This window comes from Micromonospora sp. DH14 (assembly GCF_029809455.1).
GTDB classification, from domain to species: Bacteria; Actinomycetota; Actinomycetes; order Mycobacteriales; family Micromonosporaceae; genus Micromonospora; species Micromonospora parva.
Window position 1 is genome coordinate 110,509 of record NZ_JARVKT010000001.1, and the last position, 115,011, is coordinate 225,519.

At 70.6% G+C, this 115,011-nt stretch carries 102 protein-coding genes and 1 pseudogene (2 of these 103 cut by a window edge); 66 read left to right on the top strand and 37 right to left on the bottom strand.

What is annotated here, in order from left to right; genetic code table 11:
• From QCZ28_RS00575 to QCZ28_RS00585, 3 genes are all read left to right on the top strand, one after another.
• Positions 1 to 509, top strand: partial view of an FtsX-like permease family protein gene (locus tag QCZ28_RS00575; protein ID WP_279514677.1) — the 3' end only. Its footprint begins 1,024 nt before the window's first position; only the last 509 of its 1,533 coding nucleotides appear in the window; the start codon falls outside the window, past its left edge; it ends in the stop codon at positions 507 to 509.
• 113 nt (positions 510 to 622) lie between these two features.
• Positions 623 to 1,060 (top strand): hypothetical protein, encoded by a 438-nt coding sequence (locus QCZ28_RS00580; RefSeq protein ID WP_279514678.1) that lies wholly within the window; start codon positions 623 to 625, stop codon positions 1,058 to 1,060.
• 2 nt (positions 1,061 to 1,062) lie between these two features.
• Complete coding sequence (locus tag QCZ28_RS00585) at positions 1,063 to 3,180, top strand: bifunctional polysaccharide deacetylase/glycosyltransferase family 2 protein (protein ID WP_279514679.1); 2,118 nt, start codon at positions 1,063 to 1,065, stop codon at positions 3,178 to 3,180.
• A gap of 14 nt (positions 3,181 to 3,194) precedes the next feature.
• On the opposite strand, the gene QCZ28_RS00590 is transcribed toward QCZ28_RS00585, so the two are convergent.
• Together QCZ28_RS00590 and QCZ28_RS00595 are read right to left on the bottom strand one after the other, a co-directional pair.
• Positions 3,195 to 3,350, bottom strand: a complete 156-nt coding sequence (locus tag QCZ28_RS00590) for a hypothetical protein (RefSeq protein WP_279514680.1) — start codon at positions 3,348 to 3,350, stop codon at positions 3,195 to 3,197.
• A gap of 16 nt (positions 3,351 to 3,366) precedes the next feature.
• Positions 3,367 to 5,463 (bottom strand): S9 family peptidase, encoded by a 2,097-nt coding sequence (locus tag QCZ28_RS00595; RefSeq protein WP_279514681.1) that lies wholly within the window; start codon positions 5,461 to 5,463, stop codon positions 3,367 to 3,369.
• A 96-nt stretch (positions 5,464 to 5,559) separates the two neighbouring features.
• Here QCZ28_RS00595 and QCZ28_RS00600 point away from each other — a divergent pair, with 96 nt between their 5' ends.
• A complete protein-coding gene (locus QCZ28_RS00600) occupies positions 5,560 to 6,918 on the top strand; it encodes an FAD-binding oxidoreductase (protein ID WP_210865016.1) in 1,359 nt (452 codons plus the stop codon).
• A gap of 31 nt (positions 6,919 to 6,949) precedes the next feature.
• On the opposite strand, the gene QCZ28_RS00605 is transcribed toward QCZ28_RS00600, so the two are convergent.
• Together QCZ28_RS00605 and QCZ28_RS34470 are read right to left on the bottom strand one after the other, a co-directional pair.
• A complete protein-coding gene (locus tag QCZ28_RS00605) occupies positions 6,950 to 7,381 on the bottom strand; it encodes a hypothetical protein (RefSeq protein WP_279514682.1) in 432 nt (143 codons plus the stop codon).
• A 51-nt stretch (positions 7,382 to 7,432) separates the two neighbouring features.
• Positions 7,433 to 7,618, bottom strand: a pseudogene (locus tag QCZ28_RS34470) (hypothetical protein); the annotation flags it as partial.
• A gap of 38 nt (positions 7,619 to 7,656) precedes the next feature.
• On the opposite strand from QCZ28_RS34470, the gene QCZ28_RS00610 reads away from it, so the two are divergent.
• From QCZ28_RS00610 to QCZ28_RS00640, 7 genes are all read left to right on the top strand, one after another.
• The gene (locus QCZ28_RS00610; protein ID WP_279514683.1) at positions 7,657 to 8,619 is read left to right on the top strand and encodes a helix-turn-helix domain-containing protein; all 963 of its coding nucleotides are present in this window, start codon (positions 7,657 to 7,659) and stop codon (positions 8,617 to 8,619) included.
• Positions 8,620 to 8,728: 109 nt separating this feature from the next.
• The gene (locus tag QCZ28_RS00615; RefSeq protein ID WP_279514684.1) at positions 8,729 to 9,694 is read left to right on the top strand and encodes a helix-turn-helix domain-containing protein; all 966 of its coding nucleotides are present in this window, start codon (positions 8,729 to 8,731) and stop codon (positions 9,692 to 9,694) included.
• 71 nt (positions 9,695 to 9,765) lie between these two features.
• Positions 9,766 to 12,525 (top strand): LuxR family transcriptional regulator, encoded by a 2,760-nt coding sequence (locus QCZ28_RS00620; RefSeq protein ID WP_279514685.1) that lies wholly within the window; start codon positions 9,766 to 9,768, stop codon positions 12,523 to 12,525.
• An 18-nt stretch (positions 12,526 to 12,543) separates the two neighbouring features.
• Positions 12,544 to 13,332 carry an MBL fold metallo-hydrolase gene (locus QCZ28_RS00625; protein ID WP_279514687.1) on the top strand — a complete coding sequence of 263 codons (789 nt, stop codon included), beginning with the start codon at positions 12,544 to 12,546 and terminating at the stop codon, positions 13,330 to 13,332.
• Between the two features lie 99 nt (positions 13,333 to 13,431).
• Positions 13,432 to 14,238, top strand: coding sequence for an alpha/beta hydrolase (locus tag QCZ28_RS00630; protein WP_279514688.1), 807 nt, complete (start codon positions 13,432 to 13,434; stop codon positions 14,236 to 14,238).
• Positions 14,235 to 15,068, top strand: coding sequence for an alpha/beta hydrolase (locus tag QCZ28_RS00635; RefSeq protein ID WP_279514690.1), 834 nt, complete (start codon positions 14,235 to 14,237; stop codon positions 15,066 to 15,068). The genes QCZ28_RS00630 and QCZ28_RS00635 overlap by 4 nt, the downstream gene beginning before the upstream one ends.
• Positions 15,065 to 15,859, top strand: a complete 795-nt coding sequence (locus QCZ28_RS00640; RefSeq protein ID WP_279514691.1) for an alpha/beta hydrolase — start codon at positions 15,065 to 15,067, stop codon at positions 15,857 to 15,859. Before QCZ28_RS00635 ends, QCZ28_RS00640 begins: the two co-directional genes overlap by 4 nt.
• A gap of 54 nt (positions 15,860 to 15,913) precedes the next feature.
• Here the strand turns inward: QCZ28_RS00640 and QCZ28_RS00645 are convergent, their stop codons facing one another.
• Entirely contained in the window at positions 15,914 to 17,986 is a 2,073-nt protein-coding gene (locus QCZ28_RS00645) for a SpoIIE family protein phosphatase (RefSeq protein WP_279514692.1), read from the bottom strand.
• Positions 17,987 to 18,279: 293 nt separating this feature from the next.
• Here QCZ28_RS00645 and QCZ28_RS00650 point away from each other — a divergent pair, with 293 nt between their 5' ends.
• A complete protein-coding gene (locus QCZ28_RS00650; RefSeq protein WP_279514693.1) occupies positions 18,280 to 22,647 on the top strand; it encodes a HAMP domain-containing protein in 4,368 nt (1,455 codons plus the stop codon).
• Positions 22,644 to 23,198 carry a response regulator gene (locus tag QCZ28_RS00655; RefSeq protein WP_030334012.1) on the top strand — a complete coding sequence of 185 codons (555 nt, stop codon included), beginning with the start codon at positions 22,644 to 22,646 and terminating at the stop codon, positions 23,196 to 23,198. The genes QCZ28_RS00650 and QCZ28_RS00655 overlap by 4 nt, the downstream gene beginning before the upstream one ends.
• Positions 23,199 to 23,211: 13 nt before the next feature.
• On the opposite strand, the gene QCZ28_RS00660 is transcribed toward QCZ28_RS00655, so the two are convergent.
• Positions 23,212 to 23,547: an STAS domain-containing protein gene (locus tag QCZ28_RS00660; protein ID WP_007454492.1), complete on the bottom strand. Its 336-nt coding sequence runs from the start codon at positions 23,545 to 23,547 to the stop codon at positions 23,212 to 23,214.
• Positions 23,548 to 23,725: 178 nt separating this feature from the next.
• Here QCZ28_RS00660 and hemL point away from each other — a divergent pair, with 178 nt between their 5' ends.
• The 6 genes from hemL to ccsB are packed head-to-tail and all read left to right on the top strand — an operon-like array spanning position 23,726 to position 29,703.
• Positions 23,726 to 25,063: a glutamate-1-semialdehyde 2,1-aminomutase gene (hemL, locus tag QCZ28_RS00665; RefSeq protein ID WP_279514695.1), complete on the top strand. Its 1,338-nt coding sequence runs from the start codon at positions 23,726 to 23,728 to the stop codon at positions 25,061 to 25,063.
• A gap of 6 nt (positions 25,064 to 25,069) precedes the next feature.
• Positions 25,070 to 25,717, top strand: a complete 648-nt coding sequence (locus tag QCZ28_RS00670; protein WP_279514697.1) for a histidine phosphatase family protein — start codon at positions 25,070 to 25,072, stop codon at positions 25,715 to 25,717.
• A complete protein-coding gene (locus QCZ28_RS00675; RefSeq protein ID WP_279514698.1) occupies positions 25,717 to 26,286 on the top strand; it encodes a TlpA disulfide reductase family protein in 570 nt (189 codons plus the stop codon). The genes QCZ28_RS00670 and QCZ28_RS00675 overlap by 1 nt, the downstream gene beginning before the upstream one ends.
• Positions 26,286 to 27,104 (top strand): cytochrome c biogenesis protein CcdA, encoded by an 819-nt coding sequence (locus QCZ28_RS00680; RefSeq protein WP_279514699.1) that lies wholly within the window; start codon positions 26,286 to 26,288, stop codon positions 27,102 to 27,104. The genes QCZ28_RS00675 and QCZ28_RS00680 overlap by 1 nt, the downstream gene beginning before the upstream one ends.
• Complete coding sequence (locus QCZ28_RS00685; protein WP_279514700.1) at positions 27,104 to 28,732, top strand: cytochrome c biogenesis protein ResB; 1,629 nt, start codon at positions 27,104 to 27,106, stop codon at positions 28,730 to 28,732. The genes QCZ28_RS00680 and QCZ28_RS00685 overlap by 1 nt, the downstream gene beginning before the upstream one ends.
• A complete protein-coding gene (gene ccsB / locus QCZ28_RS00690; RefSeq protein ID WP_279514701.1) occupies positions 28,732 to 29,703 on the top strand; it encodes a c-type cytochrome biogenesis protein CcsB in 972 nt (323 codons plus the stop codon). The genes QCZ28_RS00685 and ccsB overlap by 1 nt, the downstream gene beginning before the upstream one ends.
• A gap of 158 nt (positions 29,704 to 29,861) precedes the next feature.
• Here the strand turns inward: ccsB and QCZ28_RS00695 are convergent, their stop codons facing one another.
• From QCZ28_RS00695 to QCZ28_RS00705, 3 genes are all read right to left on the bottom strand, one after another.
• Positions 29,862 to 30,062: a hypothetical protein gene (locus QCZ28_RS00695; RefSeq protein WP_279514703.1), complete on the bottom strand. Its 201-nt coding sequence runs from the start codon at positions 30,060 to 30,062 to the stop codon at positions 29,862 to 29,864.
• Positions 30,063 to 30,353: 291 nt separating this feature from the next.
• Positions 30,354 to 31,715 (bottom strand): hypothetical protein, encoded by a 1,362-nt coding sequence (locus QCZ28_RS00700; protein ID WP_279514704.1) that lies wholly within the window; start codon positions 31,713 to 31,715, stop codon positions 30,354 to 30,356.
• A gap of 261 nt (positions 31,716 to 31,976) precedes the next feature.
• A complete protein-coding gene (locus tag QCZ28_RS00705) occupies positions 31,977 to 32,453 on the bottom strand; it encodes a MarR family winged helix-turn-helix transcriptional regulator (protein ID WP_279514705.1) in 477 nt (158 codons plus the stop codon).
• 82 nt (positions 32,454 to 32,535) lie between these two features.
• Here QCZ28_RS00705 and QCZ28_RS00710 point away from each other — a divergent pair, with 82 nt between their 5' ends.
• The 3 genes from QCZ28_RS00710 to mqnP all read left to right on the top strand — a co-directional run bounded on the left by QCZ28_RS00710 (position 32,536) and on the right by mqnP (position 35,657).
• Positions 32,536 to 33,108, top strand: coding sequence for a carboxymuconolactone decarboxylase family protein (locus QCZ28_RS00710; protein ID WP_279514706.1), 573 nt, complete (start codon positions 32,536 to 32,538; stop codon positions 33,106 to 33,108).
• 177 nt (positions 33,109 to 33,285) lie between these two features.
• A complete protein-coding gene (locus QCZ28_RS00715; RefSeq protein WP_279514707.1) occupies positions 33,286 to 34,746 on the top strand; it encodes a menaquinone biosynthesis decarboxylase in 1,461 nt (486 codons plus the stop codon).
• The gene (gene mqnP, locus QCZ28_RS00720; RefSeq protein WP_279514708.1) at positions 34,746 to 35,657 is read left to right on the top strand and encodes a menaquinone biosynthesis prenyltransferase MqnP; all 912 of its coding nucleotides are present in this window, start codon (positions 34,746 to 34,748) and stop codon (positions 35,655 to 35,657) included. The genes QCZ28_RS00715 and mqnP overlap by 1 nt, the downstream gene beginning before the upstream one ends.
• A gap of 47 nt (positions 35,658 to 35,704) precedes the next feature.
• On the opposite strand, the gene QCZ28_RS00725 is transcribed toward mqnP, so the two are convergent.
• Positions 35,705 to 36,688: a terpene synthase family protein gene (locus QCZ28_RS00725; protein WP_279514709.1), complete on the bottom strand. Its 984-nt coding sequence runs from the start codon at positions 36,686 to 36,688 to the stop codon at positions 35,705 to 35,707.
• A 152-nt stretch (positions 36,689 to 36,840) separates the two neighbouring features.
• On the opposite strand from QCZ28_RS00725, the gene QCZ28_RS00730 reads away from it, so the two are divergent.
• Positions 36,841 to 37,470, top strand: a complete 630-nt coding sequence (locus tag QCZ28_RS00730) for a UbiX family flavin prenyltransferase (RefSeq protein WP_279514710.1) — start codon at positions 36,841 to 36,843, stop codon at positions 37,468 to 37,470.
• 118 nt (positions 37,471 to 37,588) lie between these two features.
• On the opposite strand, the gene QCZ28_RS00735 is transcribed toward QCZ28_RS00730, so the two are convergent.
• Positions 37,589 to 37,855 carry a BldC family transcriptional regulator gene (locus QCZ28_RS00735; RefSeq protein ID WP_007454516.1) on the bottom strand — a complete coding sequence of 89 codons (267 nt, stop codon included), beginning with the start codon at positions 37,853 to 37,855 and terminating at the stop codon, positions 37,589 to 37,591.
• Between the two features lie 270 nt (positions 37,856 to 38,125).
• Between QCZ28_RS00735 and QCZ28_RS00740 the strand changes: the two genes are divergently transcribed.
• The 3 genes from QCZ28_RS00740 to QCZ28_RS00750 are packed head-to-tail and all read left to right on the top strand — an operon-like array spanning position 38,126 to position 40,589.
• Complete coding sequence (locus tag QCZ28_RS00740; RefSeq protein WP_279514712.1) at positions 38,126 to 38,584, top strand: Lrp/AsnC family transcriptional regulator; 459 nt, start codon at positions 38,126 to 38,128, stop codon at positions 38,582 to 38,584.
• A gap of 50 nt (positions 38,585 to 38,634) precedes the next feature.
• Positions 38,635 to 39,465 carry an SDR family NAD(P)-dependent oxidoreductase gene (locus QCZ28_RS00745; protein WP_279514713.1) on the top strand — a complete coding sequence of 277 codons (831 nt, stop codon included), beginning with the start codon at positions 38,635 to 38,637 and terminating at the stop codon, positions 39,463 to 39,465.
• Between the two features lie 32 nt (positions 39,466 to 39,497).
• Complete coding sequence (locus tag QCZ28_RS00750) at positions 39,498 to 40,589, top strand: PLP-dependent cysteine synthase family protein (RefSeq protein ID WP_030334047.1); 1,092 nt, start codon at positions 39,498 to 39,500, stop codon at positions 40,587 to 40,589.
• Between the two features lie 187 nt (positions 40,590 to 40,776).
• Here QCZ28_RS00750 and QCZ28_RS00755 read toward each other — a convergent pair whose 3' ends face one another.
• The 4 genes from QCZ28_RS00755 to QCZ28_RS00770 form a co-directional block, all read right to left on the bottom strand.
• Positions 40,777 to 41,397, bottom strand: a complete 621-nt coding sequence (locus QCZ28_RS00755; protein WP_279515273.1) for a putative glycolipid-binding domain-containing protein — start codon at positions 41,395 to 41,397, stop codon at positions 40,777 to 40,779.
• Between the two features lie 102 nt (positions 41,398 to 41,499).
• On the bottom strand, positions 41,500 to 43,491 hold the full coding sequence (locus tag QCZ28_RS00760) for a DEAD/DEAH box helicase (protein ID WP_279515274.1): 1,992 nt from the start codon (positions 43,489 to 43,491) through the stop codon (positions 41,500 to 41,502).
• 320 nt (positions 43,492 to 43,811) lie between these two features.
• Positions 43,812 to 45,398: a hypothetical protein gene (locus QCZ28_RS00765; protein ID WP_279514714.1), complete on the bottom strand. Its 1,587-nt coding sequence runs from the start codon at positions 45,396 to 45,398 to the stop codon at positions 43,812 to 43,814.
• Positions 45,399 to 45,512: 114 nt separating this feature from the next.
• Positions 45,513 to 47,090, bottom strand: a complete 1,578-nt coding sequence (locus QCZ28_RS00770; protein WP_279514715.1) for a C40 family peptidase — start codon at positions 47,088 to 47,090, stop codon at positions 45,513 to 45,515.
• Positions 47,091 to 47,329: 239 nt separating this feature from the next.
• On the opposite strand from QCZ28_RS00770, the gene mqnE reads away from it, so the two are divergent.
• From mqnE to QCZ28_RS00785, 3 genes are all read left to right on the top strand, one after another.
• The gene (gene mqnE, locus QCZ28_RS00775) at positions 47,330 to 48,499 is read left to right on the top strand and encodes an aminofutalosine synthase MqnE (RefSeq protein ID WP_030334058.1); all 1,170 of its coding nucleotides are present in this window, start codon (positions 47,330 to 47,332) and stop codon (positions 48,497 to 48,499) included.
• Positions 48,500 to 48,522: 23 nt separating this feature from the next.
• Positions 48,523 to 48,960 carry a hypothetical protein gene (locus QCZ28_RS00780; protein ID WP_279514717.1) on the top strand — a complete coding sequence of 146 codons (438 nt, stop codon included), beginning with the start codon at positions 48,523 to 48,525 and terminating at the stop codon, positions 48,958 to 48,960.
• 73 nt (positions 48,961 to 49,033) lie between these two features.
• Positions 49,034 to 49,348, top strand: a complete 315-nt coding sequence (locus tag QCZ28_RS00785) for a DUF4229 domain-containing protein (protein WP_279515275.1) — start codon at positions 49,034 to 49,036, stop codon at positions 49,346 to 49,348.
• A 97-nt stretch (positions 49,349 to 49,445) separates the two neighbouring features.
• On the opposite strand, the gene QCZ28_RS00790 is transcribed toward QCZ28_RS00785, so the two are convergent.
• Positions 49,446 to 50,783, bottom strand: a complete 1,338-nt coding sequence (locus tag QCZ28_RS00790) for a C39 family peptidase (protein WP_279514718.1) — start codon at positions 50,781 to 50,783, stop codon at positions 49,446 to 49,448.
• Positions 50,784 to 50,993: 210 nt separating this feature from the next.
• On the opposite strand from QCZ28_RS00790, the gene QCZ28_RS00795 reads away from it, so the two are divergent.
• The 4 genes from QCZ28_RS00795 (at position 50,994) to QCZ28_RS00810 (ending at position 56,096) form a co-directional block, all read left to right on the top strand.
• Positions 50,994 to 52,871: a M14 family metallopeptidase gene (locus QCZ28_RS00795; protein ID WP_279514719.1), complete on the top strand. Its 1,878-nt coding sequence runs from the start codon at positions 50,994 to 50,996 to the stop codon at positions 52,869 to 52,871.
• Positions 52,872 to 53,228: 357 nt separating this feature from the next.
• Entirely contained in the window at positions 53,229 to 54,158 is a 930-nt protein-coding gene (locus QCZ28_RS00800) for an ABC transporter substrate-binding protein (RefSeq protein ID WP_279514720.1), read from the top strand.
• 58 nt (positions 54,159 to 54,216) lie between these two features.
• A complete protein-coding gene (locus QCZ28_RS00805; RefSeq protein ID WP_279515276.1) occupies positions 54,217 to 55,296 on the top strand; it encodes an iron ABC transporter permease in 1,080 nt (359 codons plus the stop codon).
• Complete coding sequence (locus tag QCZ28_RS00810) at positions 55,293 to 56,096, top strand: ABC transporter ATP-binding protein (RefSeq protein ID WP_279514721.1); 804 nt, start codon at positions 55,293 to 55,295, stop codon at positions 56,094 to 56,096. The genes QCZ28_RS00805 and QCZ28_RS00810 overlap by 4 nt, the downstream gene beginning before the upstream one ends.
• A 16-nt stretch (positions 56,097 to 56,112) precedes the next feature.
• Here the strand turns inward: QCZ28_RS00810 and QCZ28_RS00815 are convergent, their stop codons facing one another.
• The 5 genes from QCZ28_RS00815 to QCZ28_RS00835 form a co-directional block, all read right to left on the bottom strand.
• Positions 56,113 to 56,877 carry a VOC family protein gene (locus tag QCZ28_RS00815; protein WP_279514722.1) on the bottom strand — a complete coding sequence of 255 codons (765 nt, stop codon included), beginning with the start codon at positions 56,875 to 56,877 and terminating at the stop codon, positions 56,113 to 56,115.
• Between the two features lie 94 nt (positions 56,878 to 56,971).
• A complete protein-coding gene (locus QCZ28_RS00820) occupies positions 56,972 to 57,709 on the bottom strand; it encodes an ABC transporter permease (protein WP_279514724.1) in 738 nt (245 codons plus the stop codon).
• Positions 57,710 to 57,719: 10 nt separating this feature from the next.
• Positions 57,720 to 58,646 carry an ABC transporter ATP-binding protein gene (locus QCZ28_RS00825; RefSeq protein WP_279514725.1) on the bottom strand — a complete coding sequence of 309 codons (927 nt, stop codon included), beginning with the start codon at positions 58,644 to 58,646 and terminating at the stop codon, positions 57,720 to 57,722.
• Entirely contained in the window at positions 58,643 to 58,954 is a 312-nt protein-coding gene (locus QCZ28_RS00830) for a transcriptional regulator (protein WP_279514726.1), read from the bottom strand. Before QCZ28_RS00830 ends, QCZ28_RS00825 begins: the two co-directional genes overlap by 4 nt.
• Complete coding sequence (locus QCZ28_RS00835; RefSeq protein WP_279514727.1) at positions 58,951 to 59,595, bottom strand: transporter; 645 nt, start codon at positions 59,593 to 59,595, stop codon at positions 58,951 to 58,953. The genes QCZ28_RS00830 and QCZ28_RS00835 overlap by 4 nt, the downstream gene beginning before the upstream one ends.
• 202 nt (positions 59,596 to 59,797) lie before the next feature.
• On the opposite strand from QCZ28_RS00835, the gene QCZ28_RS00840 reads away from it, so the two are divergent.
• On the top strand, positions 59,798 to 60,409 hold the full coding sequence (locus QCZ28_RS00840) for a hypothetical protein (protein ID WP_279514729.1): 612 nt from the start codon (positions 59,798 to 59,800) through the stop codon (positions 60,407 to 60,409).
• Here the strand turns inward: QCZ28_RS00840 and QCZ28_RS00845 are convergent.
• Entirely contained in the window at positions 60,398 to 62,668 is a 2,271-nt protein-coding gene (locus QCZ28_RS00845; RefSeq protein WP_279514730.1) for an AAA family ATPase, read from the bottom strand. The genes QCZ28_RS00840 and QCZ28_RS00845 overlap by 12 nt on opposite strands.
• A 388-nt stretch (positions 62,669 to 63,056) precedes the next feature.
• Positions 63,057 to 64,307 carry an HNH endonuclease signature motif containing protein gene (locus QCZ28_RS00850; protein WP_279514731.1) on the bottom strand — a complete coding sequence of 417 codons (1,251 nt, stop codon included), beginning with the start codon at positions 64,305 to 64,307 and terminating at the stop codon, positions 63,057 to 63,059.
• 195 nt (positions 64,308 to 64,502) lie between these two features.
• Here QCZ28_RS00850 and QCZ28_RS00855 point away from each other — a divergent pair, with 195 nt between their 5' ends.
• Genes QCZ28_RS00855 through QCZ28_RS00865 form a run of 3 tightly spaced genes read left to right on the top strand, consistent with a single transcriptional unit; the run spans position 64,503 to position 67,414 of the window.
• Positions 64,503 to 65,087, top strand: coding sequence for a winged helix-turn-helix domain-containing protein (locus QCZ28_RS00855; RefSeq protein ID WP_279514732.1), 585 nt, complete (start codon positions 64,503 to 64,505; stop codon positions 65,085 to 65,087).
• Between the two features lie 42 nt (positions 65,088 to 65,129).
• Positions 65,130 to 66,611, top strand: coding sequence for an MFS transporter (locus QCZ28_RS00860; protein WP_279514733.1), 1,482 nt, complete (start codon positions 65,130 to 65,132; stop codon positions 66,609 to 66,611).
• Positions 66,563 to 67,414, top strand: coding sequence for a menaquinone biosynthesis protein (locus tag QCZ28_RS00865; protein ID WP_279514734.1), 852 nt, complete (start codon positions 66,563 to 66,565; stop codon positions 67,412 to 67,414). The genes QCZ28_RS00860 and QCZ28_RS00865 overlap by 49 nt, the downstream gene beginning before the upstream one ends.
• A gap of 308 nt (positions 67,415 to 67,722) precedes the next feature.
• Here the strand turns inward: QCZ28_RS00865 and QCZ28_RS00870 are convergent, their stop codons facing one another.
• From QCZ28_RS00870 to QCZ28_RS00880, 3 genes are all read right to left on the bottom strand, one after another.
• Complete coding sequence (locus QCZ28_RS00870) at positions 67,723 to 68,157, bottom strand: hypothetical protein (protein ID WP_279514736.1); 435 nt, start codon at positions 68,155 to 68,157, stop codon at positions 67,723 to 67,725.
• Between the two features lie 1,086 nt (positions 68,158 to 69,243).
• Entirely contained in the window at positions 69,244 to 70,575 is a 1,332-nt protein-coding gene (locus tag QCZ28_RS00875) for a hypothetical protein (RefSeq protein ID WP_279514738.1), read from the bottom strand.
• A gap of 28 nt (positions 70,576 to 70,603) precedes the next feature.
• Positions 70,604 to 71,632: a hypothetical protein gene (locus tag QCZ28_RS00880; RefSeq protein WP_279514739.1), complete on the bottom strand. Its 1,029-nt coding sequence runs from the start codon at positions 71,630 to 71,632 to the stop codon at positions 70,604 to 70,606.
• 1,044 nt (positions 71,633 to 72,676) lie between these two features.
• On the opposite strand from QCZ28_RS00880, the gene QCZ28_RS00885 reads away from it, so the two are divergent.
• Complete coding sequence (locus tag QCZ28_RS00885; RefSeq protein ID WP_279514740.1) at positions 72,677 to 73,111, top strand: hypothetical protein; 435 nt, start codon at positions 72,677 to 72,679, stop codon at positions 73,109 to 73,111.
• A 280-nt stretch (positions 73,112 to 73,391) separates the two neighbouring features.
• On the opposite strand, the gene QCZ28_RS00890 is transcribed toward QCZ28_RS00885, so the two are convergent.
• Complete coding sequence (locus QCZ28_RS00890; protein ID WP_279514741.1) at positions 73,392 to 74,348, bottom strand: hypothetical protein; 957 nt, start codon at positions 74,346 to 74,348, stop codon at positions 73,392 to 73,394.
• On the bottom strand, positions 74,348 to 75,298 hold the full coding sequence (locus QCZ28_RS00895; RefSeq protein ID WP_279514743.1) for a hypothetical protein: 951 nt from the start codon (positions 75,296 to 75,298) through the stop codon (positions 74,348 to 74,350). Before QCZ28_RS00895 ends, QCZ28_RS00890 begins: the two co-directional genes overlap by 1 nt.
• 372 nt (positions 75,299 to 75,670) lie before the next feature.
• Between QCZ28_RS00895 and paaA the strand changes: the two genes are divergently transcribed.
• Genes paaA through paaE form a run of 5 tightly spaced genes read left to right on the top strand, consistent with a single transcriptional unit; the run spans position 75,671 to position 79,359 of the window.
• Positions 75,671 to 76,744, top strand: a complete 1,074-nt coding sequence (gene paaA / locus QCZ28_RS00900) for a 1,2-phenylacetyl-CoA epoxidase subunit PaaA (protein ID WP_279514745.1) — start codon at positions 75,671 to 75,673, stop codon at positions 76,742 to 76,744.
• On the top strand, positions 76,741 to 77,052 hold the full coding sequence (gene paaB, locus QCZ28_RS00905; RefSeq protein WP_279514746.1) for a 1,2-phenylacetyl-CoA epoxidase subunit PaaB: 312 nt from the start codon (positions 76,741 to 76,743) through the stop codon (positions 77,050 to 77,052). Before paaA ends, paaB begins: the two co-directional genes overlap by 4 nt.
• Positions 77,049 to 77,774 (top strand): 1,2-phenylacetyl-CoA epoxidase subunit PaaC, encoded by a 726-nt coding sequence (gene paaC, locus QCZ28_RS00910; protein WP_279514748.1) that lies wholly within the window; start codon positions 77,049 to 77,051, stop codon positions 77,772 to 77,774. Before paaB ends, paaC begins: the two co-directional genes overlap by 4 nt.
• A complete protein-coding gene (paaD, locus tag QCZ28_RS00915) occupies positions 77,768 to 78,244 on the top strand; it encodes a 1,2-phenylacetyl-CoA epoxidase subunit PaaD (protein WP_279514749.1) in 477 nt (158 codons plus the stop codon). Before paaC ends, paaD begins: the two co-directional genes overlap by 7 nt.
• Positions 78,241 to 79,359 (top strand): 1,2-phenylacetyl-CoA epoxidase subunit PaaE, encoded by a 1,119-nt coding sequence (gene paaE / locus QCZ28_RS00920; protein WP_279514750.1) that lies wholly within the window; start codon positions 78,241 to 78,243, stop codon positions 79,357 to 79,359. Before paaD ends, paaE begins: the two co-directional genes overlap by 4 nt.
• Position 79,360: 1 nt before the next feature.
• Here the strand turns inward: paaE and QCZ28_RS00925 are convergent, their stop codons facing one another.
• From QCZ28_RS00925 to QCZ28_RS00935, 3 genes are all read right to left on the bottom strand, one after another.
• Positions 79,361 to 79,780, bottom strand: a complete 420-nt coding sequence (locus tag QCZ28_RS00925; RefSeq protein WP_279515277.1) for a hypothetical protein — start codon at positions 79,778 to 79,780, stop codon at positions 79,361 to 79,363.
• A gap of 16 nt (positions 79,781 to 79,796) precedes the next feature.
• Positions 79,797 to 80,438: an RloB family protein gene (locus tag QCZ28_RS00930; RefSeq protein ID WP_279514752.1), complete on the bottom strand. Its 642-nt coding sequence runs from the start codon at positions 80,436 to 80,438 to the stop codon at positions 79,797 to 79,799.
• A 118-nt stretch (positions 80,439 to 80,556) separates the two neighbouring features.
• Positions 80,557 to 81,642 carry an ATP-binding protein gene (locus tag QCZ28_RS00935; RefSeq protein WP_279514754.1) on the bottom strand — a complete coding sequence of 362 codons (1,086 nt, stop codon included), beginning with the start codon at positions 81,640 to 81,642 and terminating at the stop codon, positions 80,557 to 80,559.
• A 316-nt stretch (positions 81,643 to 81,958) separates the two neighbouring features.
• Between QCZ28_RS00935 and mqnC the strand changes: the two genes are divergently transcribed.
• From mqnC to QCZ28_RS01035, 20 genes are all read left to right on the top strand, one after another.
• A complete protein-coding gene (gene mqnC / locus QCZ28_RS00940; RefSeq protein ID WP_030334111.1) occupies positions 81,959 to 83,149 on the top strand; it encodes a cyclic dehypoxanthinyl futalosine synthase in 1,191 nt (396 codons plus the stop codon).
• A 374-nt stretch (positions 83,150 to 83,523) separates the two neighbouring features.
• The gene (locus QCZ28_RS00945) at positions 83,524 to 85,179 is read left to right on the top strand and encodes a hypothetical protein (protein WP_279514757.1); all 1,656 of its coding nucleotides are present in this window, start codon (positions 83,524 to 83,526) and stop codon (positions 85,177 to 85,179) included.
• 189 nt (positions 85,180 to 85,368) lie between these two features.
• Positions 85,369 to 86,079 carry a demethylmenaquinone methyltransferase gene (locus tag QCZ28_RS00950; RefSeq protein WP_030334115.1) on the top strand — a complete coding sequence of 237 codons (711 nt, stop codon included), beginning with the start codon at positions 85,369 to 85,371 and terminating at the stop codon, positions 86,077 to 86,079.
• Between the two features lie 86 nt (positions 86,080 to 86,165).
• Positions 86,166 to 86,390: a hypothetical protein gene (locus tag QCZ28_RS00955; protein ID WP_030334118.1), complete on the top strand. Its 225-nt coding sequence runs from the start codon at positions 86,166 to 86,168 to the stop codon at positions 86,388 to 86,390.
• Positions 86,391 to 86,529: 139 nt separating this feature from the next.
• Positions 86,530 to 87,807: a geranylgeranyl reductase family protein gene (locus tag QCZ28_RS00960; protein WP_279514761.1), complete on the top strand. Its 1,278-nt coding sequence runs from the start codon at positions 86,530 to 86,532 to the stop codon at positions 87,805 to 87,807.
• 191 nt (positions 87,808 to 87,998) lie between these two features.
• Positions 87,999 to 88,364 (top strand): NADH-quinone oxidoreductase subunit A, encoded by a 366-nt coding sequence (locus QCZ28_RS00965; RefSeq protein ID WP_007454588.1) that lies wholly within the window; start codon positions 87,999 to 88,001, stop codon positions 88,362 to 88,364.
• A gap of 14 nt (positions 88,365 to 88,378) precedes the next feature.
• Positions 88,379 to 89,056, top strand: a complete 678-nt coding sequence (locus QCZ28_RS00970) for an NADH-quinone oxidoreductase subunit B (protein WP_030334123.1) — start codon at positions 88,379 to 88,381, stop codon at positions 89,054 to 89,056.
• Positions 89,053 to 89,790, top strand: coding sequence for an NADH-quinone oxidoreductase subunit C (locus QCZ28_RS00975; RefSeq protein WP_279514773.1), 738 nt, complete (start codon positions 89,053 to 89,055; stop codon positions 89,788 to 89,790). The genes QCZ28_RS00970 and QCZ28_RS00975 overlap by 4 nt, the downstream gene beginning before the upstream one ends.
• Before the next feature lie 55 nt (positions 89,791 to 89,845).
• Positions 89,846 to 91,171, top strand: a complete 1,326-nt coding sequence (locus QCZ28_RS00980) for an NADH-quinone oxidoreductase subunit D (protein WP_279514775.1) — start codon at positions 89,846 to 89,848, stop codon at positions 91,169 to 91,171.
• On the top strand, positions 91,168 to 92,316 hold the full coding sequence (gene nuoE, locus QCZ28_RS00985) for an NADH-quinone oxidoreductase subunit NuoE (RefSeq protein ID WP_279514776.1): 1,149 nt from the start codon (positions 91,168 to 91,170) through the stop codon (positions 92,314 to 92,316). Before QCZ28_RS00980 ends, nuoE begins: the two co-directional genes overlap by 4 nt.
• The gene (gene nuoF / locus QCZ28_RS00990) at positions 92,313 to 93,629 is read left to right on the top strand and encodes an NADH-quinone oxidoreductase subunit NuoF (protein ID WP_210858518.1); all 1,317 of its coding nucleotides are present in this window, start codon (positions 92,313 to 92,315) and stop codon (positions 93,627 to 93,629) included. The genes nuoE and nuoF overlap by 4 nt, the downstream gene beginning before the upstream one ends.
• Positions 93,630 to 93,684: 55 nt before the next feature.
• Entirely contained in the window at positions 93,685 to 96,177 is a 2,493-nt protein-coding gene (locus QCZ28_RS00995; protein WP_279514777.1) for an NADH-quinone oxidoreductase subunit G, read from the top strand.
• Entirely contained in the window at positions 96,174 to 97,526 is a 1,353-nt protein-coding gene (nuoH, locus tag QCZ28_RS01000) for an NADH-quinone oxidoreductase subunit NuoH (RefSeq protein ID WP_279514778.1), read from the top strand. Before QCZ28_RS00995 ends, nuoH begins: the two co-directional genes overlap by 4 nt.
• 1 nt (position 97,527) lies before the next feature.
• The gene (gene nuoI, locus QCZ28_RS01005; protein ID WP_279514779.1) at positions 97,528 to 98,169 is read left to right on the top strand and encodes an NADH-quinone oxidoreductase subunit NuoI; all 642 of its coding nucleotides are present in this window, start codon (positions 97,528 to 97,530) and stop codon (positions 98,167 to 98,169) included.
• Positions 98,166 to 98,936: an NADH-quinone oxidoreductase subunit J gene (locus QCZ28_RS01010; protein WP_279514780.1), complete on the top strand. Its 771-nt coding sequence runs from the start codon at positions 98,166 to 98,168 to the stop codon at positions 98,934 to 98,936. Before nuoI ends, QCZ28_RS01010 begins: the two co-directional genes overlap by 4 nt.
• Entirely contained in the window at positions 98,933 to 99,232 is a 300-nt protein-coding gene (gene nuoK, locus QCZ28_RS01015; RefSeq protein ID WP_030334139.1) for an NADH-quinone oxidoreductase subunit NuoK, read from the top strand. The genes QCZ28_RS01010 and nuoK overlap by 4 nt, the downstream gene beginning before the upstream one ends.
• Before the next feature lie 12 nt (positions 99,233 to 99,244).
• Entirely contained in the window at positions 99,245 to 101,170 is a 1,926-nt protein-coding gene (gene nuoL / locus QCZ28_RS01020) for an NADH-quinone oxidoreductase subunit L (RefSeq protein WP_279514781.1), read from the top strand.
• A 64-nt stretch (positions 101,171 to 101,234) separates the two neighbouring features.
• A complete protein-coding gene (locus QCZ28_RS01025) occupies positions 101,235 to 102,767 on the top strand; it encodes an NADH-quinone oxidoreductase subunit M (protein WP_279514782.1) in 1,533 nt (510 codons plus the stop codon).
• 55 nt (positions 102,768 to 102,822) lie between these two features.
• Positions 102,823 to 104,376, top strand: a complete 1,554-nt coding sequence (nuoN, locus tag QCZ28_RS01030) for an NADH-quinone oxidoreductase subunit NuoN (protein ID WP_279514783.1) — start codon at positions 102,823 to 102,825, stop codon at positions 104,374 to 104,376.
• A 90-nt stretch (positions 104,377 to 104,466) separates the two neighbouring features.
• On the top strand, positions 104,467 to 105,552 hold the full coding sequence (locus tag QCZ28_RS01035) for a polyprenyl synthetase family protein (RefSeq protein WP_030334147.1): 1,086 nt from the start codon (positions 104,467 to 104,469) through the stop codon (positions 105,550 to 105,552).
• Here QCZ28_RS01035 and QCZ28_RS01040 read toward each other — a convergent pair.
• A complete protein-coding gene (locus QCZ28_RS01040) occupies positions 105,528 to 106,757 on the bottom strand; it encodes an MFS transporter (RefSeq protein WP_279514784.1) in 1,230 nt (409 codons plus the stop codon). The genes QCZ28_RS01035 and QCZ28_RS01040 overlap by 25 nt on opposite strands.
• A gap of 154 nt (positions 106,758 to 106,911) precedes the next feature.
• On the opposite strand from QCZ28_RS01040, the gene QCZ28_RS01045 reads away from it, so the two are divergent.
• The gene (locus tag QCZ28_RS01045) at positions 106,912 to 107,694 is read left to right on the top strand and encodes an IclR family transcriptional regulator C-terminal domain-containing protein (RefSeq protein ID WP_279514785.1); all 783 of its coding nucleotides are present in this window, start codon (positions 106,912 to 106,914) and stop codon (positions 107,692 to 107,694) included.
• Between the two features lie 103 nt (positions 107,695 to 107,797).
• Here QCZ28_RS01045 and QCZ28_RS01050 read toward each other — a convergent pair whose 3' ends face one another.
• Positions 107,798 to 109,927: a PhoX family phosphatase gene (locus QCZ28_RS01050; protein ID WP_279514786.1), complete on the bottom strand. Its 2,130-nt coding sequence runs from the start codon at positions 109,925 to 109,927 to the stop codon at positions 107,798 to 107,800.
• 249 nt (positions 109,928 to 110,176) lie between these two features.
• On the opposite strand from QCZ28_RS01050, the gene QCZ28_RS01055 reads away from it, so the two are divergent.
• Positions 110,177 to 110,671: a sigma-70 family RNA polymerase sigma factor gene (locus QCZ28_RS01055; RefSeq protein WP_279515278.1), complete on the top strand. Its 495-nt coding sequence runs from the start codon at positions 110,177 to 110,179 to the stop codon at positions 110,669 to 110,671.
• Positions 110,668 to 111,384: a zf-HC2 domain-containing protein gene (locus tag QCZ28_RS01060; RefSeq protein ID WP_279514787.1), complete on the top strand. Its 717-nt coding sequence runs from the start codon at positions 110,668 to 110,670 to the stop codon at positions 111,382 to 111,384. The genes QCZ28_RS01055 and QCZ28_RS01060 overlap by 4 nt, the downstream gene beginning before the upstream one ends.
• A gap of 19 nt (positions 111,385 to 111,403) precedes the next feature.
• Here QCZ28_RS01060 and rarD read toward each other — a convergent pair whose 3' ends face one another.
• The 4 genes from rarD to eccE all read right to left on the bottom strand — a co-directional run.
• Positions 111,404 to 112,330 carry an EamA family transporter RarD gene (rarD, locus tag QCZ28_RS01065; protein ID WP_279514788.1) on the bottom strand — a complete coding sequence of 309 codons (927 nt, stop codon included), beginning with the start codon at positions 112,328 to 112,330 and terminating at the stop codon, positions 111,404 to 111,406.
• Positions 112,327 to 112,824 carry a GNAT family N-acetyltransferase gene (locus tag QCZ28_RS01070; protein ID WP_279514789.1) on the bottom strand — a complete coding sequence of 166 codons (498 nt, stop codon included), beginning with the start codon at positions 112,822 to 112,824 and terminating at the stop codon, positions 112,327 to 112,329. Before QCZ28_RS01070 ends, rarD begins: the two co-directional genes overlap by 4 nt.
• Positions 112,825 to 112,952: 128 nt before the next feature.
• Entirely contained in the window at positions 112,953 to 113,339 is a 387-nt protein-coding gene (locus QCZ28_RS01075) for a phage holin family protein (protein WP_030334166.1), read from the bottom strand.
• Between the two features lie 87 nt (positions 113,340 to 113,426).
• Positions 113,427 to 115,011, bottom strand: partial view of a type VII secretion protein EccE gene (eccE, locus tag QCZ28_RS01080; RefSeq protein ID WP_279515279.1) — the 3' portion only. It continues 230 nt past the right edge of the window; 1,585 of the gene's 1,815 nt are visible here — the last part of the coding sequence; its start codon lies beyond the right edge, outside the window; its stop codon occupies positions 113,427 to 113,429.

Here is a 115,011-nt window from a genome sequence, read left to right on the forward strand (position 1 = left end):
CCAACCCCTTCTATCTGTCCACCATGGATCTGGTCGACGGCGCGGTGGCCGTGGCCATTCTGATCGCGACGGGCGGGCTGATCGTCGCGCTGGTCGAGGGGATCGTCGCCCGCCGACGTGCCTACGCCGCGCTGGTGGCCACCGGGGTGCCGCGCGGCACGCTGAGCCGTTCGGTGGCCTGGCAGGCGCTGACCCCGGCGGTGCCGGCGATCCTGCTCGCGCTCACCGTGGGCACGCTGCTCGGTCGAGGGCTCGTCCCGAAGGTGTCGACGGGCGGCTCATCGGCGGAGATCTGCGAGGCCACGGCCGCGCTGTGCGACGACCCGGCCACCCGCGAGCAGTACACCCGGATCGTGTACACCCCCGGGATCGAGCGAGCCGTTCCCGTACCCCTGGAGCACCTGGCCTGGCTCGGTGCCGGCACGTTGGCCGCAGTGCTGGTGACGGTCGGTGTCGGTCTGCTCTTCCTGCGCACCAGCACGGCGTTGGATGAGCTGCGTACGGCCTGAGTCGATGTAACACAGCAGGTGGCGGCGTCGCTGTGTGCACCGGAGGCCCGGACGATCGGGTTTCCGGTGCCGGACCGGACGGTCCCGGCACGGTGACCACGGGAGTTCGCCAGATGCACAACCAACCGGGCGCCGCCCCGCCGGTGTTCGTCGACGGCACCGGGCGTCGTCGACGGCTGACCGTCATCGCGGGCACCGCCATGGGCCTTGGCCTGCTCACCAGCCTCGCCCTGATCGTCGCCGGGCTCTTCCTGGACACCTCGGTGCCGCTGCCCGGCTGGTCGGACGACTCCCGGGGGACGCGCCCGGTGGAGGCCGGCGTGGACGAGATCAACCAGCCTCGGGTAGCCACCTCGCCGTCGCCGTCACCGGCGACCCGCACGTCGGCGCCGCTGCCGCGCGTCACCCCGACCGCCGGCGACCGAAGCCCCACCCCGGCCGGTACGACCGCCGACGTCACCGGTGCGCCGTCGGCCACCGACCGACCGGGTCGCGGCGACGAGCACCGCAACACCGCCAAGCCGAGCAGGTCGCCCGGTAGGCCGCAGTGACGATGGCGAGACACGTGGCCCGCCGTGACCCCCGGGCACACTGGCTGCTGCTCCTTCTCGGGCTGCTCCTGCTGCTCGCGGCGCTCACCGTCAACGGTCTGGTGAGTGGCCTCGCCGGTGGTTCGGGAAACGCCACCGCGCGGCCCGCGCCGGATGTCCCGGCCGCCGTCGGCTCGGGCGGCCCGGTGCTGCGGCTGGACCGCGCCGAACCGGCCAGCCGGGCGCTGCCGGACCGCACCATCGCGCTGACCTTCGACGACGGGCCGGACCCGCGGTGGACGCCGCAGGTTCTCGACGTGCTGCGCCGGCACGGCGCGCACGCCACCTTCTTCGTGGTGGGTGCCCGGGTCAACGAGCACCCCGAACTGGTCCGGCGGATCCTCGCCGAGGGGCACGAGATCGGGTCGCACACGTTCACCCACGCCAACCTCGCCGACGTTTCGCCGTGGCGTCGCGACCTCGAACTGTCGCTGACCCGCAAGGCGGTCGCGTCGGCCGCCGGCCGGGAGGTGACCCTGTTCCGGCCGCCGTTCTCCTCGGTGCCGACGGCGCTGACCGGGCCCGAGTACGCCGCGTTGCGCGCCGCCGCCGGTGCCGGGCACGTCGCGGTGCTCACCGACCTGGACACCAAGGACTGGCAGCGCCCCGGAGCCGACCAGATCGTGCGGGCGGCCACCCCGAAGCAGGGCCGGGGAGCGGTGGTGCTGATGCACGACGGCGGCGGTGACCGGGCGCAGACCCTCACCGCGTTGGACGGGCTGCTGCCCGCGCTGGGCGAACAGGGCTACCGGTTCACCACCGTCTCCGCCGGCATCGACGCCGCGCCCTCGATGGTGCCGGCCGGCGTTGGTGCCCGGCTGAGCGGCACCGCGCTGCGCTGGACCCAGACCGGTGCCCGCTGGGCGGCCGATGTGATGAACGTGCTGCTCGCCACCGCCCTCGTGCTGGGGGTCGCACGTCTCGCGGTGCAGGTGGTCTGTGCCCAGCGGCACGTGCGCCGGGTCCGCCGTCCCCGGCGGGACCGACCGGAGGTGCGGGAACCCGTCTCGGTGATCGTGCCCGCGTACAACGAGGCGGCGAACATCGCCGCCACGGTCCGGTCGCTGATGGCCAGCGCGTACCCGGCGCTGGAGGTGATCGTCGTCGACGACGGGTCGGACGACGGCACCGCCGACATCGTCGAGCGGATGCGACTGCGCGGGGTACGGGTGATCCGACAGGCCAACGCCGGCAAGCCGGCGGCGCTGAACACCGGCATCCGGGCCGCCCGGGCGAACCTGCTGGTGCTGGTGGATGGGGACACTGTCTTCCAGCCGGACACCGTGTACCGACTGGTGCAGGGTTTCGCCGACCCGTCGGTGGGCGCGATCAGCGGCAACACCAAGGTCGCCAACCGGCGTCGGCTGCTCGGTCGGTGGCAGCACCTGGAGTACGTGATCGGCTTCAACCTGGACCGACGGATGTACGACGTGCTGGAGTGCATGCCGACCATCCCCGGTGCGATCGGCGCGTTCCGCCGCGAGGTGCTGCTGCGGGTGGGTGGGGTGCCGTCGGACACGCTGGCCGAGGACACCGACCTGACCATGAAGGTGCTGCGGGCCGGCTGGCGGGTCGTCTACGAGGAGTCGGCCATCGCCTGGACCGAGGCCCCGTCGTCGTTGCGTCAACTCTGGCGACAGCGCTACCGCTGGTGCTACGGCACGATGCAGGCGATGTGGAAGCACCGGCACGCGCTGCGCGAGTCGGGTGCCGGCGGCAAGTTGGGCCGGCGCGGCCTGCCGTACCTCACGGTGTTCCAGATCGTGTTGCCGCTCACCGCTCCGGCGGTCGACGTGTTCGCCGTGTACGGCCTGCTCTTCCTGCCCTGGTCGACCCTCGCCCTGGCCTGGGCGGGGTTGCTGCTGCTCCAGGCGGCCACCGCCGGGTACGCGCTGCGACTGGACCGGGAGCGGTACGGGCCGCTGTGGGCGCTGCCGTTCCAGCAACTGGTCTACCGGCAGCTCATGTACCTGGTGGTGGTGCAGTCGGTGGTCACCGCGCTGATCGGCAACCGGTTGCGCTGGCAGCGGATGGTGCGTACCGGCGAGGCGGCGGCGTTGGTCGGTGCCGGCCGCGGCTGAGGCCGCGTCGGCGGTCAGGTCGGGGTGTGGAAGAGCCCGGCCGACCAGGAGATCAGCAGGCCCACGGCGGCGGAGCAGCAGCAGACGAGCAGGGCGGCGGCGACCACGGCGAGGATCATCCACGCGGAGGCGCGCCGGGGCGTCGACCCCGGCTCGTCCTCGTCGGTCATCGCCGCCGCCCCGTCGTCAGGCGCGGCCGAGGCGGTCCAGGATCCAGGCGTTGATGAACGCCTCCTCACGCCAGGAGTCGTAGCGACCGCTCGGGCCGCCGTGCCCGGCACCCATCTCGGTCTTCAGCAGGTAGTCGCCGCCCGGGGCGACCGCCCGCAGCCGGGCGATCCACTTCGCCGGCTCGGAGTAGAGCACCCGGGTGTCGTTGAGGCTGGTCACCGCGAGGATCGCGGGATAGTCCACGGCGGCCACGTTCTCGTACGGCGTGTAGGACTTCATGTACGCGTACACCTCGGGGTCGTCGAGGGGGTTGCCCCACTCCTCCCACTCGGTGACGGTCAGCGGCAGCGACGGGTCGAGGATCGAGGTGAGCGCGTCCACGAACGGCACCTGCGCCACGATCCCGGTGAACGCGTCCGGCGCGAGGTTGGCCACCGCACCCATCAGCAGGCCACCGGCCGAGGCGCCCCGGGCGACCAGTCGGTCACTGGCCGTCCAGCCGGCCTTGACCAGGTGTCGGGCGCACGCCACGAAGTCGGTGAAGGTGTTCTTCTTGGCCAGCAGCTTGCCCTGGTCGTACCACCGTCGGCCCAGCTCACCGCCGCCCCTGATGTGCGCCACCGCGAAGACCACGCCCCGGTCCAACAGGGACAGCCGGGCCACCGAGAACCACGGGTCCATGCTGGCCTCGTACGAGCCGTAGCCGTACAGCTCGCAGGGCGCCGAGCCGTCCCGGGGGGTGCCGACCCGGCAGACCACCGAGATCGGCACGCGGGTGCCGTCGTCGGCGAGCGCCCAGTCGCGGTGCTGCTCGTACTCGGCCGGGTCGTACGGTCGGCCGTCCGGCCCGGGGAGCACCGGCTTCTGCTTGAGCAGCACCATCTGCCGGGTGACCAGGTCGTAGTCGTACACCGAGTCGGGGGTGATCAGGGAGGAGTAGCGCAGCCGGACCCGACCGGTGCGGTACTCGGGGTTGGCGTCCAACCCGACGCTGTACAGCGGCTCGGGGAAGTCGATGTCGTAGCCGTCGTCGCTGCCCACCGGCAGCACCCGCAGCCCGGTGAGCCCGTCGGTGCGCAGCGACACCACCAGGTGGTTGGCGAAGGCGTCGACGGCCTCCAGTCGGGTGCCGGGGGTGTGTTCGATCAGCGGCACCCAGTCGCCCGGTACGTCCGCCGAGGTGAACGCCAGTGCGAAGTCCTCCGCGTTGTCGTTGTGCAGGATCAGGAAGCGGTGCCCGTGGTGCTCCACCGTGTATTCGACGCCCTGCCGGCGGGGCGCGATCACGGCCGGCGCGCCGGTCGGGTTGCCGGCGGGGATCACCAGCACCTCGCTGGTGATCTTGCTGTGCACGTCGATGAGGATGAACTTCTCCGACCGGGTGAGCTCCACGCCCACCCAGAACCGCTCGTCGTCCTCCTGGTGGACCACCACGTCGTCGGCGGCGGGGGAGCCGATGGTGTGCCGCCAGACCCGGTTCGGTCGCCAGGCGTCGTCCACCGTCACGTAGAACAACACCGAGGCGTCGGTCGACCAGGCGGTGCCGTAGAAGGTGTCCGGCACCTCGTCGGGCAGCAGCTCGCCGGTGGTCAGGTCCTTCACCCGCAGGGTGAACCGCTCGTCGCCGGAGAAGTCGGTGGAGTAGGCCAGCCAGCGACCGTCCGGGCTGACGTCGAACGCGCCGAGCGAGAAGAAGTCGTGCCCCTCGGCCAGCAGGTTGCCGTCGAGCAGCACCTCCTCGCCGTCGAGCGGAGCGCCGTCCACGCTGACCGGCGGGTCGGTCTCACCGTCGCGGACCGCCCGCCGGCACTGCACCCCGTACTGCTGCCCCTCGACCGTCCGCGTGTAGTACCAGTGCCCGCCCTTGCGGGTCGGCACCGACAGGTCGGTCTCCTGGGTGCGTCGGCGAGTCTCCTCGAACAGGTCGGCGCGCAGGTCGGCCAGGTGTGCCGTCCGCGCGTCGGTGTACTCGTTCTCGGCGGTCAGGTAGGCGATCGTCTCCGGGTCGTCCTTGGCGGCGAGCCAGGCGTACTCGTCGACGACGGTGTCGCCGTGGTGGGTGCGCTCGCTGGGCACCCGCTTCGCCGCGGGCGGGGCAGTCTCGGTGGTCACGGCGGCCACGTTACCGGCCGGCAGCGGCAGTGCGCCGGACCAGCGGCATCCCGATACCCGCTACCACTGCATTCGAACACATGTACGATGGCCGGCATGGCGGCAGCAGCGAGTTCCCTCGGCCGGTCCGGAGCCCTTGAGATCACCCGGCGGTTGGCGGCGATCTGCGGCCCGCCCTTCTCCCGGCTGGCCGGTCCCGCCGACGAGGTGGCGGGGCGACCGGCACGCTGGGTGGCCGTTCCCGGCGGCCCGCACGCCGCCGCCGAGGTGCTGCGGCTGGCCGCCAGACACGATCTGACGGTGGTGCCCCGAGGCGCCGGCACGAAGATCGACTGGGGTGCCACGCCCGTTCAGGTCGACATCCTGCTCGACACCGGCCGGCTCGCCGGCATCGGTCACGAGCAGGCCGATTCGCTGGTCACCGACGTGGGGGCCGGCACTCCACTGCGGGCGGTGCAGGCCACCCTGGAGCGCACCGGGCAGCGGCTCGCGATGGACGCCCCGTCACCCGGCGCGACACTGGGTGGCGTGCTCGCCGCCGGAGAGGCCGGTCCGCTCCGGCACCGCCACGGCAGCCCCTGCGACCAACTGCTCGGTGTGCGCTACCTCGCCGCCGACGGCGAGCTGATCAGCATCGGCGGCGGCGCGCCCGGCCTCGACCTGGCCCACCTGCTCTGCGGCTCCCAGGGCGCGCTCGGTGTGCTGGTCTCGGCGAGCCTGCGGGTGCAGCCGCTGCCGGCCAGCAGGCTCTGGGTGTCCCGCCCGGTGTGGACGCCGCTGGAGGTGCACGACCTGGTCCGGACGATCCTCGCCGCCCGACTGGAGCCGTCGGCCATCGAGCTGGATCTGCCCGGTGGCACCCCCCGCCCGCGTACGCCGTACCCGCCCGGTCACCCGGCGGCCACCGCCCGGGAGCGCCACCCGTCGATGTCCGGCCGGGCCGGTGCCCCGTCCCGGGCCGGCAGCCTGGTGGTGCTGCTGGAGGGCGGCCCCGCCGACGTCACCGAGCGGGCCGAGCGGCTGGTCGGCCTGTTGCACGGGGAGGCCACCATCGCCCACTCGGCGCCGACGTGGTGGCGCCGCTATCCGTTCGCGCCCGGTGACACGGCGCTGCGCCTGGAGGTGCCGATCGGCGATCTGCACGCCGCCGTCTACGCGCTCCGCGACGCAGCCGGCACGCCCGTCCCGGTGCGCGGGTCCGCCGGGCTGGGCATGGTGCACGCGGCACTGCCCGGGGCGCTGGCACCCGACCGGGTGGCGTCCATCCTGGCCGCCGTCCGCGGTGTGCTGCTGGCACGGCAGGGTCGCTGCGTGGTGATCTCCGCTCCGGCGGCGGTCCGCCAGGCGGTCGACCTCTGGGGTGAGCTGGCCGGCCTGGCCCAGTTGCGCGCCGCGAAGCGCCACCTGGATCCGGAGCACCGACTCGCCCCCGGGCGACTCCCCGGCGGCCTGTGAGGTCGGGCCGGTCCAGGTGACCCGGCCCGGGTCAGTCCAGCCACCACCGGTGCATGTCCAGCAGCGGCGGGGTGAAGCGGGCCACCAGCACCAGCAGACCGCCAACCGCGCCGGCCAGCAGTAGCGTCCTCGTCGCCCGGGGCAGGGCATCGCGCTCCCGGGCGGCCAGTGCCCCAGCGACGATCGCCAACGGCAGCCCGAGCACCGCACCCGCCACATAGAGCATCCCGACCACGGCATAGAGCCAGAGGAACGGGTTCAGCCCACCCATCCCGAACGGGATCGCGTCCTTCGGGTCGTACGCGCCGGTCAGCATCTCGGCCGGACCGACCCCGGCGGTCGCCATCCGGCCCAGGTAGAGCAGAAGCACGGCGAGGAACGCGCCGATGATCGCGAGCTGCGCGACGACCAGGACACGGACAAACGGCCGGGAGTACGACGAGACCTGCGCGACGCTCGACATGGACGTCAATCTACCGAGCGGACGCGAAACCCGGGGGGTGCGGCGCGACGGTCAGGTCGCGTCGTTGCGCAGCACCAGGACGGCGATGTCGTCGCGGGGCGGCTCGACCGAGAAGTTGATCGCCGCGGCGCGCAGCCGGGCGGCCACCACGTCCGCCGAGTAACCGGCCAGCGGCGCGGCGGCGTCCCGCAGCCGGTCGGTGCCGAACAGCTCCCGGCCGTATCCTCGCTGAGACAGGAGCCGCCGGCGCCGCGAGCCGCACCGAAGGCGAGATCATGGGGTACGTCCTCGACACCTCCGACCTACCCGCCGTCGACCGGGTGGAGGCCATACACGCGGCGATGATGTACGCCTCCGCCCCCTGCCACGTGCTGCACGAGGACCCGCACGGTGAGGTCCACGCCCGGATGGAGGTGTGGGACCTGGGCAACGCGAACATCTTCACGCATCGGTCTTCGGGGATTCGGCTGCTGCGTACGGCGAGGCTGGCACGCCAGGACGGGATGCCGGTCATCGCCCTGTCCGTGCAGCGGCGCGCGGACGGGCGGATCGAGCAGCATGGGCGGCAACGAGTCGTGCCGCCGGGAGAGCTGCTCGTGGTGGACCTGTCCGGGGCGTACGACTTCTCGTGGTCGGGTGACGGCGCGGCCGGTTGCCTCCAGATTCCCTATGACCAGCTCGGTCTCCCGCTGGACGTGGTGCGACGTGCCGCCTTCGAGGTGGCGGCCAGTCCGCTGTACCGGTTGGTCACCGGGCACATCGCGCAGCTCACCGCCGACCCGGCCGGCATCACCGACGACGCCGCCTCGGCGACCGTAGCGGCGGCCAGCATCGACCTGGCGCGGGCCCTGCTGGTCTCGGCGGCCCGCTCGGGCCGGCACGCCCGGCAGGTGTTCGCCGAGACGCTGCTGACCCGGGTCCGGACGTACGTCCGGACCCACCTCGCCGATCCGAATCTCACCCCGGCGGCGATCGCCGCGGTGCACGGCGTCTCCGTGCGGCAGCTCTACAAGTTGTTCGCCGACGCGAATCTGAGCCTCGAACAGTGGGTCATCGACGAGCGGCTGCAACGGGTACGACACGAACTCACCCAGCCGAACCGGCGGCACGTGCCGATCGGCGCGATCGCCCACGGGTGGGGCTTCCGCGATCCCACGCACTTCACCCGCAGGTTCAAGGCCCGGTACGGCGTGACGCCGAGCCAGTGGCGGCGCTCGTCGGCGGACGCCCGGTCCTGACCGCATATGCAGCGTGAGCCGAGGACGCTGCGCTCGGAGCCGATCCACCGCAGGGGCCGATCGTTACGGTCGGCGGTACGCCGCGCTCGCGGCAAGGGGAGGGGCAGCCGTGCTCGTACTGGACACCCGGTCGTTGGTCGCCGGTGCGCGTGCCGAGGCATTCCAGGCCACGGTCAGTGGCAACTGTTCGTCGAGCATGGCGACCTTCGAGGACCCGGACGCCATCCAGGCGAAGATGACGGTCTTCGACCTCGGCCCGGCCAAGGTGTTCAACATCGAAGCCTCGGGTACCACGCTGCGTCGTACCCCGAAGATGTCGCGGGCGGAGAACGAGACGTCGGTCGTGCTGGCGTTGCCGATGCGGACCGACAACCACATGATCTGGGCCCGAGAGGAACGCCTGTTCGGGCCGCGTGACCTCCTCCTGGTTGACCTGTCGCTACCGTACGTGTACGGCTGGAAGGGGCAGGGCGCCTCCTACGCGCTGCACGTCGACGTGGGCCACCTGGGCGTACCCCGGGACATGATCCACACCGCCGCCCGGCAGCTTCGTGGGAGTCCGCTCTACGACCTCGTCCGCGACCACGTCGCTCGGGTGACAGCGCACGCCGACACGCTCGCCGGCCAGGCCGGGGCGGCGGAGTTGGGGGCCGCGTCCGCCGAGCTGATGGGCGCGCTCGTCGTCTCCGCTGCGGACGTCGGCGGCCGCCTGCTGCGCGACACCATGCACGCGTCGACGCGGGCGCGGGTACAGGCGTACGTTCGCAACAACCTGCGGGATCCGGAGCTGACCCCGGCGCGGATCGCGGCGGCCAACGCCATCTCGGTACGTGCCCTCTACAAGCTGTACGAGGAGATGGGGCAGAGCCTGGAACAGTCGATCATCGAGCAGCGCCTCCAGGGCGCCCGCGCCGACCTGACCGCGTCCCGCCCGCGCCACACCTCCATCGCGGCGGTCTCCCGGGCCTGGGGCTTCGCCAATCCCAGCTTCTTCACCAGCAGGTTCCGGGCTGCCTTCGGGGTGACCCCACGCCAACTCGTGGCTGCGCACAGAGGACAGAAGTCTGCGGTCTGAGAACACCGTCGGGCCCGACACGGTGCGACAGTGCTCGCCGTACGACTGATGTCCGCAGCCGAGGTGGATCGATGCTGACGCATAGGGTGGACGACCGAGCACCGGTCATGCACGGCCGTGATCGCGAGCTCGCAGCGGTGGCCGGGCTGCTGGACGACGCCCGGGCGGCTCGCGGCGCCGCCCTGGTCGTACGCGGGCATGCCGGGATCGGCAAGACGATGTTGCTCGACGCGGCCCGGTGCGCTGCGGTCGACGCCGGCATGACCGTCCTTCAGACGAACGGCGCGGAAGCCGAGATGGCGCTACCGTTCGCCGGGCTCCATCAGGTCCTGGCGCCGCTGCTGGGCAAACTGGAAACGCTGACGCCACGGCTGCGGCGGACACTGCGCGGCGCCTTCGGTGAGGACGAGATTCGCCCCGACCTGTTCACCGTCGGGCTGGCGGTACTGGAACTGCTCGGCGACTGTGCGTCGCGTCGGCCGTTGCTCATCATCGCCGAGGACGCGCATTGGCTGGACCCGGAGACGCTCAACGTCCTGGTCTTCGTGGCGCGGAGACTGACGGTGGAGCCGATCGCCGCGATGCTCGCGGTCCGGGCCCAACACTCCGAAGTGCTCGCTGGCACCGGGCTGAGCCAGCTACACCTCGGCGAGTTGGACGACGACGCCGCGCGACGCGTGCTGCACGACCACGCGCCCGACCTGCCGTCCGGGTTGCGACAGCGGATCCTGGCCGAGGCGTCCGGCAATCCGCTCGCCCTCGTTGAGCTTCCCCGCCTGCTCACCATGGGTGTCGACGGCGGCGAGTCGGCGCCGCTTCCCCTCAACGAGCGCTTGGAGAGCGCCTTCACGGACCGGTTCGCGCAACTACCGGCCGACACCCGGGCGGTGATGGCGGTCCTCGCCACCGACACCGGCTGCCCGCTGCGCACTCTGCTGGCCGTCGCCGGGGTGCTGGCCGGGACGGACGTCAACGCCGACGCGATACAACCGGCCATCGACGCGGGGCTGTTGCAGATCAGGAAACAGCGGCTGTGTTTCAGGCATCCGCTCGTGCGCTCGGGCGTGTACGGATCCGTCGGCGACATGGCCCGGTTGGCCATCCATTCCATGCTCGCCGACGCGCTGGGTGACGACCCCGATCGGCGTGTCTGGCACCGCAGCGCGGCGACGCTCGGCCCGGACGAGAAGGTGAGTGACGAGCTGGAGGCGGCTTCCGCCCGGGCGCTGGAGCGGGGTGCCCTGGCGGTCGCCGTCACCGGCCTGAGTCGCGCTGGTGAGCTGACAGGTGACGCGGCCCGGCGGACGTCCCTGCTGATCCGGGCGGCCGACCTCGCCGCACAACTCAACGACCGGCGCGTCGCCGCGCAGCTGATCAGGAAGATCGACGCAGGTCCGGTCGACCCCTCCGACCGGGGTCGGCTGGCGTTGGTCCGTGACGTGGTGGAACCCGGCGACGTACGTGATCCGGCCAGGATCGACCTGCTGTGCGAGTGTGCCCTGGAGGTCCACGCGGAAGGCGACACCGACCTCGCGGCGATGCTGTGCTGGCGGGCGGCCTCACGCTGCTGGTGGGCGTGCCTGCCGTCGGAGACGGGCGCACGGGTCACCGCTGTGCTCGGCAAGCTCGGGCTCGCCCCCGACGATCCTCGACGGCTCGCGATCGGCGCGTACGCCCAGCCGGACGTCTTCGGTCCGGACGTCCTGCGTCACCTCCGCACGCTGGTCCCGGACCGCACCGACATCGACGGAATGCGGTATCTGGGCGGAGCCGCGTTGATTCTCGGCGACTTCGTGACCGCGTCCTCGTTCATGGCGACGGTGGCCGCCGGATATCGGACCCAGGGCCGTGCCGCGCTGCTTGCGCGCACCCTGTCGTCGGTCGGCTTCATCCGCCTGTGGCTGGGCCGCTGGCCGGAGGTGCGCGCCGGCACCGAGGAGGCCGAGGCGCTGGCGGAGGAGACCGGCGAGCACTTCTGGGTGATGGCCGCAAGGGCCAGCCGGGCCCTGCACGAGGCGATGAGCGGCAACAGCGACGACGCGCTGCGGCTCGCCGACGCGGTGCTGGCCAGTCCACTGGTCACGGGGGTGCGGTTCGCAGCGGAAGCTGCCCAGCACGCCCGAGGTCTCGCCATGTACGCGGCCGGTCGCTACGACGAAGCGATGGACATCCTGCTCCGGATCTTCGACCCGGCGGACGCCACCCACCACCTCGACATGTCCGGATGGGCTCTGCCCGACCTGGCGGACGCCGCTGTCCGCTCGGGACGGCAGCGTGACGTGGACGAGATCCTGAGCGCGGCCCGGGAGCGGGCGGAGCGATTCCCCTCGCCCATGCTGCACCGTTCGTTGGCGTACGCCACAGCGGTCCTGGCCGGCGACGAGCAAGCGGACACGGCGTTCGCGCACGCGTTCGCGATGGACCTCACCGACTGGCCGGTGCACCGGGCCCGGCTGAACCTCGCGTACGGCACCTGGCTGCGCCGGCGCAAACGCATCCTCGACTCGCGGAATCCGTTGCGTGTCGCTCGGGACGGCTTCGACCTGCTGGGCGCGCACGGCTGGGCGCGGCTCGCCCGGGAGGAACTACGTGCCGCGGGTGAGGAGAGCGCCGGCCGCTGGATCAGTTCGGGTGAGCGGCTGACAGCGCAGGAACTCCAGACCGCGATGCTCGCCGCGGCGGGACTCAGCAACCGCGAGATCGGTCAGCGCCTGTTTCTGTCCCACCGTACGGTTAGTTCACATCTCTATCGAATATACCCGAAGCTGGGCATAGCTGGCCGTGCTCAGTTGCGGGCAGCGTTGGACGCCCGGGTGGAAGGCACCGACTGACACGAGGGCAGGAACCCAGTGCATGACGTACATGTGACGCACATCGGCGGCCCCACGACGCTCATCGAGGTGAGCGGCTGGCGCATCCTCACCGACCCCACCTTCGATCCGCCGGGCCGCCGCTACTCCTTCGGGTGGGGCACCAGCTCACGCAAGCAGAGCGGTCCGGCGCTGGCCGTGAACGACGTGGAGCCGGTCGACGCGGTGCTGCTCACCCACAACCACCACGCCGACAATCTGGACGACGCCGGGCGCGAGTTGGTGGGTCGGGCACCGGTCGTCGTCACCACTCGGTCGGGGGCCCGCCGCCTCGGCTCCCGGGCCCGCGGACTGCGCCCGTGGGCGACCACCACTCTCGACGCCCCGGACAAGCCCACGCTCACTGTCATGGCGACGCCGTGCCGGCACGGTCCGCCCCTGAGCCGGCCCATCGCCGGGCCGGTCATCGGCTTCGCCCTGCGGTGGCCGACGCAGCAGAACGGCGTCTTCTGGATCACCGGTGACACGGTGCTCTTCCCGGGTCTGCGCCAGGTGCCCCGTCGACTGACGGTGGACACCGTCCTGCTCCACCTGGGCGCCGTCCGGTTCCCGCTCACCGGACCGCTGCACTACAGCATGACCGCGGCTGAGGCCGTGGAACTGTGCCGGCTGGCGCAGCCGCGGACCATCATCCCGGTGCACTACGAAGGCTGGTCCCACTTCAGTCAGGGACGCGAGGCGGTGACGGCGGCCTTCGCGGCCACGCCGGACAACCTCGGCCAACGGCTGCACTGGCTGCCCCGGCCGGGTGCCGGCACCGCCTGTTGAGAGCCGTACCAGGAACGGACAGTCAACATACGGATTCGTCGAGTCGAGCTTCCCGGCACGTTGGTCGCCACAGCCACCTCGTCGAACGGAAGGCATCACATGGCTATCACCCGCAGGTCCCTGCTCGCGGGATCCGCCGCGGCGACCGGCGCCCTCGTCGGTCTGCCCGCAGGCGCGGCCCCGGCGCCTCGACACCACCCGACCCGACCGACCATCGTCCTCGTGCACGGCGCCTTCGCCGACGCCTCCGGGTGGGCCGACGTCATCCGTCTGCTCCAGCGCGACGGCTACCGGGTCCTGGCACCGGCCAACCCGCTGCGCAGCGTCGCTGCCGACTCCGCGTACCTCACGAGCATCCTCGCCACCCTGGACGGCCCGATTGTCCTCGTCGCCCACTCCTACGGCGGCGTGGTCATCACCAACGCCGCCGTCGGCAACCCCAATGTCAAGGCACTGGTGTACGTCGCCGCGTTCGCGCCCGACCGGGGCGAGACGGTACAGGGCCTGCAACTGAAGTTCCCGGGCAGCAGACTCGGCCAGGAGGCGCTCGACCTGCGGGCGTACCCGACCTCCGACGGCGCGGGCAGCTTCGACGGCTACGTCAAACCGGAGGTGTTCCGCGACGTCTTCGCCGGCGACCTGCCCCGGGCCACCACGGACGTCATGGCGGCCACGCAGCGACCCGGCGACGTACACACGCTCGGTGAGCCCTCCGGCGAGCCGGCGTGGCGGTCCGTCCCGTCGTTCTACCTCGTCGCCCGCAGGGACAACCTCATCCCGGCCGCCGCACAGCGCTTCATGGCCCGCCGGGCGGGCGCTCGGACCACCGAGGTCGACGCCTCACACGTCGCGATGATCTCCCAGCCGGCAGCCACCGCCGACCTGATCCGAAAGGCAGCCCGATGAGCTTCGTGACGACCCCGGACGGAACGCGCATCTTCTACAAGGACTGGGGTGCGGGCCGCCCGGTCGTGCTGTCGCACGGCTGGCCGCTGAACTCAGACAGTTGGGAGGCTCAGCAACTGTTCCTGGCCGAGAACGGCTATCGGGCGATCGCCCATGACCGGCGCGGCCACGGTCGCTCCACCCAGACGTGGCACGGCAACGAGATGAACACGTACGCCGATGACCTGGCCGCTGTGCTCGACCACCTCGACCTGCGCGAGGTGACGTTGGTCGGCTTCTCCACCGGCGGGGGCGAGGTGGCCCGCTACATCGGCCGACACGGCACCGGCCGGGTCGCCCAACTCGTCCTGGTCTCCGCGGTTCCGCCGTTCATGCTGCGTACCGAGGACAACCCCGGCGGCGTACCGGTCGAGGTGTTCGACGAGATCCGTGCCGGCTCGTTGGCCGACCGCTCCCAGCAGTACCACGATCTGGCGGACGGACCCTTCTTCGGCCACAACCGGCCCGGCGCGGACGTCTCCCGAGGCGTCCGGGAGGCGTTCTGGCGTCAGGGACTCCAGGCCGGACACCGCAACGCGTACGAGTCCATCGCCGCGTTCTCCGCCACCGACTTCCGTCCGGACTTGGACGCCGTTGACGTTCCCGCACTTGTCATCCACGGCGACGACGACCAGGTCGTCCCGTACGCGGTCGGGGGCCAGGCGTCGGCGGCCCGGATCAAGGACGCGCGGCTGATCACGTACCCCGGCGCACCGCACGGCATCACCGACACCCATCGGGAGCAGCTCGGCCTCGACCTGCTCGACTTCTTGAAGGAGTACGACGCATGAGTACCATCGTTCTGGTCCACGGCCTGTGGGTGACCCCACGCTCCTGGGAGCACTGGGTGCCGTACTACGAGGCCAAGGGGCACATCGTCCACACGCCCGCCTATCCCGGGTTCGAGGTCGAGGTGGAGGCGCTGCGCGCCGACCCCGACCGGATCGCGACAGTCACCGTGCCCGAGACTGTCGCGCACCTGGAGAAGGTCATCACGGCGTTGCCGGAGAAGCCGATCATCATCGGTCACTCGTTCGGCGGCACGTTGACTCAGCTCCTGCTCGACCGGGGCCATGGTGCCGCCGGAGTGGTCATCGACTCTGCCCCGCCGGAGGGCATCCGCGTCAACCCACCCTCGCAGATCAGGTCGCTATTTCCGATCCTCAACAACCCCGCCAAACGCCACCAGGCCGCCGGGTTCACACCGGAGCAGTGGCACTACGCGTTCACCAACACGCTGTCCGAGGAGGACTCACGGGCGGCCTACGACCGCTACGCCATCCCCGCGCCCGGTAGCTGGGTCTGGGCGTACGGGCTGCTGGCCAACTTCACTCCGGGCAAGCAGGAGACCTGGGTCGACTTCCACAACCCGGATCGGGCGCCGCTGCTGTTCGTCGCGGGCGGCGCCGACCACATCATGCCGCCGTCCGTGAACAAGTCGAACGCCCGTCACTACAAGGCGCCCGGCACCGTCACCGAGTACCGCGAGTTCCCCGGACGATCCCACTGGACCTGCGCCGAGCCGGGCTGGGAACAGGTCGCCGACGCCGCCCTGGACTGGGGACTGGCCCACGCACGTTGAGGTGGGGCGTCGTGCGGTGTCGTCTCCCCGTTGGGGGCGGCACCGCACGAACGTCTAGACCGCGTCGTTGCGGAGCACCAGCACGGCAATGTCGTCGCGGGGCGGCTCCACCGAGAAGTTGATCGCCGCGGCGCGCAGCCGGGCGGCCACCACGTCGGCGGAGTATCCGGCCAGGGGCGCGGCGGCGTCCCGCAGCCGGTCGGTGCCGAACAGCTCCCGGCCGTGCCGCCGCTCGGTGACCCCGTCGGTGTAGAAGATCAGTGCATCGCCCGGGGCGAGCGCGATCTCCGCCGTCGGCGAGGTGATCGTGTCGAGCAGGCCGAGCGCGGTGCCGCCGGTGCCGACGAACTCGGCGCCGCCCGTCCCGGCCAGCAGCACCGGCCGGTCGTGCCCGGCGAGGTGCAGTGAGACGTCCAACTGGTCACCCTCGCCCGGCCCGACCGCTGCCAGCGCCAGCGTGCAGTAACGGCCGCCACCGCGCTCGACAAGCGTCTCGTTGAGCCGGGCCAGCGCCTCCGGCAACGGCTTGCCGTCGCCGACCAGCACCCTGATCACGTCGCGGACCAGCCCGGTCACCGCGGCGGCCTGGACACCCTTGCCCGAGACGTCACCGATCACCACCAGCCAGCGCCCGTCCGGCAGCGGCACCACGTCGTAGAAGTCGCCCCCCACCTCGGCGTCGTCGCCGGTCGGGACGTACTCGGCGGCGAACCCGATCCCGTCCACCACCGGCAGCACCGGGGGCAGCAGCGACTGCTGCAGCGTCTGCGCCACGCGACGGCGCTCGGCGTGGATCCGGGCGTTCTCGATGGCCAGCGCGGCCCGCCGGGCCACGTCCTCCAACACTGCCACCTCGTCCGGGTCGTGCCGGTGCCGCTGGTGCCGCCCCACCGCCAGGGTGCCGAGCCGCTGCCCACGGGCGATCAGCGGGACCGCGAAACCCTCCATCGGCCCGCCCAGCGGGATCTGCGCCGCGCTGCGGGACGCCTCGCGCAGGCGGGCCTGGACCGAATCCGGCCCGGTCTCGGCCAGCACCTTGTGCAACTGCGGCAGCATCGACTCGTCGGCGTGGCTGGCCGCCGCCAACCGCAGCCGGCCCCACTCGTCGGTGGTGTGCACCGCGCACCACTGACCGAGTCGCGGGACCACCAACTGCGGCACCAGCGCCATGGTCAGGTCGACGTCCAACGACTGGGCCAGCAGTTCGCTCGCCTCGGCCAGGAACGTCAGCCACACCTGTCGGCGGATGTCGGCCCGGCGCAGCCGGTCGTTCTCCAGGTGCAGCGACAGCCGCTCGGCGGTGAGCACCGCCAACGGTTGGGCGTACGCCGACGGCGCCGCGTCCAGCTCCAACTCGCCGGCGTACGGGCGGTGCACCGTCAGCGGCACCCGGAGCAGCTCACTGCCGGGGCGGGGCGGTCGACCGAAGCGGGCCAGCACCTGACGGCCCTGCCCGTCGCCCCGGTCCAGCCGGATCGTGCCGCCGGCCGCGCCCACCATCTCGGCGACCCGGCTCAGCAGGCTGGTGGCGAACTCGGGCAGCGGGTCGTCCCCGTACAGGTCGGGGGCGGTCTGCATGAGTTCGCTCATCGCGCTGGCGCTCGGCGCGGACGGGTCGGCGCCCGTCGGTGGGCCGGCGCTGGCCGGTGTCGACTCGCCGACGGTGCCCCCGGCGGACGGGTCGACGCCGGGGCGGTCCAGCCGGAACCAGACGCCCTTCCCGGTGGGCAGGTACGTGGTGCCCCAGCGGCTGGCGAAGTGGTCGACGAGCAGCAGACCCCGGCCCCGCACGGAGACCTCGTTGATCTCGGTGGCGTCGTTGCGGTCGCCGACGGTCAGCTCGTCGCCGGAGCCGGGGGCGAAGTCGGAGACGGTGACGGTCAACCCGACCTCGTCGGCGACGACCTCGATGTCCAACTCGGTGCCGGCGTGTTCGACGGCGTTGGTGGTCAGCTCGGTGGTGAGCAGCAGTGCCTCGTTGGCCAACTCGTCCAGGTGTGACTCGGTCAACACCGAGCGGACCACGGCGCGGGCGGCGGCCGGCGTACGGCGGTCGGCGGGCAGCCGGACACGCCGGACGGCCCCGTCCCGGGCCCCGGCCGTCGCGGGCCCCGCCTCGGCTGACACCCCCGTATCCTCCACCGTCCCCCTGCCGGGTGCCAAGCGGATCATCAATCGGGACTGTCGCGTCGGTCAGTCCCACCTGCGGCGGGGCACGCCACGACGCGTCGAAAGGGCCGGCGCGGGTGCCGGGCGAGGTTTGCGGCGCGCCGTGCCGGCTCGGCGCCGACCGGGCGGGTCGGCGGGGTGATCGATGCGATCTGGCGGGTCGCGCACCCTGGCACCACGGCGTGCGCGGGCACAATATGGGGTGCCGGCGTGTCCGCACGGACCGGCGCCCCCAAGTTGAGCGAGGAATGATGACCACGGCGAAGCAGTCGTTCGCGGATCCGTCCGCGTCCGACCACGAGGCGCTCCTCGGCGAGTTGACCGAGGCCCTGCGACGGATCGGTCGCGGCGACCTGAAGGTCCGGCTTCCCCGCCGCGCCGGCAAGGCGGGCGAGGTGGCGGACGCGTTCAACGAGGTGGTCTCGCTCCAGGAACGGCAGTACCTGGACCTGCGGCGGATCAGCCGGATTGTCGGCCGCGACGGCCGGCTCACCGAGCGGCTCGACGACGAGGGGTTGGACGGCTCCTGGGCGGAGGGGCAGCGTGCGATCAACTCGTTGATCGACGACCTGGGTCGACCCACCACCGAGATCGCCCGGGTGATCGTTGCGGTGGCCGACGGTGACCTGTCCCAGCACATGGCGTTGGAGATCGACGGTCGGCCGCTGCGCGGTGAGTACCTGCGCATCGGGCGCACCGTGAACACGATGGTGGACCAGCTGTCGTCGTTCGCCGACGAGGTGACCCGGGTGGCCCGTGAGGTGGGCACCGAGGGCAAGCTGGGCGGCCAGGCCGACGTGCGGGGCGTCGCCGGCACCTGGAAGGACCTCACCGACTCGGTGAACACCATGGCGTCGAACCTGACCGGCCAGGTGCGGTCGATCTCGCAGGTGGCGACGGCGGTGGCGAAGGGTGACCTGTCGCAGAAGATCACTGTCGGCGCGCGGGGTGAGGTCGCCGAGCTGGCCGCCACCATGAACTACCTCACCGACACCCTGCGGCTCTTCGCCGAGCAGGTGACCCGGGTGGCCCGCGAGGTGGGCACCGAGGGCAAGTTGGGCGGCCAGGCCGAGGTGCCGAACGTGGCGGGCACCTGGAAGGACCTGACCGACAGCGTCAACTCGATGGCGTCGAACCTGACCGCCCAGGTCCGTAACATCGCGCAGGTCTCCACCGCGGTGGCGCGCGGCGACCTGTCGCAGAAGATCACCGTGGCGGCGCAGGGCGAGATCCTGGAGCTGAAGGACACCGTCAACACGATGGTGGACCAGTTGTCGTCGTTCGCCGACGAGGTGACCCGGGTCGCGCGTGAGGTGGGAATCGAGGGCAAGCTGGGCGGCCAGGCCCAGGTGCGCGGCGTCTCCGGCACCTGGCGGGACCTCACCGAGAACGTCAACCAGCTGGCCGGCAACCTGACCAGCCAGGTCCGCAACATCTCCCAGGTCTCCACGGCCGTGGCGAAGGGTGACCTGTCGCAGAAGATCACCGTGGACGCCCAGGGCGAGATCCTGGAGCTGAAGAACACCGTCAACACGATGGTCGACCAGTTGTCGTCGTTCGCCGACGAGGTGACCCGGGTGGCCCGCGAGGTGGGCACCGAGGGCAACCTGGGCGGTCAGGCGCAGGTGAAGGGCGTTTCCGGCACCTGGCGGGACCTGACCGACAACGTCAACTCGATGGCGTCGAACCTGACCAGCCAGGTCCGCAACATCGCCTCGGTGACCACGGCGGTGGCGAAGGGTGACCTGTCGCAGAAGATCACGGTGGACGCGCGGGGCGAGATCCTGGAGTTGAAGTCGACTGTCAACACGATGGTGGACCAGTTGTCGTCGTTCGCCGACGAGGTGACCCGGGTGGCCCGTGAGGTGGGCACCGAGGGCAAGCTCGGTGGCCAGGCCCAGGTACGCGGGGTCGCCGGCACCTGGCGTGACCTGACCGACAACGTGAACTCGATGGCCTCCAATCTGACCGCCCAGGTCCGCAACATCGCGCAGGTCTCCACCGCGGTGGCGAAGGGCGACCTGTCGCAGAAGATCACGGTGGACGCGCGGGGCGAGATCCTGGAGTTGAAGTCGACTGTCAACACGATGGTGGACCAGTTGTCGTCGTTCGCCGACGAGGTGACCCGGGTCGCGCGTGAGGTGGGCACCGAGGGCAAGCTCGGTGGCCAGGCGCAGGTGAAGGGCGTCTCCGGCACCTGGCGGGACCTGACCGACAACGTCAACTCGATGGCGTCGAACCTGACCAGCCAGGTCCGCAACATCGCCTCGGTGACCACCGCCGTGGCGAAGGGTGACCTGTCGCAGAAGATCACCGTGGACGCCCAGGGCGAGATCCTGGAGTTGAAGTCGACAGTCAACACGATGGTGGACCAGTTGTCGTCGTTCGCCGACGAGGTGACCCGGGTCGCCCGCGAGGTCGGTATCGAGGGCAAGCTCGGCGGTCAGGCGCAGGTGAAGGGCGTTTCCGGTACCTGGCGGGACCTGACCGAGAACGTCAATCAGCTCGCCTCGACGCTGACCACGCAGTTGCGCGCCATCGCCCAGGTGTCCACGTCGGTGACGCGCGGCGATCTGACCCAGCGGATCGCGGTCAAGGCGCAGGGCGAGGTCGCCGAGCTGAAGGACAACATCAACCAGATGATCGTCACCCTCCGGGAGACGACCAAGAAGAACGCCGAGCAGGGCTGGCTGGACTCCAACCTCGCCCGGATCGGCGGCCTGTTGCAGGGCCAGCGCGACCTCGGCGAGGTCTGCCGCATGATCATGACGGAGGTGACCCCGCTGGTCGACGCCCAGCTCGGTGCCTTCTTCCTGGCCGACGACGCCGACGGCAGCATGCGGCTGCGGCTGACCTCCTCGTACGGGTACGTGGCGCGCGGGCACGACGTCACCTTCGGGCCGGGTGAGGGGCTGGTCGGTCAGACGGCGCTCTCTCGTCGCACCATCCGGGTCAGCGCCTCCCCGAACAGCCGGCTCACCCTGCGCTCCGGGCTGGCCGAGACACCCCCGTCCGACCTGGTGGTGCTGCCCGTCCTGTTCGAGGGTGAGCTGCTCGGGGTGATCGAGTTCGCCAGCGTGTCGGCCTTCTCCGAGCTGCACCTGTCGTTCCTGGAGCGGCTGGTGCTCACCATCGGCATCGCTGTCAACACCATCCAGGCCAACCGGCGTACGGAGGAGCTGCTGGCCCAGTCGCAGCGGCTGGCGCACGAGATGCAGGAGCAGTCGGCGGAGTTGCAGCGCACCAACGCCGAGCTGGAGGAGAAGGCCACGCTGCTGTCCGAGCAGAAGGGCAACATCGAGACGAAGAACCGGGAGATCGAGCTGGCCCGGCTGGGCCTGGAGGAGAAGGCGCAGCAGCTGACCCGGGCGTCGGCGTACAAGTCGGAGTTCCTGGCCAACATGAGCCACGAGCTGCGGACCCCGCTGAACTCGTTGCTGCTGTTGGCCCGTCTGCTGGCCGAGAACTCGGAGCAGAACCTCAGCCCGAAGCAGATCGAGTTCGCCCGGACCATCCACGGGTCCGGCTCGGACCTGCTGCGTCTGATCGACGACATCCTCGACCTGTCGAAGATCGAGGCGGGTCGGATGGACGTCGAGCCGACCGAGATCCGCTTCACCGAGCTGCGCGGTTACGTCGAGCAGGCGTTCGCGCCGCAGGCCGAGGAGAAGAACCTGGACTTCCAGGTACGGGTGAGCAAGGATCTGCCGCCGGCGTTGGTGACCGACCCGCAGCGGTTGCAGCAGATCCTGCGCAACCTGCTCTCCAACGCGGTGAAGTTCACCGACAACGGTGCGGTGACGCTGCGGATCGCCCCGGCCGTGGAGAACGCGGTCTTCGACGTCCCGGCGCTGACGAACGCCCAGCAGGTGATCGCGTTCACCGTGATCGACACGGGGATCGGCATCTCCGACGACAAGTTGTCGATCATCTTCGAGGCGTTCCAGCAGGCCGACGGCACGACAAGTCGCCGGTACGGCGGCACCGGCCTGGGTCTGTCGATCAGCCGCGATCTGGCCCGACTGATCGGCGGCACCATCACCGTCTCGTCCGCGCCCGGTCAGGGGTCGACGTTCACCCTGTTCGTGCCGCAGGTGCTGGCCCCGGACGCCGTGGTCGCGCCGCAGACCCCGTCGCCGCAGCGGGCCGGCCTGCCGTCGTCGCTGCTGATGCCGCCGCTGGAGCTGCTGCCGGACCGGCCGGAGGCGCCGGCCACCCGCCAGCTGGACGGCGCCACGGTGCTGATCGTGGACGACGACGTCCGCAACGTCTTCGCCCTGACCAGCGCGTTGGAGCTGCACGGGATGACCGTGCTGTACTCGGACAACGGGGCGGACGGTGTCCGCCTGCTGGCCGAGCACCCGGAGGTGGACATCGTGCTGATGGACGCCATGATGCCTGACCAGGACGGTTACGAGACCACCCGTCAGATTCGCCGCAACCACCGGTTCGCGGACCTTCCGGTGGTCTTCCTGACCGCGAAGGCGATGCCGGGCGACCGTGAGTCGGCGCTCGCTGCCGGGGGCAGCGACTACATCACCAAGCCGGTCGACCTGGACGACCTGATCGAGTTGATGTCGTCCTGGATCAACGGCAGCCGCACCGAGGAGACTTCGTGACCCAGATGGCCAAAGCGCTGCTCGTGGACGACCGGCGGCAGAATCTGACGGCTCTGGAGGCGATCCTCCAGGGGCTGCCGGTCCAGTCCGTGGCGGTGGAGAGCGGCGAGGCGGCGCTGAAGCAGCTGCTGGTGGACGACTTCGCGGTCATCCTGTTGGACGCGCAGATGCCGGACATGGACGGCTTCGAGACGGCGAGCCACATCAAGCGCCGCGAACGGACCCGACACGTGCCGATCATCTTCCTCACCGCCGCCGACCGGGACGCCCAGCTCGCGCTGCGGGGTTACCAGGTGGGTGCGGTGGACTATCTCACCAAGCCGTTCGACCCGTGGGTGCTGCGGGCCAAGGTGTCGGTCTTCGTCGAGCTGTGGGTGAAGACCCGGCAGCTGGCCACCCAGTCGGACCTGGTCCGGGAGCGCGACACGCAGTGGCGGCGGCTCACCGACGCTGTCGACGAGGCGACGGCGCTGCTCCGCTCGGACGACCCGGAGGTCCGCGACCGGGCGGTACGGCTGCTCGAACAGGCCCGCTGGGGCAACACCGCCTGAGGCGGCGAGTGGCTCAGCCGGTGGGCTGGTCGTTGCGGATCATCAGGGCGCTGCGCAGGCCGGTGATGTCCAGCACGCGGATCAGGAAGTCGCCCACGTGGGTCAGCATCAGCAGGCTCTGTGCGTGGCTGGCCTTGCGACTGAGCACGACGAGGGTGCCCAGCCCCTGCGAGTCGCAGAAGGTGACACCGCCGAGGTCGAGCACGATCCGCGGGGGTGGGTCGGCCAGCACCTCGTTGACGACGGTGGAGAGCTGCGCCGCCGTGAGCATGTCGATCTCACCGGCCAGGCGCAGCACTGCTTCGTCGCCCGTCCGGTGTAGCGTGATGGACAGTTCGGCACGATCCACCCGATCAGCCTAGCGCGATCCGACCGACCTGGCCTGTCGAGGCAGTGAGCATGGTCGTCGAGGCCACGAGGGTCCCCTTCTCGGCGCTGCCGACGGGCGCGGGTCATGGGTGAGCCGGGTAACCCGACAACGGGGTGGCTGCTGGTGGGCCGTCTGACGCTGTCACAATGGCGGCATCGTGACCGACATCTTTTCCGCCGGACCAGGCCGCTACCCGGCCGACGCACCGGCCTCCGAGGTCCTGTTCGACCGCGCCCGCGCCATCGTGCCGGGCGGGGTCAACTCCCCCGTGCGCGCCTTCCAGGCGGTCGGCGGCACCCCGCGCTTCATGGTCCGTGGTGAGGGGCCGTGGCTGTACGACGCCGACGGTCGCCGCTACGTCGACCTGGTCTGCTCGTGGGGTCCGCTGATCCTCGGGCACGCCCACCCGGAGGTGGTGGAAGCCGTCCAGGCCGCCGCGGCCCGAGGCACCAGCTTCGGCACGCCCACCCCCGGTGAGGTGGAGTTGGCGGCCGAGATCGTCGCCCGCACCCCGGTCGAGCAGGTTCGCCTGGTCAACTCCGGCACCGAGGCGACCATGTCGGCGATCCGGCTGGCCCGCGGCTTCACCGGCCGCTCGAAGATCGTCAAGTTCGCCGGCTGCTACCACGGCCACGTCGACGCCCTGCTCGCCGCCGCCGGCTCCGGCGTGGCCACGCTGGGCCTGCCCGACTCGCCCGGCGTGACCGGCGCGGCGGCCAGCGAGACGATCGTGCTGCAGTACAACGACATCCGGGCCGTCGAGGAGGCGTTCGCCGCCGAGGGCCAGCACATCGCCGCGGTGATCACCGAGGCCGCCGCCGGCAACATGGGCGTGGTGGCCCCCCGCGACGGCTTCAACCAGCAGCTCGCCCGGATCGCCCACGCCCACGGCGCCCTGCTCGTGGTGGACGAGGTGATGACCGGGTTCCGGGTCTCCCGCGCCGGGTGGCACGGCCTCGACGCGTCCGACGCCGACCTGTGGACGTACGGCAAGGTCATGGGTGGTGGCCTGCCGGCCGCGGCGTTCGGCGGGCGGGCGGACATCATGGCGCGACTCGCGCCGGCCGGCCCGGTCTACCAGGCCGGCACCCTGTCCGGTAACCCGCTGGCCTGCGCCGCCGGTCTGGCCACCCTGCGGCTCGCCGACGACGCGCTGTACCAGCGCCTCGGCGAGACGGCGACCGTCGTGGGCAAGCTGGCGTCCGACGCGTTGGCCGCCGCCGGGGTCCCGCACCGCCTGTCGTACGCGGGCAGCATGTTCTCGATCTTCTTCACCGACGCCGACGTGGTCGACTACGACAGCGCGCGCACCCAGCAGGTGCCGGCGTTCAAGGCGTTCTTCCACGCGATGCTCGCCGCCGGGGTCTACCTGCCGCCCAGCGCGTTCGAATCGTGGTTCGTGTCGGCGGCGATCGACGACGCCGCTCTGGAGCACATCGCCGACGCGCTGCCGACGGCGGCGAACGCGGCGGCAGCGGCCGGTCACGGGGGGTAGTCAACGGTGAGCAAGACGGTGGTTCACGTGCTCCGGCACGGCGAGGTGCACAACCCCGACCAGATCCTCTACGGCCGGCTGCCCGGTTTCCGCCTCTCCGAGCTGGGCGTGCAGATGGCCAAGGCCGCTGCGCAGGGCCTGGCCGAGCGGGAGATCGTGCACGTGGTGGCCAGTCCGCTGGAACGCGCCCAGCAGACCGCCGAGCCGATCGCCGGCCAGTTCGGGCTGCCGGTCGGGGTGGACGAGCGGCTGATCGAGAGCGCCAACTGGTTCGAGGGCAAGAAGGTCTCCCCGGGTGACGGGTCGTTCCGCGACCCGCGTAACTGGTGGGTGCTGCGCGACCCGGTGACCCCGTCCTGGGGTGAGGCGTACCGGGTGATCGCCGAGCGGATGTTCGCCGCCGTGCACGCCGCCCGGGTCGCCGCCGAGGGCCGCGAGGCGGTGCTGGTGTCGCACCAGCTCCCGATCTGGACGCTGCGCCGTTACGTCGAGCGCAAGCGGCTCTGGCACGACCCGCGTAAGCGGCAGTGCGGGCTGGCGAGTCTCACCTCGTTCCACTTCGACGGCGCGAAGGTGGTGGGCATCGGCTACAGCGAGCCGGCCGCGCACCTGATCGCTCTCTCCGCGACCGCCCGGACGGCCAAGGGGGCCTGATGAACGCCCGGAGGTGGACCGCGGGTCTGCTCGCCAGCGTCGCCGCGATGGCGCTGGTCGGCTGCACGTCGTCGAAGGCGCAGGAGAAGACCTGCACGACCACCACCGACGGGATCTTCGAGTGCGCCCCGGACCAGCGCTCGGCCCCTCCGAAGCTCGCCGGTGAGCTGCTCCTCGGCGGCAGCTACGACGTCAGCGAAGCTCGCGGTCAGGTGGTGGTGGTCAACTTCTGGGGTTCCTGGTGCGCGCCGTGCCGCGCCGAGGCGGACGACCTGGAAGCCGTCTACCAGGCCACCAAGGGCTCCGGGGTGGACTTCCTCGGCGTCAACGTCCAGGACTCGCGGGACAAGGCCAAGGCGTTCGAGAAGGGGCGGGTCACTTACCCGAGCCTCTTCGACCCGTCCAGCCGGTTGGCGCTCGACCTGGACATCCCGCCGAACACCGTCCCGGCGACGGTGGTGCTCGACCGGGACGGCCGGATCGCCGCGGTGATCCGGGCCGCCGTCAAGCAGGAGGGCCTGCAACCGATCGTCGAACGGATCGCCGCCGAGAAGCCGGCACCGAACTGATGGGCGCGACGTTCCGGCAACTCGCGCTGGATGGGCCGCTGCTGCTCGCCATGGCCGCGGCGGCGCTCGCCGGCCTGGTCAGCTTCCTGTCCCCGTGTGTGCTTCCGCTCGTCCCCGGCTACCTGTCGTACGTGACCGGCCTGGCCGGCGCCGACCTGGAGGGCCGCCGACCGGCGGCGGACCCGGCGCCGACCGGCGGGGGTGTCGCCGTCAAGGAGCGGGTCGCGCGGGTCGGCGCGGTCAAGGGCCGGGTGCTCGCCGGGACGCTGCTGTTCATCGCCGGCTTCACCGTCGTCTTCGTCGCCACCGCGATCCTGTTCGCCGGCATCGGCCGGGTCTTCTTCGAGTACGAGCGGCAGCTGGAGATCGTCGTCGGCGCGCTGATCATCGTGCTCGGTCTGGGCTACCTCGGGATGATCCCGGCGCTGCAACGTGAGTTCCGGATCTCCCGGCTGCCGTCGGCCGGTTTGCTCGGCGCACCGGTCTTCGGTGCGGTCTTCGCGCTGAGCTGGGTGCCCTGCACCGGCCCCACCCTCGGCGCGGTGATGGGCATGGCCGCCACCAGCGGGCAGAGCGACCGCGCGGTGGTGCTCGCCGTGGCGTACTGCCTCGGGTTGGGGATACCGTTCATCGTCTTCGGGCTGGGCTTCGAACGTCTGCTCGGGGTCTTCCGCGCCGTCCGGCGCAACAGCCGCTGGGTCACCCGGGTCGGCGGCGCCCTGCTCATCCTGATCGGCCTGGCCCTGGTCAGCGGCGGATGGCAGAGCTTCGTGATCTGGTTGCAGACCACCGTCGGGGTGGGCGAGGTGAGCATCTGATGACGGTCGTCGACGACCGACCGGAGACCGTGGCGCCCGCGCCGCGCCGCCGGCCGAACCGGCTGCTGGCCCTGCTGCGCAACTCGTGGCGGCAGCTGACCAGCATGCGTACGGCCCTGATCCTGCTCTTCCTGCTCGCCATCGCCGCCATCCCCGGCTCGGTGCTGCCGCAGCGCGGGATCAGCCCGGAGAAGGTCAACCAGTACTTCGTCGACCACCCCGACTGGGCCCCCCGACTGAACCGGATCGGCGCGTTCGAGGTCTTCGGCTCGGTCTGGTTCTCCGCGATCTACCTGCTGCTGTTCACCTCCCTGATCGGCTGCATCACGCCCCGCCTGCGGGACCACATCCGCGCCCTGCGGTCCCGGCCGCCGGCCGCGCCGAAGCGGATGGCCCGGCTGCCGCAGCACACAGTGCTGCCCGCCCCGCCCGGTGGCACGGCGGCGATCGCCGAGGTGCTGCGCAAGCGCCGCTGGCGCGTCGAGGTGCGCGGCGACGAGGTCTCCGCCGAGAAGGGCTACCTCAAGGAGACCGGCAACCTGCTGTTCCACACCTCGCTGATCGCGGTGCTGATCGGTGTGGCGCTGGGCTCCTGGTACGGCTGGAGCGGCAACCGGCTGCTGGTGGCCGGCGCGGACAACGCGTTCTGCAACACCCGCCAGCAGTACGCCGAGGCGAAGCTCGGCCCCCGGGTGGACAGCGCCGACCTGCCCCGCTTCTGCCTGCGGCTGGACGACTTCCAGGCCCGCTTCCTGGCCAGCGGTCAGCCGGAGTTCTTCAACGCCACGGTGACGGTTGACGGCCCGGACGAGCCGACCCGCAGCGCCGACTTCTCGGTGAACTCGCCGCTGCGGTTGAACGACGCGAACGTCTACCTGCTCGGTCACGGGTACGCCCCGGTGATCCGCTACACCGACCGGTTCGGCAACAGCCAGATCAGTGACGAGCCGTTCCTGACCACCGGTGACATGGGCCTGACCAGCGAAGGGTTGGCCGCCTTCCCGGACGCCAACGTCGACCCGGCGACCGGCCAGCGGGCACCGGACCAGCAGATGGCGTTCACCGGCATCTACCTGCCCACGGCACCCGAGCAGGCGCCGTTCGTCCGCTCGCAGTACCCGACCGAGCGCAACCCGGCGCTGAACCTGGTCGCCTACCGGGGCAACCTCGGCCTGGACGCCGGCATCCCCGGCTCGGTCTACGAACTCGACCAGAGGCAGGTGCGGACCGGGAAGGTCAAGGAGGTCGGCACCAAACTGCTCCGCAAGGGCGAGAAGTGGACGCTGGACGACGGCACGACAGTCGAGTTCCTGGGCACCGAGCGGTACGTCACCCTCTCCATCCGGCACGACCCCGGTTCGACGATGCTGCTGGTCAGCTGCGGTGTCCTGCTGGTCGGGCTGATGGGTTCGCTGTTCGGCAAGCGCCGCCGGGTGTTCTTCCGGATGGTGCCGGCCGACCCCGGGGAAGGATCTCCGACGAGCGGTAGTAGCTTGGTGGAGGTCGGCGGGTTGCCGCGTACCGACTATCCGGGGTTCGCTGACGAGTTCACCCAGCTCATCGCTGCGGTCAAGGGTGATGCTGACCCAGCGGCCGAACGGGCCGGCGTGCGAGAAGGAGCCGAGTGATGTCCGCACTCTCCGACAATCTGGTGACCTTCGCGATCCTGGCCTACCTGGTCGCGATGATCGGCCATGCCGTCGAGTACGCGCTGGGCAACGCCCGTACCCGGGTCGCCACGGCGCCTCCGGTGCGCGAGTTGGTCGGTGCCGGCGGTGGTGTCCTCCCGACGCCGCCCGCGCCGGTCCCGTCGCCGCCCCCGGCCGACCGTTCCGCCCGGCAGGCGCGGCTCGCGGGCCTGGTCGGGGTGGGTGCCACCGCTGTCGCCGCCGCGCTGCACCTGGCCGCGCTGGTCACCCGGGGGCTCGCCGCCGACCGGATGCCCTGGGGCAACATGTACGAGTTCGTGCTCACCGTGACGTTCATCGGGGTCGCCGCCTGGCTGGTGGTGCTCTGGAAGCGACCGTCGCTGCGCAAGCTCGGGCTCTTCCTCACCCTGGTGATGGTGCTGCTGGTCGCCACCGCCGAGTTGGTGCTGTACGTGCCGATCGTGCCGCTGGTGCCGGCGCTGAACTCGTACTGGTTCATCATCCACGTCTCGACGATCGTCTTCGCGTCCGGCATCTTCCTGTTCGGTGTGGTGCCGGCGGTCGGTTTCCTGATGCGCAGCGGGTACGAGCAGGGCAAGCGGAGCTTCCCGTACATCCTGGCCAAGCGGTTGCCCGGCGCGGCCGGCCTGGAGCGGCTGACCTTCACGCTGCACGCCTTCGCGTTTCCGATCTTCACCTTCGCGGTGATCGCCGGGGCCATCTGGGCCGAGGCGGCCTGGGGCCGGCCGTGGGGTTGGGACCCGAAGGAGACCTGGGCGTTCATCTCCTGGGTGGTGTACGCCGGCTACCTGCACGCCCGCGCCACGCCCAGCGTGAAGCGCAACGTGGCCACCTGGATCGCGGTGCTCGGCTTCCTCACCGTGCTGATGAACCTCTTCGGCGTGAACATCTTCTTCACCGGCCTGCACTCCTACGGCGGGCTCGACTGACAGCCGCAACGCGGTGCGGGCCGGTCACGGAACAACCGTGACCGGCCCGCGTCGTTCCACCGGCCCCGCCCGCGGTCGCCGGTCTCGGTTCCGGTCAGCGGGGTCAGGTCGCGTTGCTCGGGTGGTCGGCCATCCGGGGCCTTGTCGGGGCCGCGCGTCTACCGGGTGGGCAGCCAGGCCCGGATGGCCCGCTCGACCTGGATCGTCACCTGGTAGGACACCTCGGGCAGGTCGGCCAGCTCGATCCGCTCGCCGCGCAACGCCAGTTGGGCGTGCAGTTCCCGGGCGATGGCGTCGCGAAGCTCGACCTGTAGGGGCGACAACCCGTCCGGGTCGCCGACGACGTACGCATCCGACATGGATCCACTCTGCTCCCGCGTCCCGCCCTCCGGCCAGGCACGGTGAGATGTGTCCGGCGGTCTTGACGAATGTCCAGCCCCCCGGTCGCCGTTGATCCACTCGACTTTCATGAAGTCGGGGTGTCCTGCTGCCGGGACACCGCACTTTCCTGAAATCCGAGTGGATCACGCGATGCCAACCGTCAACCCCGGCATCGACTGGCCGTCGGCCGGGTCCTCACTGACCTGGCTACGCGATGCGGGCCGGTCACGGATGATCCGTGACCGGCCCGCGTCGTTCTGGCCCGGTGCTCAGCTCACCGTCACCGCGGCGACGTCGTTGTTCGGGTTGTCGTCCACCCGGGGGTAGCGCTGGAACGGCTCGACCTTGCCGGGGGCCCCGGAGAGGCTGTCGATCCGCAGGTCGAAGTCGACCTTGTGAGTCGTGCCGGCCGGGAAGACCGACCCGGGTCCGTTGCAGTACCAGGTTGCCGGGACGGTCTCGGGCTCTTCCTCGTCGCCGTTCAGCCAGCAGTCGGACGGGCTGGCCAGCACGGTGACCCCGGTGGGCGGGACGAAGAGGAAGGCCCCGACGCCCTCGCCGGAGAGGCTGCCGTCCGGCACACCCGGACCCTTGTTGCGCAGGCCCACGGTGACCCGCACGGTGTCACCGACGGCTCCGGTGACGGCCGCGCCCTTCGCGACGATGTCGAAGGCGCCGTGCACGCCCCGCAGGTAGGTCTGGCCTTCGGCCCGGGTCGCCTCGACCGGCAGCACGTCGAGCGGTGCGCCCACCGCCCGTAGCCGTAGCGCCTGGTCGGCGTCGCGGCTCCGGAGCCTCACCCCACCGGGGAGCGGGTCGGCGCTGGCCAGCGGCTGCACGGCCTGGGTGATCCGCTTGCTGCCGAGGGTCGCCGGGCCGACAGTGGTGGCGAACCCGTCCCGCAGCTCGTGCCGCTGGCCGGGCGCGAACGTGCCCCGCACGGTGCAGACGACCACGGTGGCCAGCACCTGGTCGGTGCCGTACCGGCAGTTGCGGTAGCTGGCAGGCACCAGGCCCACCGGGAAGCGCATGGTGAGCCGCAGGTCCACGGCCGGCTGGTCGCCGGCGTTGACCACGGCCACCGGGACGGGAAGGGTGTCGCCCACCTGCACGCCGGTCACGGTCTCGTCGACCATGTCGAGCAGGTTGGGCCCGGACCGCACGGTGACGGTCGCCTGCTGGGTGTACGCCTCGGTCTGCTCGCCGAGCGGCGTGTAGTCGAGGGTGCCGCTCGCGCCGTCGAGGGCGCCGGGCGCGGGCCGGATCACCACCGGCACGGTGCCGGTGAGCGTGCCGAACTCGTCGACGGCGGTCGGCGGCATCGGGCAGGTGACCGAGGTGCCCTCGGTGACGCAGAAGTCGGGGAAGGCGGCGGTGGCCACGCCCGCCAGGCCGGACAGGTCGATGGTCACCCGGGGCTGGCTGGCCCCGGTGCTGGTCAGGGTCAGCGGCATCGTGCGGCCGGGAGCGCCGGGGCCGCCGACGGTGACGTCATCAAGCCATCCGCTGACCCAGCCGGGGTCGTCCTCGGCCGCAGCCGGGCCGGCCGCCACACCGACTGCTGCGGTGCCGACGAGCAGCGCTGTCACGCCACGCAGAAGCCGACCACGGGCAACGCGCACAGATCTCATTGATCTCCTTGCTGAGGGGTGAGCCGATCGGAAGACGTCAGGTCTGCAACACCCCGGACCCGACCGGCATCCATGATCTTAGGGATCGCCTGTGACAGTTTCTGCTCGGTCGAGCGGGTCGTGATCTCCGTCGAAACAGGACACGGTCGGGTGCCTGCGGCGCCGGTCAGCGGCCTCGCACGACCGCTCGACCTGGACGGACGCCTCCGGTCAGCTCGCCCGCCCGGCGGGTGTCGGGCAGCCCCGCACGGCCGCGGGCGATCAGCCGCCGAACCAGCCGGGCACGTCGAGCCGGAACCAGTTGGCCGAGGCCATCGTGGCGAGGTCGTCCTCCATCGCGGTGACCCGTTCCGGGCCGAGGGTGTCGGCCCACTGTGCCCGCAGCCGGTCGAAGATCTCGGCCGAGCGGCGTAGCCCGTCGGCGCCGCGCGGCGTCACCCGCACCAGCCGACGTCGGGCGTCGGAGGGGTCGTCGACCCGCTCCAGGTATCCCACGGCGACCAGCCGGTCGACGGTCTTGCCCGCCGCCTGTTTGGAGATGCCCAGCCGTTGGCCCAGCTCGGTGGCGGTGGTGCCGTCCGCGCCGACGGCCTGGAGCACGAACCCGTGCAGCGGCCGTAGCTCCGGATGCCCCTCCCGGGCCAGCTCGGCGTGCAGGTCGTCGATCAGCGTCCGGAAGCCGGCCAGCAGCAGCAGCGGCAGCGCGAAGCCGGGGCGCGGGGGATCAGCGGTTGCCATGTTAGACAACCACGTTTACTATTTCGTCAACCACGTTGACTATCTTACGTCCCCCGATCCGAACCCTGGAAAGTAGGCAGCCGTGCCCGTCTTCACCGTCCACACCGCCGAGACCGCGCCCGCCACCACCCGACGAGCCATCGACGGCGTACGCGGCCGGTTCGGCTGGCTGCCCACCCCGGTGGCGCTGATGGCCGAGTCGCCGCAGCTGCTCACCGGCTTCCTCACCGCCAGCGCGGGCTTCGAGCAGACCGACCTCGCCCCGCTGGAGCGGGAGGTGGTCATTCTGACGGTCTCCACCACCAACGAGTGCCACGTCTGCGTCGCCCTGCACACCGGCAAGCTCACCCAACTGGGAGCGACCACCGAGCTGATCACCGCACTGCGGTCCGGCTCGGCGCTGCCCGAACCGCGGCTGGAGGCGCTGCGCCGGTTCACGCTGGCCGTGCTCGATCACCGGGGTGCGGTGCCCGACGCCGAGGTGGACGACTTCCTGACCGCCGGCTACCAGCCCCGGCACGCGCTGGACGTGGTGCTCGGCGTCGGCGCGTACACCATGTCCACCTTCGCCAACCGACTCACCCAGGCGCCGCTCGACCCGCCGCTGGCCGCCCACGCCTGGACGCCGGCAGCCCGCAGATGCGCCGGGTCTTGATCCACTCAGCTTTCAGAAAGTCGGCCTATCGCCAGGCGCAGGACACCCCGACTTCCTGCAAGCCGAGTGGATCAAGGCACGCCGCGCCGTCCGCACCGGGCTCGCCGTGGCGGCCATCGCGCGCGTCACAGCACCCGGCCTGGGCCGGGCGGGAGCCGGTGCGGGAGACTGGGCGACATGGCGGCTCGTGGCTTCCCGTACACCGACCTCAAGGACTTCATCGCGGCGCTGGAGCGCGCGGGGGAGTTGCGCCGGGTCGACGTCCCGGTCGATCCGACCCTGGAGATCAGCGAGGTGGTCACCCGCACGGTGCGGGCCGGCGGCCCGGCGCTGCTCTTCGAGCGTCCGACCCGGGGCGAGATGCCGGTGGCGATCAACCTGTTCGGCACCGAGAAGCGGATGGCGATGGCGCTCGGCGTCGACTCGCTGGACGAGATCGGTGCCCGGATCGGCGCGATGATCAAGCCGGAGTTGCCGGTCGGCTGGTCCGGCATCCGCGAGGGCCTGGGCAAGGTCATGCAGCTCAAGTCGTTGCCGCCGCGCAAGGTGAAGACCGCGCCCTGCCAGGAGGTCGTCTACCGGGGCGACGATGTCGACCTCAACCGACTGCCGGGGTTGCAGGTCTGGCCCGGCGACGGCGGGATCTTCCACAACTACGGGCTGACCCACACCAAGCACCCGGAGACCGGCAAGCGCAACCTGGGCCTCTACCGGCTCCAGCAGCACGGCCGCAACACCCTGGGCATGCACTGGCAGATCCACAAGGACTCGACAGCACACCACGCGGTCGCCGAGCGGCTCGGGCAGCGCCTGCCGGTCGCGGTCGCGATCGGATGCGACCCGGTCGTCTCGTACGCGGCCAGCGCGCCCCTGCCCAGCGACATCGACGAGTACCTGTTCGCTGGGTTCCTGCGCGGCGAGCGGGTGGAGATGGTCGACTGCCTCACCGTGCCGTTGCAGGTGCCGGCGCACGCGCAGATCGTGCTGGAGGGCTACCTGGAGCCCGGTGAGCGGCTGCCCGAGGGGCCGTTCGGCGACCACACCGGCTTCTACACGCCGGTCGAGCCGTTCCCCGTGCTGCACATCGAGGCGATGACCATGCAGCGTCAGCCGGTCTACCACTCGATCGTCACCTCGAAGCCGCCGCAGGAGGACCACGGCCTCGGCAAGGCCACCGAGCGGATCTTCCAGCCGCTGCTCAAGCTGATGATCCCGGACATCGTCGACTACGACCTGCCGGCTGCCGGCGTCTTCCACAACTGCGCGATCGTCTCCATCCGCAAGCGCTACCCGAAGCACGCGCAGAAGGTGATGAACGCGATCTGGGGCGCGCACCTGATGTCGTTGACCAAGCTGATCGTGATCGTCGACGAGGACTGCGACGTGCACGACTACAACGAGGTCGCCTTCCGGGCCTTCGGCAACGTCGACTACGCCCGCGACCTGCTGCTCACCGAGGGGCCGGTGGACCACCTCGACCACTCGTCGTACCAGCAGTTCTGGGGCGGCAAGGCTGGCGTCGACGCGACCCGCAAACTGCCCACCGAGGGCTACACCCGAGGTTGGCCGGAGGAGATGAGCATGGCCCCCGAGGTCACGGCCCTGGTTGACAAGCGCTGGAAGGAGTACGGGATCTGATGGCCGTCCTCGACGCACCGGCGGCGAAGCCGGGCCGGACGAAGTCCTTCCTGAAGCTCGTCGCCGTCGAGCACTCCGTGTTCGCGCTGCCGTTCGCGTTCCTCTCCGCGCTGGCCGCCATGCAGATCGACGGCGGGCGGGTACGGTGGCTCGACCTGCTGCTGATCACCGTGGCGATGGTCGGGGCGCGGACGTTCGCGATGGCCGCCAACCGGATCCTCGACCGCGAGATCGACGCGCGGAACCCGCGTACCGCCGGACGGGAACTGGTCACCGGAGCGGTGAGCGTGCGGACGGCCTGGACCGGCGCGGCCGTCGCACTGGTGGTCTTCCTCGTCGCTGCCGCCCTGCTCAACCCGCTCTGCCTGGTGCTCGCGCCGCTCGCCGTGGTGCCGCTGGTCGTCTACCCGTACGCCAAGCGGTTCACCAACTGGCCGCACGCCATCCTCGGGATCGCCCAGGCGGTCGGCCCGGTCGGCGCCTGGCTGGCGGTCACCGGCACCCTGGACGGCTCCGGGCCGGCCTGGCTGCTCGGCGCGGCCGTGGGCCTGTGGATCGGCGGCTTCGACCTGATCTACGCCTGCCAGGACTCGGAGATCGACCGGGAGATCGGCGTGCACAGCGTGCCCGCCCGGTACGGTCGGCGTTTCGCGCTGCACGCCTCCACGGTCGCGCACGTGGTGACGTTCGCGCTGTTCATCTGGTTCGGCGCGTTGATCGGCCTCGGCTGGCTCTGGTGGATCGGGCTGGCGCTGACCGCTGTGGCGTTCGGCTACCAGCACCTGGTGGTCACCCCGACCGACCTCAGCAAGGTCAACCGGGCGTTCTTCACCGCCAACGGGTTCGTCGGCATCGCGCTGTTCCTCTTCGCCCTGCTCGACCTGGTGATCCGGCTCGGCCTGCGGCCCTGAGGCCGGGTGATCCGGCCCGGCCTACGGCCCTGGGTGATCCGCCCGGCCTACGGCCCTGGGGTTGGTGGTGCGGCGCTGACCGGGTAGCGGGCGCTCTCGAAGGTCCAGTCGATGGTCCCGCGTACGGCGTACGCGACCCCGTCGAGATGGTCGGCGACCGCCCTGTCCAACGCCGGACCGAACGACGGCACCGTGGCGCGCAGCGCGACGAAGCGGCGCATCGCCTCCCGCCACTGGTCGGCCGCGCGTTCGACCGCCTCCGCCTCCGGCAGGTCACGCTCGGCCTGTAGGGCGAGGACCAGGTTGTGCCCGCCGGCGGTCGTCCGGTCCCGGTCCAGCGAGGCCAGGTCGTTGTACCAGGAGAGCAGGTCGTTGCCGGTGCGGGCGATCTGACGCAGCAGCGGGTGGTGGTAGACCGGGTCGGGCAACGGTCGGCCGCTGACGAACTCCACGAGCGGGTACGACACCTCCGCCGCCGACGTCGCCCGACGCAGTTCGACGTACTCGTCGACGCTCGGGCGGCGGCCGGTCTCCTTGTTGACCGCCTCCTGCCAGGTGCCGTCGAGGTGTCGGGCCACCGCGTCGGCGAAGCGCAGCCGCCACCGGGCCGGCATCCGGCGGCGCGGCTCCCGCCACGCCAGCACCAGCAGTCGCCGCAGCGGCCCGGTCAGCCCGGTCTGCCGCAGCCGGGTGCCGTCGTGCAGCAGCGCCAGGGTGCCGTTGCGCAACGCCCGGATCTGCTCCGGAGTCAACCGGTTCGGCCCGTCGCAGGCGTCGTCGACCAGGAAGAACCAGGTGAACAGCGCGGTCAGCACCCGCAGGTCGGCTTCGGTCGCCCCGGGGTAGAGCCGCCCGGCGTACCGGGCGAAGGCCCCACGGGACAGCCGGCGCAGCGCGGCGTCGTCCAGTGGCAGGCCAAGCTCGCGCAGCAGACCGAGCAGCCAGCAGTGCACCCGGTCGGCGTGTGCGGGCAGCTGGGACGGGATCGGACATTCGGCACGCAGCGCCCGGAGGATCTCGCCGGTCGTCACCGATGCCTCCTCTGCGAGATGGTTCCGGTGCGAATCGCCAGCCGCAGCATGTCAGGTCGGCGGGATGCGCAGGTGCCCCGCCCGACATGTCGGACCGTACCAACCCCGGGGGTGCCCACCGGTGGGCCAGCCGGACCAGGCAGGCTGGGGGTATGCGGGAACCATGGGTGGTCGGGGTCTCCGGTGCCTCCGGTACGCCGTACGCGGCGGCCGTCATCGGCGGGCTGCTCGACGCGGGCGAGCCGGTGGACCTGATCGTGTCCCGGGCGGCGCGACTCACAGTGCTCGACGAGACCGGCCGGCCCTTCCGGGACGGGCACTGGGCCGAGGACCTCGCCACCTGGCTCGGCCGGGACCTGACCTCTGCGGATGTCCGGCACTGGCCGGCCGGTGACCTGGCCGCCGGGCCGAGCAGCGGCTCCTACCGGGTACGCGGGATGGCCGTCGTCCCGGCCAGCACGGCGGCCTGCGCGGGCATCGCGATCGGGCTCTCCAAGGACCTGTTGCAGCGCGCCGCCGAGGTCAACCTCAAGGAACGCCGACCCGTGGTGCTGGTGCCCCGGGAGACACCGGTGACCCGCAGTCACCTGGAACACCTCATCGCGCTGCACGACGCGGGCGCGGTGGTGCTGCCGGCCAGCCCCGGCTTCTACGGTGCCGGCGCGGCGGCCAGCGCGCAGCAACTTGTCGACTTCGTGGCCGGCAAGGTGCTGGACGCCCTCGGCGTCCCACACACCCTGTTCCGGCGGTGGTCCGGCCAGCTCGGCGCAGCGCGAAGCTGAGCCGCCGCCCGTGCCGAGCAATGCTGCTCAGGACGAGCAGCGTTGCCGCACGACGGTCGGCCGAAGCGGGACGCGGACCGGACTGGTGTCCGGTCCGCGTGGCGTTGTCCGCACCAGTTCAGTACATGCCGGCGTTGGCCGGACCCGGCCCCGTGGAAGCGGCCGGCCCCACATTGCGTGGCTTTCCGACCTCATCCACCTCGTCCAGCATGCCCTCCCCCTCAAGCAGGGCCCGCACCTCGGATTCCCGAAACCGGCGATGCCCGCCTGGAGTCCGGATGCTTCCTATCCGGCCGGCCGCCGCCCATCTCGTCACAGTTTTCGGGTCTACCCGAAACAGCGCGGCGACCTCACCCGGTGTCAGCAGGCGATCTCCAGTGTCCACAGCCCCCTCCTCGCGTCGACGAAGCCCCCGGCTGAACACACTGCCCCCGGCTGGTGCGTAGCCCAGAGCCGTCATGAGGGACGTATGGCAATTACAGCACCAGGGACATGGCCTGTCCGCCCAAACGCGAAAAATGCACTGAGTGGGGAGTTAGTAATGTTACTGGTGCTACCTCTGCCCTGACCGCCGGTTTTTGAACAGTGACTCACCGCTCAGTCCAACGGGTGCCGAAGGCCGCACGTTACGTGGCAACGGTTAGGGTCACTCTCTGTGGATGCCATCGACCTGAGCCTCGTCGACCTGCTGCGCGGCAACGCGCGCCTCTCGTACGCCGAGCTGGCCCGGCAGGTGGGCCTCTCCGCCCCGGCCGTGCACGAACGGGTCGGCAAGCTGGAGAGCAGCGGGGTGGTTCGGGGCTACCGCGCGGACGTGGCCCCGGAGTCGATCGGCCTGGGTGTCACCGCGCTGATCGGCATCGTCGAGGACTCCGGTGCCGACACCGACGACATGCTCGAGTCGCTGCGGGTGCTGCCCGAGATCGAGTCCTGCTACTTCATGGCCGGCGTGGAGTCGTTCCTGCTCAAGGCGCGGGTCGGCACGATCGCCGAACTGGAGCAGTTGATCGTGCGGTTGAACCGGACACCGGGGGTCGCCTCCACCCGTACCGCCATCGCGCTCTCCACCAAGTGGGAGAACCGCCCGCAGCCGGTCGGCCCGGCCGCGACCTGACCATCCCGTACCCCTGGTGTCGCCCGGTCGGCCGGCGGTAGCGTGCGCCGATGACCCCTCCGGCGCGTCCCGTGGCGGTGGTGACCGGCGCCGCCGGGGGCCTGGGCCGCGCCATCGCCACCGCGCTGCACGCCGACGGCTGGTCGGTGCTGCTCACCGACCTCGACCCGGCGGCGGTGCGGGCCGCCGCGGCACCGCTCGGCGGCTGGTCGGCCGCCCTGGACGTCCGGGACGAGGACGCCTGCCGCGCCGTCGCCGCGAACGCGGCGAGCCGGGGTGACCTCGCACTCTGGGTGAACAACGCTGGAATCCTGGTCACCGGGGCGTCGTGGGAGCACGACGCCCCGACCCGCCGCCGGGTGCTCGACGTGAACGCCCACGGCGCCATGAACGGCACCCTCGCCGCGCTGACCGTGATGCGCGCGCAGGGCCACGGCCACGTGCTCAACGTCGTCTCGCTGGCCGGGCTGATCGCCGCGCCCGGCGAGACGGTGTACGCGGCCAGCAAGCACGCGCTGCTGGCGTTCGGCCTCGGCACCCTGTCCGACCTGCGGATGGCCGGCTACCGGCGGGTGCACGTCTCCTGCCTCTGCCCGGACGGCATCTGGACCCCGATGCTGCACGACCGGCTGGACGATCCGGGGGCGGTGGCCTCGTTCACCGGGTCGATGCTGACCGCGCAGCGGGTGGCGGCCCGGGTGGTCCGGCTGGCCCGCCGGCCACGCCCGGTGGTCAGCCTGCCCCGCTGGCGGGGAGCGCAGGTGCGCCTGTTGGACGCGCTGCCCAGGTTGGCCGTCACACTGACCCCACTGGTCCGCGCCGCGGGCCGCGCAGGTCAGCGCCGCCAACGCCGTCGGTCGGCATCGCCGGACCGGCGCTGACCACCCCTGGTCAGCTTGCTACGTTTCCGAGCGTGACTCATCTCGACAGGTGCGACGAATCCAGCCGGACCTGGGTGACCGAGGCGATCGCCACCGTCGAGGCGGACGCGAACCGCTCGGCCGACACCCACCTGCTGCCGTTCCCGCTGCCCCGCGAATGGGGGATCGACCTCTATCTCAAGGACGAGTCGTCACACCCCACCGGCTCCCTGAAGCACCGGCTGGCCCGCTCTCTGTTCCTGTACGGGCTCTGCAACGGCTGGATCGGGCCGCGCACCACGATCGTCGAAGCGTCGTCGGGTTCCACGGCGGTCTCCGAGGCGTACTTCGCCCGGATGCTGGGCCTGCCGTTCATCGCGGTGATGCCGGCCTCCACCTCACCGGAGAAGATCGCGCAGATCGAGTTCCAGGGCGGCCGGTGCCACCTGGTGGACGACCCGGCGAGCGTGGTGGTCGAGGCCCGATGGCTCGCCGAGGACTCCGGCGGGCACTTCATGGACCAGTTCACCTATGCCGAGCGGGCGACCGACTGGCGTGGCAACAACAACATCGCCGAGTCGATCTACGCGCAGCTGGAGCTGGAGCGGCACCCGATCCCCGCCTGGGTGGTGGTGGGTGCCGGCACCGGGGGCACCAGCGCGACAATCGGCCGGTACGCCCGGTACCGCCGGCTCGCCACCAAGCTCTGCGTGGTCGACCCGGAGAACTCGGCGTTCTACCCGGCCTGGCTGGCCGCCGACTGGTCGGTGCGAACCGGAAAGGGCTCCCGCATCGAGGGGATCGGCCGGCCCACCGTGGAGGCGTCGTTCCTGCCCTCGGTGGTGGACCGGATGGTCCAGGTGCCGGACGCGGCGTCGCTGGCCGCGATGCGCGCCGGATCGGCGCTGCTGGGCCGCCGGGTGGGCGGCTCCACCGGCACCAACCTGTGGGGTGCGTTCGGCCTGATCGCCGCGATGCTCGCCGAGGGCCGGACCGGTTCGGTGGTCACCCTGATCTGCGACCCCGGCGACCGGTACGCCGACACGTACTACGCCGACGACTGGGTGAGCGCCCAGGGCCTCGACCTGACCCCGCACCTGGCCACGATCGACCGCTTCCTGGCCACCGGAGTCTGGCCCGGCTGAGCCGCCGAGCGGGCTGTGGTCCGGCTGGACCGCCGAGCGGGCTGTGGTCCGGCTGGACCGCCGAGCGGGCTGTGGTCCGGCTGGACCGCCGAGCGGGCTGTGGTCCGGCTGGACCGCCGAGCGGGCCGTGGCCTGGCTCGGTGTCGGTCAGCCTGGCTCGGTGTCGGTCAGCCCGGCTCGGTGTCGGTCAGCGTGGGTCGATCCGTTCGGCCAGCCCGGGGTAGCGCACCACGTAGCCGCTGTCGTCCAGATCGATGTCGGCGGTGAAGGTGCCACTGGCGAAGCGCATCCGCCCCGGCCCGAGCCCGGTGTAGATCTGCTCGGCCGGCACCACCTCCAAGCCGGGCAGCAGCACCCAGGCGACGGTGATCCGGTGTGCCACGTCGGCGGGCTCGGCCGCCATCCCGAGCCGGTGATACGGCAGGGCGTTGAACAGCGGCGAGCCGCTCAGGTCGACGTCGAGCGCGTCGGCCAGCCGGTCCGGGTCGTCGGTGCCGGGCAGCCCGGCCCGGGGATGACCGGCCACGACGAGGGCCGCGTCCAGGTCGCCCTGCTCGGCGGTGGTGACCCGCCACCGGCCCGCGGCCCGCTCCAGCGTCACCCGGCGCAGCCAGCCGGGACCCTCGGCCTCGACCTCGACCCGCGCGGTGGCCCAGTCCGGCGTGGTGCTCAGCTGGTAGCGGGCGGTCCACGGGATCGGGTCCACAGCGAGCAGGGTGCCCCTGGCCGCCAACCCGTGGCCGTCGTCGAGCAGGACATGCTCGCTGCCGGCGGTGTCCGTCCGGGACCAGAAGATTGACTTCGGCATGGTCGGCATGAGCCGGACGTTACGCGACCCGGTCGGCATCGGCAGGGCATGCGCGAACGCCGCCGCGAAGCCTGGGCTTCGCGACGGCGTTCGGTGGATCAATCAGTGGGTACGTGCTGGCGGTCGCCCGCCGAAACCGCGCCGGTCGTCGCGCCGCTGGTCATCGCGCTGCCGGTCGTCGCGGGGCCGGTCGTCGCGGACCCGGCTCTCCGGGCGGAAACCACCCCGAGCGTCCCGATCGCCGAAGCGCCGCTCACCCTGCGGCCGGTCACCGAAGCGCCGCTCGCCGGTGGGCCGGTCGCCCCGACCGTCCCGGTCACCGAACTGCGGCCGGTCCCCGAACCGACGCTCGCCCTGCGGCCGGTCGCCGTACCCCCGGGTGTCCCGATCGGCGTAACGCCGCTCGCCCTGCGGGCGGTCGCCGTAGCCGCGGTCGCCCTGCGGGCGGTCACTCTGGGCCCGGTCGCCGAAGCGGCGCTCGCCGGTCGGACGGTCGCCGAAGCGGCGGTCACCCTGCGGGCGGTCGCCGTAGCCCCGGTCACCCTGCGGGCGGTCGCCGAAGCGGCGCTCGCCGGTGGGCCGGTCGCCGAAGCGCCGGTCACCTTGCGGGCGGTCGCCGTAGCCCCGGTCGCCCTGCGGGCGGTCGCCGTAGCCCCGGTCACCCTGCGGGCGGTCGCCGTAGCCGCGGTCGCCCTGCGGGCGGTCACTCTGGGCCCGGTCGCCGAAGCGGCGCTCGCCGGTGGGCCGGTCGCCGTAGCGCCGGTCGCCCTGCGGGCGGTCGCCGTAGCGGCGCTCGCCGCCCGAGCGGTCACCGAACCGACGCGGGCCGCCGGCCCGGTCGTCGAACCGGCGCGGGCCGCCGGAGCGGTCGCCGTAGCCCCGGGGCTCCGCCTCGACGCGGACCGGGACGCCACTGGGCTCGCGGGCGCCGACCAGCTCGGCCAACGCCGCGTCACCGACCCGGACCCGGGTCTCGGCCGGCGCGACGCCGGCCTTCTCCATCATCGCCAGGGTGGTGCGGCGCTGCTTGGGCAGCACCAACGTGGCGACCGCGCCGGACTCGCCGGCCCGGGCGGTACGACCCGCACGGTGCAGGTAGTCCTTCGGGTCCTTCGGCGGGTCGACGTGCAGCACCAGGGTGACTCCGTCGACGTGGATGCCCCGGGCCGCCACGTCCGTGGCGACCAGCACGTTCATCCGGCCCTCACGGAACTCGGCAAGCGTCTTGGTGCGCATCCGCTGGGTCTTGCCGCCGTGCAGCCCACCGGCGCGTACGCCGACGGCCGCGAGCTGCTCGACCAGCCGGTCCACCCCGAGCTGGGTACGGGCGAAGACCATCGTCCGGCCGTCCCGGGCGGCGATCGAGGCCGCCACCGGGAACTTCTCGTGCGGCGGGATCAACAACATGTGGTGGTCCATGGTGGACACCGAGGCGGTGGACGGCGCGGTGGAGTGGGTCACCGGGTCGGTCATGAACCGCTTGACCAACGCGTCGACGTCACCGTCCAGGGTGGCCGAGAAGAGCAGCCGCTGACCGTTCGCCGGCGTCTTCGCCAGCAGCTCGGTCACCTCGGGCAGGAAGCCCATGTCAGCCATCTGGTCGGCCTCGTCGAGCACCGTGACCTCGACGTCGTCGAGCTGGCAGATGCCCCGCTCGATGAGGTCGCCGAGCCGCCCCGGGGTGGCCACGATGATCTCCACACCGCGACGCAGCGCGTCGATCTGACGGTCGTACGGGACGCCGCCGACTGCGGTCTTGAGGAAGATGCCGACGGCCTTGCCCAGCGGCACCAGAGCGTCGTTGACCTGCATGGCCAGCTCGCGGGTGGGCACCAGCACCAGGGCGCGCGGGCGCATCGGCCGGGCCCGGTTGCGGTCGGCCAGCCGAGCGATCACCGGCAGGCCGAAGGCGAGCGTCTTGCCGGAACCGGTCTGCCCCCGACCCAGCACGTCACGGCCGGCGAGCGCGTCTGGAAGGGTGGCCCGCTGGATCTCGAACGGGCTGGTGATGCCCTGCTGCGCCAGTGCGCGGACAAGCGGCTCGGGCAGGCCGAGGGTAGCGAAGCTGATCGGGTCGGCGGTCTCCGTCGGCACGGGCTCGGCCTGAGGGGTGGCGGCCTCGCCCGGAGCGACGTCGAGCTGCTCCCGTGCGGTGTCGGCCGCCGGGACTGAGTTGAAAACGGACGTAACGGTGCTGGGGTCAGCAGAGGTGGTCAACAAAAACCTTTCGAGCGGGGCGCATCTTCGCGATGGCCTGCCGCGGCTGTGCCGCCGGATCGCCCGCAAGATCGCCCAGGGGCGCACACCACGCGCGCCGGGTCAGTGATCTCACCCAGTGTACGGCGGTCCGGCGAAGCCGCCAGCCGGTTGTCCGACCGTAGTGGGCGGACTCACCATCGCTGACGCTCGCTGGCTCACCCGTTGAGCACGCTGCCCACCAGACCGTCCAGGGCGTCCCCGGCGAGCAGGACGACCGCGACGCTGATCGCCACCAGCAGTCCCAGAGCGGCGGCCAGGACGATCATCACCCGGGCGTTGCTGGACCGTTCGGTCGGCGTGTCGGACCAGCCCTGGGCCAGGATGTGCCCGGTCAACGAGCCGGAGGTCTCCACCGCGTTGGCGGGTATCGCGACAGTGGTGAATCCGGCCCCCTCGCCGTTGCCGTAGACGGTGCCGGCCAGGTCGGAGCCGCCGTCGTGCCGCCCACCGCGGGTGGCCGAAACCCGTCCGGCGGAACCAGCCGGAGGGCCGCTCGGCGGCGCGGTCGTCCGGGAGTTCACGGTGCTGTTCCGGGTCGACGACGGAGCCCCGGCGGTCGACGGTGGCCAGCTCGGCAGCGCTGGCGCGGGCACCACCGGCGGCGCGGAGGCGGCTGGCGCGGGCACCACCGGCGGTGCGGCGGCGGCTGGCGGGGTCCATCCGCCGGCGGACATCGGGCGGGTCGCCCCACCGGTGGGTGACCACCCGGACGGAGATGCGGAGACCGACGCGGTGGCCCGTACGCCGGGCGTGTCGGTCATCGCCGGCGGCGGCGGAAACGGGGGTGCCGGCATCGGACCGGGCGGGGCTGGCGGTGCCGGCACCGGCGGACCGGGTGGCGGCAGCGGCGGGCTCGGGACCGGCGGCGACGGCGGGCCGGGAATGGGCGGCACCGGCGAGGGCGGCGGGATGGGCGGGCCCGGAACGGGCGGAACCGGACCGGGCGGCGGCGTGGGGCGGGGGTTCGGCGTCGGCGTCGGGGTCGGCGGATACGGACCCGGGGCCGGCGCGGGCTCCGGTTCCGGTGGCGGCGGCTGCGTCGGCCCGGGGCCGGGTGGGGCGGGCTCCGGGTCCGGAGTCGAGGGCGTCGGGGCCGGCTCCGGCTCGGTGCCCACCGGCGCGGACCGGTAGACGCCGGGCGTGCTCTCCCGAGGATCCGGGCTGCCCAGGGGGCCGGCCGTGCCCCGGCTGCCGCTCGGAACCGTGGCGCTGGCCCGGGCGGGCGCGGGGGAGCCGTGTCGCTGACCTGGCAACGACACGTCGGCCGGGCTGGCCGAGCCGGTCGCCCGGTAGGTGGTCGCCGTGCCCGGAGCACTGGCCGGCAGGTCACCCCGGCGCGCCGTGGGGGTCACGACGCTGGCGCGGGCGCGTACCGGTGCGGTGGCCTGACCAGGGGGCGCGTCGACCACTGCCGGCTCCCCGGCGTCGGTCCCGCCGCTGTCCGCGGCGGCGTCCGTTTCGCCGCTGTTCGCGGCGGCGCCGGTCGCGCCGGGGGCGGCACCGACGGGTGCCTGGGCGGCGGGCGCATCGTCATCGGCGTCGGTCGAGGCGTCCGCGACGGCCGGTGCCGTGCTGCTGTCGGCCGCATTGGCATCGTTGGCGGTTGAGCTGGCGTCGCTGTCTGCCGGGCTGGTGCCTGCCGGGCTGGCGGCGGTCACCGGGTCGGTGGTGGCCGGCCCTGGTAGGTCGGCCTGGTCGACCACGGGGTCGACAGTCTCCGCCGGATCTTTCTGCTCGGCCATTTCCGCCCTCCGCGCCATGCTCGCACCCGGACCCGTGACGTCGGGTCGGATGTGCCTGGTTGTCACGGTGCCACAGATCTCCCCGAGCGGACAGCCGGAGCGGGTCGTGGCGGATCAGCCCGCGTCGCTGGGGGTGGCCGTCGCGCTGCGGGTGCCGGTCGCGCTCGTGCTGGCCTTCGGCGTGGTCGTCGGCGTGGTCGTCGGAGAAGCGCTGTTCGGTGCGCTGGGTGGTGCCGGCGGCAGGGTCGATGGAGTGTTGCTCGGGGTGTTCGACGGCTTCGGCGTGGTGCTGCCGGTCGGTGTGGGCGTCGGGGTGGTCGTCAAGGTCGGCGTCGGGGTCGGCGTGGTGGTCTTCGTGGGCGTCGGGGTCGGCGTGGTGGTCTTCGTGGGCGTGGGGGTGGGCGTCGGCTTGGTGGGCTTCGTCGGCGTGGGCGTCGGCTTCGGGGTCGACACGGGCGGGGTCGGGTTGGTCACTACCGGTGCCGGCACCGCGCCGATCACCCGGGTGGCGGCGTACAGCCGGGACCAGCGGACCACCGAGATCTTGACGACGTCGCCGGTGGTGGGCGCCTGCACCATCTTGCCGTTGCCGATGTACATGCCGACGTGGTGGATCGTCGTCCAGCTGCTGCCCGAGGCGAAGAAGAGCAGGTCGCCGGGGAGCAGCGCGCTCTGCGGAACAGTGCGTCCCCGGGTGGCCGCGTACTGGTCGCGGGAGACCCGGGGCAGGTCGAAGTAGTCGGCACCGGGGGAGCGGTACGCCGCCCACATCAGGCCGGAGCAGTCGAACTGGTCCGGCCCCTCCTCGGACCACTTGTACGGGTCGCCGAGCTGGGCGAGCGCGTACCGGACCGCGGCCAGTGCCCGGGGGTGCGCGGCCATGCCGCTGATGCTCTGGTTGGAGACGTAGCCGGCGCCGATCTGCTGCTCGGTGGCTTCCTGCTGACGTTCGATCTCGATCAGCGCGGCGGCGTTGTCCTTGCGCAGCTTGAGCAGGCTCGCCTCGGCGGCGCGCAGCGCCGTCTCGCCAGTGGTGAACTCCACCTCGGCGGCGGCGAGCAGGTCCTTGGCCTCGCTGTGCTTCTGGTACGCGGCCTGCTCACCGGCGCGGGCGCGGGACAGCTCCCCGGCCACCCCGGTGGTGCCGCCGTCGACCTTCTCGCCACGGGTGATCGCCTGGAGGCGGCTCAGCCCACGGATGTCCTGGGCGAGGTCGCCCGGCGGCAGCGCGGCGGCCTGCTTGATGGCCTCGGCGGCGGCGGTGTCGGCGGTCTGCTGGGCCCGCAGCAGGGCGTCCTGTGCGGTCGCCAGCGCCTTGCCGGCCGCGTCGAGCTGCGCCTGCGCGTCGACGCGTTTCTGTCGGCTGACCAGTAACGCCTCGCCGAGCGTGCCGACCTGAACCTCGCCGGCGGCGATCGCGGTGGCCAGCGGGCCGCTGCCGATGTTGACCACCGGTGGGGCGGGCACGCCGGCGACCGGTGCGCCGCCGGGCAGCTGGAGCGAGCCGGTGACCGCCGGGCGGGAGCCGGTGTCCGGCACGGTGGTGGGCACGCCGGGTTCCGCGTACGCGGGGGTGGCGAGCACCGCTGCGGCGATCGCACCGAGCAGGGCGGCCCAGAGCTTCGGACGCAGGACCGGCGAGATCACCGGGCTCCGTCGTCGCTGCCGTCGCCCGCGCCCGCTGTAGACCATGCCGCTCCCCGTCCAACCGCTCGTCGTCGCGCTCGGTGGGCGCGACCGCCGGGACGGTACCAGTGTGTGTGTTCCGCCCCACCTTGTTACTACCGCACCTCGCCACTCATGTCGATGCGTTGTCGGGTTACGGGAGCCTGAGAGTCTGGTGAAGTGGGTCGCTGCCGGCGACCGTGCCGCCGGGCCCGTCGGCGCCGCGACGTACGCTCGATCCGGACCGCAGGTGGAAGGGACGTGCCATGGACGCCGGACTCAAGCGTGAGCTCGAAGCGAAGGTGTACGCCGGTGAGCGGCTGACCCGGGAGGACGGGGTCGCCCTCTACGAGAGCGACGACCTGACCTGGCTGGGACGGCTGGCGCACCACAAGCGCACCGAGCTGAACGGCGACCGGGTGATGTTCAACGTCAACCGGCACCTCAACCTGACCAACGTCTGCTCGGCGTCGTGTGCGTACTGCTCGTTCCAGCGCAAGCCGGGCGAGAAGGACGCGTACACGATGCGCATCGACGAGGCGGTCCGCAAGGCCAAGGAGATGGAGGACGAGCAGCTCACCGAGCTGCACATCGTCAACGGTCTGCACCCCACGCTGCCCTGGCGTTACTACCCGAAGGTGCTGCGTGAGCTGAAGGCGGCGCTGCCGACCGTCAAGCTCAAGTGCTTCACGGCGACCGAGGTGCAGTGGTTCGAGAAGATCAGCGGCCTGAGCGCCGACGAGATCCTCGACGAGCTGATGGACGCCGGCCTGGAGTCGCTGACCGGTGGTGGCGCGGAGATCTTCGACTGGGAGGTCCGGCAGCACATCGTCGACCACGCCTGCCACTGGGAAGACTGGTCGCGGATCCACGCCCTGGCGCACAGCAAGGGCATGAAGACCCCGGCGACGATGCTGTACGGCCACATCGAGGAGCCCCGGCACCGCGTCGACCACGTGCTGCGGTTGCGCGAGTTGCAGGACGAGACCGGCGGGTTCGCGGTCTTCATCCCGCTGCGCTACCAGCACGACTTCGTCGACTCGGCGGACGGCAAGATCCGTAACCGGATCCAGGCCCGCACCACGATGGCCTCGCCGGCCGAGTCGCTGAAGACGTTCGCGGTCTCCCGGCTGCTCTTCGACAACGTGCCGCACCTGAAGAACTTCTGGGTGATGCACGGGCTGTCGGTGGCTCAGCTGTCGTTGAACTTCGGCGTGGACGACCTGGACGGTTCGGTCGTCGAATACAAGATCACTCACGACGCCGACTCGTACGGCACCCCGAACACCATGCACCGCGACGATCTGCTGCACCTGATCTGGGACGCCGGCTTCCAGCCGGTCGAGCGGGACACCCGCTACAACGTGGTCCGGGAGTACGACAAGGCCCCGTCGCTGGCCGAGCGGCGCGCCGAGCCGCAGCAGGTCTGGGCCTGAGTCGCCACGTACCCTCGCAGTCGATGACCGAGCAACGAGGATCTGAGCAGCAGAGCGGCTTTCCCCGCCGGGACGACCAGGGCCGCATCCGTACCCTGGGCGACCTGCTCGGGGTGTGCCTGGCCGGCCTGGTCATCGGCGTGCTCGCGTTGGTGCTGTTCGAGTGGGGCTTCGCGTCGCTCGGCAGTGGCGAGTTCGGGCACACGAACGGCTGGCTGGCGGTGATCCTGCCGGCCTGGCTGTTCTGGGACGACTTCCGGGCCTGGGAGTTCGGCGCGGCCCGGGTGGCGGCGGCGGTGGTCGCGGCTGCCGTCGGGGTGTTCGCCGGGCTCCTGGTCGCCGGTCTGGGCTCCGGACTGCCGCCGCTGCTCTCCGGCGCGTTGGGGGCGGCCGCGTTCACTGTGGCGTACGCGATCGTCTGGTTCCCGGGCGTCCGCTGGCTGGCCCGGCGGACCGGCTGAGCACTACCGCCCGCCGGGCGGCTCGAACCTTCCGCCGGCAGTGGCGGGCGACGGAGAGAACGGAGTGGTGCAGGTGAGCGCCGCGCTCAAGTACACGCTGGGCCGGATCGGGCTGTTCGTCGCCGTGCTGGCGGGCCTCTGGCTGATCGACATGAACGTGTTCCTGAAGCTGATGCTGGCGTTGGTGTTCTCCGCCGCGCTCTCCTTCTTCCTGCTGCGCGGTTGGCGGGACGAGATGGCCGGGGAGATCGCCGAAGCGGCCGAGCGCCGCAAGGTGGAGAAGGAACGCCTCCGCTCCGCCCTGGCCGGCGAAGACCAAACCCAGCCCTCCACCCCAAACCCCACCCCCACCCCTAACCCCACCCCCCCCACCGACTCCCAGCGTTGATCATGAAGTTATTGCCACGACACTCCGAGGAATCCGGCAATAACTTCAGGATCAACCGGCCGGGTTGAGCCCGGTGGGTGGGTGGGTGCGGGTGGGCCTACCAGTTGGTGGAGCCTTGGACCTTGGGCCAGGGCTTTGAGGTGGGCTTGATCAGGTAGGCGATCCCGCCGGAGCCGCCGGAGACGCCGCCGCTGGCGTTGGTGCGCTTGGTCCGCAGCCAGATCTGCTCGAACTGCGCCCGCTTGTAGACGTTGCGCACCACGTCGTTGCTGGACGAGGCGGGGTCGTTGACGATGACGTCGCCGTCGGCGGTGAAGCCGACCACCACGAACAGGTGCCCGGAGGTGCCGTAGTTGGCACCGTCCAGTTCGCTGGCGAGGAAGGACTGGCTGGTCACCACGGGGATGCCGGCGGCGATGAAACGCTCCAGCTCGTCGAGCGAGTGCAGCCGGGTCACCCGACCCTCCAGCCCGGGGAAGCTGGCCGCGTACGCGGTGTTGAACGGCCAGTTGCCCGCGCCGTCGTACGCGTAGTCGTAGGTCATCCGAGCGGCGTGGTTGACCGTCGGGTCGGGGTAGCTGGGGTCGACCCAGGAGGTGTCGGCCGGCGACGGTCCGCGACCCCAGTACTCGACCACCATCTCGGTCGAGGTGGGCGAGCACCACGCCTCGCCGCCGCCGTCGTACTCGGGGTAGTGCCCGCTGTGCACGTTCTGCGAGTAGCGCGGCACCGGCAGTTCGACGCCCCAGGCGATGTGCCCGGCGCTCGGCGGCACTGTGAACCGGTCCGGCACCGTCGAGCTCATCGCGCCCAGCATCCGGACCACCGGCGCGGCGCTCTGCCCGGGCGCGCGGTAGAGGGTCAGTTTGAGCTGGTACGACCGCAGCAGCACCCCGGCCGCGGCGTCGTCGATGCTGAACGTGTCGGTCCAGATCGTCGACCAGGGGTCGCCCTGTCGGTTGACGCTGGTCCGCTTGATGTCGGCGTCGCCGGACGCCCAGCGGCCCAGCACGTACCACGGGGTCTGGTCACCGCTGGTGTAGTTGCCCTGCATCTCCACCTGGATCCAGGTGCCGGCCGGGGTTTCCGCGTTCCAGGAGGCGATCAGTTCGGTGGCGTCGAACCCGATCCTGGTAACCGGCGAGGTCCAGGTGCCGTACTCCCAGGTGCGGGTGGCGCCGGTGTGCGGGTCCGCGTACTCGATGGTGCCGGCGGGGCGGGCCAGGGTGACGCCCGCGCGGGCGCCGGGCACGACGCGGGTGCCGGCCCGGCTGCCCCGGTGCCAGTCGGCGGGCCCGGACCAGTCCTGGTAGGTGATCTGCTCGTCGTGGGCGGGGGCGGGCGGGTGTGCCGCCATCGCGGGCGCGGTGGTGGTGAGCAGGGTGAGCGTGGTGACGCCGGCGAGGGCTGCCGCGCGCAGGCGGGATCTGGCCATGGGTGCTCCGCGGTGTCGAGGGGGCATCGTCGCTGGTCAGTTTTCCGCTTGGAGGGAAGTTTCGCCAGATGTTCATACGTGGAAAATCATTGCCGCCGTGATGATCCTCCTGGGATGCATAAGGCAGCGATCAATATTGATATGACCATGTGACAGGTGGTGAAGTGTCCTTCACCCAGCGGGATCTCCCGCCCTTCGAGGAGGTAGTCCATGGCCCTCCGCACGCCCATCCCCTTCCGCCGTGTCCTGGTGCTCGCTGTCGTCACCGGGCTGGGCATCGTCACCGTCGCCGCGGGTCCGGTCGCCGCCCGACCGGCGCCGGACCGCACCGCAGAGTCGGCCGCCGCCAGCTACCGGGTCCTCGGGCCCCGAACCCTCGCCGACCGCAACGCGGTGGCCCGCACCGGAGCCGCCATCGACTACTCCGAACACGGCGTGCTGCACATCTCGGCCACCGCGGGCGAGGCCGCCGCGATCGGCAAGCTCGGCTTCCGGCTCGAACCGCTCGCCCCGCCGCCCAACGCAGAGCGCGGCGCCGGCGAGATCGGCACCCTGGCCTTCCCGCCGGCCGACTCCAACTACCACGACTACGCGGAGCTGACCGCCGTCGTGAACCAGGTGGTCGCCGATCATCCGGCGATCGCTCGCAAGATCAGCATCGGTTCGTCGTACGAGGGCCGCGACCTGATGGCGGTGAAGATCTCCGACAACGTCGGCACCGACGAGAACGAGCCGGAGATCCTGTTCAACTCCCAACAGCACGCCCGCGAGCACCTGACCGTCGAGATGGCGATCTATCTGCTCAACCTCTTCACCGACAGCTACGGCAGCGACTCCCGGATCACCAACATCGTCAACGGCCGGGAGATCTGGATCGTGCCCACCGTCAACCCGGACGGCAGCGAGTACGACATCGCCACCGGGTCGTACCGGTCCTGGCGCAAGAACCGCCAGCCCAACAGCGGCTCGTCCAACGTGGGCACCGACCTGAACCGCAACTGGGGCTACAACTGGGGTTGCTGCGGCGGCTCGTCCGGCTCCACCTCGTCGGAGACCTACCGAGGGCCGTCGGCGTTCTCCGCACCCGAGACGCAGGCGCTGCGCAACTTCGTCAACAGCCGGGTGGTCGGCGGCGTGCAGCAGATCAAGGCCAACATCGACTTCCACACGTACTCGCAGTTGGTGCTCTGGCCGTACGGCTACACCACAGCGAACACCGCGACCGGGATGAACGCGGACCAGTACAACACCTTCGCCACCATCGGCCAGCAGATGGCGGCCACCAACAACTACACCCCGGAACAGTCCAGCGACCTCTACATCACCGACGGCGACAGCCTCGACTGGATGTGGGCCACCCACAACATCTGGGCGTACACCTTCGAGATGTACCCGGGCTCGGCCAGCGGCGGCGGCTTCTATCCGCCCGACGAGGTGATCCCCGCGCAGACCTCGCGCAACCGGGAGGCGGTGCTGATCCTCAGCGAGTACGCCGACTGCCCGTACCGGGCCATCGGCAAGCAGGCGCAGTACTGCGGCGGGGGTGGCGGCACCACGGTCTGGTCGGACACCTTCGAGACCGCCACCGGCTGGACCATCAACCCGTCCGGCACCGACACCGCCACCCTCGGCGCGTTCGAGCGGGGCGCCGCCCAGGCGACCACGTCCTCCGGGGCCAAGCAGCTCACCCCGTACGCCGGCTCCAACGACCTGGTCACCGGCCGGCTGGCCGGCTCGGCGGCCGGTGACTACGACGTCGACGGCGGCGTGACCAGCGCCCGGTCGCCGGCGGTGACCCTGCCGTCGTCCGGCACGCTGACCCTCTCGCTCGCCTGGTACCTGGCGCACGGCTCGAACGCCTCGTCGGCGGACTACCTGCGGGTGAGCGTGGTGCACAACGGCGGCACCACAGCGCTGCTCACCCAGGCCGGCGCGGCCAGCAACCGCAACGGCAGTTGGGCGGTCGCGAACCTCAACCTCACCCCGTACGCCGGCCAGTCGGTCCGCATCCTCGTCGAAGCGGCTGACGCCTCCGGAGCGAGTCTGGTCGAGGCGGCTGTGGACAACGTCACCATCACGTCCTCCTGATCGGGTGGGGCCCCGTCCCGCCCCCCGGCGGGGCCCCACCACCCACTCCGAGCCTCCTGATCCGGGACATATCCCTCTCCGCGCGCCGGTCCAACCGATCGTCGCGCGCCGATCGATCCTTGATCGATCCGGCACGTCCCGGTGGTGCGCTACCGTCTTACCGACCAGCCCGCAGCGAAGCCGGTGCGAAACCCGGCGCTGTCCCGCAACTGTGATGCCCCACCGGCCGGTGGGGACGAGCCAGGTCGCCTGCGGACCGGTCGCGATACGCGCTCTCGAGGAAGGGCGCCTCGTGGGCGGGCGCACGAAAGTCCCTGTCGGCGAAGCACCACACTCCTCGACCGACAGGAGGCCCCCATGAACAGACGTACCCCTCGGCTCCTCGCGGCGACCCTCGCGGTCGCCGCGCTCACCCTCGGCGCCTGCGCCGAGAAGGCCGACGACACACCGAGCACCGGCACCGCGGCCGCCGCCTACCCGGTGACGGTCGGGGCGCTCACCCTCGACAAGCGGCCCGAGAAGATCGTCGTGCTGTCACCCACCGCCACCGAGATGCTCTTCGCGATCGGTGCCGGCCCGCAGGTGACCGCCGTCGACGACCAGTCGAACTACCCGGCCGACGCGCCCAAGACCGACCTCTCCGCGTTCCAGCCGAACGCCGAGGCGATCGCCGGCAAGAACCCCGACCTGGTGGTGCTCTCCGACGACCGCAACAAGATCGTCGACCAGCTCGGCAAGCTGAAGATCCCGGTGTACCAGACCCCGGCGGCGACCACGCTCGACGACTCGTACCGGCAGATCACCGAGCTGGGCACGCTGACCGGGCACGCCGACCAGGCCACCGACGTGGTGACCCGGATGAAGGACGACATCACCAAGCTGGTCAAGGACCTGCCGCAGCGCGCCGAGAAGCTCACCTACTTCCACGAGCTGGGCCCGGAGCTGTACAGCGCCACCAGCAAGACCTTCATCGGCTCGCTCTACGGCCAGGTCGGCCTGACCAACATCGCCGACCCGGCCGACGCGGACGGCAAGAACTTCGGCTACCCGCAGCTGTCCCAGGAGTTCGTCGTCAAGGCCGACCCGGACTTCGTCTTCCTGGCCGACGCCAAGTGCTGCCAGCAGAACGCCGACACGGTCAAGGCGCGCAGCGGCTGGGCCGGCCTCACCGCGGTGAAGAACAACCAGGTGGTGGCCCTGGACGACGACATCGCCTCGCGCTGGGGCCCGCGGGTCGTGGAGCTGCTCCGGGTCATCGTCGACGCGGTCGCCAAGGTGCCCGCGTGACAGTCGTCAGTCGGTGACCGGGCCACTGCCCGCGCCCCGGTCGGCCGGGCCGCTCCCGGTGGCCCGGCCCACCGGGCCGCCGCCCGTCGCCCGGCCGGCCGGGCTGCGCAAGCGTTGGCTGGTCGCGGGATTGTTCGCGGTGCTCGTCGCGCTCGTCGCCGGGGTGTCGCTCGGCCCGGTGAGCCTGCCCCCGGGCAGCGTCGCCGCCGAGCTGCTCAACCTCGTTCCCGGGGTGCACCTCGACAGCGGGCTGACCGAGCGTGAGATCGCGATCGTCACCGAGCTGCGCCTGCCCCGGGTGGTGCTGGGTCTGCTCGTCGGCGGTCTGCTCGCCCTCGCCGGTGGTTGCTACCAGGGCGTGTTCCGCAACCCGCTGGCCGACCCGTACCTGCTCGGGGTGGCCGCCGGCGCGGGCCTCGCGGTCACCGCGGCGATCGCCCTCGGCGGCGGCGGCCGGCAGGGCACGCTCTCCGGGCTGCCGATGACCATTCCGTTGGCCGCGTTCGCCGGTTCCCTGCTCGCCGTCACGATGACCTACGTGCTCGGGGCTGCCGGCGGGCGACGCGGGTCACCGGCGATGCTGATCCTGGCCGGGGTGGCGGTCTCCGCGTTCCTCTCCGCCGGGCAGACGTACCTGCTGCAACGGAACGCGGACAGCATCCAGCCGGTCTACTCCTGGCTGCTCGGCCGGCTGGCCACCGCCGGCTGGCACGACGTGCTGCTGGTGCTGCCGTACGCCGCGCTGACCACCGTGGTGGTGCTGCTGCACCGCCGCGAGCTGGACGTCCTCGCGGTCGGCGACGACGAGGCGCGCAGTCTCGGGCTGCACCCGCAGCGCACCCGCTACCTGTTGATCGCCGCCGCCTCGCTGGGCACCGCGGCGGCGGTCTCCGCGACCGGGTTGATCGGCTTCGTCGGCATCATCGTGCCGCACACCGTCCGACTGCTCGCCGGGTCCAGCTACCGGGTGATCCTGCCGATGTCGCTGCTGTTCGGCGGCGCGTTCCTGGCGCTGACCGACGTGGTGGCCCGGACCGCCGCCGCTCCGTCCGAGGTGCCGATCGGTGTGGTGACCGCCCTGCTGGGCGGCCCGTTCTTCGTCCTCGTGCTGCGGACCGCCCGGCGGGTGCTCACGTGAGCCGCGGGCCCACCGCCGGTGCGCCGGCCGTCGAGGTGCGCGGGCTGCACGTCGATCTCGGTGGCACGCCGATCCTGACCGGCGTCGACCTCACCGTCGCCACCGGCGAGTGGGTCACCGTGATCGGCCCGAACGGCGCCGGCAAGTCGACACTGTTGCGCGCCGTCGGCGGCCTGCTCTCCGCGCCGGGGGTGATCACCCTCTTCGGTACGCCGAGTGCCGCGCTGCGCCGTCGGGACCGGGCCCGGGTGGTGGCCACGGTGGCCCAGTCCCCGGTGGTGCCGTCGGGCATGTCGGTGCTGGACTACGTGCTGCTCGGTCGCACCCCGTACATCCCGACCCTGGGCCGGGAGTCCGCCGCCGACGTCGCCGCCGTGCACGAGGTGCTGGGGAGTTTGGACCTCACCGGCTTCCACCACCGCGAACTGGCCACCCTCTCCGGCGGCGAACGGCAGCGGGTGTTCCTCGCCCGTGCGCTCGCCCAGGGCGCGACGCTGCTGCTGCTCGACGAGCCGACCAGCGCGCTCGACATCGGGCACCAGCAGGACGTGCTCGAAGTCGTCGACCAGCTGCGCCGCGAGCATGGCCTGACCGTCCTGGCCACGATGCACGACCTCTCGCTGGCCGGTGAGTACGCCGACCGGATGGTGATGCTCGCCGGCGGTCGGGTGGTGGCCGCCGGGACTCCGTCCGAGGTGCTGACCGAGGAGCTGCTCGCCGCCCACTACCGGGCCAGCGTCCGGGTGGTGCCCGGTGCGCACGGCCCCCTGGTGGTGCCCGTCCGCCCCACCCGCCACTGATCACGCGGACGCGGGGTCAGTGGCCCAGGTCGATGACGGAGAAGAGGGCGCCCTGGGGGTCGCGCAGGGCGGCGAACCGACCCGCCGGGATGTCCCGGGGCGGGACCAGGATCGTTCCGCCCAGCTCGGCGGCGCGGGCCGCAGCGGCGTCCGCGTCGGCCACCGCGAAGTACACCGTCCAGTACGCGGGCAGGTCGGCCGGGAAGTCTTCGGCCAGCGGCGGCATCATCCCGGCGACGATCTGCGTCCCGAGCCGCCACCCGGTGTACGTCATGTCGCCCACCGCCTGGTCGTCCGGCTGCCAACCGAACACCAGCTCGTAGAAGACCTTCGCGCCCTCGGGGTCGGGGGTGACCAGCTCGTTCCAGCTCATCGCGCCCGGCACGTTGAACACCTCGGCACCGGCCATGGCCAGCGGCTGCCAGACGCTGAACGTGGCACCGGCCGGGTCGGCGAAGACCGCCATCCAGCCCCTGTCGAAGACCTCGAACGGTGGGACGACGACCTGCCCGCCGGCCCGTTCGACCCGGCCGGCGACCAGTTCCGCGTCGTCGGTGGCGAGGTACGTCGACCAGATCGGAACCTGGTCCGGGATCGCGGGCGGGCCGACGCCGGCCACCGGTTTGCCGTTGAGCAGGAAGACCGTGTAGCCGCCCGCCTCGGGCTCCGGGGTGACCTGGCCGGTCCAACCGAACAGCTCCGGGTAGAACCGCCGGGCGTCGGTCAGGTCCGGGGTGGCCAGGTCGGCCCAGCAGGGCGTACCCGGCGGGACGGTGCTCACGTCAAGACCCCTCTCGGCCGGGGCGGCCACAGCGGCCCCCTGCCGGAATCCTGGCACCGTCCCGCCGCGCCCCGGGGCGGAAACGGACGAATCGTCAGCTGAACCGGCGACCCTCGTCCCGCCGGTACGCCCAACCGGCGAGCGTGGCGAGCAGCACCACCCAGACCCCCAGCATGATCAGCGACAGTGGTTCGACGCGGTAGTCGCCGACCGCCGCCCACATCAACTCGGCAGCGCCCCGGGTGGGCAGGTAGGGCGCGATCGTCTCGATGAACCCGGGGGCGTCGCCCGGCGCGGAGAGCAGGCCGCCGCCGAAGGCCAGCGGCAGGAAGACCACCTGCGCCACCACGATCGCCGCCTTGCTGGGCAGCGAGTAGCCGATGGCGAGCCCCATCAGCGTGAACGGCACCGAGATCACCGCCACGGTGCCGAGAGCCAGCAGGAACGCCGCCGGGGTGAGCTGGGCCGCGGTCAGCGTCGCGCCGATCACCACGACCGGGATCAGTGAGAGGTAGGTGAGCGCCAGGCCGGCCAGCACCCGGCCGGCGAACCGTGGCGCCGGTCCGGTCGGCAAGGTCCGGGTGTACGGATTCCAGGGCTGGTCGCGGTCCTCGGCGACACCGACGCCGTACTGGAAGATGTTGGCGCTCATCACCGAGAAGGTGACCATCGACGCCGTGGCGTAGGTGGCGCCGACCGCATCGTCCCCGGCGAACGGCACCACGAAGAAGATCATGGCGGCGGCCGGGAAGAAGGCGCTGCCGAAGACGGCCACCGGAATCCGGATGATCTCCAGGAGCTGGTAGCGGGCGTGGACCAGGGCGAGCTGCACTGTCGCCTCCTCAGACGGTGGTGGGTCGGCCGCCGGCAGTGGCGGCGGTGGGTCGGCCGGTGCCGGCGGGCGCGTCCCCGCTGGTGATGGCGAGGAACGCCTCCTCCAGTGACGTCGGTCGTACCTCCAGGTCGGTGAACGGGGTCCCGGCCGTGACCAGCGCCCGGACCAACTCGTCGGCGTCGGTGGTGAGCAGGTGCAGTCGACCGTCGACCCGTTCGGTGCGAACCACCCCGGGCAGGTCGGGCAGGCCGTCGGCGACCAGGCTGACCCGGCGTACGCCCACGATGCCGCGCACCGCGTCCACCGTGTCGTCGGCGAGCACCCGGCCCTGCCCGATGACCACCACCCGGTGCGCGAGCGCCTCCACCTCCTCCAGGTAGTGGCTGCTCAACAGCACCGTGCCACCGTCGGCGTGGAAGGCCCGGATCGCGTCCCACAGGGTGTGCCGGGCGGCCACGTCCAGGCCGGTGGTCGGTTCGTCGAGCAGCACCAACCGGGGCCGGCCGACGAACGCCAGCGCCACCGCCAACCGGCGGCGCTGCCCACCGGAGAGCCCACCGGTCTGTCGTCGGGCGAGGTCGCCCAAACCGAACTGGTCGAGCAGTTCACCGCGGGGCACCGGGTCGGGGTAGTGCGCGGAGACGAAGTCGACGACCTCGCCGACGCGCAGCGTGCCGGGCAGGCCGGTCTCCTGCGGGGTGACTCCGATCTGCCGTCGGCTGGCCGGGTCGCGGGGGTCGCGGCCGTTCAGTTCGACCCGTCCCGAGCTGGGCCGGCGCAGGCCCACCAGCAGGTTCATCAGGGTGCTCTTGCCGGCGCCGTTCGGTCCGAGCAGGCCGACCAGCTCACCGGCCCGGACTTCCAGGTCGACGCGATCGAGGGCGAGGACGTCGCCGTACCGGCGGCTGGCCTGGTCGGCGCGGGCGAGGGTCATGGCTGCTCCTTCGACGGGGTGGGGTCGAGCAGGGCGCGGATGGTTTCGGTGTACTCCTCGAACGCCAGCCGGCCTCGTCGGCTGAGCCCGACCAGGGTCGCCGGGGTGCGTCCACGGTGGGTCTTGCTGATCTCCACGTAGCCGGCCTCCTCAAGCTTGCGCAGGTGCACCGAGAGGTTGCCGGCGGTCATCGCGAGCAGCTCCTGCAGGCGAGGGAAAGCGATCTTGTCGCCGACGTTGAGAGTCGAGAGGCTGGCGACCACCCGCAGTCGGGCCTGCGCGTGGATGACCGGATCCAGCTCGGTCACGGCTGCTGTCGCCGCTGCTGTCGCCGCCGGGCGATCGCGCCGGCCACCAGGATCCCGCCGCCGCCGGCCACCGCGACGATGAGCGGGTGCCAGCCCGGCCCGGCGAACGCCCCGACCAGGTTGATCGCGCTGATCCAGACGCCCAGCCGGAAGAGGTCCTGGTCCAGCCAGACCGCACCGCCGGCCATGTGCAGCGCGCCGGTCAGCCCGACGGCGGTCGCCGACCAGAGCAGCGCCGCCAGGTCGTGGGGCAGGTGCTCGGAGATCCGGCCGAGCCCCGCGTAGATGCTCACCGATCCGAGCGCCCACGCGTAGCCGTACCACTTCCCACGTCGGGCGGAGTCGCCGCTCACCTGGCCGTAGGCCCGCACGCTGACCACCGCCTGGATGGTTCCGGCGGCCGCGAGCAGCACGAAGAGGACGGTCAGCGGCAGCCAGCTCGGCAGGTCGACAAGCGCACGGTCACCGGGGGCGAACCGCAGGAAGAACAGCCCGAAGCCAACCAGCCAGGCGACACCCCACGGCCAGTAGAGCAGGCGGGCATCGGGATCGAGCCGGCGTGCCGTCGCCGACCGTTGGTCCTGGATCAGCCGGAGCGCCGCTGCGGCGTCGGTGGGCGGTGAATCATCGTCGAGTTCCACGCAAACTACTTTACGGCACAAAGTCGAGGCCCGGATGTCCCCAGCACGACAGGCGGGGCCTTCGGTCGCGGCGAGCAGTGCCTATGGTGAGGAGCCGTGGCGACCGACTGATCGGTCGCACAGGCCACAGGGGAGGGTCCGTGGCAAGCCCGAGCGTTGAGCCGGACACTGTGGCGGACAGCGTCGACCGCGAGGGGCCCTGGTGACTGACGACGAGGGTCAGGCGCGGTACGCCGAGGGGTTCAGCCGACTGCTACCGGCCGACGAACGGGTGCGCGCGGTGGCCAAGGTCCGAGCGGGCGGAGGGCTGACCCCAGCCCCACCCGCACGGCCGTCGGCGCCACCGGCCGCTGGTCGGCCGAGTCTTCTGGGTGTCCTGCTCACCGTGCTCTCACCGAACATCACCTTCGGTCGGGCGGACAGCGCCGTCGACTGGCTCTTCTTCGGTGTCGGAGGTCGGGGCGAACCCGACTCCCGGGCAGCCGAGCTGCACCATGCCCTGAGCGTGGCGGCGAAGGGCTTCGGCATCCGTCACCTCGTGCTGGGGGTCACCGACCAGCGGCTGCTGTTCGGTGCGACAGCACCCGTCGGCCTGCTCTCCCGATCGTCGGCGGACGAACGGGCGCAGGCCGACATCGAACTGCTCGGGTCGGTGCCGCGCACCCGCGTCACCGCCCGGTTCGGCAGGTACCGGTTGAACTGGAAGCGGCTGCGGCTCGACTTCGCCGACGGGTCGTGGCTGTCGTTCCACGTGCCGATGGCCGAATCCGGGCGCCCGCTGCGGGAGATCGTGGCGGTCCTGTCAGCCGGCTGACCCGCCGACGAGCGGGGCGGGCAGCGGCGCAACGTGCAGCACCGCCAGCCGGGACACCGCCCGGGTGAGCACCACGTACAACCGGTGCAGCCCGCGTGGTTCGGCCGCGACGATCGCCGCCGGCTCGACCACCACCACATGGTCGTACTCAAGGCCCTTGACCAGTGTCGCCGGCACCACCGTGACCCGCTCCGCGGCCGCCACGTCGTCGGCGGTCGCGGTCTCCACACCCGCCTCGGCCAGCGCCGCGCGCAGGCCGTCGACAGCGTCGTCCGCGGCGATCACACCGACCGAGCCGTCGTGCGCGAGCGCCGCCCGCACCTCGGCCACCGTCGCCGACGTCAGGTCGGTCACCGTACGCACGTCCAGGCCGCCGTCTCGGCGCAGCGACTCGGCCGGAGGTACGTCCACAGCGAGCGCCGGGAGCAGCAGGTTCGCGAACGCGACCACCGCCGCCGGCACCCGGAAGCCGACGGTCAACGGCACCACCACCGCGTCCGGCTTGCCCAGGTGGGCAAGGGATTCCCGCCAGTCCGTCGCCGCCCACGGCGCGGTGCCCTGAGCGAGGTCACCCAGGAGCGTGACCGAGCCGTGCTCGCTGCGCCGAGCGATGGCCCGGCACTGCATCGGGGAGAGGTCCTGCGCCTCATCCACCACCACGTGCCCGAACCCGGAGAGCCGTTCCAGCAGTCCGGTCGCCTCGTCGATCAACACCGCGTCGGCGGCGGTCCACCGGGTCGCCTTCGGGGTGCGGGCCGGCTTGGCCCAGACGAGCTGCGCCTGCTCGGCGTCGCTGAGCAGCCCGTCCGCCGCGGCGGCGAGCCGCGCCGGGTCGGCGAACAGGCCGTGCACCAGCCCTTCCGGAGTGAGCGCCGGCCAGACCGCGTCCAGGAAGTCGAGCACCGGACGGCAGCGGCTCATCCGGCGCAGCCAGGCATCGCTGGGCGACTCCGCCCGCCGCGCCTCGGCCTGCCGTTGCAGCAGGCTCACCACCCGCGCCTGAACGCGCTCCCGACCAGTGCCGTACGGCAGCCCCTCCCGGCGGGTCTCCTCGACGATCCGGTGCAACGGCTCCAGCCCGATCCGCCAGCGGAACGAACCGTCCGACACGGTGATCGACTCGGTCGGGGTGCCGATCTGCGCCTGCACCGCGCGCCGCAGCACGTCGGCCATCCGTACGTCGTGTTTGAGCGCGGCCACCGCCGGCGCCTCGACCGCCCGGACCGGCACCCGGGAGATCAACTCCTCCACCGTGGCCTGCTCGACCTCGACCTCACCGAGCGCCGGCAGCACCGCCGCGATGTACGACAGGAACGCCCGGTTCGGCCCGACGATCAACACACCCGCCCGCCGCAACCGCTCCCGGTGCAGATAGAGCAGGTACGCGGCCCGGTGCAGGCCCACCGCCGTCTTTCCGGTGCCCGGCGCGCCCTGCACACAGATCGAGTCGGCGAGGTCGGCCCGCACCAGCTCGTCCTGCTCCGGCTGGATCGTGGCCACGATGTCCCGCATCGGCCCGACGCGCGGACGCTCGATCTCGGCGGTGAGGATCCGACTGGTCGTACCAAGCTCTTCGCCTCGATCCAGCCGCTCATCCTCGAAGCTGGTCAGGACGCCGTTGCTGAACCCGAACCGTCGCCGGACCGCCACCCCCTGTGGATCCCGCACGCTGGCCCGGTAGAACGAGCGGGAGACCGGTGCCCGCCAGTCCAGCACCAACGGCTCGCCGCGTTCGTCGGTGACGTGCCGCCGCCCCACGTGATACCGCCGCCCCTCATGATCACCGCTGGTGTCGGGTGCGGTCGGGTCGCTCGTGGTCGGGCTGCCGGTGGCAGTGCTGTCCGTGGGCCGGTTGTGGCTGGCCGCGCTGGTTGGGGTTGCGCTGGGCGGGGTTGCGCTGGTTGGCGCCGGGCTGGTTGGGGTTGCGCTGGTCGTTGCCGCGCTGGTCGGGGTCGCGCTGGTCGGAGTCCCGCTGGTTGGGGTCGCGTCGGTTGGGGCCTCGGCGAAGTCGAGGCGGCCGAAGAAGAGTGGTGTGGTCGGGTCGTCGGCCAACTCGGCGACCCGGCGAGCGAGGGTGCGGCCGAGCGTCTCGGCCGCGTACGCGTCGCCGGCCACCTGGTCACCGGTGGCGAAGAGAGACTCGGCCCTCGCCCGCATCCGAGCCAACGCCGCCCGCGAGGTGGACAGGTGTGCGCGTTCGGCGGCCAGGTCCGCGTCGAGGTCGATGTCAGGCTGGGTGTCGAGGTCAAGTGCGGGCATGCTGACGTCCCATCGTTCACATCTGCTGCGCGCTCGCGTGTCCGGGGGCGGATGGCCGGCCGCCCGGCGCGACGACGCCCGTTCCGGTGCAGCTCACCTCGGCCGTCAAGCGGCCTGCAACCCTACGCTCCCCAGCCAGCCACAGCCAGCGAATTACTGACGCGACCACCCATCCGAGACGGCGTGTCGCCGCTCGTCGTGGGCGCTGTGATCGACTCGGTTTTCATAAAGTCGCGGTGTCCAGGGCGGTGCGACGCCCCGATTTCCAGGAAGCCGAGTCGATCACCGGAAGACGCGGCTTGGGGCGGCGGGGACTAGCGGATTGTCGTGGCCGCTGGCCGCTGGCCGCTGGCCGCGGTCTCGGGCGGCGTGGGCGTGCTCGGCAGGTTCAGCAGCGCAGGTGGTAGTGGTTGCGACGTGGAGTGCGCAGTGGGTCGAGCCAGCTGGGCGGGAGGAATTCAGGGCGACCGTCCGCCGCGATACGGACCGTCCAATCGCCGTGGTGGATGAGCCGGTGGTGGTAGCCGCAGAGCAGCACCGCATTGCCCAGCGCCGTCACCCCACCGTGGGCCCAGTGTCGGATGTGGTGGCCGTCGCACCACCTCGGCGGCCGATCACAACCAGGAAAGGCGCAACCGCCGTCCCCTAGGACCAGCGCGCGCCGCAATGGGCCGGTGAAGAGTCGGCGCTGCCGGCCGACGTCCAGGACCTGACTGTTGCCGTCGAGCACAGCCGGGAGCACGCCAGCGTCGCAGGCCAGGCGGCGGACAGCGCCGGGCGTGAGGCGTGTGCCGGTCTCCAGTGTTCCGGCGCGTACGCCGTTGACCAGCTCGTCCAGCGACACGGTTACCACCAGCTGAGGACGGTCGCCGCCGTTGTCGGGCAGTTGGCCCGTGCGGAGCGCCAGTCGGCAGATCTCGCCCAACGCGTCGGCGCGGCGCTGACCAGGAGTGCGGTCGTCGTGCTCACCGGCCGGGGCGCAGAGCGGATCGATCGCCTCGCGGAGCAGGCTCGCGGTTTCGGTGTCGAGGTTGCCGCTGACACGTACCTGCCCGTTCTGTTGCTCGGAGAGCGTGACGTGCCGGCGGGCCTCGGCCCGCTCGGTGGCCCGCTCCAGAGCCTTGAGCTCAGCCTGGTCGGCCAGCTCCGGGGCGACGTGCGCGAGGACGCGTTCGCCGAGCCGGCCGAGGCTTGTGGGATCGAAACGGTCAGCCCAGGTGACCAGCAGTTGAGTGGCCTTGTCGGCAACTTCGGGACCAGCCTCGACCGGAAGGGCGGCGATCGTTTCGGCCACCACCCGCCCCTGCTCGACGGTGATGGCACCGCTGAGCAGCGCGTCGCGCACCGCTGGCGGGGCGGCGTCGATGGTGGCGGCGAGTTGGACCAGTTGGCGCGCGCTGCGACCGGAGAGCCGCAGCCGATCGCGCAGCCAGACTGCCGTGGATGAGGCGCCCTGGGTGACCGCCAGCCCGCGGCCGTCAAGCTCGCGGACCAGACCGAGCTGAACGGTTGCCAGCCGCTGCGACAGCACCTGAGTAGCGTCGAGAGAAGCAGGCAACTCGTCATCGGAGAGCCCCCAGAGTGTGGTCTCGGCGCAGTCGTCAACCGCGCCGCCCACCTGCTCCAACGCCTCCAACACGTAGTCAGAATAGAACTGGTGTACGACACTTTCGGGTCAGTGTCGATCAATGAGGAGAAACCAAGGCATCCACGCCGCGCTTGCCGTCGAATCCGCCTGCTCGCTAGCGACGGGCAGGGCGTGGCCGACGCGAGCTGACCCGGGCGGGACGTGGGGGTGATGGCAGGTTGGGGGGTCTGCCGGGATCATGGGCCTATGACCGAGGCCCGCTCCGATTCGCGCCGGATGACGATCAGCGACCCGCAGGTGATGCGGGCGATGGCCCATCCGGCGCGGATCGCGATCATGGAGTACCTGAACAGCCGCGAGGCCGGTGGGACCGCCACCGAGTGTGCCGAGATCGTCGGGCTGTCGCCGAGCGCCACCAGTTACCACCTGCGGGCGCTGGCGAAGTTCGGGTTGGTCGAGCAGGCGCCGAGCCGGGGGGACGCGCGCGAGCGGTTGTGGCGGGTGTCGAGCGCGAGTGTGCTGGTCGAGGCGGGTCATGACGCTGGGCCCGAGGCGCGGGCGGCCGAGCAGGCGCTGGTGGAGGCGCATGCGGTCCGGGCCATGGAGCGGACCCGGGACTGGTTGCGGCGCGCCGGGGACGAGCCCGCCGAGTGGTACGACACGGCGCTGTTCAGCGACACCCTCCTGCTGCTCACCGCCGAGGAGTTGGCCGAGTTGAACGAGGCGGTGCTGGCGCTGCTCCGGCCGTACCACGCGCGACGGCGGCAGGGTGAGCCGCCGCCGGGGGCGCGCACTGTCGCTGTGCAGTACCGGACGGTGCCGTTGGCATAGGCGGGGTTGCATGAATCAGTTGTGAAGGATTATTTTCGAAGTATGTCCTTCACAACTGACGAGTCGCGCTGGGCGGACGTCTGGCTCGCCGCCGCTGCCCGGGGCACCACCATCTGCGGCGACTTCCTCGCGGCGACCGCGCTGGCACTGGCCCTGCAGGGAGCCGGTGCCGGTGGACTGGCCGTGTCGGGCCTGCTGCTCGCCGCCACCCTGCCCCTGGTGGTGCTCGCCCCGCTCGCGGGCCGACTCGCCGACCGGATGGACAGCCGCACCCTGCTGGTGACCATCGGGTTCGGGCAGGCCGCAATCTGCGCGCTCCTTGCCGTCGTCGAACAACCGGTCCTGGTGGTCGGGCTCGTCGCCCTGCTGGCCTGTGGGCTCGCGGTGACGCAACCCTGCCTCGCGGCGCTGCTGCCGGCGATGGTCCGCCCAGCCGATCTGCCGCGCGCCAGCGCGATCAGTCAGACCGCCGTCTCGCTCGGTGCGCTCGGCGGCCCGGTGCTGGCCGGTCTGCTGGTGGGACAGTTCGGCACCCGCGTACCGCTGCTTCTCGATGCCGTGACCTACCTGGCGCTCGTGGTCGCGGGCCTGCTGCTGCGGACCCGACGCGGTGGCCAGCGGTCCGCCGCCAGCCAGACCGCCGCCGCGAGCAGCGAGGCCGCCGCCGGGGGCAGCCAGGCCGCCTCGGGCGGCGTGACAACACCGAGGGGTACGGAGATCGGCTGGCGGCTGCGCCGCGACCCGCTGATGCTCGTGATGGTGATGAGCACCGCCGTGGTGATCGCGGCGATCGGCGGCATCAACGTGATCGAGGTCTTCTTCATCCGGGAGACCCTGGAGGGCTCGGCGACCACGTACGGCCTGGTCAGCGCCGCATGGATGGCCGGCATGCTGCCGGGGACCTGGCTCGCCGTACGACTTGCCAGGCGGCTCGACGACGACGGCGCGTTGGTACGGGGAGTGCTGGCCACGCTGGCCGTGTGCAGCCTGATGGTGTTGCTCGCGGCGACGGTGCCGGCGGCGGGTGTGCTGGTGCCGCTCTGGCTGGTGGGAGGCGCGGCCAACGGCGGCGACAACGTCTTCGCCAACCTGCTCACCGCTCGGCGGGTGCCGGAGGCGATGCGCGCCCGGGCGTACGCCAGCTACGGCGCGGCGGTGCAGGGTGGCTCGATGGCGGGCTTCCTGATCGGCGGGGCGTTGCTCGCAGTCGTTCCGCCCCGACCGCTGATCGCCGGCGCCGGGGTGCTCGGGTTGCTGGTGGTGCTGGGCTTCGTGCCGGTCGTGACCCGGGCGGTACGACGGTCGTCGCTGGCCGACGCCCCGGCAGACGGTCGACGAGCGGCCGACGCGCCGGCAGGCGGTCGACGAGCGGCCGACGCGCCGGCAGGCGGCCGAGCTGCCCGGTCAAGTGCGGGGTTGGCCACTCCGGGCCGGCCCGCCGAGCCGGCGCCCGCCGCCGGGGATACGGTCGGGCCATGGCTGAGCGCATCGCACGCCCGCGAGTCGGGCACATCCAGTTCCTGAACTGCCTGCCGATCTACTGGGGTCTGATGCGCTCCGGTGCCCTGCTCGACGTGGACCTGCACAAGGACTCGCCGGACCGGTTGAGTGCGGCGCTGGTCGCCGGCGACCTCGACATCGGCCCGATCACGCTGCTGGAGTACCTGAAGCACGCCGACGAGCTGCTGCTCCTCCCGGACCTGGCGGTCGGCAGCGACGGTCCGGTGCTGTCGGTCAACATGGTCTCCACCCGACCCCTCGACGAGTTGGACGGCGCCCGGGTGGCGCTCGGCTCGACCTCGCGGACCGGGGTGATGACGGCGCAACTGCTGCTCGCCGAGCAGTACAACGTGCGACCCGAGTACTTCCGTTGCCCGCCGGACCTGACCCAGATGCTGCTGGAGGCCGACGCGGCCGTGCTGATCGGGGACGTGGCGCTGCGGGCGTACTACGAGGCGCCGCAGAGGGGCCTCACGGTCACCGACCTCGGGCAGGCGTGGCGGGACTGGACCGGGCTGCCGATGGTCTTCGCCGTCTGGGCGGTCCGCCGTGACTTCGCCGCCGCCCACCCGGGCCTGGTCAAGGAGGTGCACGAGGCTTTCCTGCGCTCCCGGGACCTCTGCCTGGCGGAGCTGGACCAGGTGGCCGAGGCGGCGGCGCGCTGGGAGGCGTTCGACGCGCCGACGCTCGCCACGTACTTCCGTACCCTCGACTTCTCCCTCGGCGACCGGCAGGTCGCCGGGCTGCGCGAGTGGGCCCGACGGGCCGCCGCGATCGGCGAGGCCCCGGCGCTGCCGGACGGCGGTCCGGAGTTCTTCGCCGGCTGACCACCCGGATCGGCCAGTGGCTTCAAGGGAGCAGCGCTGCACTCAGCTCTGAGTGTCGGGGGGCTAGCGGCGCCTTCGTAGATAAGTGCCGATGCCGCGGGTCCCTGACTGGGGCTGCGTCAGGTCTGCCAACCGAGCAACACACCGCCCTCCGAAATACCCGCGTGGCTCAAATAGCACACACGCCATGCCCTATTCGGTCGATAGGCCGGGGATCCTTCGAATGTTGCTGCTTGCGGCGGAGTGCGAGTCTCCGCACCCCGCCGCTTCAATAGCCTATGAGACAAAGCCGGCAGCGACAGAAACTATCAGGAAGATCCGAGCAAGATGGTGCTGATCCATTCATTGCCATTAGCGTCGTCATACAGATTCATGTCGATGCGTCCGTCCTCGACGATGTCGAAGTCGGCGATTCCGTAATCGATGACGTTGCTCGTGCCGGGCGCGGCGTACAGCTTCGAACATGGCAGGACGCTGATACCGCAGATCTGGCCGTAGACGGTATCGCCGTCGTTGCGGGTGTCGTAGTACCAGAATCGTTCGTCGGAAGGGTGGAATTCGAACTTGGCGACCATGCCGCTACCGTCGCGCACCTCGGCCTTGATGGCTCTCCCGCCAGGGTCTTTGACGAAGTAGGTGCCATCAGCGGAATCGTTGAGTCGGCATCCCCCGGACTCAGCGATGACTGCCAAGGTGCCGTCGACGCGCTGGCAGTTGCCGGTGTCGACGACGGCAAACCGCACCGTCAGGCTCCCGTACGCCTGTGCTGGGCCAGTTGTGACAGCTAGGGTGCTCGCGACCGCTGTCCCCGTGAGAATGGCCCCCGAAAGTAGACGACGCAGTTTCCGGATGCTCATAGTGTCGCACCTCCACAGCTATTCGAAGACCTTTACCGTGCCTATCGCGTGCTCATAAGGAATGCTAGCTCGGATCATTGTCGGTCGATTTTTCCCTGCCGAAGCGCACACCGCCGAGCGGCTTGAGGTGGCCGCTAGAGTTGCTCGGGCATCGAACTTCTGCCAGCGGTCTTTGCTAAGGTGTAGGCTAAACGGTGGGAGGCGACCAGGATCGTCCGGCGCGGCCCTGCCATCGAGCCTCGGTTGACAGTCGCTAGGAATGCAGGCCCCTTAACGCAATCTGCACACCGAGCTGCAGACGCGACGATACGCCCCAGGCCGACATCAGTTCTTTCAGTTCGCGCTGCAAGGTGCGCTCGCTGATAGCCATTCTACTCGCGACTGATCGGTCGGAAAGACCTCTTGCGAGGTGAAGGAGCATGCTTCGCTGGCGCTCACTTAGGGAAGCAGGGCAGTGATCAAGCAGTGAGGAGCTTGCTCCGCCCCTGCCAATTTTGGTATTCGCTTTCATCGATCCCCCGTTGTTGGTGCATCCTGTTGCCCTCTCCCTGCATCGGACAAAGAAGGGGCGCCCGGACTGACACGTCCTTCGTTTGTGCAGCTACCCTTTAAAGCGTCGTTCCTCTTGTGGTCTCGCCAGAGCAGTCCGAATAAGAGCCACGATTCCGCCGGACCATAGAAGCATGGCTGTCGACAGCGCGAGGTATCGGGTTGGCGTGTTCGAGAACTGTCGGTGTACGTGAGTTGCGGCATCCCATTGATCGAACAGAATCCAGGCGCCTAGTGCCGCGCTGCCGAGAAAGAGTAACAGACAGCCAATGATCACCCCTCTTCTTTGTTGCCCTCGTCGATGGGTCCGCAACGCCAAGAAAACCCCGGCAGTCGTGGCGAGCAAGAGCGCCAGAATGCCAGCAAGAACAATAATGACCGATGGCTCCATGCATACCCTTCGATGATCGACTTAACCGGATCTTAGTCATCAGGCAAGACGTAGTCAAGGCACTGCTCTAGGCCGTCAAGCGACCCGTGGGAGCGCTTGCCTGACTTGATCCACTTCCCGTGACTTCGCCAGGACTCGAATCTTTGCGAAATTAATCGGTCAGGAGTTACGGCATCTTGCTGCCCTGATACCAGGCAGGTGCGCGGGGCGAGCGGTGGGTGTTTGACATTGGTCGCCTTAAGGGATTTACAAGGAGCCAATTCGGCTCGAAGCAGATCCTTGACCGAAGCGACGGCGGATGGCACTGAGTTGGGCGGAGGAAGCGCGGAGCAGGTCTCCTGAATTCGGGCCAGCAGTGCTGGCGATACGTCCCATTGGCCGTAACGACCCCATAGTCTGTCCGAGAGTCTCCCGATACTCGTGCTGTCGGTGCCGGTTTCCACGCCGTCCCGGCTCTCTGCGTAGAAGCGGTCGTCGATGTAGCCGAGTTCGACTATGGCGGAGAGTTGGTCGAACCGGCTAACGGGGGCGCTTCTCTCAGGCGTGGTGGTCTTATCGTTCTCAATTACTCGTTTAGGTACCCCAAGATTGGGCATTTTGGCGGTTCGCAGACTGACGACTTGCTCCGCCGTGGCACCAATCGGGAATGGACGGGTAAGGACCTGCCAGTCCAACTGTCGCTGGAGGTAACCCAACCTGACAGAGCCCCAGGAATGGCCGAAAAAGCCGGCGATGCGCAGCTTGTCCTTGCGTTCAATTGCCGTTACCAAGGCGCTGTAATTTGCCGCGTTAAAGCCCCACGACCGACTGCCATCACTTAGCCCGCATGCCCCTGCCATGTCTCGGGCGGTGGTCGAAATGTCGTCCTTCCCAGTCGATCGGAGACTAAGGTAGTAACGACCCATCGCCGCTTGACATGTTGACGTTACGGGTTCCGTTACCCAGGGCTCCTCCATTACGAGAAGGTTGTAGCTACGTGCCAGTCCAGGGTGGGCCGAGCGGAACTGAGCGATTTCCAGCTCCCCCGACAGAGCTGAACTGCCCGGCCCTCCGAGGTCTATAATTGCGGTCTTGTTCGTCGCTTTCTCCGCAGGGAGAATTGTGTAGCGCCACGTACGACCCGCCACCTCGATGTCATAGCACGCTTCACGCGTTGCCTGCATTTCGCAAGTCAGGCCGTCGATGTCCGACTTGGAGGCGATGGACGGGGCTGCCCTGCCAGTGCCTATACTCTCGTTTCCGTTATCGGTTCCATCCCTGGACAAGGCCAGGCCGAAGGTGCTGATGGCGAAGAGGGCGACGGCAATAACCGTGATTGCAGCGGAGGAGGCGCGGGAGCCGCGACGGATGCGCGACTCCCGCAAGCTCCTCCTTGTGGAGGAATTAGTCATGTCACCAGCCACTGTCCTTCGCAACCCAAGGCGTTGGGGGATCACAAATTGCTCCCCAAGCCCAACACCACTGAACCTCAACCCAGTTGTAGTCGGCCCAGACCGGTAGTACCGTGGCATTCACGGCGTCGTAGTCACCTGCGACATCCATCTGGATATTGTTAGATGAGGTGCCGTTGAAGTCGATGCCAACTCGGCGAGTGCTTGCGGTAATGTCAAGGTCGTAGTGTTCGCAGCGGTTGATTGGGATCGCCACATTCCCGGTCACGGCGCCGTAGGTGCCGCCAATTGTGGCGGTGGCTACCGTAGTGCAGGTCTTGGTCAACTCTGACTGGCTCGGTTTCCAGCCATTGAGGTCCACCAGCTTATACTCATGTCCTCGCCATGGACGCGAGGCAACGTAGAAGTCGGTCGTCTTGCCCACCTCATCGATGGCGGACGCGGGCGCTGGCTGCCAGAGCGACCATCTGTTGTAGACAAAGTGCACCGTCTTATCCTGGGCCCAGAGCTCGTAGCAGGACGTCAGCTTGTGGTCCTTGCTGCTGGCGTACCCGGGAACGAACCAAGTGGTGGCGCAGCTGCCGTCCTCCTTGTACATGTTCGAGGTGCTGACGGCTGCGCTGTAGCCACTTCCGCCGTTGGCCTTGGGCCCGGCGCGGTTCAGGTCGACCGTCTTCGCTCCACCTAACTGAATCCCCATCGCGGTCGTCGATGGCGATCCCTCGCCGCCCCGTCGTGCGTACGTGATGCTTTCCGGGCTCTTGTAGCCCTCCCACGTCAGCATTACTTGCTCGCCACGGTTGAATGGGTCTTCCACCGTAGACACGGATACTTTCGTTTTGTCGATCAGGCGGCCATTTCGAGCTGCAAGATCCAAATGTTCCTGTACTCGTGCAGCCTTCGCGTCTACCGTCCGCGAATCGCTTGCGCGGGTGGCGTTCGCGGTCAACTCAGCGGCGCTGAACTGTACCGACCGACTCTCCTTAACGGATGGAGGGGCGGCGGATGCGCCGGAGGCCGGAATCGCCATTCCTGCGACGGCGATTAACGTTCCGCCTAAGACGCATAAAGCCTTTTCCTGGATTGACTGATGCAATTCAAATCCCTCCTGCCAAAACGCCGACCATCGGCGAAGCCACATTTGGATGTGGCTTCGAGCAACCTAGCGACTCAAAGTTGCTCGGTACAAGAGGCTGGCCGGCGCGGAGGGCCGTCGACTCGCCGTGCATACCCGCTGAGCAGGAAATACGTGGGCGCGCCTGTCGTATTCTCGCCAACTTCCCGCCGGGTGCTCGTCAGCCTGCATTGACGTCCGTATTATTGCTGTAGGCCGATGTCCTGCTTCCACGCCGGAAACCGCGTGATTGTTGCAGGTATAGGAGTCGGCCGACCTCCGGTTAAAACTCGGTAAAGGAGAATCATGCGCCGGCTTCTCAGTGGAATTGCCTTAGGAGTGTTGTCTGTTGCGGCGCCCATGATCGCCGCGCCCGCGCCAGCGTCTGCAGCGCCCGCACCATCGTCTGCAGCAGCCGCATCTTGTTACGGGGGTGCGGTGGGCTGGAAGACCGGTGCTTTTGGCCTCGGCAGTCAGGCGACCTTCGGTCCCTACTACGCAAGTTCCAGGTGCGTTGACGTGAATCTGCGAGTCACCAGTGCTCCTGAGGCAGATGTTTACTCGGCGTGTGTTCGCTTTGGCTCGGCGACGGCCTCCTGCAACTATCAGACCATTGTTGCTGGGGGGTCTTGGCGAGTGATCGCGACAAACGTGAAAGACGGTACGAAGCTGTACGTCTCAATTTTCAACGGCAACGGCGGCAGTCCTGTGTCAGGAGTGGTGGCTTATTGATACGACGACAGGTGAAGGCCGTTCTTCGGACTGGCGGCGGTAGCAGGTATAGCTACGGGTCGTGTCAACGCATGATTTGTGATTTCTGGGGGGTCGTTGAGAATGCGGAGGGTCATGTTCAGGAGGGCTTTTCGTCGCTGGGTCGGCGGGGCTGTCGCTGTTGGCGCCACTACTTTCGCCGCATTGTTTGTGGCACCAGGGCCTGCCCAGGCATACGGAAGCTTGACGATGAAATACGCGCTTGTCGACACCGACAACTGTCAGCGCCTCGAGGGTAACCTGACCGTCATTGCCGAGTCCGGCGGCTGTCGCCTCAACGACTCAGCGGACGGCACGTATTTCGTTAAGGATCCCGGTGGCGTGGCCATGAAGATTGAGATGCGGGACAGCAACGGAATGGTCGCGAAGTTCGAGTTCCACCCATATGACGAAAAGCTTTGGTATTACGACACTCGCAATGACGGCGACACCCTTTATGTCACGCTTTGTGGAATCCGGACTTTCCCGTGTACTAAGTTGTATGCGGCGCCTGGTACCAGCAACGTCATCGATTACGGCGTCGCTGATTTCGATATCGCGGAAGATGACGGCATGTCTTTGACGGTCTATGACGATGCGAACGGCGTGGAATGGGTAGCGGGTCTGGCTGGCGGATACTCATGATGGCAGCATCGGCCGAGGGATCCTGATGACTGTCTTGCACTGCGGGGCGACCGTATCCGCAGTGCAAGACACGCGCCACTGCTGTATCTGGTACCAATGCGCAAGCGGCCGGTCGAGCAGATCGCGGGGACTGGCTCGCCGCAAACCGCTCCCGGCCCATCCCTGTGGTCGCGCGGGTGCCATCGGCGCAGCCCTTCGCCAACCGAGGAACCCGGGTGGGCAATGTCCATAGCGGGCATGAACTCCGGCGACTTTAGCGGTCAGCGACCGTCGTGTCGTATCAAGAAACGGGGCGCAGCAGCGCCTCGGTGATCTTCTCGCAGTTCTTCATGCCGTACTCGTAGCCCATGTTGATCGGGTACTTGACCATCACGCCCATCGTCCAGGTGTCGCCGATGGCCAGGCAGTTGATGTGCATCTCCTGCTCCCTGGTCCGGTCGATCCACCCGTTCTTGATGGCGATCTTCTTCTGCTCGGCGGCCGGGAAGGCCTTGCGGATACCGAAGTCGCCGGCTCCGCGAACCAGCTTCATCTCGTTGAGCAGCCACTTGGTCCACTTCGGCCCGGCGGCCGTGCCGGTGGCGATGCAGTTGCCCAGCCGGGCGGTGTCCCGGGGTGAGAGCGCCGTCCGGCTCCAGCCCTTGTCGGGGGCGACGCTGCTGTCGGTCAGCTCGCACATGGAGATCAGACGCTTGATAGAGGCGTCCCGGCCGACCAGGTTGTAGAACTGCTCGGCCCGGGTGTTGTCGCTGTCCCGGATGATCCGGGTCGCGTCGGCGAGCTTCGCGTCGCTCGGGGTCTGGCCGGCGTCGGCCGCGCGACGCAGGTAGTCCGCCACGATCCAAGCCTTGATCATGGAGGCGGTGGTGCTGGTCTCGTCCATGTTCTTCGAACCGATGATCTTTCCGGTTCGGCGGTCCAGGACGCTCCAGGCGTACCAGCCCTCGATGTCGAGGTCGAGATTCTTGGCCGCGAAGGGCAGCGGCTCCAGCGACGGGCTGGGGCTCGGTGACGGCGCGGACGGCTGGCGGGCGCTGCGGTCGGTGCCGGAGCCGGTGGGCCGGTCGCTGGTGCCGGCGTCGCCCCACTTGGCGGCGGCGGACGACTCGAACGGCGACCCGGGCAGCAGCCGCAGTGACACCAGCACCAGGCCGATGAGGATGACCGCGATGGCGATCAGCCGCATCGGGGAGGCGTCGCCGTCGCCGCGCCGGTTTCCCCGACGGGTGCCGGCCATCAGAGCTTCCCGACCGGCTGCTGCGGCACCTTGAGCGCGGCACCCGGCTGCGGGGTGACCAGTTGGGTGGCCACGCTGGCGCAGACCTTCGCGCCGTAGTCCAGACCATTCTTCTGCGGATAGCGCATCATGACCGCCAAGGTCCACTTGTCGGTCACCGCAAGGCAGTTCAGATGCCACTGGACATCAGCCCAGAGCATCGTCCAACCGTTCTTTATGCTGATGGGACCCTGTGTCTTGATTTGGGTCGGCAGGCCGTCGATGATGCCCCACCGGCCACCGCCCTGCTTAAGCTGCTGATCCTTGTCAGCAGTGGTGCCCTGCACCTTACTCATCTCGCTGAGCACCCACTTGGTCCAATTCGGTCCAGCGGCAACGCCGTCCGCGATGCAATCGCCCATTCGCACGGCGTCGCGGGGGGACATCTGGGTGTACGCCCACCTGGCCTTGCTCGATTCGATCTTCGTGTCGGTGAGCTTGCACATCTTGATCAGTCGAGTAAGCACGGGTCGCCTGCCGCCAGCGTTGTAGAGCGATTCGGCCGCATCGTCGTTGCTGTTCCGGATGGCAGCGCTCGCCTGCTTCTTCCGCTCTGCCGACGGCTCCTTGTCACCGAGCTGTCGCAGGTAGTCGGAGACGATCCACGCCTTGATCATCGATTCGGTGGAGTTGGTCGCGGTCATGTTCGGCGACCCGGCGATCTTGCCCGTCTTGCGGTCCAGCAGGGCCCACGAGAAGAAGGCACCCTTGAAGCTCACCGACACCGGGCCGGCCGCCAGGGTGGGTGGCGGCGGTGGCGTGGGTGCGGGCGCGGCGACGCTCGACGTGCCGCCACCGCCGCCTCCGCCGCTGTCGTCGCTGGCGAGTCGGGCGTACGCGGTGGGGACCAGCAGGACGCCGCCGAGCACGACTGCCGTGATGGCGAGCACCAGGGTCACGCGAGATCGCATGAGTGGGTGAACTCCAGGTGTCAGGGCCGGGGGGACCGGCTTGTCGTCGGGACGAATCGGGTGCGATCGCCGAGGCCGGGGGAGGTGGCCTCGGTGGAGATGTCGATGCGCGGCAGCCGATCGGTTGTCCGGCAGAAGTCTACGTCCGGACCGGCCGGCCGCCAGGTTTCGACACTAGGCAACCTGCGATAAAGGCGGGATATGGGGCCGGTATGAGGTTTTTGCAGGGGTTCACCTTTGTTTCGTGGCCCAAGTCACGGCGATCCAATGACGCCCAGGTCGCACAAAGCAGTCATTCGACTACGGATGGGATGCGCGGATTCCTGTTACACCCCCTGGTGCAACGAGGCGCAAGCTGTAACACTTAGCCTCATGTATGGCAACGACTTCTCCGCCCCGGACAGCGCCCCGGACGACGCGCCCGGCGGTCTGCTGGGCGAGGTCGAGGCCGCCGAGGCCGAGCTGCGGGCAGCGGCGGCGCGCGGGCGGCGGGGCGGGCCCGCGCCGGACGAGGACCTGGCGGCGTACTTCGCCGAGGTCGTCGACGCCGAGCAGAAGATCGAACCCCGCGACTGGATGCCCGACGCGTACCGGCGGACGCTGATCCGGCAGATCGCCCAGCACGCCCACTCCGAGATCATCGGCATGCAGCCGGAGGGCAACTGGATCAGTCGGGCGCCGTCGCTCAAGCGCAAGGCGATCCTGCTGGCCAAGGTGCAGGACGAGGCGGGTCACGGCCTCTACCTCTACGCCGCCGCCGAGACCCTCGGCATCAGCCGCGACGAACTGGTCCAGCTGCTGCTCGACGGCCGCCAGAAATACAGTTCGATCTTCAACTACCCCACCCTCAGCTGGGCCGACGTGGGCGCCATCGGGTGGCTGGTGGACGGTGCGGCGATCGTCAACCAGGTGCCGCTGTGCCGCTGCTCCTACGGCCCGTACGCCCGCGCCATGATCCGGGTCTGCAAGGAGGAGTCGTTCCACCAGCGGCAGGGCTACGAGATCCTGCACACCCTGGCGCACGGGACCCCCGAGCAGCACGCCATGGCCCAGGACGCGGTGGACCGGTGGTGGTACCCGTCGCTGGCCATGTTCGGCCCCCCGGACGGCGACTCCACCCACTCCACCCAGTCGATGGCCTGGAAGATCAAGCGCTTCTCGAACGACGACCTGCGTCAACGCTTCGTCGACATGTGCGTCCAGCAGGCCGAGATCCTCGGGGTCCGCATCCCCGACGACGACCTGCGCTGGAACGACGAGCGGCAGGCGTACGACTACACCCAGCCGGACTACGACGAGCTGATGCGGGTGATCTCCGGCGACGGGCCGTGCAACCGCGAGCGGATGGCCCACCGCCGTGCCGCGCACGCCGACGGCAGTTGGGTACGCGAGGCCGCCGCGGCGTACGCCGCGAAGCGGACGAACAAGGAGAAGGTGGCGGCGTGAGCGAGCGTGCCGAGCAACCCGGCGTGACGAGTCATTCGCCTCTGTGGGAGGTCTTCGTGCGGGCCCGGCGCGGGCTGTCGCACACCCACGTCGGCAGCCTGCACGCCCCCGACGCCGAGCTTGCCCTGCGCAACGCCCGCGATCTCTACACCCGCCGTCAGGAGGGCGTGTCGATCTGGGTGGTGCCGGCCGGCGCGATCACCGCGTCCAGCCCGGACGAGAAGGACGCCTTCTTCGACCCGGCCGCCGACAAGGTCTACCGCCACCCCACCTTCTACGAGGTGCCGGACGGGGTGGCTCACCTGTGAGCGGGCCCTTCGACTTCACTCTCGCCCTCGCCGACGACGCGTTGATCGCGGCCCAGCGGCTGGCCGAGTGGACCACCCGTGCCCCGGAGATGGAAGAGGACATCGCGCTGGCCAACATCGCCCTCGACCAGCTCGGCGCGGCGCGCCTGCTGCTGTCGTACGCGGGCGAGTTGGAGGGCGCCGGGCGCGACGAGGACGCGCTGGCGTACCTGCGTGACGACCGCCAGTTCCGCAACGTGCTCCTGGTCGAGCTGCCCAACGGCGACTTCGCGGTGACGATGGCGAAGCTGTTCTTCCTGGCGGCGTACCAACTGCCGCTGTACACGGCGCTGGCCGGCTGCGCTGACGAGCGGTTGGCGGCGATCGGCGCGAAGGCGCGCAAGGAGTCGGCGTACCACCTGGACCACGGCGCGCTGTGGGTGAAGCGGCTCGGTGACGGCACCGAGGAGTCGCACCGTCGGATGCAGGCGGCCGTCGACCACGTGTGGCCGTACACCCATGAGCTGTTCACCGCGGACCCGGCGGCGCCGGTCGACCCGGCCACCCTGCGGCCGGCGTTCGACGAGGTCGTCGGCCCGGTGCTGGCCGAGGCGACGCTCACGTTGCCGGGCAGTGCCTGGGCCCCGGCCGGCGGGCGGGCCGGTGTGCACACCGAGCACCTGGCCTACCTGCTCGCCGAGATGCAGGTGCTGCACCGCGCCCACCCCGGGGCGCAGTGGTGAACCCCAGGGCGGCGGCCGCGTCGGTGGTGGACCCGGAGATCCGGGTCATCACCATCGACGAGCTGGGCATCCTGCGCGCGGTCGAGGAGGATCCGGCCAGTGGCCGGGTCACCGTCACCATCACCCCGACCTACACCGGCTGCCCGGCGATGGACGTGATCCGGGCCGACATCCGCAGCGCGCTCGCCGCCGCCGGCCACCCGGACGCCGAGGTCCGGACCGTCTACAGCCCACCGTGGAGCACCGACTGGATCTCCGAGGGCGGGCGGGCGAAGCTCGCCGCCGCCGGGATCGCCCCGCCCGCCCCGGTGCCCGCCGCCGGCGTTGTGTCGCTGATCCTCGCGGTCCGCTGCCCGCGGTGCGGCTCGCCGGAGACCGAGCAGGTCAGCCGGTTCGGCTCCACGGCGTGCAAGGCGCTGTGGCGATGCCGCTCCTGCTCCGAACCCTTCGACCACCTGAAGGCGCTGTGACTGTCACCATCACCCGCCCGGTTCGCCGCCGGCCGGTCTTCCACCCGTTGTCCGTCGCCGCCGTCGACCGGCTCACCGACGATTCAGTGGCGGTGACCTTCGCCGTGCCCGAGGAACTGCGGGAGACATTCGCGTTCCGTGCGGGCCAGCACCTCACCGTGCGTCTTCCGGGCCAGGCCGCGCCGGACGGCGCCGACGTGCGGCGGTCGTACTCGATCTGCTCCACCCCCGACGACCTGGCCCGGCGCGGCCGGTTGCGGATCGGGGTGCGGGAGATCCCCGGTGGCGCCTTCTCCGCGTTCGCCTGCGGGGCGCTTCGCGGTGGCGACACCGTCGCGGTGCTGCCGCCGCTGGGCACCTTCACCACGGCGTTCGCGCCGGACCGCGCCCGGCACTACGGCGCGGTCGTCGCCGGCTCCGGCATCACCCCGGTGCTCGCGCTGGTCGCGACCGCCCTGGCCGTCGAGCCGGCCAGCACCTTCACGCTGGTGTACGGCAACCGCACGGCCAACACGGTGATGTTCGCCGAGGAGCTGGCCGACCTGAAGGACCGCCACCCAACCCGGCTGCACCTGGTGCACGTCCTCTCCCGGGAGCAGGGCGAGTCGCCGCTGCTGTCCGGTCGGATCGACGCCGAGCGGCTGAGCCGGTTGCTGGACACCATCGTGCCGGGCGAGGTCATCGAGGAGTGGTTCCTCTGCGGCCCGTACGGCATGGTGGTCGACGTCCGGGACGTGCTGACCGCACGTGGGCTGCCCGAGTCGGCGGTGCACACCGAGCTGTTCCACGTCGACGCGCCGCCGGAGCCGGTGCGCCGGCCGGTCGACCAGGCGGGTGCCGGGGCCGAGGTGACCATCGTGCTGGACGGCCGCTCGTCGAGCTTCACCATGGGTCGCGAGGAGCGGGTGCTGGACGCCGCGCTGAAGGTGCGCGGCGAGCTGCCGTACGCCTGCAAGGGTGGTGTCTGCTCGACCTGCAAGGCGAAGGTCGTCGACGGCGCGGTCACGATGGCCCGCAACTACGCGCTGGAGCCCGACGAACTGGCCGCCGGTTACGTGCTGACCTGCCAGTCCAGCCCCACCACCGACAAGCTCACGATCGACTACGACGCCTGACTTATTCAGCAGACCCGTGCAGCCACTTCTGGCGCAGCGCCTGAAGTGGCTTGTCGCTCCGGACGTGGGTCCACTGCCCCCAGCCGTTGATGTCGTGGCCGACGCACGCCTTCAGTGCTGGCGAAGGCTTCGCATAGGTGGACCCGTCAGGAAGGCGAAGGTGCCCATCTGCGGTGACCACCGCTCGGTGTGTCCTGCCCTTCCGTGACTGAACGTGGATGAGTTCGTCACCTGGGATCAGCAGCTTGGCATCGATCAGACCCATGAGGTCTCCGCCCGGTCGCCGATCCTCCTTCGCTTTCTCGGGACCGAGGTCGAGCCCCAGCAAGCGGCGGAGCACGTCGTTCTCCCGATCGACGAAGGGCTCCGCGTGCTGCTGAAGCAGGGCGTACACCTGGTCGTCGATCTCGATTTTGTGCATCGGCACGGTGTGCTCCTCAGACCGTTCGTTGGGGAGACGTGTTGGTGGCGGCGTCGGACTCCAGCGCGGCTACCAGGCCTGGCACCGAGGTCGAGGGGTTCCGGTCGGCTAGCGGCAGGCCTGCGCTCAGCCTGTCCAGCCGCGCCGCCCGACGGAACGCGTCAGGGCGGGCCGCTTTAAGCGCCTCGAAGTCCAGGAGCTTGCCGCGTCGGCGATAACCACACGGGTGTCGTTCCAGTCGGCGACACGCCTCGTTGGACGTCAGGTAGGACAGCTCCTCGTAGTGAAGAAGGAGGTAGACCTCGAAGCAGGGATTGGAAACAGCGCAGTTGATGCCGCGCCGCGCGGCCAGTGCGAGTGCCGCGCCGAGGCGGGCGTGTGCTTCTGGAGCTTCGACGTCGAAGACACACCAGACCTCGTCGTAACCGTCACCCTGGGCAGCGGCCCGGTTGGCCTCCGCGACGGCCTTCTCGACAACGCCGTACGGCTCACCGTGGCCGGAGAAGACTTCGATCCGCACATTGCCCGCCCGTAGCTCGCGGCGCAGGCCCTTGAAGTACAGCGTCTCGGTGTTCTCGCCTTCGGAGCAGACCAGGTAGGTCCTGCGCTCCTCCCGGGTTCCGGGCTGGCGGCGCAGCGGCTTGCCAGAGCGGGTCATCAGTGGACGGCCGAGACGTAGCGCACGTCGACAAGGGGCATGGGTAAACCCTAGCCATTTAGCCACCAAACTTCAATGGCCAGTGTCTCAAAGTTTGAAGTTTTCGGCCCGGTGGTGCTCAGGCCGCGCGCGTCGGCGACACCAGGAGATCCAACACCTCGTGGTCCAGGAAGGGCACGGCACCGTAGCGGCCCTTCAGGTACCTGCCCTCGACGTCGTCGAGGCCACCGCGTACCCGGAACTCAGTGAGGGGGTAGAGCCTCGTCGCGCCACCGTTGTCCTTCTCGGTGAGCCAGATCTGGTCACGGCTGAGTCGGAGATTACGGTGGCGGCCGAGAAGCCCGACATCGTGACTGTTGAAGATGAGCTGTGCGCCGTTCGGGTTGGTGTCCGGCTCGTGGAAGAGGCGAATCAGTTCGGTCGTGAGGAGCGGATGCAGCTCACTACCAAGGTCGTCGACGGCCAGTAGCCCGCCAGCGTCGAGTGCTCGCACCGCCAGTTGCAGAAGGTCAAACCAACTGCGGGTGCCGGCTGACTCCCACTGCCAGGGCAGAGCTGCTTTCCCGTCCTCGGTGTGTGCCGAGTGCACAAGCTCAATCTGCGGCTCCGCTGGGCCGGTACCAGGCTCTGACTCCCGCTGGACGAGCGCCGCGCCAACGATGCCCAGATCCGCGAATCGGAGGAGGGCGAGCATTCGATCATCTGGTAGGACGTGTGGAGGTCGAGTGACCGACACATCGCCCGAGGCGATCATCTGACGAGGACTGAACCAGCGGTAGATCTTGCTCAGCTGTGGGTGGTTCAGCGTGGCTGCCGCGGAGAGGAAGAGGCTGTTTGGTCGGACAGTCTCCGCGATCAGCTCGCGCGGACCGGTCAAGTTGTTCCCGAAGTGCAGTGATCCGCCGTCGCGCTCAAGGTAGATCTGCCGCCGGCCCTTCGGGAAGGCGTACAGCCACTCCTGTCGGATTACCTCGTCGTCGAGTGAGAAGCCAAACTCGTACCTGACGTTCTCGACGACGAAGTCGAAGACGAACTCGCTCGGCAGGTTCCCGCTCCCGTGGTCGAGCCGGAACGGCCAACGACCCGGGATCGGTTCTTCAGGCAGCCAACGCTGGTGGGACAGTCGAACCGCGTCGCGCGCGAAGCCGAGGGCCTTGACGATGTTGGACTTGCCTGAGGCGTTCGGGCCGAAGATGCCTACCACGGGCAGAACGGACAGTTTCTCCCGCGGCACCGGTCGGACGGCGAGGTCCGGGTGCTCGTCGGCGGCGATGAGGCTCAGTTCGGCCTCGTCGCGGAGGGAGGCGAAGTTGGTCGCCCGGAAGCGCAGCAGCATCCTCTAGCTCAACTCCTCATCCCCAGGGCAGCTATAAAGATACCCCATTCCTAGGCCTCCAGGCGTCAAAAACTGACATTCTGGCCCACCTGAAGGTTTCCGAAGCAGGTTTTGGTGTCCTAGTGCGCTAAGGCTCACGTCCCCGGAAGAAAGGGTGAGCTGGGGGCCGACGTAGGCTCGGGGTGTGACGGTGAGCCGGGAGATCGACGACATCCTGCAGCGCGGCGCGGACGGCGGGCGGATCACGCCCGAGGAGGCCCTGCTGCTCTACACCGAGGCGCCCTTCCACGCGTTGGGTGAGGCGGCGGACGCGGTGCGTCGGCGGCGCTACCCGGACAACGTCGTCACGTACCTGATCGACCGCAACATCAACTACACGAACGTCTGCGTGACGGCGTGCAAGTTCTGCGCCTTCTACCGCGCGCCCAAGCACCAGGAAGGGTGGACCCACCCGACCGAGGAGATCCTGCGCCGGTGCGGCGAGGCGGTCGAGCTGGGCGCGACCCAGGTGATGCTCCAGGGCGGACACCACCCCGACTACGGCGTGGAGTACTACGAGGAGCTGTTCTCCTCGGTCAAGCAGGCGTACCCGAACCTGGTCATCCACTCGATCGGCCCCAGCGAGATCCTGCACATGGCCAAGGTCTCCGGGGTGAGCCTGGACGAGGCCATCGCCCGGATCAAGACCGCCGGTCTGGACTCGATCGCCGGCGCCGGCGCGGAGATGCTGCCCGAGCGGCCCCGCAAGGCCATCGCCCCCCTCAAGGAGTCGGGCGAGCGCTGGCTGGAGGTCATGGAGCTGGCCCACCGGCAGGGCATCGAGTCGACCGCCACCATGATGATGGGCACCGGCGAGACGCACGCTGAGCGGATCGAGCACCTGCGCATGATCCGGGACGTGCAGGACCGCACCCGCGGTTTCCGGTCCTTCATCCCGTGGACGTACCAGCCGGAGAACAACCACCTCAAGGGCCGCACCCAGGCGACCACCGTGGAATACCTGCGCCTCGTCGCGGTGGCCCGACTGTTCTTCGAGACCGTCCCGCACCTGCAGGCGTCCTGGCTGACCACCGGCAAGGACGTCGGGCAGCTCTCCCTGCACATGGGCGTGGACGACCTCGGCTCGATCATGCTGGAGGAGAACGTGATCTCCTCCGCCGGTGCGCGGCACCGCTCCAACCTGCACGAGCTGATCGGCATGATCCGCTCGGCGGACCGGATCCCCGCACAGCGCGACACCCTCTACAACCGGCTCGCCGTGCACCACACGCCGGCCGACGACCCGACCGACGAGCGGGTGGTCTCGCACTTCTCCTCGATCGCGCTGCCCGGCGGTGGTGCGGGGAAGTCCCTACCCCTGGTGGACGTCAGCTGACGGTCGGCAGGTGGCCGTTCGGCTGATCGACGCTCATGCTCCCGCCGGATCGCCCCGGCGGTACGGGTGGTCCCCGCCGCCGCAGCGTCAGCCTGTTCGGTCCGGGTCTGGTGGAGATGATCGTCGGCGGCTAGCGTCCCGGCTCATATCTGGCACCACCGTCGACGTACGGGGCTGTCCTCCATCGGCCCGCTGCGGGTCGTTCATATAACGCACGGCAGTACGGGCGGGATGGGTGACCATCCCGCCCGTACTGTCTGCCCAGCTCGGGCCGGACGGTTGAAATCGGGTCCGCCTGCTGGCATGGGAGATCGGCCTCCGATAGCGTCCGCTCGTTCCGCAACCATTCTTTCTTCCCTACCCCCGGGGGACTGATGACAGCGTTCCACCGCTCGACGCTGGTGCGTGCCAGTGTCGTGGCGCTGATCGCGGCCGGTGGCATCGCCGCCGTTGCCGCCCCGGTGCTGGCGGCCGAGCAGGCCGATCTGGCCCTGGTGCCGCTCAGCTACAACCTGGCCAAGGGCGTGACGGAGGCCAAGAGCAAGCCGTTCAAGTTCACCGTCGACAACACCCGGAGCAAGGAAGACGCCAAGGGTGTCAGTTACACGGTGGACACCAGCAAGCTGAAGATGAACAAGGTTCGGGTCGTAGTGCCCGACGGTTGCCGGGTGAACGGCAAGAAGTTCACCTGCCGCCTTGGTGACCTGGCCGCCGGCACCAGCGAGGACTTCGGCATTCCGATCTTCTCCACCGGCGGCAAGGGCGCTGCCGGCACCCTGGTGGTCACCATCCGGTCGGCCACCGAGGACCCCAACAAGGAAGACAACAAGGTCGAGCACGACATCACCGTCACCGAGCCCGGTTACGACCTGACCAGCTGGGTGCAGGACGTCAACGCGAACGTCGTGGTGAACGGTGTCAACGGTGACGACCCCGACCTCCGTCCGGTGCGGCCGGGCGAGACGGTGCCGGTCGACTGGGCGGTCTACAACGACGGCAGCCGCAAGGCCACCGGCCTCGCCTACGTGCTCACCCTCCCGGCGGGCGTCACCTTCGACACGCTGCCGGACACCTGCACCATGCAGACGTTCGGTGTCGCTCAGGCGCTCTGTCAGGACGACGGCGCGGTGATCCGGCCCGGTGACTACTACACGGCGGACATCAAGGTGACCGTCGGTAAGGACGTCACCGAGCCGGTGCTGCGGGTCGGCGAGCTGGTGGCGCACGGTCTGGACGTGGCGGCCGGCCGGCCCGAGGAGCAGCCACGGCGGGCCAGCACCGCACAGCGGAAGACCTTCACCGAGGTCGACGAGGGCGACAACCAGGCGGTCTTCGACGTCTTCGTCGACCTGGCCGTGGACCCGACGCCGACGCCCACGCCCACTGTCACTCCGACGAGGTCGCCCACTCCGACGCCGACGGTCACCCCGACCGGCTCGCCGACCCCGACACCGACCGTCACGCCGACGGAGACCCCGACGCCAACGGAGACTCCGACGGAGACGCCGACGGAGACGCCGACGGAGACGCCGACCCCGACGGAGACGCCGACTCCTACCGAGACGCCGACCCCGACGGAAACCCCGACGCCCACGGAGACGCCGACTCCCACCGAGACGCCGACCCCGACGGAGACGCCGACCCCGACGCCGACGGTCACCCCGACCGAGACGCCGACGCCGACGGCCACTCCGACGGAGACGACGACCCCGACCCCGACTGACACGCCGACGGTCACGCCGACGCCAACCGCGACGGCCACGCCGACCCGGACGCCGAGCGCGACTGTCACCCCGACGCCAAGTCCGAGCGGTACGACGACGCCGGGCGCGACCGTCTCGCCGGGTGCCGGTGGCGGCTCCACCGGTGGCGGCTCGGGCGGTGGTGGCCTGCCGGTGACCGGTGTGCAGGTCGGTCTGATCGGCGGCATCGGCGCGATCATCCTGCTCGTGGGTGGAGCGCTGCTGGTGCTCACCCGCCGCCGCAAGGTGGTGGTGGTCTCGCCGGCCGACGAGAAGTCGACCGACTGACACCGGGCCGCTGGCGTGGGCGCGCGGACGAGGCGCGACAGCGACGGCGGTACGCGTCCTGACTGAGGCGTCAGGGGCGCAGGCACGACGCGAGGGCGGGGTGGGCGACCACCCCGCCCTTTCGCGTCAGTGGCGCGTGCCACGCCACCCAGCGGGTGTCGGTTGGCGGGCGGCTGGCAGAGTGGAGGGGTGAGCCGTACCCCGCAGGGCCAGCGCGCCAGTCTGGACAAGCAGCCGCACGAGGTCGCCGCGATGTTCGACGGCGTGGCAGAGCGTTACGACCTGACCAACACCGTGATCTCGCTGGGGCAGGACCGCTCCTGGCGTCGGGCCACCCGGGCGGCGCTCGGGTTGCGGCCGGGCGAGCGGGTGCTGGACGTGGGCGCGGGCACCGGCGTCTCGACGCGCGAGCTGGCCCAGTCCGGGGCGTACGCGGTCGGGGTGGATCTGTCGCTGGGCATGCTGCACACCGGCAAGCGGGCCCGGCCCGAGGTGCCGCTGTTGGCGGGGGACGCGCTGCGCCTGCCGTTCGCCGACGCCAGCTTCGACGCGGTGACGATCTCCTTCGCGCTGCGCAACGTCAACGACACCGACGCGGCGCTGCGTGAGCTGGCCCGGGTGACCCGGCCGGGGGGCCGGTTGGTGGTCTGCGAGTTCAGCACCCCGGTCAACCCGGTCTTCCGGACGGTCTACCTGTCGTACCTGATGCGGTCGTTGCCGGCGGTGGCCCGCACGGTGTCGAGCAACCCCGAGGCGTACGTCTATCTCGCCGAGTCGGTCCGGGCCTGGCCGGCGCAGTCCGCGCTGGCCGGGCGGGTGGCCGCGGCCGGGTGGGGGCGGGTGGCGTGGCGCAACCTGACGGGTGGCGTGGTGGCCCTGCACCGGGGGATCCGCCAGTAGCGGTGGGCCCTTCCAACGGGCGCGGACATTATTCAGGTTCCGCTAATATCAGTCTTTAGTCCACTTTGCCCCGTACGCTCGACCGCATGACCGGAGCAGACCCGGCGGACCCGGTGGCCGCCACCGACGACGACGCGGCCGAACTCATCGCCCAGTTGCGCGAGCTGGCCGGGGCCGACCCGGTCGAGGTCCGGCAGGTGGTCGCCGAGGTGCTGGCCGCGCTGGACCGCGCGGCGGGCGGGGCGCTCCGCGAGCATCTGCCGGAGACGATCCGCGTCGACGCGGGCCTGGACGCCTCCAGCCCGGCCTGACACCTGACCGCTGTGGACGGTCGTGGGGTGTCACATCGGCGAGTTAGGTACCCCTGATCCTGCGCTGGTATGACGCCGGTCATACACTCGTCCCGTCTGGCTTGTGAAGCATTTCACGAGCATGCGGGAGGAGGCGCGAATGACCGCGGTGGAACACGACGCCGACGTCATTGTCGTGGGCGCCGGTCCCGGTGGATCAGCGACTGCGTACCACCTGGCCCGGCACGGCGTACGGGTGCTGTTGTTGGAGAAGACCGAGTTCCCCCGGGAGAAGGTCTGCGGCGACGGGTTGACCCCGCGCGCGGTGCGCCAACTCATCCGGATGGGTGTGGACACCTCGCCCGAGGCGGGCTGGCTGCACAACCGCGGCCTGCGGGTCATCGGCGGCGGGGTGCGCCTGGAACTGGACTGGCCGGAGCTGGCCAGCTTCCCCAACTACGGTCTGGTGCGGACGCGACTGGACTTCGACGACCTGCTCGCCCAGCGGGCGGTGGCGGCCGGTGCGAAGCTGCGGACCAGCGTCAACGTGTTGGGCCCCGTGCTCGACGACGATGGTCGCGTCACCGGCGTCGAGGCGGAGGTCGGGCCGGGCAAGGAGCCCACCATCTTCCGCGCCCCGCTGGTCGTCGCGGCCGACGGTGTCTCCGGCCGGTTCCCGCTCGCGCTCGGGCTGGCCAAGCGGGAGGACCGGCCGATCGGTGTGGCCGTCCGCCGCTACTACCGTTCGCCGGCCAAGCACGAGGACAACTACCTGGAGTCCTGGCTCGAGCTGCGCAGCAAGGACAGCGGCGACAACCTGCTGCCCGGGTACGGCTGGATCTTCGGCCTCGGTGACGGGCGGGTCAACGTCGGCCTCGGCGTGCTCAACTCGTCCTCGGCGTTCGGCAAGACCAACTACCGCCGGCTGCTCACCGACTGGCTCGCCAACACCCCGGAAGACTGGGGGATGACCGACGAGGCCAACGCCGACGGCCCGATCCTGGGCGCCGCGCTGCCGATGGGCTTCAACCGGGTGCCGCACTACACGCGGGGCGTGCTGCTGGTCGGCGACTCGGGCGGCATGGTCAACCCGTTCAACGGCGAGGGCATCGCGTACGCCATGGAGTCCGGCGAGCTGGCCGCGGAGGTCGTGGTCCAGGCCCTCGCCCGGCCGGCCGGCCCGGAGCGGGAGCGCGCGCTGCTGGCGTACCCGAACGAGCTGAAGGCCCGACTCGGCGGCTACTACCGGTTGGGCGGCATCTTCGTGAAACTGATCGGCCGCCCCGAGATCATGCGGATCGCCACCAAACACGGCATGCCGCATCCGACGCTGATGCGTTTCGTGCTCAAGTTGTTGGCCAACCTGACCGACCCGCGCGGCGGGGACGCGATGGATCGGGTCATCAACGCGATGACGAAAGCCGCTCCCGCCGTGTAGCGCGAGGAGTGGGCTTGCGGGTCCCACCGTCATCGACGACAGCGGGAACCGTATACGTAGGACGGCATCGGCGCTGGTCACGGCCCGGACGCCGACAAAGATCGACCCCCGCCGACTGCCACTGCGAGGGACGTGAATAGTGTGATTTTCGTCAAGCACCGAGGGCAGGGAAGGACGAGCAGGAGAAAACGATGTCGCTCTCGCCTTACGCACCGATCATCGGGCTGTTCGCCCTCGCCGCGGCGTTCTCGCTGTTTTCCGTCGGCGCCGCCCGCTTCGCCGGTCCCCGGCGCTACAACAAGGCCAAACTCGAGGCTTACGAGTGCGGCATCGAGCCCAGCCCGCAGCCGGTCGGCGGCGGGCGGTTCCCGATCAAGTTCTACCTGACGGCGATGCTCTTCATCGTCTTCGACATCGAGATCATCTTCCTCTACCCCTGGGCGGTCTCGTTCGACGCTCTGCCGATCTTCGGCTTCGTGGAGATGGTCCTGTTCATCGTCGCGGTCTTCGTTGCGTACGCCTACGTGTGGCGGCGCGGCGGCCTGGACTGGGACTGAGGAAGGAACGTCAGATGGGCATCGAGGAGAAGCTTCCCGCCGGCGTCCTGCTCACCTCGGTGGAGAAGCTGGTCAACTGGTCTCGGAAGTCGTCCGTGTGGGGCGCCACCTTCGGCCTGGCCTGCTGCGCCATCGAGATGATGGCCGCCGGTGGTCCGCACTACGACATGGGCCGCTGGGGCATGGAGGTCTTCCGGGCGTCGCCCCGGCAGGCCGACCTGATGATCGTGGCCGGCCGGGTGAGCCAGAAGATGGCCCCGGTGCTGCGCCAGATCTACGACCAGATGGCCGAGCCGCGCTGGGTGCTCTCGATGGGCGTCTGCGCCAGCAGCGGCGGCATGTTCAACAACTACGCGATCGTGCAGGGCGTCGACCACGTGGTGCCGGTCGACATGTACCTCCCCGGCTGCCCGCCCCGGCCGGAGATGCTCATCGACGCGATCCTCAAGCTCCGCGAAAAGATCATGTACGAGCCGCTGGGCCCGAACGGTCGCAAGATGCTCGCTGCCCGCCAGGAGCGCGGCGACGTTCCGGTGGTGCCCTACGGCTCGATGCCGTCCTCGTACCGCAACGACAAGGCCCGGCGCGCCGAGTGGACCCGGGCGGTCCGCGAGGGCCGCGAGGAGCAGCTGCGCATCGAGAACTGGATGAACGCTCAGAACCACCTCCACCCGCAGGCAGGCCCGAAATGACGTCACCCACGGACAAGCCAAACGACGGCGGCGTACCGCTGCCGGTGGTGCCGGCCGGCGCCACCAGTGGCGCCCCCGCCGAGTTCCCGCCGGCCAGCCCGGCCGGTCGCGGGATGTTCGGCAACCAGGGCACCGGCGACGTGTCCGGTTACGGCGGCCTGGTCCGCCCGCGCCAGCCCATCGAGGAGGCGTCCCGGCCGTACGGGGGCTACTTCGACGAGGTCCGCGACGCGCTGGAGGAGGCGTACCCGGCCTTCGCCGACGCCATCGAGAAGGTCGTCGTCGACCGGGGTGAGCTGACCCTGCACGTACGCCCGGAGCGGATCGCCGAGGTCTGCCAGGTGATGCGCGACGACGTGGCGCTGCGGTTCGAGCTGTGCTCCTCGGTGTCCGGCGTGGACTACCTGGGCGCCGACGAGCGTCGCCTGCACGTGGTCTACCTGCTCACCTCGATGACGTACCGGCGGCGGGTCCGGCTGGAGGCCGCCGTCTCCGTCGAGGCCCCGCACCTGCCCAGCGTGACCGCCGTCTACCCGACCGCGGACTGGCAGGAGCGGGAGGCGTACGACATGTTCGGCATCGTCTTCGACGGCCACCCCAGCCTGACCCGGATCCTCATGCCGGACGACTGGGAGGGGCACCCGCAGCGCAAGGACTACCCGCTCGGCGGCATCCCCGTCGAGTACAAGGGCGCGGAGATCCAGCCGCCGGACACGCGGAGGTCGTACCAGTGAGCGCGAGGAGTGCAGCGGAGCGGAGCCCCGCAGTCGCGATCGGAGGGTCGGCACTGTGACGACGTCGAACTACGCCAGCGAGCGTGAGACCGACGAGGGCCGGGTCTTCACCGTCACCGGTGGGGACTGGGACACGATCGTCTCGGGCACCGACCCGATCAACGACGAGCGCATCGTGGTCAACATGGGTCCGCAGCACCCGTCCACGCACGGGGTGCTGCGGCTGATCCTGGAGCTGGAGGGCGAGACGGTCCGCGAGGCCCGCTCGGTCGTCGGTTACCTGCACACCGGCATCGAGAAGAACCTCGAATACCGCAACTGGGTCCAGGGCTCGACCTTCGTGACCCGGATGGACTACCTCGCCCCGATCTTCAACGAGACCGCGTACGCCCTCGCCGTCGAGAAGCTGCTCGGCATCACCGACGACATCACCGAGCGGGCCACCACCATCCGCGTGCTGATGATGGAGCTCAACCGGATCTCGTCGCACCTGGTCTGGCTGGCCACCACCGGCATGGAGCTGGGCGCGATCTCGATCATGCTGTACGGCTTCCGGGAGCGGGAGTACATCCTCGACATCTTCGAGACCATCACCGGTCTGCGGATGAACCACGCGTACGTGCGGCCCGGCGGTGTGGCGCAGGACGTGCCGGACGACGCGGTCGTCAAGATCCGCGAGTTCCTCAAGATGATGCCGAAGAAGCTCAAGGAGTACGAGGACCTCCTCTCCGGCCAGCCGATCTGGACCGAGCGGACGAAGGGCGTCGCGGTGCTGGACGTCACCGGCTGCGTGGCGCTCGGCATCACCGGCCCGGTGCTGCGCTCCGCCGGCCTCGCCTGGGACCTGCGCAAGACCATGCCGTACTGCGGCTACGAGACGTACGAGTTCGACGTGCCGACCCACCCCGACGGTGACGTGTGGGGTCGCTACCAGGTCCGGCTCGCCGAGATCCGGGAGTCGATGAAGCTGGTCGAGCAGGCGCTGGACCGGCTCCGTCCGGGCCCGGTGATGGTCGCCGACCGCAAGATCGCCTGGCCGGCGCAGCTGGCCATCGGCGTGGACGGCATGGGCAACTCGTTGGAGCACGTCGCGAAGATCATGGGTCAGTCGATGGAGTCGCTGATCCACCACTTCAAGCTGGTGACCGAGGGCTTCCGGGTCCCGCCCGGCCAGGTGTACGTCGCCATCGAGGCGCCCCGCGGCGAGCTGGGCGTCCACGCGGTCTCCGACGGTGGCACCCGGCCCTACCGGGTGCACTACCGGGAGCCGAGCTTCGTCAACCTGCAGGCCCTCCCGGCGATGGCCGAGGGCGGTCTGATCGCCGACGTGATCGCCGGCGGCGCCTCGTTGGACCCCGTGATGGGTGGTTGTGACCGATGACTTTCACTGATGAGACCCGGGAGCGGGCGCGCGAGATCATCGCCCGTTACCCGGCGGACCGGTCCCGCTCGGCGCTGCTGCCGCTGCTGCACCTGGTGCAGGCCGAAGAGGGGTACGTCTCCCCGGCCGGGGTCGCCTTCTGCGCCGAGGTGTTGGGGCTGAACAAGGCCCAGGTCGGCGCGGTGGCCACCTTCTACACGATGTACAAGCGCAAGCCGACCGGTGACTTCCTGGTCAGCGTCTGCACCAACACGATGTGCAACGTGCTCGGTGGCCAGGAGGTCTACGACACCCTCTCTGAGCACCTGGGCGTCGGGCACGACGAGACCACCGCCGACGGCGCGATCACGCTGGAGCACGCCGAGTGCCTGGCGGCGTGCGACTACGGCCCGGTGATGACCGTCAACTACGACTTCTTCGACGGCGTGGACCCCTCCACCGCTGTCGGTGTGGTCGACGAGCTGCGGGCCGGCGGCCGGCCGATGCCGACCCGGGGCGCCCGGCTCTGCACCCTGAAGGAGATGGCGGTGCAGCTCGCCGGTTTCGCCGACGAGCGCGACGGTGCCGTGGCCGACGGCGGGCCGGGCGAGCCGACCCTGCGCGGGCTGCGGCTGGCCCAGCAGCACGGCGTCTCGGTGCCGGGCTTCGACCCGAACACCCCGATCCGCAGCAAGGCCGAGGCCGACAAGGCCGCCGCCGAGGCGAAGGCGAAGGCGGAGGCCGCCAAGCCGGCGCCCGTCGAGGCCAGCGCCGCTCCGGTCAAGGGTGGCGACGGGGCGTCCGCCCCGACCGGGGTCGCCGGGCCGGCGGCCGTCGCCGGCAGCAGCACCCGGGACGTGAAGGCACCGGACGACAAGTCGCCGCAGGTGCGTACCGCCGAGACCCGGCAGCCGGACGCGGGCACCGCGGTGCCGGACGCCCCCGGCGCGAAGGCACCGGCGGACAGCAGCGGCACCGCGCCACAGGCCGGCGACGCGCGCTCGGCCGAGGCGGCCGGCGTGGCGGCCAACGCGCCGGCCGGCGACGGCAAGCCCGCCGGCGACGAGGCCGGGGCGCAGGAGCGCAACCTCACCGAAGCGAAGGCCGACACGGACGCCGACGGCGCCGGATCGGCTGACGCGAGCGAAACGGGGGCCCAGAAGTGACCACTCCCCGCCCGGAGACGCTGGCCAAGCTGACGCCGGTGCTGACCAAGCGCTGGCTGTCGCCGGACGCCTGGCGCATCGGCACGTACGAGCAGCTCGACGGCTACGCCGCGCTGCGCAAGGCGCTCAAGGCCCACCCGGACGACCTGATCCAGCTGATCAAGGACTCCGGGCTGCGCGGCCGGGGTGGCGCCGGCTTCCCGACCGGCCTCAAGTGGGGCTTCATCCCGCAGGGCGACGGTAAGCCGCACTACCTGGTGGTCAACGCCGACGAGGGCGAGCCGGGCACCTGCAAGGACCTGCCGCTGATGACCCACGACCCGCACGCGCTGGTCGAGGGCGTGATCATCGCGTCGTACGCGATCCGGGCCGCCCGCGCCTACATCTACATCCGGGGCGAGGCGGTGCACGCCGCGCGTCGGCTGCGCAACGCGGTCCAGGAGGCGTACGACAAGGGTTACCTGGGCCGGAACATCCTGCGCAGCGGCTACGACCTGGAGCTGGTGGTGCACTCCGGCGCCGGCGCGTACATCTGCGGCGAGGAGACGGCGCTGCTGGACTCACTGGAGGGGTTCCGGGGTCAGCCCCGGCTGCGTCCGCCGTTCCCGGCCACCCACGGCCTGTACGCGAGCCCGACGGTGGTGAACAACGTCGGCACCATCGCCAGCGTGCCACCGATCGTGCTCGGTGGGGCCGACTGGTGGAAGAGCATGGGCACCGAGAAGTCCTCCGGGCCGATGATCTACTCGCTCTCCGGGCGGGTCGCCAACCCGGGCCAGTACGAGTGCTCGATGGGTATCACGCTGCGCGAGCTGCTGGAGCTGGCCGGTGGCATGCAGCCCGGCCACAACCTGCGCTTCTGGACCCCGGGCGGCTCGTCCACCCCGCTGCTGGCCGCCGAGCACCTGGACGTGCCACTCGACTTCGAGGGGGTGGCGGCGGCCGGCTCGATCCTCGGCACCACCGCCACGCAGATCTTCTCGGACCAGGACTGCCCGGTCTACGCGACGTACCGGTGGCTGGAGTTCTACCACCACGAGTCGTGCGGCAAGTGCACCCCGTGCCGTGAGGGCAACTACTGGATGGTCCGGGTCTACCGGCGGATCCTCGCCGGTCAGGGCACCCACGAAGACCTGGACACCCTGCTGGACACCTGTGACAACATCCTCGGCCGGTCGTTCTGCGGCCTGGGTGACGGCGCGACCAGCCCGGTGACCTCCTCGCTGAAGTACTTCAAGCAGGACTACCTCGACTACATCGAGGGTCGTAAAGCTCCCAAGCTGTCGGAGAAGACCTTGGTGGGTGCGCACTGATGAGCGCGAGGAACGAGCTTGCGAGTCCCGCAGTCGCGAATGGAAGGCGACTCTGATGACCGACGTAGCCAAGCAGACCGAGACCGTCACCCTCACCATCGACGGCGTCCAGGTCACCGCCCCCAAGGGGGCGCTGCTGATCCGGGTCGCCGAGCAGATGGGCACCGAGATCCCCCGGTTCTGCGACCATCCGCTGCTGGCCCCGGCCGGCGCGTGCCGGCAGTGCCTGGTCGAGGTGGAGGGGCAGCGCAAGCCGGTCGCCTCCTGCACCCAGACCGTCGCCGACGGCATGGTGGTCCGCACCCAGATCACCTCCCCGGTGGCCAAGAAGGCGCAGGAGGGGGTGATGGAGCTGCTGCTGCTCAACCACCCGCTGGACTGCCCGATGTGCGACAAGGGTGGTGAGTGCCCGCTGCAGAACCAGGCCATGTCCACCGGCCGCACCGACTCGCGTTTCCACGAGCACAAGCGGGAGTACGAGAAGCCGATGGCGATCAGCAGCCAGGTGCTGCTGGACCGCGAGCGGTGCGTGCTCTGCCAGCGGTGCACCCGGTTCTCCGAGGAGATCGCCGGCGACAAGTTCATCGACCTGATGGGCCGGTCGTCCGCCGAGGAGATCAACATCTACCGGGACGACGCGTACGGCGAGCAGGGCGACGACGGGGACGTCCCGTTCAACTCCTACTTCTCCGGCAACACCGTGCAGATCTGCCCGGTGGGCGCGCTGACCGGTGCCCAGTACCGGTTCCGCGCCCGCCCGTTCGACCTGGTCTCCAGCCCGAGCGTCTGCGAGCACTGCTCAGCCGGCTGCGGGCAGCGCACCGACTGGCGGCGCGGCAAGGTGCTGCGCCGGCTGGCCGGCGACGAGCCGGAGGTCAACGAGGAGTGGAACTGCGACAAGGGCCGGTGGGGCTTCCAGTACACCCGGGCCGCCGACCGGCTGACCACCCCGCTGGTCCGCGACGAGCAGACCGGTGAGCTACGCGAGGCGTCCTGGAGTGAGGCGCTCACCGTCGCCGCCGAGGGGCTGCACACGGCTCGGGAGAGCGGGCAGGGCACCGCGGTGCTCACCGGCGGTCGGCTGACCGTCGAGGACGCGTACGCGTACGCCAAGTTCGCCCGGGTCGCGTTGAACACCAACGACATCGACTTCCGGGCCCGACCGGTCTCCCGCGAGGAGGCCGACTTCCTGGCCAGCTCGGTCGCCGGGGTCACCGACGTCACCTACACCGACGTGGAGAACGCGCCGGCGGTGGTGCTGGTCGGCCTGGAGCCCGAGGAGGAGTGCCCGATCCTCTTCCTGCGGCTGCGCAAGGCGTACCTGAAGAAGACCCTGACGGTGTACGCGCTGGCGCCCTTCGCCACCCGCGGCCTGGAGAAGCTCGGTGCCAAGCTGGCCCGGGTGGTGCCGGGCGAGGAGGCCAGCGTGCTCGCCGAGCACGCCACGGTCAGCGAGGCGCTGAGCGCCCCGGGCGCGATCCTGATCGTCGGCGAGCGGTTGGCCACCGTGCCGGGTGGGCTCTCCGCCGCGGCCGACGTGGCCCGGCGTACCGGCGCGAAGCTGGCCTGGGTGCCGCGGCGCGCTGGTGACCGCGGCGCTGTCGACGCGGGCTGCCTGCCCAACCTGCTGCCCGGTGGCCGCCTGGTGACCGAACCGGCCGCTCGGGCCGAGCTGGGTGAGGCGTGGGACATCCCGGCCGGCGTGATCCCGAGCCAGGCCGGCCGGGACACCGACGGCATCCTGAGCGCGGCGGCCAACGGGCAGCTCGGCGCGTTGGTCGTCGGCGGTGTCGACCCGGCCGACCTGGCCGACCCGCGACTGGCCGAGTCCGCCCTGGACGCGGTGCCGTTCCTGGTCAGCCTTGAGCTGCGCGCCAGCGCGGTGACCCGGCGGGCGAACGTGGTGCTGCCGGTCGCCCCGGTGGCCGAGAAGGCCGGCAGCTTCCTGGACTGGGAGGGCCGGCTGCGCCCGTTCGAGGCGGTCCTGAACACCACCGCGATGACCGACGGCCGGGTCCTCGACGCGCTGGCCGCACTGCTCGACGTGCGCCTCGGCACCGCCGACGTGCTGAGCGTGCGTCGCGAGCTGGGCACGCTGCCGGCGACGCGGATGTCGCGGCCGGCCGCGCCGTCGGTCGCGCCGGGCCGGGTGCCGCAGCCGAACGCCGGGGAGGCCGTGCTGGCCACCTGGCACCAGCTGGTGGACCTCGGCACGCTGACCGAGGGCGACGAGAACCTCGCCGGCACCGCCCGTCCGCCGGTGGTCCGGCTGGGTAAGGGCACCGCCGAGGCGCTCGGTGTGGTCGACGGTGACGCCGTCACGGTCGGCACCGACCGGGGGGCCCTGACGCTGCCCGCGGAACTCACCGAGATGCCGGACGGCGTGGTCTGGCTGCCGACCAACTCACCCGGCTCGACAGTGCGGCGCAGCCTCGGGGCGACGTCCGGCGCGGTCGTCCGGATCTCCGTCCCCGCACCGAGTACGGCCATTCCGGCCGGGCGCGTGGCGGCCGACGAGACCATCCTCAGTTCTGGGGGTAACCAGTGAACTCGATAGTCCTCGCCCAGGACCCGACGCTGGCCGACTTCGGCCGGGATCCGTGGTGGCTGGTTCTCGGCAAGATTGTCTTCGCGTTCGCCTTCGGACTGCTGGCCACCCTGCTCGGTGTCTGGTTCGAACGGCGCGTCGTGGGTTACATGCAGGTGCGGCCCGGCCCCAACCAGGTCGGCCCGTTCGGCCTGCTGCAGACCCTCGCCGACGGTCTGAAGATGGCCTTCAAGGAGGACATCCTGCCGAAGGCGGCCGACAAGGTCGTCTACTTCTTCGCCCCGACCATCTCGGTGATCTGCGCGGTCACCGCCCTGTCGGTGGTGCCGTTCGGCCCGATGGTGAGCATCTTCGGTCACCACACCCCGTTGCAGGTCACCGATGTGCCGGTGGCGGTGCTGCTGCTGCTCGCCTGCTCCTCGATGGGTGTCTACGGCGTCGTCCTGGGTGGTTGGGCGTCCGGCTCGACGTACCCGCTGCTCGGTGGTCTCCGGTCGAGCGCCCAGATGATCTCCTACGAGGTCGCCATGGGGCTGAGCATCGTGGCGGTCTTCATGACCGCGGGCACGATGAGCACCAGCGGGATCGTCGCCGCTCAGGGGGACGGCACGGAGCTGACCATCTTCGGCCAGACGGTCCCGGCCCCGGGCTGGTACGCGATCCTGCTGCTGCCGAGCTTCATCATCTTCTTCATCGCCACCGTGGGTGAGACCAACCGGGCACCGTTCGACCTTCCCGAGGCCGAGTCCGAGCTGGTCGCCGGCTTCATGACCGAGTACAGCTCGCTGAAGTTCGCGCTCTTCATGCTCAGCGAGTACGTCGCGATGGTGACCATGTCCGCTGTCACCACGACGCTGTTCCTGGGCGGTTGGCGGGCACCCTGGCCGATCACCATCTGGGAGGGCGCCAACTCCGGTTGGTGGCCGATGCTCTGGTTCTTCGGCAAGGTGATCGCGCTGGTCTTCGTCTTCGTGTGGCTGCGGGGCACGCTGCCCCGGCTGCGGTACGACCAGTTCATGCGGCTCGGCTGGAAGGTGCTGCTGCCGATCAACCTGGTCTGGATCCTGGTCCTGTCGGGCCTGCGCTCCATCGAGGACTGGGACACCCGCGGCAAGATGATCGCCGTCGGCATTCCGGCCGGCATCCTGCTGATCGCCACGATCTTCTGGCCCAGCCGGCGCCCGAAGCCGAAGCCGACGACGCAGGAACAGGTCGACAACCGGCCGCACGGGAGCTTCCCGCTGCCACCGATGGATCTTCAGGTACCACCGAGCCCGCGTATCACGCGCGTGGTCGCCGAGCGGGAGCCGGCCAACATCGTTGCCGGCTCGGACTCCAGGGAGGTGTGACGTGGGCGCGATCACCGGAACGTTCAAGGGATTCGGTGTCACCTTCTCGCACATGTTCAGGAAGGTCGTCACCACCGACTACCCGTTCAAGCCGCCGGTGTCGGCGCCGCGCTACCACGGGCGGCACATCCTCAACCGGCACCCGGACGGCCTGGAGAAGTGCATCGGCTGTGAGCTGTGCGCCTGGGCCTGCCCGGCGGACGCGATCTACGTCGAGGGTGGCGACAACACCGACGAGCAGCGCTTCTCGCCGGGTGAGCGGTACGCCAGCATCTACCAGATCAACTACGCCCGGTGCATCTTCTGCGGGTTGTGCATCGAGGCCTGCCCGACCCGGTCACTGACCATGAGCAACGAGTACGAGCTGGCCCGGGACAACCGGCAGGACCTGATCTTCACCAAGGAGCAGTTGCTCGCGCCGTTGCTGGAGGGCATGGAGCAGCCGCCGCACCCGATGCGGCTGGGTGACACCGAGAAGGACTACTACGTCGGCGCGCTGGACAACCCGGGCACCTCCGCCGGTGCGGAGACGTCGCCGATGGGCCCCGGCCGCTACCAGGTCGAGGAGCACCCCGGCGTGACGTTCCCGGGCGCCGAGCAGGCCGCCCAGCGGGTCGCGGCCGGCAAGGGAGAGAACGCATGACCACGTCTACGGTGCTGGCCGCGGCGGGTGCGGTGTCCGGTGGCGAGGAGGTCACCTTCTGGATCCTCGCGCCGCTCGCACTGATCGGCGCGATCGGGATGGTGGCGGCCCGCAACGCGGTGCACTCCGCGCTCTGGCTGGTGCTCACCATGCTCTGCCTGGGCGTGTTCTACGTGCTCCAGGCCGGGCCGTTCATCGGCATGGTGCAGATCATCGTCTACACCGGCGCGATCATGATGCTCTTCCTCTTCGTGCTGATGCTTGTCGGCCGGGATTCCACCGACTCGCTGATCGAGACGTTGCGCGGCCAACGGGTCGCCGCGATCGTGTTGGGGCTGGGCTTCGCCGGTCTGGTGGGCGGCGCGCTCTACCGGGCGCTGGAGGGCACCACGGCGGTCGGCCTGGAGCAGGCCAACGCGGAGGGCAACGTGCAGGGCATCGCCCGGCTGCTCTTCACCAAGTACGTCTTCGCGTTCGAGCTGACCTCGGCGCTGCTGATCACCGCGGCGGTCGGCGCCATGGTGCTCGCGCACATCGAGCGCCGCAAGCAGGACAAGGTCGACCAGGTGTCGACGATGCGGGCGCGGTTCGCGCCGGGCAACTACCCCGGCCCCAAGCCCGGCCCCGGCGTCTTCGCGACCTCGTCCTCGGTGGCCACCCCGGCCCGACTGCCGGACGGCCGCCTCTCGGAGCGGAGCACGCCGGAGATCCTGCCGGTGCGGGAGCTGACCGCGCAGGAGACCACGCTGAAGGGGACAGACTCATGACGCCTGACTACTACCTGGTCCTCGCGGCGGTGCTGTTCACCATCGGTGCCGCCGGGGTGCTCGTCCGGCGCAACGCGCTCGTGCTGTTCATGTGCGTGGAGCTGATGCTCAACGCGGCCAACCTGACGCTGGTCACCTTCAGCCGGATCAACGGTGACCTCAACGGTCAGATCATGGCGTTCTTCGTGATGGTGGTGGCGGCGGCCGAGGTCGTGGTCGGGCTCGCGATCATCATGTCCATCTTCCGGACGCGACGCTCCGCGAGCGTCGACGACGCCAACCTGCTGAAGTACTAGAGGGGTCCACCGGTGGAAGAGACTGTGGAATACGCCCAGGCCACGGGGCTGCTCGGGGGCGTCTGGCTGCTGGTGGCGATCCCGCTGGTCAGCGCGGCCATCCTGCTGCTGCTCGGCCGCCGGGCCGACCGCTGGGGGCACTGGTTGGGCGTCGCCGCCATCGGCGCCGCGTTCGTGTTCGGCCTGAGCTTCTTCTTTCAGCTGCGTGGCCTGGAGAACAAGTCGGTCGAGCTGAGCCTCTGGGACTTCATCGCGGTCGGTGATCTGCGCGTCGACTTCGGCCTGCTGTTCGACCCGCTGGCCGCGGTCTTCGTACTGCTGATCACCGGGGTGGGTTTCCTGATCCACCTGTACGCGGTGGAGTACATGTCGCACGACGCGGGCCGTCGTCGGTTCTTCGCGTACTTCAACCTGTTCGTCGCGGCGATGCTGCTGCTGGTGCTCGGCAACAACTACGTGATGCTGTACTTCGGCTGGGAGGGCGTCGGTCTGGCGTCGTACCTGCTGATCTCCTTCTGGACCGAGCGGCCGAGCGCGGCCACCGCCGGCAAGAAGGCGTTCCTGATGAACCGGGTCGGCGACGCCGGCCTGGCCATCGGCATCTTCATCATGTTCGCCACCCTGGGCACCACCCAGTACGACGAGGTGTTCAACGGTGTCGGCGCGCTGACCGGCACCACGGTGCTGGTCCTGGGCCTGTTGCTGCTGCTCGGCGCGGCCGGTAAGTCCGGTCAGTTCCCGCTCCAGGCGTGGTTGCCGGACGCGATGGAGGGCCCGACCCCGGTGTCGGCGCTCATCCACGCCGCCACGATGGTCACCGCTGGTGTCTACCTGATCGCCCGGTCCAACCCGATCTTCTCCGCCAACTCGACGCTGCAACTCGTGGTGGTCAGCGTCGGCGCGCTCACCCTGCTGATCGGCTGCATCATCGGCGCGGCGAAGGACGACATCAAGCGGGTGCTCGCCTGGTCGACGGTGAGCCAGATCGGCTACATGTTCCTCGGTGTCGGTCTCGGCGGCGCGGCGTACGCGTTGGCCATCGTGCACCTGCTGGCGCACGGCTTCTTCAAGGCCAACATGTTCCTTGGCGCCGGCTCGGTCATGCACGGGATGAAGGACCAGGTCGACATCCGCCGCTTCGGTGGGCTGTCGAAGCACATGAAGATCACCTGGCTGACCTTCATGATGGGCTGGCTGGCCATCATCGGCATGTTCCCCTTCTCCGGCTTCTTCTCCAAGGAGCCGATCATCGTGGCCGCCTTCGAGCGGGACGACTGGACCGCCTGGCTCTTCGGTGGGGCGGCGCTGCTCGGCGCCGGGCTGACCGCGTTCTACATGACCCGGCTGTTCGTGCTCACCTTCCACGGCCCGCAGCGGTGGACCGAGGACATCGAGCACCCGCACGAGTCGCCGAAGCTGATGACCATCCCGCTGATCCTGCTGGCGGTCGGCTCGGTCGGTGCCGGCTTCCTGCTCTCCACGTCCGTTCCGGACTGGCTGACCCAGACCGCCGGGCTGGGCGGCGAGCACGCCGAGCACGAGGCGGTCCTCTCGCACGCCGTGATCACCACGTTGTCGCTGCTGGTCACCGTGCTCGGCGCCGGGCTCGCCTGGTTCCTCTTCCGGGCCGGTACGGCCACCGCGCCGCAGCCGGCCGGGGTGCTGGTCACCGCCGCCCGGCGCAACCTCTACACCGACGCCGTCAACGAGGCGGTCTTCGAGAAGCCGGGCATCTTCCTCACCCGGGCGCTGGTGTACCTCGACAACCGGGGCGTCGACGGGCTCGTCAACGGGCTCGCCGCCGCGGTCGGCGGTGGATCGGGTCGCCTCCGCCGGATGCAGACCGGCTTTGTCCGCTCGTACGCCACCTCGATCCTGGCCGGTGCGCTGCTGGTGATGGCGGCGTTCCTGGCGGTGCAGGCGGGGTGGTTGGCGTGATCGACCTCTTTCCGGCCGCCCCCGCCGGCGGACCACGCAGTGACGACGGAGGTAAGGCCGCATAATGTCCAACTTCCCGTTCCTCTCGGTGCTCACCGTGGCGCCGCTGGTGGGCGCCCTGGTGGTGGCCTTCCTGCCGCGCCACCGCCCGGAGCTGGCCAAGCAGGTGGCGTTCGCCTGGTCGCTGCTCGTGCTGGTGCTCTCGGTGGTGATGTGGGTCAGCTTCAACGCCGGCGGTGACCGGTTCCAGTTCCGCGAGTCGTACTCGTGGATTCCGAACTGGGGGGTCAGCTTCACCTTCGCCGCCGACGGCATCGCGTTGGTGATGCTGATGCTGATCGCGGTGCTGGTGCCGCTGGTGATCCTGGCGTCCTGGCACGACGCCGAGTCGTCGAAGCGGTCGGTGCCCGTCTACTTCGCGCTGCTGCTGGTCCTCGAGTGCACGATGATCGGCGTCTTCGCGGCCGCCGACGTCTTCCTGTTCTACGTGTTCTTCGAGGTCATGCTGGTCCCGATGTACTTCCTCATCGGCAGCTACGGCGGCCACCAGCGGCAGTACGCGGCGGTGAAGTTCTTCCTCTACTCGCTGGTCGGCGGTCTGTTCATGCTGGCCGCGGTGATCGGCCTCTGGGTGGTCGGTGGGAAGACCTTTGACTGGCAGGCGCTCTCGCAGGTCGACATCAGCACCGGCACCGAGCGGTGGCTGTTCCTCGGCTTCTTCCTCGCGTTCGCCATCAAGGCGCCGTTCTTCCCGTTCCACACCTGGCTGCCGGACGCCGGTGGGGCCGCCCCCGCGGGCGCGGCGGCGCTGCTCGTCGGGGTGCTGGACAAGGTCGGCACCTTCGGCATCCTGCGGTACTGCCTGCCGTTGTTCCCGGAGGCGTCGAAGTGGTTCGCCCCGTGGGCGCTGGCCCTGGGCGTGATCGGCATCGTCTACGCCGCGCTGCTGGCGGTCGGCCAGAACGACCTCAAGCGGCTGGTGTCGTACACCTCGATCGCGCACTTCGGCTTCATCGGGGTGGGCATCTTCGCCTTCACCACGCAGGCCGGCACCGGTGCGGTGCTCTACATGCTCAACCACGGCCTGGCCACCGGCCTGCTGTTCCTGGTGGTGGGCATGCTGATCGCCCGGCGCGGCTCGTCGTTGATCAGTGACTTCGGTGGGGCGGGCAAGCTGGTGCCGGTGCTCGCCGGGGTGCTCTTCTTCGCCGGTCTCGCCTCGTTGGCGCTACCCGGCACCGCGCCGTTCATCTCCGAGTTCCTGGTGCTGATCGGCACGTTCACCGTGAACAAGCCGGTAGCGGTGATCGCGACGCTCGGCATCATCCTGGCCGCCGCGTACGTGCTGTGGATGGTGCAGCGCACCACCCAGGGCACGTTGAACCCGGCGCTGACCGAGGTCGACGGCATGCGCCGGGACCTCAACCTGCGCGAGAAGGTCGTGGTTGCCCCCCTGATCGCGCTGATCGTGCTGCTCGGCTTCTTCCCCAAGCCGGTCACTGACGTGATCAACCCGGCCGTCCAGGCGACCATGGACGACATCGGCAGAACCGACCCGGCCCCGTCGGTGGGCACCGTCCAGGAGGCGCGCCGGTGAACGCGAGGAGTGCAGCGAAGCGGAGCCCCGCAGTCGCGAACGAAAGGTCGGCACTGTGACCGAGTTGAAACTGCCGTCGATCGACTACGCGGCGATCGCTCCGATCCTGATCATGCTGGGCGCCGCGCTGTTCGGTGTGCTGGTCGAGGCCCTGGTGCCGCGGCGCTGGCGGCACCTGGTGCAGTTGACGCTGGCGCTGCTCGCGGTGCTCGCGGCACTGACCATGGTGGTCCTCAGCGCCGACGAGCGGATCATCACCGTCGGGCAGGCTCTCGCCATCGACGGGCCGACGCTCTTCCTCCAGGGCGCGATCCTGGTGCTGGCCGCGATGGCGCTGCTGCTGATCGGTGACCGCTCGGTCGAGCGGGGCGGGGCGTTCGTCGCCCAGGCCGCGGTGACCGCCGAGTCGGCCGACGACCGGCGGCAGGCCGAGGGGCGCAACGGTCTCACCGAGGTCTACCCGCTCGCCACGTTCGCGATCGGCGGCATGCTGATCTTCGTGGCGGCGAACGACCTGCTGACCATGTTCATCGCGCTGGAGGTCTTCTCCCTGCCGCTCTACCTGCTCTGCGCGCTGGCCCGTCGCCGGCGTCTGCTGAGCCAGGAGGCGGCGATGAAGTACTTCCTGCTCGGCGCGTACGCCTCCGCGTTCTTCCTGTTCGGCGTGGCGCTGATCTACGGCTTCACCGCCGGCATCCCGGGCCGCTCGGCCGGCGTCGACTTCGCGACCATCCACGCGGCGGTGAGCGAGTCGCCGGCCAGCCCGGTGCTGCTCTTCGCCGGCATGGCGCTGCTCGCCATCGGTCTGCTCTTCAAGGCGGCGGCGGCCCCGTTCCACGTCTGGACCCCGGACGTCTACCAGGGCGCTCCGACCCCGGTCACCGGGTTCATGGCGGCCTGCACCAAGGTCGCCGCGTTCGGTGCGCTGCTGCGTGTCTTCCAGGTCGCGTTCGCCGACGCCAACTGGGACTTCACCCCGGTCCTCGGCGCGGTGGCGGTGCTGACCATGCTGGTCGGTGCGGTGCTCGCGGTCACCCAGACCGACATCAAGCGGCTGCTCGCGTACTCCTCGATCGCCAACGCCGGCTACCTGCTGGTCGGTGTGTTGGCGCCGAGCCGTGACGGGCTCGCCGGCACCATGTTCTACCTGGTCGCGTACGGCTTCTCGGTGTTGGCGGCGTTCGCCGTGGTGACGCTGGTCCGCGACGACGACGGCGAGGCCACTCACCTGTCCCGCTGGGCCGGGCTGGGCCGGCGGTCGCCGTTCTTCGCGGCGCTGTTCACGTTCATCCTGCTGGCCTTCGCCGGTATTCCGCTGACCAGTGGTTTCACCAGCAAGTTCGCCATCTTCGGGCCGGCGCTGGAGGGTGGCCAGGCCTGGCTGGTGATCGCCGGTGTGCTGACCAGCATGGTCCTCGCGTTCCCGTACCTGCGGGTCGTGGTGATGATGTGGCTCTCCGAGCCGGGCGAGTCCACCCCGACCGTCACCGTGCCCGGTGGGCTCACCGCCGCCGCGCTGATGATCGGTGTGCTGGCGACCCTGGTGCTGGGCGTCGCCCCGGCGCCGCTGCTCGATCTGGCGACCGGAGCTGCCGAATTCGTTCGATAACCGAAAGATCGATCACCGGGGGTCGGCGCGTGTTCACGTGCCGGCCCCCGGTGCGTATCCCCGGCCCGGAGCAGGTCGTACGGGTGTGGCATGGTTGATGGCGTGGTGAATCCGGCGGGCGAGCGTTCAGGTGCCTCCGGCTCCGGCGGTCGGCGGGGTCGGGCGAGCACGAGTCAGTTCGGCGCGCTTGGTCTCAATCTCGCCGATCCCCGTGTCGAGGCGTCCGTGGTGGGCCTGCTCGACACGGTCGAGGTCGAGTTGCGGGCCAGCGTGTCCAGCGCCGACCCGTTCGTCACGGAGGCTGCCCGGCACCTCGTGGAGGCCGGTGGGAAGCGTTTCCGGCCGTTGCTGGTGGCGCTCGGCGCGCAGTTCGGTGACCCGACCGGTGCGCAGGTCGTCCCGGCCGCCGTGGTGATGGAGCTCACTCACCTCGCCACCCTCTACCACGACGACGTGATGGACGAGGCCGCCGTCCGTCGGGGCGCGCCGAGCGCGAACTCCCGGTGGACCAACTCGGTCGCCATCCTGGTCGGTGACTACCTCTTCGCCCGCGCGGCGGACATCGCCGCTGATCTGGGCCCCGAGGCGGTCCGGTTGCAGGCGCGCACCTTCGCCCGGCTGGTGCACGGTCAGATCGCGGAGACCGTGGGGCCACGCCCCGATGACGACCCGGTGAGCCACTACCTGCACGTCATCGCCGAGAAGACCGGCTCGCTGATCGCCACGTCGGCCCGTTTCGGCGGCATGTTCGGTGGCGCCGCCCCCGAGCACGTGGAGGCCCTCGCCGGGTACGGCGAGACGATCGGCGTCGCCTTCCAGCTCTCCGACGACCTGCTGGACATCGCCTCCGAGTCGGTGCAGTCGGGCAAGACCCCCGGCACCGACCTGCGCGAGGGTGTCCCGACGCTGCCGGTGCTCTACGCCCGTGAGGCGGACGACTCCGACGCGTCGTCGGTGCGGCTGCGGGAGATCCTGGCGACCGGCCCGTTGACCGACGACGCGTTGCACGCCGAGGCGTTGGGGCTGCTGCGGGAGAGCCCGGCGCTCAAGCGGGCCCGGGAGACGGTGCGCAGCTACGCCGAGGAGGCCCGTGCGCAGCTCGCCCCGCTGCCGCACGGCCCGTCCCGCAGCGCGCTCGAGTCGCTCTGCGACTACATCGCCGACCGCACCAGCTGATCCGCGCCCCGCCCCGCTGCGGCGGCGACGCGGGTCAACAGTCGGCTGCCGGCGAGCATGAGAGCGGCGGCGAGGAGCATCGCCACGGCCGCGGTGGTCCACATCGCCGGGTAGCCGAGGTGCGCGGCGAGTGGGCCGAGGCTCAGCGGGCCGAGGCAGCCGCCCGCGTACACCCCGGTCTGGGTGATCGAGGTGGCGGCGGCCGGTGACTGCGGGTGCAGCCGGACCACCGCGAAGTTCATCAGGCCGGGCCAGGCCCAGCCCAGGCCGAAGCCGAGCACCACGCCGACGACCAGCGGCACCGAGCCGGTCACCGCGAGCAGGCCCAGCCCGACCGCGCCGACCAGCAGCATCGCGGCGATGAGGGCGACGTGGCCGGTGTCGCGGCGGTCGGCCAGCCAGCCGGCGCCCACCCGGGCGGCCACGCAGACCGCGCTGCCCAGGGTCAGGGTGAGGCCGGCCAGGCCCGGCGAGAGGCCCCGGGCGGCGGCGGAGTCGACCAGGAAGGTGCCCAGCGCGTTGGCCGCGCCCGACGCCAGCGTCGCCGCCGCGCCGATCACCACCAGCGCCACCGTCGCCCGCGCAGCGCGCGTCGCGCCGGCTCGCCGGGCCGGGCCGGGCAACTGCCGGGGTACGGCGGCAAGCGTGGTCAGCGCGGCCACCGCGGCGGCCACGAACGCCCAGCGCCAGCCGGCGGTGAGCGCGATGGTGGGTACCGCCGCCCCGGCCAGCAGGGTGGAGACCGGGATGGCGGCCTGCTTGACCCCGAACGACAGCCCCTGCCGTCGCGCCGGCACGTGCTGGGCGAGCGCGGTGTTGCTGGCCAGTTGGCCGAGCGCGTTGGCCGCGGCGCTGAGCGCCAGCAGGCCGACCAGCACCGGGTACGACCGGGCGAAGGCGGCCATGGCCAGCATCGACCCGGCGGCCAGCAGGATGCCGCTGCGGGCCACCACTGTCGGTCCGTACCGCTCGACCAGGCGGCCGGAGGGCACCGAGGCCAGCGCGCTGACCCCGAAGTAGACGGAGACGGCCAGGCCCAGGCCGGCCGGCGAGAAGCCGAGGTCGGTGCCCATCTGCACGGCGAGACCGCCGAGCAGGAAGACGGGGAGTACGCAGGCCACGGTGGTGGCGACTGCGCCGGCGCTGGCCCGGACCGGATGGGGTCGGGCGAGCGCCGGATCGGGGGTGTTGGCGGTGTTGGTCATCGTTGGGCAAACCTACGTGAGCCCCGCTCAGCGCACTCCTGGTGACCGGCGGGGCACTAGCTGTGGATGGTGATCTGGCATCCTCGACCCGAACAGGCATTTCGCACCGGGCCTGTTTTTCATATGGTGTAAGTCCCCGGCGGCGGAGGTGGTTGTGCGCGACCCCTTGGCAGAACCTTCGGACCTGATTCGCAGCGTGTCCCGAGCGCTACGGGTGCTGGAGTCGGTCGGTCGCGCCCCGAAGGGCCTGACCGTCAAGCAGATCGCCCGGCGCTGTGAGCTGACCGTGGCCACCACGTACCACCTGGTCCGCACCCTCGCCTACGAGGGCTACGTGATCCGTCGCGAGGACGGCACGTACATCGTGGGGTTGGAGGTGGCCGACCGGTACCGGGAGCTTGTCACCGCGTTCCGGGGCCCTCCGGTGGTCGGTGAGACGCTGCGGCGGGCCGCTCTGGACACCGGCTACAGCCACTACCTCGGTCGGTTCGTCGGCGGTCAGGTGGCCCTGACCGCGGTCGCCGAGGGGCACCGCTCGCCCCACCTGGAGGACCTGGTCCCCGGCTTCGACGAGGGGGCGCACGCCACAGCCCTCGGCAAGTCGTTGCTCGCCACCCTGACGAGCGACCAGCGCTACCGCTATCTGCGTGAGTACGGCATGCGCCCGTTCACCACCGCCACGCTGACCACCCCCGAGAGTTTCGAGGCCGACCTGGCCGCCGGCGACCGGCGCGGCATGCAGTTGGAGATGGGACAGTTCCGGCAGGGGGTGGCCTGCGCCGCGGTGCTCGTCGCGCCGGACAAGGACATGGAACGCCGCGTCGTGCTGGCCTGCGCGTTGCCGGCCAGCGAGATGATGACCTCCGCCCGGGTGGTACGCGCCAAGCTGCTCACCGTGGCCCGCAGCGTGGCCGACGGCATCGCCTCCGACAACTGACCGCCGAGAGGCCCTCTCCCCGGTTGGGAGAGGGCCTCTCGGGGCGGTCCAGCGCCGGACCGCCGGGAACAACGTCACCGGCCTTTCGGCCGCGGGTACGACGTCAGCTGCCCACCGGGCCGCCGTCGAGGCGCCAGGTGACCACCACGCCCGGCTTGGCGTAGTCGCCGTCCGGCCAGTTCGAGGCCGGGTTCTCCACCGAAGCGCCGGTGATCTCGCCCGGGTGCTGCACCGCGACGAAGAGCGAACGGTTGTCGCCGGTGATGAACGGGCCGCAGGTCTCCGCGCCGAGCGGCACGGTCAGGAACTGCTTGAGGTGACCCCGCTGCGGACCCTCCACGGCGGTGGCGAACAGGCCGTCGTTGCTGCCCAGCGCGTTGCCGTCGGTGGAGATCCAGAGGTTGCCGGTGGCGTCGAAGGCGACGTTGTCCGGGCAGGAGATCGGGGACACCTGGGCCTTGTCGTACCCGGCGAAGAACGTCGTCGGGTCGGTCGGGTCGCCGCAGACGATCGGCAGCGACCAGGCGAAGGTCTCCGCGGCGTTGTCGTTGCGGTCCTCGACCAACTCCAGGATCTGGCCGTGCTTGTTGGCGTTGCGCGGGTTGGCCTCGTCCGGCTTCGGGTTGCTGCCGACGCCGCGGTTGGTGTTGTTGGTCAACGCCACGTACACCTTGCCGGTGAGCAGGCTCGGCTCGACGTCCTCGGGGCGGTCCATCTTGGTCGCGCCGACCTTGTCACCGGCGAGCCGGGTGAAGGTGAGCACGTCGGCGGCGGTCATCCCGTCGACGAACGACCGGTTGCCGCTGACCAGCTTGATCCAGCGACCCCGGCCGTTGAAGGCGCCGTCGGTGGGGAGCTTGCCCGAGCCGTCGATCTCGGCGGCGCTGCTCTGGTCGAGCTTCGCCACGTAGAGCGTGCCGGACTCCAGCAGGGTCAGGTTGTGCTTGCGGGCAGCCCAGGAGTTGCCCTTCATGAACTTCTTGTCCGAGACGAACTTGTAGAGGTAGTCGAACCGCTCGTCGTCGCCCATGTACGCGACCACGTGGCCGTCCTTCGCGACGATCACGTTGGCACCCTCGTGCTTGAACCGGCCCAGCGCGGTGTGCTTGCGCGGGCGGCTCTCCGGGTCGAACGGGTCGATCTCGACGACCCAGCCGAAGCGGTGTGCCTCGTTGGGGTGCTTCGCCAGGTCGAAGCGCTCGTCCGCGCGCTCCCACTTGCGGCTGCCGCTGGGGTAGCGGCTGGCGGTGCCGATGCCGTAGCGGTCCAGCTTCGGCTTCAACTCGGCCGGGGCCGCGTCGGCGCCCACGAAGTACTGGTTGAAGTTCTCCTCGCCGGACAGCACGGTGCCCCACGGGGTCACGCCACCGGCGCAGTTGTTCAACGTGCCGACGACGGTACGACCCTTCGGGTCGGCGGCGGTCTTCAGCCAGGCCGAGCCGGCGGCCGGGCCGGTGAGATCGAACTTGGTGCTCAGCGCGGTGACCCGCCGGTTGTACGGCCGGGGGCCCTTGCCGACCGGCTGCCACTGCCCGGTGCCCGCGACGCGTTCGAGCTCCACCACTGACATGCCGTGCGCGGCCATGGCGGTGCGCAGCTGCTCCACGGAGAGCCCGTCCAGGCCCGGGAAGCCCGGGAACATCAGGTCCTCGTTGGTGTACTCGTGGTTGACCACGAGCAGCGCCCGCTTGCCCTGCTTGTCCAGCGGCAGCACACCGACGAAGTCGTTGTTGTAACCGAACTGCTTGGACTGCGCGGCGGCGCTCTGGTGGTGCAGGTTGAACTCCGGTGCACCCGGCAGCACCGGGTCACCCCACTTGATCACCACGGCGTGGTCGTAGCCATTCGGCACGACGAGGGTGTCCAACTTGTTCGGCGGGATCGGCTTGAAGGTCAGCGCCCCGCTGCCGACTCCGGTGCTCGGGCGGCCGAAACCGAAGGCCTCCGGGACGTCCGGGGTGGTGGCCGGTGCGGCCACGGCCGGGGCCGCACCGGCCAGCGCACCGGCCGCCGCGCCGCCGAAACCGAGCACCAGCGCGCCCACCGCGCCGGCCCGGACAACGCCACGCCGGGACATCTCGGCGTTCACCACGTCGCCGAAGTACGCGTTGTCGGAGGTGTTCGGTACCGGGTGGTCGCAGGCGTTTCCGCACCGGTACAGACAGGTCATGGCGTCACGGGTGCCATGGCGGGCGCCGGTCAACAGGGGGAGCAGCCGGGGGCGGTCGCTCATGGGGGAGGCCTCCAGAGGAGTCGGTGGCACGACAGGCGGCGTACCAGCCGGACGCTAGGAGGACGTGGTGAGCGCACGTCGGCCACGGTGTGAACCGGGCATGAACACCTTCACGGGCGGCAACCACCCCGCAACCGGCCTGACCTCGGGCTGAACCGATCGGCGTGACCGCACGTATTCCCAGGCGGACGCCACCGCCGGACGCGCGCCGGAAGCGAGGAGACCGCCATCAGCGACCACGACGCCCAACTGCTGCGCGCGTTGCACGACGAGCACGCGGAGGCGCTGTACACCCACGCCCTGCGGCTGGTCAACGGGGACCGGCAGCGGGCCGAGGACCTGGTCCAGGAGACGCTGCTGCGGGCCTGGCGACATCCGGAGTCACTCGACCCGAGACGCGGATCGGTGCGGTCCTGGCTGTTCACCACCGCCCGCAACCTGGCCATCGACGCCTGGCGGCGGCGATCCACCCGGGTCGGCGAGGTGTTCACCGACGACCTGCCGGAGCCGCCCGAGGTGATCGACGAGGCCGAACGGGCGGTGGAGGCGTGGACCGTCGCCGAAGCGCTGAACCGCCTCAGCCCGACCCACCGGGAAGTGCTGGTCGAGTGCTTCTACCAGGGGCGGTCGGTGGCCGAGGCGGCGTCCCGCCTGGGCGTGCCGCCGGGGACCGTGAAATCCCGCACCCACTACGCGCTGCGGTCTCTACGGTTGGTCCTTGCCGAGATGGGGGTGACGGGATGACCCGGTGCGAGTTCGCGTACGACGACGGCGCGTACGTGCTGGGTGCCCTGGCCCCTGCCGAGCGGGCGGCCTACGAGCGGCACCTCGGCGGCTGCGCCTCGTGCCGGGAGGCGGTCGCCGAGATCGCCGTGCTGCCCGGGTTGCTCGGACGCCTCGACCCGGCGGGGCTGGAGCAGATCCTGCCGCCACCGGCACCGCCCAGGGTGCCCGCGCTGCTCGCCGAGGCCCGCCAGCGCCGCCGTCGGGAACGCTTCGCGGACCGGCGACGGTACGCGCTGACCACACTGGCCGCCGCCGGGCTGGCGCTGCTGGTCGGCGTGGGGACGGCGATGGCGCTGCCCCGACCGGCCGGCCCTCCCGGGCCGCCCGGGGCGCAGGGCACCCCGGCCCCGCAGGTGTCGATGGTGGCCATGCGACCGGTGGCCGCCGCCGGGCCGGTGCACGCCGACCTCGGGCTCACCGGCACCAAGTGGGGTACCGAGGTGACCATGCGCTGCGGGTACGACGCGCGGACGAGCTACGGCAAGGCGTACCCGTTCCGGCTCGTGGCGCGCGGCCCGAACGGCGCCACCGAGCAGATCGGCTCCTGGCTGGCGGCCCCCGGTGACGATCTCAGCTTCACCGGTGCCACCAGGTTCACCGACGCCGAGCTGGTCAGCGTGGAACTGCAGAGGGCCGATGGCACGCCGATCCTCACCTACGCCGTCCCCTGACCCTGCGCGCGACCTCGGGTCAGGGGGTGGGGACGGGGGTTGGGGTTGGGGTGGGTCGGCGGGACTGGCGGGTGCGGCGGGAGGAGCGGACTGCGTCGGCGGTGAAGACGATCAGGGCCAGCCAGACCAGCGCGAAGCCGGCCAGACGGGCCGGCGGCATCGGCTCGTGGAAGATCAGCACACCGCAGCCGAGCTGAAGGATCGGCGCCAGGTACTGGATCATGCCGAGGCCGCTCAGGGGCAGCCGGTTGGCCGCCCCGGCGAACATGAGCAGCGGAATCGCCGTGGCCGCGCCGGCCAGCACCAGCAGTGCGGTGTGCCCGGCGGAGACGTGCCCGAAGGTCAGGTCGGCCTTCGCCGTGAGCCACCCCAGGTAGCCCAGCGCCGGCAACGCCAGCACCGCCGACTCGACGAAGAGCCCCTCGGCCGCCGGCAGCCCCAGCCGCTTCTTGACCAGGCCGTAGCCGGCGAAGCTGAACGCCAGGGTCAACGCCAGCCAGGGCAGCCGACCGTAGTCAATGGTGAGCACCGCGACCGCCGACGCGCCGATCCCGAGCGCCACCCACTGCGCCGGGCGTAGCCGCTCCCGCAGCACCGTCACCCCGAGCAGCACCACGACCAGCGGGTTGATGAAGTAACCGAGCGCGGTCTCCACCACCCGGTCGGAGTTCACCCCGTAGATGTAGGTGCCCCAGTTGACGGCGATCAGCGCGGCGGCGGCCACGATCCCCGCCATCGCCCAGGGGCGGCGCAGCAGCGCCCGCAGGAAGCCGACGTTGCGCAGCGCCGCCAGCAGCAGGGCCACGAAGAGCACCGACCAGACGATCCGGTGGGCCAGGATCTCCAGCGGGCCGGCGGGTCGCAGCAGCTTCAGGTAGAGCGGAAAGAAACCCCAGAGCAGGTACGCGCCGAGCCCGTAGAGGTATCCCAGGCGGAGTGGTGTCACGCTTCCACCGTAAGGGGCGTAGTGCTGCCTTGTTCCTTTCCGGTGATCGGGGTCACCGGCGGTCGCCGGTCGAGCTGCATCCACCGCTGCGGGTTGTCCAGCGGCGTGAAGCCAACCCCCGCGTACACCTGGTGCGCGTCGTTGGTGCAGAGCAGGATCCGGCGTACGCCCAGCTCGGCCAGGTGGTCGCGGACCGCGCCGGCCAGCCACCCGCCCAGTCCCCGTCCCCGGGCGGCCCGGTCGACGTACACGTCGCAGAGCCAGGCGAAGGTGGCACCGTCCGTGACGACCCGGGCCACCGCCACCTGGCGGCCGTCCTTCGGGCGGTAGATGCCGAACGGCAGTGAGCCGGCGAACGACCGTTCGGTGGTCTCCCGGTCCCGCCCGAGCGCCCAGTACGCGTCGGTGGACAACCAGTGGTGCACCAGGTCCAGATCGATCCGCGCCGGATCGGTGCTGAGCAGGTGACCGTCGGTGTGGGTCAGTGAGAACATGCCGCGACGCTAACCGTCGGGATGGGCACCCGGGCCGGCCAATTCCCGAACTCTGGTCAGCGGCCCGCCGGGGCCCCGGACCAGGTCGAGGGCCCCGGCAAGCCGGGTCGGTGTTGGCTGGTCGCCGGTCAGTCCCGGTCGAGGACGGCGCCGAGGATCCAGGTCACGATGCTCACGAAGAGAGCGCCGAGCACCGCCGCCGGCCAGAAACCGTCCACTTCGAACGGCAGCCCGGCCTGGTCGGCGATCCAGCTGGTGAGCAGGAACAGCAGACCGTTCACCACCAGGGCGATGAGACCCAGGGTCAGCAGGTAGAAGCCACAGCCGACGGTCTTGATGATCGGCTGGAGAACCGCGTTGACCACACCGAAGATCACCGCCACCAGAAGCAGCGTGGTCACCGTCTCGGTGGCCGAGTTCGAATCCAGGGAGATGCCCGGAATGAGGAGCGTGGCCAGCCAGAAAGCCAGAGCTGTGCTGGCCAGCCGAATCAGCAGACCTTTCAGAAAACCCATGGCGGGGATCGTGCCACGGACCACGCACCGGCGTAACCCGACAGCTGGCCATCCTGGTGATCAGCCGCGCCTCGGCGGCCCGACCGGTCAGCCGCGCCTCGGCGGCCCGATCAGCTGCGCCTCGATCGGTGTGGGGGAGAGCAGCGCCCAGCGCAGCGCCCGGCGGTTGACCACCGCCACCATGTCCTCCCGGATCCGGGTCAGCCACTCGGCCGAGCCGCCCAGCCCCAGCGCTGCTCCGGCCAGGGCGGCCTCGGCGGAGGTCAACGGCTGGAGCAGCGCCAGGTCGGCCCGGCTCAGCGTGTCCACATCCGCCGGTGTCAGCTCGTCGCGTACCACCAGTGTGGCCCGCCACGGCGGGCCCGGCGCGGCCTCGGCCGCCACCGGCCCGGCGTCGACGATCAACAACAACGGACGCAGCGCCGTACCCACCCCGTCGGCGACCGCCCGACCCGGCGGCAGCAACGGGATCGTGCCGCCCGGTGCGCCAACCCCCCGGACGAACGGCTCCCAGGCGCGTGGCCGGACCGTCTGCACCACCACCAGGGCGCCGAGTGCCAGCGCGCGCAGGCCCACCAGTTGGGCGGCGCGCACCCCGCCGACCAGCAGCACCCGGGTGCTCTCCGGCCGGAACAGTCGTACGGTGACGGCCCTGCCGTGCCGGTTGGTGCCGACCATCAGCCCCGCGTCGCCCACCGAGAGCTCCCAGTCGGTCACCGCTGCGCCGGGCTGCGACCCGGCTGCCGGTGGGCGGGGTTGCGCTCCGGACGCCGGCAACGCCAGCGGCAGCGTGGCGGCCAGCCCGCTCAGGTGGGCACCGTCGAGCCGCCGCAGCTTTCCGCCCAGGTCGGTCACCAGTCGGACCAGCGCCTCGGTGGCCGCCGCCAACTCGGCCGCCGTCCCGGCCGCCAGACGCACCGTCAGCTCGGTCGGCACTGCGGTGGTCGCCGGTGGATGCGACGACGGCGTCACCGTCGGCGCCGGACCCGAGCACAGGGACACCGTCGTGGCCGTCGCCGGCAGCGCGAGCAGGCGGGGCACCAGCCGGCGTCCACCCGTACCGCCCGGGTCGGGCCACTGGGTCAGCAGGAAGGTGGCCTGGACCAGAGTGCCGGACCGGATCACCGGCCAGGACTCCCGGACCGGTTCGCCGTCCTGGTGGGCCAACTCGCCCAGGACGCGCAGCGCCGCGGGCACCCCGAGCGGTCGCGCGGCCAACGGCCCGAGACGCCTGACGATCCGGCGGACCGTGCCGGCGAGCACCCGGCGCAGATCCTCCTCGGACCAACCGTCGACCCGCAGCACCCGGACGGCCACCACCGCCCGTTCCCGCCCGGCGAGCCGCCCGTCGGTGAGCTGCCGGTACGAGGTGCCGACCGTGCCACCGGCGCTCGGCACCGGTGCCGGTGCGCCCGCGAGCAGCAGTTGGACCAGCTGTGGGGGCAGGTCCGGCCCGGCCGGCGGGAGCAACGCGGCCGGGGCGGGGATCGCCTGGGACGCGTCGCCCAGCAGGTCGCCCGGGTCACCCAACTCCAGCAGCGCGACCATTCCCGTGGTGTCCGCCAGGACCGCCGCCGGCCCACCGGTCAGCTCGGTCGAGCGGACGACGGTGCCCGGGGCGACCAGGTCGAGCAGTTCAGCCGCTCCGGCCGGCCCGGTCAGCGCCCGACGG

Coding starts and splice junctions, on each gene's coding strand:
- QCZ28_RS00580 (WP_279514678.1), top strand. CDS start 623: ATGCACAACCAACCGGGCGCCGCCCCGCCGGTGTTCGTCGACGGCACC.
- QCZ28_RS00585 (WP_279514679.1), top strand. CDS start 1,063: ATGGCGAGACACGTGGCCCGCCGTGACCCCCGGGCACACTGGCTGCTG.
- QCZ28_RS00590 (WP_279514680.1), bottom strand. CDS start 3,350: ATGACCGACGAGGACGAGCCGGGGTCGACGCCCCGGCGCGCCTCCGCG.
- QCZ28_RS00600 (WP_210865016.1), top strand. CDS start 5,560: ATGGCGGCAGCAGCGAGTTCCCTCGGCCGGTCCGGAGCCCTTGAGATC.
- QCZ28_RS00605 (WP_279514682.1), bottom strand. CDS start 7,381: ATGTCGAGCGTCGCGCAGGTCTCGTCGTACTCCCGGCCGTTTGTCCGT.
- QCZ28_RS00610 (WP_279514683.1), top strand. CDS start 7,657: ATGGGGTACGTCCTCGACACCTCCGACCTACCCGCCGTCGACCGGGTG.
- QCZ28_RS00620 (WP_279514685.1), top strand. CDS start 9,766: ATGCTGACGCATAGGGTGGACGACCGAGCACCGGTCATGCACGGCCGT.
- QCZ28_RS00630 (WP_279514688.1), top strand. CDS start 13,432: ATGGCTATCACCCGCAGGTCCCTGCTCGCGGGATCCGCCGCGGCGACC.
- QCZ28_RS00635 (WP_279514690.1), top strand. CDS start 14,235: ATGAGCTTCGTGACGACCCCGGACGGAACGCGCATCTTCTACAAGGAC.
- QCZ28_RS00640 (WP_279514691.1), top strand. CDS start 15,065: ATGAGTACCATCGTTCTGGTCCACGGCCTGTGGGTGACCCCACGCTCC.
- QCZ28_RS00650 (WP_279514693.1), top strand. CDS start 18,280: ATGACCACGGCGAAGCAGTCGTTCGCGGATCCGTCCGCGTCCGACCAC.
- QCZ28_RS00675 (WP_279514698.1), top strand. CDS start 25,717: ATGAACGCCCGGAGGTGGACCGCGGGTCTGCTCGCCAGCGTCGCCGCG.
- QCZ28_RS00680 (WP_279514699.1), top strand. CDS start 26,286: ATGGGCGCGACGTTCCGGCAACTCGCGCTGGATGGGCCGCTGCTGCTC.
- QCZ28_RS00685 (WP_279514700.1), top strand. CDS start 27,104: ATGACGGTCGTCGACGACCGACCGGAGACCGTGGCGCCCGCGCCGCGC.
- ccsB (WP_279514701.1), top strand. CDS start 28,732: ATGTCCGCACTCTCCGACAATCTGGTGACCTTCGCGATCCTGGCCTAC.
- QCZ28_RS00695 (WP_279514703.1), bottom strand. CDS start 30,062: ATGTCGGATGCGTACGTCGTCGGCGACCCGGACGGGTTGTCGCCCCTA.
- QCZ28_RS00700 (WP_279514704.1), bottom strand. CDS start 31,715: ATGAGATCTGTGCGCGTTGCCCGTGGTCGGCTTCTGCGTGGCGTGACA.
- QCZ28_RS00705 (WP_279514705.1), bottom strand. CDS start 32,453: ATGGCAACCGCTGATCCCCCGCGCCCCGGCTTCGCGCTGCCGCTGCTG.
- QCZ28_RS00715 (WP_279514707.1), top strand. CDS start 33,286: ATGGCGGCTCGTGGCTTCCCGTACACCGACCTCAAGGACTTCATCGCG.
- mqnP (WP_279514708.1), top strand. CDS start 34,746: ATGGCCGTCCTCGACGCACCGGCGGCGAAGCCGGGCCGGACGAAGTCC.
- QCZ28_RS00730 (WP_279514710.1), top strand. CDS start 36,841: ATGCGGGAACCATGGGTGGTCGGGGTCTCCGGTGCCTCCGGTACGCCG.
- QCZ28_RS00745 (WP_279514713.1), top strand. CDS start 38,635: ATGACCCCTCCGGCGCGTCCCGTGGCGGTGGTGACCGGCGCCGCCGGG.
- QCZ28_RS00755 (WP_279515273.1), bottom strand. CDS start 41,397: ATGCCGAAGTCAATCTTCTGGTCCCGGACGGACACCGCCGGCAGCGAG.
- QCZ28_RS00765 (WP_279514714.1), bottom strand. CDS start 45,398: ATGGCCGAGCAGAAAGATCCGGCGGAGACTGTCGACCCCGTGGTCGAC.
- QCZ28_RS00770 (WP_279514715.1), bottom strand. CDS start 47,090: ATGGTCTACAGCGGGCGCGGGCGACGGCAGCGACGACGGAGCCCGGTG.
- mqnE (WP_030334058.1), top strand. CDS start 47,330: ATGGACGCCGGACTCAAGCGTGAGCTCGAAGCGAAGGTGTACGCCGGT.
- QCZ28_RS00780 (WP_279514717.1), top strand. CDS start 48,523: ATGACCGAGCAACGAGGATCTGAGCAGCAGAGCGGCTTTCCCCGCCGG.
- QCZ28_RS00790 (WP_279514718.1), bottom strand. CDS start 50,783: ATGGCCAGATCCCGCCTGCGCGCGGCAGCCCTCGCCGGCGTCACCACG.
- QCZ28_RS00795 (WP_279514719.1), top strand. CDS start 50,994: ATGGCCCTCCGCACGCCCATCCCCTTCCGCCGTGTCCTGGTGCTCGCT.
- QCZ28_RS00800 (WP_279514720.1), top strand. CDS start 53,229: ATGAACAGACGTACCCCTCGGCTCCTCGCGGCGACCCTCGCGGTCGCC.
- QCZ28_RS00825 (WP_279514725.1), bottom strand. CDS start 58,646: ATGACCCTCGCCCGCGCCGACCAGGCCAGCCGCCGGTACGGCGACGTC.
- QCZ28_RS00845 (WP_279514730.1), bottom strand. CDS start 62,668: ATGCCCGCACTTGACCTCGACACCCAGCCTGACATCGACCTCGACGCG.
- QCZ28_RS00855 (WP_279514732.1), top strand. CDS start 64,503: ATGACCGAGGCCCGCTCCGATTCGCGCCGGATGACGATCAGCGACCCG.
- QCZ28_RS00860 (WP_279514733.1), top strand. CDS start 65,130: ATGTCCTTCACAACTGACGAGTCGCGCTGGGCGGACGTCTGGCTCGCC.
- QCZ28_RS00865 (WP_279514734.1), top strand. CDS start 66,563: ATGGCTGAGCGCATCGCACGCCCGCGAGTCGGGCACATCCAGTTCCTG.
- QCZ28_RS00880 (WP_279514739.1), bottom strand. CDS start 71,632: ATGGCGATTCCGGCCTCCGGCGCATCCGCCGCCCCTCCATCCGTTAAG.
- QCZ28_RS00885 (WP_279514740.1), top strand. CDS start 72,677: ATGAAATACGCGCTTGTCGACACCGACAACTGTCAGCGCCTCGAGGGT.
- QCZ28_RS00890 (WP_279514741.1), bottom strand. CDS start 74,348: ATGGCCGGCACCCGTCGGGGAAACCGGCGCGGCGACGGCGACGCCTCC.
- QCZ28_RS00895 (WP_279514743.1), bottom strand. CDS start 75,298: ATGCGATCTCGCGTGACCCTGGTGCTCGCCATCACGGCAGTCGTGCTC.
- paaA (WP_279514745.1), top strand. CDS start 75,671: ATGTATGGCAACGACTTCTCCGCCCCGGACAGCGCCCCGGACGACGCG.
- QCZ28_RS00925 (WP_279515277.1), bottom strand. CDS start 79,780: ATGCACAAAATCGAGATCGACGACCAGGTGTACGCCCTGCTTCAGCAG.
- QCZ28_RS00930 (WP_279514752.1), bottom strand. CDS start 80,438: ATGACCCGCTCTGGCAAGCCGCTGCGCCGCCAGCCCGGAACCCGGGAG.
- QCZ28_RS00945 (WP_279514757.1), top strand. CDS start 83,524: ATGACAGCGTTCCACCGCTCGACGCTGGTGCGTGCCAGTGTCGTGGCG.
- QCZ28_RS00955 (WP_030334118.1), top strand. CDS start 86,166: ATGACCGGAGCAGACCCGGCGGACCCGGTGGCCGCCACCGACGACGAC.
- QCZ28_RS00960 (WP_279514761.1), top strand. CDS start 86,530: ATGACCGCGGTGGAACACGACGCCGACGTCATTGTCGTGGGCGCCGGT.
- QCZ28_RS00965 (WP_007454588.1), top strand. CDS start 87,999: ATGTCGCTCTCGCCTTACGCACCGATCATCGGGCTGTTCGCCCTCGCC.
- QCZ28_RS00970 (WP_030334123.1), top strand. CDS start 88,379: ATGGGCATCGAGGAGAAGCTTCCCGCCGGCGTCCTGCTCACCTCGGTG.
- QCZ28_RS00975 (WP_279514773.1), top strand. CDS start 89,053: ATGACGTCACCCACGGACAAGCCAAACGACGGCGGCGTACCGCTGCCG.
- nuoE (WP_279514776.1), top strand. CDS start 91,168: ATGACTTTCACTGATGAGACCCGGGAGCGGGCGCGCGAGATCATCGCC.
- QCZ28_RS00995 (WP_279514777.1), top strand. CDS start 93,685: ATGACCGACGTAGCCAAGCAGACCGAGACCGTCACCCTCACCATCGAC.
- QCZ28_RS01010 (WP_279514780.1), top strand. CDS start 98,166: ATGACCACGTCTACGGTGCTGGCCGCGGCGGGTGCGGTGTCCGGTGGC.
- nuoK (WP_030334139.1), top strand. CDS start 98,933: ATGACGCCTGACTACTACCTGGTCCTCGCGGCGGTGCTGTTCACCATC.
- QCZ28_RS01025 (WP_279514782.1), top strand. CDS start 101,235: ATGTCCAACTTCCCGTTCCTCTCGGTGCTCACCGTGGCGCCGCTGGTG.
- QCZ28_RS01035 (WP_030334147.1), top strand. CDS start 104,467: ATGGTTGATGGCGTGGTGAATCCGGCGGGCGAGCGTTCAGGTGCCTCC.
- QCZ28_RS01040 (WP_279514784.1), bottom strand. CDS start 106,757: ATGACCAACACCGCCAACACCCCCGATCCGGCGCTCGCCCGACCCCAT.
- QCZ28_RS01050 (WP_279514786.1), bottom strand. CDS start 109,927: ATGAGCGACCGCCCCCGGCTGCTCCCCCTGTTGACCGGCGCCCGCCAT.
- QCZ28_RS01060 (WP_279514787.1), top strand. CDS start 110,668: ATGACCCGGTGCGAGTTCGCGTACGACGACGGCGCGTACGTGCTGGGT.
- QCZ28_RS01070 (WP_279514789.1), bottom strand. CDS start 112,824: ATGTTCTCACTGACCCACACCGACGGTCACCTGCTCAGCACCGATCCG.
- QCZ28_RS01075 (WP_030334166.1), bottom strand. CDS start 113,339: ATGGGTTTTCTGAAAGGTCTGCTGATTCGGCTGGCCAGCACAGCTCTG.